This window comes from Dermacoccus barathri (genome assembly GCF_015070805.1).
Lineage (GTDB): Bacteria > Actinomycetota > Actinomycetes > Actinomycetales > Dermatophilaceae > Dermacoccus > Dermacoccus abyssi.
The window spans coordinates 1-113,184 of the sequence record NZ_JADCTK010000006.1; the positions used below are offsets into that span (position 1 = coordinate 1).

The window sequence follows — 113,184 nt, forward strand, 5'->3', positions numbered from 1 at the left end:
CCTTCACCCCGCCAACCGACACAGTCCTCGCAACTCCCAAAAAGTCTGGGTGTTGCGAGGACTGCTAGAACCCGCCAAGGCGATGGGGCTTCGTTCCATGCTCAGGGGCGGAGGTTCGACCCGCACCGGGGCATCAGGAGCGGTAGTCCTCGAGGAAGTCTCCGATACGTCCGATGGCCTCTTCGAGCATGTCGACGTCGGGCAGCGTGACGAGCCGGAAGTGGTCTGGCTTGACCCAGTTGAACCCGGTTCCGTGCGTCACGAGGATCTTCTTCGCGCGCAACAGGTCGATGACGAAGTCCTGGTCGTTCTCGATGGGGTAGACCTCTGGGTCGAGCTTCGGGAACGTGTAGAGCGAGCCCATCGGTTTGACGCAGCTGACACCCGGGATGTCGTTGAGCATGCGCCACGCCAGCATCGACTGCTCGTAGAAGCGACCTTCCGGACCGATGAGCTCCTGGATCGACTGGTAGCCGCCGAGGGCAGTCTGGATGGCGTGCTGGGCAGGGACGTTGGCGCACATGCGCATGTTGGCGAGGAGGGTGAGCCCCTCGAGGAAATCGGCCGCGAGGTGCTTTGGGCCGGAGATCATGACCCAGCCGGCACGGTAGCCGCACACCCGGTAGGCCTTGGACAGGCCGCTGAAGGTCAGGCACAGCACGTCGTCACCTGCGTAGGTGGCGGCGTGGTGGTGCACCGCGTCCTCGAAGAGGATCTTCTCGTAGATCTCGTCGGCCATGACGACGAGGTTGTGGCGCCGTGCGATGTCGACGAGGCCCTTGACGACGTCCTCGGAGTACACGGCGCCCGTGGGGTTGTTCGGGTTGATGATGACGATGGCGTGCGTGTTCTCGGTGATCTTGCTCTCGATGTCCGCAAGGTCCGGGTTCCACCCGTTCTCCTCGTCGCACAGGTAGTGCACGGCCTTGCCGCCGGTGAGCGTCACGGCACCCGTCCACAGGGGGTAGTCGGGGGCAGGAACGAGGATCTCGTTCCCGTCGTCGACGAAGGCCTGCAGCACCATGCTGATGAGCTCCGAGACGCCGTTGCCGATGAAGACGTCATCGACGAGCGTCTCGCGCAGGCCGCGGCTCTGGTAGTACTGCGCGACGGCGGTGCGCGCCGAGTAGATGCCGCGGCTGTCGCTGTAGCCCTGCGCGTGGTGCAGGTGGTGCTTCATGTCGGCCAGGATTGCCTCAGGTGCCTCGAAGCCGAACGGGGCGGTGTTGCCGATGTTCAGCTTGAGGATCTTGTGGCCCTCGGCCTCGAGGCGCTGTGCCTCTTCGAGGATCGGGCCGCGCACGTCGTAACGCACGTTCTGAAGCTTCTTGGACTGACGGATCGCACGCATGCGCCCAGCGTTTCACAGGGCGGCGCTCAGACCGCGCCTGACACGGCGAATCCGGACACGATCGGGTGAACCGTGGAACCCTCGGAGGTCTTGCGAACTTCGATCTGAGAGGGGATTCGGGCGCGCAGTTCGGTGACGTGGCTGACGACGCCGACGAGACGCCCACCTTCGCGCAGCCCGTCCAGTACCTCCATCACCTGCTCGAGCGTGTCCTGGTCGAGCGAGCCGAAGCCTTCGTCGACGAAGAGGGTGTGCAGTTCCATGCCGCCGGAGTCGGCACGCACGGCGTCACCGAGCCCGAGCGCGAGGGCGAGGGAGGCCATGAAGGCTTCGCCGCCGGAGAGCGTGGCGGTGTCGCGGCTGCGGCCGGTCCAGGCATCGACGACGACCAGACCGAGTCCGCTGCGGGCGGTGCCCTTGGCCCGCTCGTCGGTGTACTTCAGCTGGTAGCGCCCGTCGGTCATGTGGTGCAGGCGCTCGTTCGCCATTGCCGTCACGGTCTCGAGATGGGCGGCGAGCACGTAGCTCGTGAGCCTCATGCGGTGAGTGTTCTCGCCGATGCCGGAGAACGTGCTCGCGAGGTCGCTCATCTCCCGGGCTGCCTGAGCGACAGGGAGATGCTCGCGCACGGCGTCGGCGATGCGGTCACGCATCGAGTCGAGGATCTCGTAGGCCCGCGCCCATCGGGACGCCTCGGTGGAGGATTCGTTCGCGCGGCGTGCGTAGATGTCGGCCCTCCGCCGCAGCCGCGCAGGATCGGGAGCGGGGGAGTGCGCCGCAGACGCCACAGTGTCGTCGGCCAAGGTGGCGCCCGCGGCAGCGCGGACCTCGATGGCGTGTTGCCACGTGGCGCGCAGACTCGTCAGCTCGTCCTCGTCGAGGGCGACGGCGAAGGCCGCCTCGACGTCGTCGTAACCCTTGGCGACGAGTTCGTCGGACAGCTCGACTTGGGCGCTCTCGCTCTGCGTCGCTGCGGTACGGAAGGTCGCGTCCGCGCGGGCGAAGGCGTCACGCGCGCGGTCGATCGCAGTCAGCTGTCGACGCGCGTCGTCGACCGACCGAGCGAGCTGCTGGACGCGGGTGCGCACGGCCTCCTCGTGCTCCTCGTCCGCGAGGTTCTGCGCAGCGTCATCGTCGCCCGTGGCCGTGGCAACCACGCTCGTGCCGTCGGTGGCACCTTCGGGCAGCGTGGTGCCGCGCAGCACGGGGGAGTTGTTGGAGTCGGTGTAGTCCGAAACGAACTGCAGTGTGGACGACTCGGCTTCCGCGAGGTGCTGGAGGGCAGCCGCCAGTGCTTCTTTCGCTCCATCGCGGCGTGCAACGGCGGCGGCAGCGTCCTTCTCCGCGGTTGCTATGCCTCGGTGGGCTCGCGTCTGTGCCGATCGAGCCTTTTCCAGCGCCGCGGCCGCTTCTTCCCGACGCTGGGCTCGCTCGTTCAGGTCGCGCTCGGTCTGACGCAGCGCGCTGTCGTCATCGACGAGATCGGCGGCAACGAGGGCTTCGGCTGTGTCATCGCTCCCCGCAGGGGATGTCTCCCCGTCCGGCACAGCGGCCACGACGTCGTCGAGGCGGGCTTGCAGGTGCGCGAGGTGGCTCGCCCAGGCCTGCTCGGCGCCGGCGAGTGTGGCTTCGGCACGGCGACGCTTCTCGTCAGCATCCCGGGCAGCCCGTTCCGCCGCCTCGATCGCCTGCGCGCCGGGTGCCTGCGGTGACGCAGTCGCAGGGTTCGGGTGTTCGCACGAGCCACACACGGGGCACGGGTTGCCGGGCGTGAGATCGGTGGCGATCTCGGCGGAGATACCGGCCAGCCGGGCCAGACGCAGGGCCACCGCGTCGTGCTCACGTTCGGTGAAGGTGGCCACTGCTGCGTCGCGCGCTTCGGTTGCTGTGGTCACGGCCCTGCTGTGTGCAGGGACTTCCTGAAGAATCCGACGCGCAGCGTGAACGGCGTTGAGGGAGCCTCGCACGTCAGGCAGCGAGCTGAGCGTCTCCTCCGCGACGACGACAGCTTCGTCGGCACGTTCGCCCTCCTCCTTCGCCGTCCCCACCGTCTCCCTCGTGGCGACGGCCTTCTGCTCGGCCGCTGATGCATGGCGCCGAGCGGCGGCGACGTCGTCGAGGGCGCGCAGGGCTCGCGGCAGGTGCAACTGCAGCGCCTGAAGCGCTTGTGACCGAGCCTTCAGCGCCTCGGCCGGGAGAACGGCGTCGACATCGTGACGTTCGCCAGGCGCCTCGAGCCCGGTGATCTCCGCGAGTGCTCCGGCGGTCTCGATGCGCCGGGCACGTGCCTGCTCGAGTTGTTTGTCGGCGCGTCCACTGCGTTGCGCGAGGCGAAGCACGCCCGCCACGTGATCGGCGGCGTCCGCATCATTCTTCATCTGGGTGACGGTTTCGGCGGGCCAGGCGTCGAGGTCGGTGCGCGCCCGCTCGTGGGCCTCACGCAGGGCCAGCAACGCGCCGGCGCGTTCGACGGCGCGTTCAGCCTGCTTGGCTGCGGCCGCGGCCTCGGCCGCCCGCGTGCCCGCGTCGTCACGGCGCCCGCGCAGGGCGGCGAGGAGGGTCCGCAACATCTCGGGAAGGTCGGCAACGCTCTCGTCGGACCAGACGGCCGGTGGCAACTCGTCGTCGTCAAGACGCGTGAGCGTGTCGGTGACGACCGTCATGTGACCCCGGATGTGTTCGAGCGAGGCCTCACTGGCACGGAGGCGTTCGTTCTTCGTCTCAGCGAACCATCGCTCCACGGCGTCGAAGCGGGCGACGTCGAAGAGCCGCTCGAGCAGGGCCCGGCGGTCTTCGGGCTTGGCGCGCAGGAACTGGGCGAACTCGCCCTGGGGGAGCAGGACGACCTGGGCGAACTGCTCGAGACCCATGCCCAGCGTGTCGGTGACCATGTCGGCCGCCTCGTCGATACGGGACGAGACGAGGTGCCATTGGCCCTCCCGCCACTGCTCGAGCCTCACCGACGCGGGGCGCGTGGTGGTTCCCGAACCGCGGCGCTTCGGCGCGTCCCACGCGGGCGCCCGGCGTACGCGCCAGCGCTCGGGGCCGACGCTGAACTCGAGTTCGACCCAGGGCGCCGTCTCTGGCGCGGCGTGGTGGCTCCGCAGAGCGTTGCGCAGGCTGCGTCGACTGCCCGGAACGTCGCCGAACAGCGCGAACGCGACGGCATCGAGGAGCGAGCTCTTGCCCGAGCCGGTGGGGCCGTTGACGAGCAGGATGCCCTGGTCGAGTTCATCGAAGTCGACGTTCACACGGTCTGGGAAGGGCCCGAACGCTTCCAGGCGCAGGGTGTGAAGCCTCATCGCAGATCCTCGAGGGAGAACATCGAGCCGTCGTCTGCCATCGGTTCGTCACCGCGTCGCAGAGCCGCGCTGACGGCCTTGCCGATAGCGGTGCGCTCGGTGGCGTTGGGGCCGCGTCCGCCACGCACGTGGGCGAGGAAGTCGCAGCACAGCTCCACGTCGTCACGGCCCTTGAGTCGCTCGGCGTAGGTGATCGGTTGGGTCTCGGTACGAGGCGTGTCGAAGATGAGGCGCAGGGTGTGGGGGAAACGCGCTCGCACGCGATCCATGGCCGCCGCAGGCCGGATCTCGTCGGTGAGCGTGACCTGGCACCAGGCCGATTCGGCGTGTTCGAGCTTGGGATCGGCGAGCAGGTTGTCGAGTTCGCCGCGCAGGATGGCGAGCGAACGGTGGATCGGTGCCTCGATGAACTCGGCGGAGACACTGCCGCGGGCGACGTCGACGAGCCACGTGCCCTTGGTGTGGGCCGCTTCGCTGAACGACATGGCGACCGGACTGCCGCTGTAGCGCACCGACTCGCTGAGGGTTTGCGCGCCGTGGAGGTGCCCGAGTGCCGCGTAGTCGAAGGCGTCGACGACGGAGCGGGGCGCGACGCCGAGACCGCCGACGCAGATGTCGCGTTCGGACTCACTCGTCGTGGCGCCTGCGAAGAAGGCGTGTGCCATGCCGACGACCGGCAGCCCGTCGTCAGGTAGCGCGGTGCGACCGCGCGTCACCGCCTCGGTGAGCACGGCCCGGTGCGTCGACTCTGTGTCGAACGCCCCGGCCGCAACGGACGGCTCGAGGTAGGGGAGCGCCACCACATGGCCGGCGGTGTCGTGGCTGCCGTAACCCGGTATCGCGATGGGGCGCGCGATGCCTTCGTAGGCGGCGCGGATGTGGAGCCCGGAGTGCTCCATGACGCGGGATCCGAACCCGAGGCGCGTGGCCGAGTCGTGGTTGCCGGAGGTCACCACGACGCGGCTCCCGGTGTCGAGCAGTCGCACGAGGGCGTCGTCGAGCAGTTCGACGGTGCGCGGGTTCGGCAGTGCCCGGTCGTAGATGTCACCGGAAACGACGACGGCGTCGACCTTCTCCGCGCGGGTCAGTTCGACGAGGTGGTCGAGGTAGCGCGCGTGCGCATCGCCGAGGCCTTCACCGTGGAAGGACCGGCCGAGATGCCAGTCGGAGGTGTGGAGGATGCGCATGGCTCACACCCTAGGAGCGACCACCGACAACCCGATCCCGCAGGTCATGCCGACGGCAGGTGCGTCGTGTTCCAGCTGAGGATCCCGGGCACGTCGTGGTGGTGATCGAGGGCGCATACCGCGCCGGCGTCGAGCATGAGCTGGGCGGCGAAGCGGGGCTCCTGCCGAAGGTAGACGGCTGCGAGGATGCGCAGGAGGTGGCCGTGGGCCACGAGGATGACATCGCCCCTCTTTAGCAACGGCATGACGCGGTTCAGGACGTGCGAGGCGCGGGCCGCGACGTCCTCGACCGTCTCACCCGGGGTCTCACCCGGCACGACGCCGTGGCTGAAGATCTCCCAGTCGTAGCCGACCTCGTCACGGATCTGCGGCGTGGACTTGCCTTCGTAGCCGCCGTAATCCCACTCGCGCAGGTCCTCGTCGATCTCGAGGTTCTTCAGGCCGATGAGTTCGGCGGTGCGCAGCGCCCGGGTCAGCGGTGAGACTAACTCGGCGACGAAGTGACGACCGGCGAGCGCCTGCCCCGCCGCGCGCGCAACGGCTTCGCCGGCCGGAAGCAGTGGGAGGTCGGTGGTGCCGGTGTGGCGCCCGTCGCGCGACCATTCGGTTTCGCCGTGACGGACGAGGACGAGCTGGCCCTTGCCGGGCGGGGGACCTTGAGGAGCGGTGACGAGGGGCACCCGAAGAGCCTAGTGGCACCATGGCCCCATGACTTCTACCGATGCCCACCGCAGTGTTTCCCTCACCCGTACCAGCGCCGGTCGCTTCACCGCGACGAACGCGCGCGGCGGCACGCTCGACTTCGGTTCGGGCGAGGACGAGCAGTTCACGCCCGTCGAGCTCCTGCTCACGGCCATCGCCGGGTGCAGCGCGATCGACGTCGACATCTTCACCTCGCGCCGCAGCGAGCCCGAGCAGTTCGACGTCGTCGCCGAGGGCGACAAGCTGCGTGACGAGCAGGGCAACCACATGGGTCCGATCGACGTCACCTTCACCGTGCGTTTCCCGGAGGGTGAAGCGGGCGACGCTGCGCGCAAGGTGTACCCGGAGACGGTGCAGCTCTCGCACGAACGCCTGTGCACCGTGAGCCGTACTGTGCTCCTTCCGACCGACGTTCGGATGCAGGTCGAATCCTGACGACGAACGGCTGCGCCCAAACCCCCGACACACGGAGCCGCTGTGGTCAGATGGAGCGACCGTTGAGTGAGAAGGGGGGGCGACGTTTCGTGGATCCCATCCGGCTGACGTACGACGTCCCGGTGACGCAGTCGCTCGCCTTTGCTCTCTTCGTCGACGAGTTCTCCCGATGGTGGCCGCGTGAGTTCAGCCGTGACCCCCTGGCGTTCGAAAGCGCCTCACTGGGCGGTGTCGCAGGCGCCGATGTCACGTGGACGTCGTCCGATGGCGGGGTGGACGTGTGGGGACGAATCGAGGTGCTCCAACCCGGCGAGCAGGTCACGTGGTGGTGCTGGTGGCAGGGCGAACAGGATGCGCCGAGCCACGTGTCCGTGCGCTTCTCGGAGAACGACTGGGGGAGTCGGGTGCACTTCGAGCACGACGGATGGCGCGAGGCGAACGCGGCGTTCCGCGCGGCGTACGAGCAGTGGCCCCTGATCATGGCGGCGTACGTTCTGCACACCCGACGGCGGGGTTTCGACCAGGATCCACGCATCGACGGGGAGCAGCAGCGCGGCGTAGCGTGAGGCATGGCAACTTTCCTCGACATCCACCCCGAGAACCCGCAGCCGCGTCTCATCGCGCAGGTCGTGGACGCGTTGCGTGACGGCGCGCTCATCGCCTACCCGACGTCGTCGGGTTACGCGCTCGGTGCCACGCTCGGCAATGCCGAGGCGAAGGAGCGGATGATTCGGATCCGCAAGCTCGACGCGAAGCACGACTTCACGCTCGTGTGCCGTGACTTCGCGGAGTTGGGGCAGCTCGTGCAGTTGAGCAACGCAGCGTTCCGCGCGGTGAAGGCGGCAACGCCCGGGCCGTACACGTTCATCCTGCCGGCGACGGGCGAGGTGCCGCGCAAGCTTGTCCACCCCAAGAAGAAGACCGTAGGCGTGCGTCTCGACACGCACCCGGTGGCGCGTGCCATCGTCGAGGCGTTGGGGGAGCCGTTGCTGTCGACGTCGCTCATCCTGCCCGATCAGGAAGAGCCGTTCACGTACGGCTGGGCGGTGAAGGAGGAACTCGATCACCTCGTCGACATCGTCATCGACGCGGAGTCGGTGGAGCCTCGTCCGACGACGGTGGTCGACTTCACCGAGGGTTACCCGGAGGTCGTTCGTGTGGGTTCCGGTGACACGGAGCGCTTCGAGGCATGAGCGAGCGTTTCCTCGTCATTGCCGCTGCCCGCAGCGAGACGCGCTATCTGCCCGACGATGTCGAGGTCGTCATCACCGGGCTCGGGAAGACGGCGGCGGCGATTGCCACGACGCGTGCTCTTGCGGAGCGCGGGGAAGCCGGTCGCGAGAGGCTCACCGTGGTCAACCTCGGCAGCTGCGGGGCGCTCCGGCCCGGTCTTCGCGGCGCCTTCGAGCCAGGCGTCGTGCTGAACCACGACATGAGTGCCGACGCCATCCGTGCGCTCGGCTACGACCCGCGTGAGCGACTGACGACGGGTTTCGGCGACCCTGAGCTCGTTCTCGCCACCGGTGACCTGTTCGTCAGCGACCCTGCGGTGCGTGACGTGCTCGCCGAGCGCGCGTCGCTCGTCGACATGGAGGGGTACGCGGTCGTCATGGCGTGCCAGAGCTTTGGGGTGCCGGTGCGCGTGGTCAAGCACGTCTCCGACGACGCCGACGAATCGGCGCTCGACTGGGCGACGGCCGTCGACACCTCGGCCCGCGACCTCGCGCAGTGGTGGACGGCGAACCTCGCCTGAGGTTCGCCGTCTCTGTCAGCCGATGAAGTTGTAGTGCCAGAACTCGGCGTTCGGGCGGCCCTGGTCGAGCCACCACGAGCGGTGGAAGCCGAAACCTGCGCCGTTCGCGGTCAGCCACTTGTCGGCAGCTGTACCGAAGGTGAAGGGCGATCCGGCACCGCTTCGGATGTCGACGGCCAGTCCCATGCCGTGGTTCGACGTACCCGGGTAGGCAGCGCGAGGCGCGCCGTACTGGGCGTCCCAGTGCTTCTGCCAGTACAGCGAGCGGTAGCCCTCTTCGACGGTGATGTGGTAGCCGAAGACCTTCGCGAACGCCGTGTCCATCCGGATGAACTGCATGGCCGCAACGCGCTCGAGGGACGATGCGGCGGCCGACAGTGCTCGTAGGTAGGCGGGTAACGCGCAGAGCCTTCCGCTCGGCACGCGGCCGTTGAAGGCACGGACGACCGGTGTGGTGGCGAGCAGCGCGGTCGTGATGTAGCGGCCGTCGTCCAGCCTCACCCAGTCGCTCGAGACGAGCTTGCCGGTGACCTTCGTGCGGGGCGCGATCGATGTTCTGCACGCGGCGGAGAAGGACGCGGACGCGCGGGTGCTGACATAGAAGTCGCGGCTGATGACGTAACGCGTGAGTCGGGAGCCAACCGGGGGGAGCGAGAACGGGTCGGGTGAGGGGTAGGCGAAGGTCTGGGTGTCCGGGTTCGTCGTGGTCAGCCCCGAACCGGAGACGTACGTACCCGCCATCTTGCCGGTGGTGATCTTGAACCACGTCGTGTTGACGAAGTAGCTAGTGACCGGCACCGCCTCACCGAGACGGCCCACGGCGTTCTTGACCTGCATCGCGGGTAGGCGTCGGTGTACGGCGGCTTCACCCAGCGCGTCACCGTGGTGGCTGCCGTGGCCGATCCGGCGGAGACACCCGCCACGAGCGGCGCGGCGAGGGCGCCAGTGAGTAACGTTCGTCGCGTCGTGCCGTGGCCCGATCCTGGCGTGTGAGTGGAGGCGTCGTGCTCGCACATGATGTTCCCCTGCCCCGTGGTTGATATGCCAACACTACGACGTGAGCACAGTCACATCCGTTCCGTCTCAGACGCCGCAGAGTTCGGCACTTGCTCGAAGCGCATCAATCGTGGGGGAGAGGTAGCTGCTGCCGAAGAGGTCGAGGTGCACGAGATAACCGAACAACTGATGAAGCAGTATCTCCTCGCGCCAACCGGAGTGTAGCGGGCGGGCTGCGTCATACCCCTCGACGATCTCCTCGACGTGCGGAGCGCCGAACATCATGAGCATCGCGAGGTCCGCCAACGGGTGGTGGCCGCACGCTGCCGGGTCGATGAGTACCACGCCGTTCGGTGACCACATGACGTTGCCGCTCCACAGGTCGCCGTGCACCCGTGCCGGCGTGACGGGGGAACGGCCGAACTCGGCTGCGCCGTTCTCCAGTGCCCTGCAGAGATCGTTGAGGAGGCGGGTTTCCCGCCCGGGAAGGTCAACGCGCTCCGCCAGGGGGTGCAGGCGGGAACGTGAGTAGAAGGTGCCGAAGTCGTCGTACACGTCCGTGGGTAGCGAGATCGGCTGATCGAGCGGACCGAAATAGTAGTGACCCGCGCCCGGCGGAAGGGCGCCGAAGCCGGGGGCTCCGGCGGCGTGCGTCGCGGCAAGCGCCTTGCCGAAGGCGTGAGCCGCTTCGGCGTTTGGGGAGGCCGACTCGACATGAGCCAAGGTGAGCGAACGCGAATCCACGTCGAGCACCTCGACGACGTCCGCTCCGCCACTCGCCGTTGCCTCACCGAGCCACCGCAACCCGGCGGCCTCCGTTTCGAAGAAGCCATCAGGCGCCGAAGTGCGTTCCTTCACATGGGTTCTCGCGTCAGCCATGTTCGCGACTGTACGCTTCCCGGGTGTCGCAGATGACAGCCCGTCGCCGCGTCCACCGCGTCAACGCCGGTGGGATGACCGGACGCGCCGACGACCTCGTCGTCGAGGCGCCCCTCGAACTCCACCTCGGTGACACGACACTCGCCGTGCTCATGCGAACCCCGGGGCACGACACGGAACTTGCCGCCGGCTGGCTTCTCGTCGAATCCGGCGTCGAAGCTCCGGCCGACGTCACGCAGCTGCGCGGGTGCTGGAAGAACGACGTCGATGTCATCGAGATCGCGCTCGCGCCGCACACGACACCACCGCGCCCCCGATCCTTCGTCACCGGCGCGGCCTGCGGCGTCTGTAGTGCGGACCAATTGACGCTCGGCGCCGTCGGGCCGCGCTCGGCTCAGGTGCTCGACGTCGACGTCGCACGCGACCTGCCCGACACCCTCCGCGAACAGCAAAGGGCGTTCGAACGCACGGGAGGTCTCCACGCCGCCGGGCTCGCCACCTACGACGGGCGGATCGACGTCGTGCGCGAGGACGTCGGCCGTCATAACGCCGTCGACAAGGTGCTCGGCCGAGCCCTTATGGACGGGCTTCTCCCTGCGCGCGACCGTCTGCTCGTCGTGTCGGGACGTGTGTCCTTCGAGATCGTGCAGAAGGCCGTTGCCGCGGGCGTGAGCGGCATCGTCGCGGTGTCGGCGCCGTCGTCGATGGCCGTTGATCTCTGCGAGGAGTACGGGCTCGTGCTCGTCGGCATGATGCGCCGCGACCACTTCAACGTGTACGCCGGTGCCGATCGCGTGCGCGCCTGAAGCGCCCGACATGATGAAGGCCCCGCAGCGTCGACTGCGGGGCCTTCGTCACATCGCAGGGACCTACTTGGCGAGGGCCTCGAGCAGGTCGAAGCGCGTCAGGACGCCGACGGGACGGCCACCTTCGACGACGAGGAGAGCGTCCTCCTCCTGCAGTGCCTCACGGGCGGCCGAGAGCGGTTCGCCCCGGCCCACGAGGGGCAGACCTTCGCTGAGGTGATCGGCGACGGAGTCGGCCAACTGCGCCTTACCGGCGAAGAGCAGATCCATGAGCGTGCGCTCGCTGACGGCGCCGCGGACCTCGCCGAGCATGAGCGGCGGCTCGGCAGCCACGACGGGCAGCTGGCTCACGCCGTACTCGCGCATGATGTCGATCGCGTCGCGGATCGTCTCGGTGGGGTGCGTGTGCACAAGGTCGGGGAGGTCGCCCGACTTCTGGCGCAGCACCTCGCCCACGGTCTTATCGTCGCCATCGGTGACGAAGCCGTACGAGTTCATCCACTCGTCGCTGAAGATCTTCGACATGTAGCCACGGCCCGAGTCGGGCAGCAGGACGACGACGACGGCGTCGGCCGGCAGGTCCTTCGCCACACGCAGAGCACCGACGACGGCCATGCCGCTCGAGCCACCGACGAGAAGACCTTCCTTCTCGGCGAGAGCTCGCGTCATCGTGAAGGCGTCCTGGTCGTTGATGGCGATGACGTCGTCGGGAACCGACGGGTCGTACGCGCCCGGCCACATGTCCTCGCCGACACCTTCGACGAGGTACGGGCGTCCGCTGCCGCCCGAGTAAATCGATCCCTCGGGGTCGGCACCGATGATGCGGACGCGCCCACCTTCGCTCTCCGGACGGTCGGCGCTGATCTCCTTGAGGTAGCGACCCGTGCCGGTGATCGTGCCGCCGGTACCCGCGCCGGCGACGAAGTGCGTCACCTTGCCCTCGGTGTCACGCCAGATCTCCGGGCCCGTGCTCTCGTAGTGCGACTGCGGGCCGAACTCGTTGAAGAACTGGTTCGGCTTCCACGCGCCCGGCGTCTCCTCGACGATGCGGTCGGAGACCGAGTAGTACGAATCCGGGTGATCGGGAGCCACCGACGTGGGCGTCACGACCACCTCGGCGCCGTACGCACGCAGAACGTCCATCTTGTCCTTGGCCACCTTGTCGGGGCAGACGAAGATGCAGCGGTAGCCCTTGCGCTGAGCGACGAGCGCGAGGCCGACACCGGTGTTGCCGGACGTCGGCTCGACGATGGTGCCACCGGGCTTGAGCTCGCCCGAGGCCTCTGCGGCCTCGATCATCTTGAGGGCGATGCGGTCCTTGACCGAGCCTCCGGGGTTGAAGTACTCGACCTTCGCGAGGACGGTGCATTCGACGCCCGCCTCACGTGCTACCGGGCCGAGCTTGACGAGCGGGGTGTTGCCCACAAGGTCGGCGACGTTCTCTGCGAATTTCATGAGGCCATCGTTTCACGCCGCGAACACGCCTGGCGTGCGTGCCGACAGGAAAGCAGGAATCACGCCGCGCTCGTCCAGAGCGGCACCTCCGCCAGCTTGCCGGGTGCCGCGACCATGACCGGCCAGCGCAGGTACCCCTCCAGGGCGAGCGTGAGGGCGTCGGCCCAGGATTCCTCGAAGGGCGAGGCTCCGCTCGTTCCTCCGCGTTCGAGCAGGACGAGCGCTCCGGTGATGTCCGGCGACTCCTCAGCGATGGAACTGACGACGAGCGCGAGGTTGGCGACGGCGTCCGCGTCGGGACGTAGGGCGAGGCCGTCGATCTGGGTGAGTGCCTTGTGGACGCGGCCGTTCTCGTCGTGGAAGGCGAGCCAGAGGCTGCGCCCCTGTGGCCGGCTGGCACCGAGCACGTTCTGCCAGAACGCCGTGAGCGTCGATCGGGAGGTGATGGGGGCGTGGGCTGGATTGATCGTCATGCCTTCAGCGTGCGCCGTAACGCACCGAGCGTGCCGGGGGCCGTCCACAGCCCCGAACGGCCGTCACACCTGTGGACAGAGGACGGCGATTCAGCTCGCGATACGACGACGACCGCCCGCCACCGAAGTGAGCGGACGGCCGTCGTCGGTCCGAGCAGAAAGAGGTCAGCGGTGTGCTGCTGCTGCCCGCTTCTCGGCCACGACCTTGTCGGCGTGTTGGCCACGCAGGACGCGGTGTTCCGGCGTGTTGCGCACGAAGAGGTAACCGATCCCGATGAGGACGAACCACAGGGGCGTCCACAGCAGCGCCGTGAGGGTGCTCTCCTGCGTCGTCAGGGTCCACAGGACGAAGACGAAGAACACCATCGTGGCCACACACATGCCGATGCCGCCGGGCATCTTGAAGGTGCTCTCCTTGTGCAGGTGAGGACGACGGCGGCGGTAGGTGATGTAGCTGAGCAGGATGATCGTCCAGACGAACATGAAGCAGATCGCCGACACGGTGGTGATCATGTCGAAGGCCTCGGCAACACCGCCACCGGCGTAGAGCAGCGGAATGCCGATGAGCAGGAACACACAGCTGAACAGGAGCGCCGCGACCGGAACCTTGTTGCGTGACAGGCTCGAGAACGCCCGGGGTGCGTCCCCCTGACGGCTGAGGCCGTAGATCATGCGCGACGTCGAGTAGATGCCCGAGTTGGCCGAGGACGCCGCCGAGGTGAGGACGACGAAGTTGACGACACCCGCGGCTGCCGCGAGACCGGCGAGCGCGAACATCTTGACGAAGGGCGACTCGCCCGCCTTGAACTCCGTCCAGGGACGAACCGACATCAGCACGAAGAGGGCGCCGATGTAGAACAGCAGCATGCGGATCGGCACCGAGTTCACCGCGCGGGGGAGGTTGCGGTGCGGGTCCTTCGTCTCGGCGGCTGCCGTGCCGACGAGCTCGACACCGACGAACGCGAACACGGCGATCTGGAAGCCGGCCGCGAAGCCCATGAAGCCCTTGGGGAAGAAGCCGCCGTGGTCCCACAGGTTCGAGAACGCGGCCTTGGAACCGCCGGAGGAGAAGCCGGTGAACACCATGTACAGGCCGATGATGATGAGCGCCACGATGGCGACGATCTTGATGAGGGCGAACCAGAACTCGAGCTCACCGAAGGACTTCACCGAGGGCAGGTTCAGCGCCAGGAGAAGGAAGATAAGCGCCAGGCCGGGAATCCACAGGGGGAGATCAGGCCACCAGAACGCGACGTAACTTGCGATGGCGACGACATCGGCGATCGCGGTGGCGATCCAGCAGAACCAGTACGTCCACCCCGTGAAGTACGCGGCCCACGGGCCGAGGATGTCACCGGCGAAGTCCGCGAACGACTTGTACTCGAGGTTGCTCAGCAACAGTTCGCCCATGGCGCGCAGGACGAAGTACAGGAAGAAGCCGATGATCCCGTAGACGAGGATGACCGACGGGCCGGCGGCACTGATCGTGCGGCCGGAGCCCATGAAGAGGCCGGTGCCGATCGTTCCGCCGATGGCGATCAGTTGGATGTGGCGATTGCTGAGGCCGCGGGAGAGCTGTTCGCCCGCCACCTCCTCGTTCTGTGGTGCGACTGGGCTCGACACGTGGCCGCCTTTCGGACGTCGTCGGAGTAGGGGTATCCCGCGACCCTACGGGCGGTGTGGCGTGGCCCACGTCGTCGACACCCGCGGTGCGCATATAGGTTCCATAACGATGCGATCCCGCCACCCTTCGCGGGTGACGGGATCGCATCGAAACCGGGGAGAACCGATCAGTGACGCGCTGAAGCCTCGCTGCCGTGATCCTCCATCGTCGAGTAGTCGAACGGCTCCTTGCCGTCCAGGACGATGTTGAGGCGCTCGCGGTCGATGGACTTGGTCCACGTGCCGACGAGAACCGTGGCGACGGAGTTGCCCGCGAAGTTCGTCAGCGCGCGAGCCTCGGACATGAAGCGGTCGATACCGACGATGACGCCGACGCCGTCAACGAGTTCGGGCTTGTGCGCGTGCAGGCCGCCGGCAAGGGTCGCGAGGCCCGCACCGGTAACACCTGCGGCCCCCTTGGACGCCACGATCATGAACAGGAGCAGACCGATCTGCTCACCCATCGACATCGGCATGTTCATGGCGTCGGCAATGAAGAGTGACGCCATCGTGAGGTAGATGGCCGTGCCGTCGAGGTTGAACGAGTAGCCGGTCGGTACGACGATGCCCACCGTGGAGCGGTCGACGCCGGCGTGCTCCATCTTCGCCATGAGGTTCGGCAGGGCCGACTCGGACGACGACGTCGCGACGATGAGGAGGAACTCGCGGGCGAGGTACTTGAGCAGCTTGAAGATGTTGACGCGAGCGACGAGCCACAGCAGTGCGCCGAGGATGACGAAGATGAAGAGAGCACAGGTGACGTAGAACCCGAACATCAGCTTGAGCATTTCACCGACGGCCTTGGCTCCGGATTCTCCGACGACCGCAGCCATGGCGCCGAATGCACCGATCGGGGCGAGCCACAGAACCATCGTCAGCACGCGGAAGACGATCTTCTGCAGGTAGGTGATACCGCGCAGCACCGGCTCGGCGTCGGCGCCCATCTTCTGGATGGCGAAGCCGACGAGCAGGGCGACGAACAGGGTCTGCAGGACGCTGTCGCCGGTGAGAGGGGAGAACAGAGTTGTTGGGATGATGTCGGCGATGAACCCGAGGAGGCCGTGGTCGGACTCCGACGCCTTTTCGACGTACTTGTCAGCCGAACCGGGGGTGATCTTGAGCCCGTGTCCCGGCTGGATGATGTTGCCGACGACGAGGCCGATGGCCAGTGCGAAGGTCGACATCGTGAGGAAGTACGCGAGGGCCAGACCGCCGGCCTTACCGACGGTGGCAGCCTTCCGCACCGAGCCGATACCCAGGACGATGGTGCAGAAGATGACCGGCGAAATCATCATCTTGATGAGATCGACGAACATCTCGCCGACAGGCTTCCACTCCTTGGCCGCGTCGGGAGCGACGAGGCCGAAGGTGATGCCGCCGATCACGGCGATGATGACGGCGATGTACAGCCAGTGGCTGCGATCCTTCTTCGGCGTCGAGGTCGAAGGCGCGGAGGGTGCTGACGCGTCGCGGGCGTCAGCGGGCAAGTTCTCGGGCACTCAGGGCTCCCAGGTGTGACGTGGGTGAAAGACCCCTCAATCTATTCTTGGCGATCCCTGAATCGGCGCAGCGGTTCGGGGCGCAGGAGCTTTGTGTCCGAATGGTTATGCGGTCGGCCGCATTCAGAGGCGACGGCGCAGGAGCACGGCCACCTCGGCGTGGTGGGTGTGCGGGAACATGTCGAACAGGCGCGCGGCGGTGACATCGAAGGAGGCGAGGTGTTCCAGATCGGCCGCGAGCGTCGTCGGGTTGCAGCTCGAATAGATGACGGTGTGCGCGCCGCTGCCGTCGAGCGTACGAGCCAGGTGCTCGCCGATACCCCGTCGTGGTGGGTTGACGACGACGAGGTCGGCGGAGTCTTCCGCAGGCACGTCGAGCACGCTCGCATCACCGACCTCGAACGTGACATCCCCTGCGGTGCTTCGCTCCGACGCAGCCAGGCGCGCGCTCTCCACCGCGGTGGGTTCGATCTCGACGCCGTGCACCCTCCGGTGCTCGCCGGCGAGGTGGAGTGCGAACCCGCCGACCCCGCAGTACAGGTCGAGGACGTTGCGCGCGTGCACCGCGTCGGCCCAGGCGGCGGCCTGTCGGTACAGGTCGCCGGCGACGTCGGTGTTCGTCTGGAGGAAGCTGCGATGACGCAGGTGCAGCGTGACGTCGCCCACCGGCAGACGCAGGGTCTGCTCCGGCGTCAGTGGGATCTCGAGGTCGCCCTCGACCACGGCCTTGTGCTCGGGATGGATGTTCGCCGAGACGGCGCGCACCTGGGGGAGGCGCTCGAGGAGAGCGGGCAACGCCTCGCGTAGACGCGATACGTCGTCCTCGCTACGCAGGACGAAGCGCACCATGAGTTCGCCGTCGGTGTTCGCGGTGACGAGAACGAACTTGAGGTCACCCTCGCGCTCTGCGACGTCGTACGGCCGCAGCCGGGCATACGTGACGAAGCCTGCAAGGTCGGGCACGACGTCCCAAATGGCTGCGTCCTGAATACCGCACTCACGCAGGTCGACCCCGGTTCCATCTGCGTCCGTGATGCCGAGTGTCGGCGCTTGTAGGGTGCCGCCGACGGCGAGCTTCGCCTTGGACCGGAACCGCGTCTCGGCCGACGCCCGCGCGGGCAGCCAGACACCGTCGGGGATCCGCGTGGCCAGCGTTTCGGCGACCCGAGCCTGCTTCCGGCGAAGCTGCTCGTCGTAGGGAGTTTCGAGCAGGGTGCACGAGCGGCACACATGCCGGTCGAAGTAGACGCACTCCATCGAGGGGGCGATCAGCGCCGCACGGAGAAGTCGTCGACGGACTCGGGCGCCACATCGCGCACCTCGACGTCGTCGACACGTGCCGCGGACGGGCCGTCGTGGCACCAGTCGACGAGGCTCTCGACGGCGTCGGGATCACCTTGGGCACGCACGTGCACCGAGCCGTCGTCGAGGTTCTCCACCCAGCCGATGAGGCCCAGTTCGCGGGCTCGGTCAACCGTGTAGGCGCGGAACGAGACGCCTTGGACGTGGCCGGTGATCGTGAGGTCGACAGCGCGAGGGGAGGCGTTCATGCGTCCAACGGTACGTCGCTGGTCGCAGGCTCAGCGCGGGTGCCCACCTCCGCGGGGAACAGACCGCGCAAGGTGTCGGAGAGCGTGACGACGCCCACGAAGGAGCCTTCGCGGGTGACTTGGGCGAGGTGCTGGCGGCCTTCGCGCATTGCATGCATCGCCTTCGTCACCGGCGTGCTCTCGTCGAACGTTGCCGTGGGGTGGACGAGGTCGGCGATCGGTGCCGACGGTTCGCGCGAGACGGTGTCTCGGACGTGAACCGCACCTTCGTAATGACCGTTCGAACCGATGAGGACACGCAAGTGTCCCGCCTTCTGGGCGGTGTGCCAGACGTCCGCCGCGGTGGCGTCCTTCGAGACCGCGGTAATGGCGTGGTCGGGTCGTACGAGATCGGAAAGCGTCATCTCCCGCAGCGACAGAGCACCCCGGATGTGGCTGCTCGAGACCGGGTCGAGCGTGCCGGTCTCCGTCGAGTGCTCGACCAGTTGCTCCAGGCCCTCCGGGTCCTGGGCCGCGGCGACCTCGTCGGCCGGCTCGACGCCCATGCGGCGCAGAAGCCAGTTGGCGGCGCCGTTGAGGACGACGAGCAGCGGACGCGTGAAGAGCATGAAGCCGCGCATGGGCAGCGCGAGCAGCATCGCGGAACGCTCCGGGTGAGCAATGGCCCATGACTTCGGCATCATTTCGCCGACGACGAGGTGGATGAACGTCACGATGAACAGGGCAAGCACGAACGCGAGGACGTCGGCCACAGTGCTGGGCAGGCCGAGGTCAGCGAGGAGCGGCGTCAGTGCGTGGTGCACGGCCGGCTTCGACAGGGCACCGAGTGCCAGGGTGCACAGGGTGATGCCGAGCTGGGAGCCGGCGAGCAACAGCGTCAGGTCACCCGAACTGCGAAGAGCGGCGCGGGCGCTGCGGGAGGTGGCGGCGAGTTCTTCGAAGCGGTGGCGCTTCGCTGCGATGAGCGAGAACTCGACGGCCACGAAGAAGGCGCTGAGCGCCACGATCGCGACGCTGATGAGGATGAGGGCGGGGGTGCTCATGCGTCGTCACCTTCCGTCTCGTGGCGTGCATCGAGGGTGAGGCGCACCGTGTGCGGCACGCGGTTCTCGGTGTCGATGACCTGGATGACGAGGAAACGCTCAGGCGGCGCGTCGTCGGAGGCGTACTCGCCCGGGTCAACGGGCAGCGGAACCTCGACGGTGACGCCGTCCTCGACGAAGCCGCCGTTGTAGGCCATGGCCACGCCGCCGACGGTTTCGAAGTCGCCGGGCGGCATGAGGATGTCGAGCGAACGCTCGACCTCGTCGGTGGGCGTGCCGCCGGGGCAGATCCACGCGTCGTCGTCACCGGTCTCGTCCTCGACGATGGCCGTGAGGTCGTCGGGGTCGTGCTCGTCCTCGATCTCGCCGACGATCTCCTCGGCGAGGTCCTCGGTCGACAGCACGCCGGCGAAGCCACCGAACTCGTCGACGACGATGGCGAGGGTGCGGCGCTCGGCTCGCATGGCCGCGAGCGCCTCGGGGAGCACGGTGAACGAGGAGATGAGGAACGCGGGGCGCATGATCTCGCTGACCTCGCGCTCGTCGTTCGGCGGCAGCGTGAGCACGTCGAGGAGTTCGACGACGCCGACGACGTCGTCGTTGTCGAGCACGGGGTAGCGCGTGTGGCCGCCCTCCATGAGCTGTCGGATCTCGTGGACGGGGGTGTCGGCCTGGACGACGTCGACGCGGGCACGCGGGATCATTGCGTGACCGGCGGGGCGCTGGGGGAACTCGAGGGCGCGGTCGATCATGTCGGACAGTTCCTCGGGCAGCTCGGAGCCGCGGGACTCGCCGACGATGTGCTTGAGGTCGCGCAGGGTCGCCGAGTGCTCGACGTCGTGCACGGGCTCGATGCGCAGGAGCTTGAGCAGAGCCTCGGACGCGCGGTCGAAGAGCCAGATGAGCGGCTTGAAGACGCGCAGATACGCGAGCGTCGAACCGGCGAGGCGGTCGGAGACCTGCTCCGGGCGTGCGATGGCGTAGTTCTTGGGGAACAACTCGCCGAGCACCATCTGGATGATGGTCGACAACAGGAGCGCGACGACGGCACCGACGACGGCGGCGAACGCCTTCGAGATGCCGGCTGCCGAACCCATGTCGCGGATCGCGCCACCGATGAGCGGTTCGGCGACGTAACCGACGACAAGACCGGTGACGGTGATGCCGAGCTGAGCACCGCTCAACATGAACGAGGTGCTGCGGGTGACCTGGAGCGTCTTGGCGGCTTTGTCGTCGCCGCCCTTGGCTCGTGCTGCGGTGCGGGAACGGTCGACGGCCATGAACGCGAATTCCTGGGCCACGAACCAGCCGGTGAACGCGGTGATGATCAGAACGATCACAATGCCGGCGAGAAGGGAAAGGGCTGGGCCCATGATGATCGAGAATGCCTCACGGTGGGGGAACGGTCGATGGCACAACGGTACTGGATCGACGGGGGTTCCCATGCCTCGCTGCTGAGCGCGGGGTCACCGTCGAAACGGCCCGCCTGCTTCTCCCGGGCCCTCAGTTCGTCGTCGCCTTCTGCAACGTGACGGTTGCCGTGCGGGTCGCGCCGGAGGTGTCGGTCCACGTCACCTTCATGGAGTCGCCGGGGTAGTGGCCGTCCATGACATCGGCCAGATCGCCGGTGTCGTAGATGGTCGTACCGTCCAAGGCGGTGATGACGTCGCCGGCCGCCAGGCCCGTGGTTGCCATCGCCGACCCACTTTGGACGTTCTGAACCGTGACCCCGCTCGACCCGCCATAGGGCGCCATCCCGCCGCGGCTCGAGCTGCTCGGCACGACGGCGATACCCAGAGCGGCACGGTGACCGATGTGGTTCGTCGATGTCTTCGTTCCGGCCAGGATGGTGTCGGCCAGCGACTTCGCCTGGGTGATCGGAATCGCGTAGCCCTCCGCGCTGCGCGCGTCCGCGTTGCCGTAGGCGGTGAGGGAGTTGCTGGAGGCAGCGGCGGTGTCGATGCCAATGACTTCGCCGTCCGCGTCGAAGAGCGGGCCACCCGAATAGCCGCCGACGATGGGTGCGCTCGTCTGGATGAGGTCGGTCAGTTCCTCGGAGGAGTCGAGCGCCGTCGAATCGCTCGCCGTGATCGAGCGGTCGGTGGCGGTGACGAGTCCGCTCGCGGCGTACAGCACGCCCTCGCCACCGCCCTGGCCGACGGCGAGTACCTTCTCGGAGACCTTCACGCCGTCGGTGTCGAGTCGGACGGTGGCCAGGTTGCTTGCGCCCTTGAGCTTGAGCACGGCGATGTCGTGTGACTCGTCATGTCCGACCACCTCGGCTGTGTACTTATGCCCGCCGGGCACCGTGACGCGGATCTGGGTGGAGCCCTCCACGACGTGGTAGTTCGTCAGGACGGTCCCGTCAGAGCGCAGCACCATGCCGCTGCCGGCGCCTTCGCCGTTCGTCGTCACGGTGTCGATCATGACGACGCCTCGCTGCTGGGCCTCGGTAGCGGTCGTGGACGTGCCGCTCGTCGAGCTGGCGCTCGTACCGGACGCTCCGTCGTCGCCGTTCCAGCCGTTGCCAGCGCTGGAGCTGTCGGGAAGGAAGCTCGTTCCCGACGAGCCCGCGATGCGCGTCACCGGCAGGAGATCACCGAGGTTGTCGTGCGCCACGACGGCGGCCGGGGCGGCAAGCGCTGCCGTGGTGAGTGCGGTGATGCCGACGATCGTGGTGGTGCGCATGGGGTGCTCCTCGGAACGTGCCTGGGGTGATGGTGACCAGACAACCGGGGGTAGCCATGGCGTACCTGGCTCGTTCCTGTGCCTCAGCTATGTTCGCGCCCGCATGCGCAATGGAACACGTGAGCGCCCCTCACCACCGTGGGAATCGGTCGTGAGGGGCGCCCACCCGTGACAGGTAGCGCCCGGGTTGCTCGGTTTTGACGCCGAATGCTGACGGCCCGGGATCGACAGCATGAACGTGAGGCGCGCGTTCTGACGCGCGCCTCACGCTCGTGTGTGGGTGTGGCGGTGCAGGTGGGTGTCCGATCCCATGAGAGATGGACAGGCAGACCACGGTTGTGGCCATGTTTTGCGGTACAGCAACACGGCAAGTTGTTCGTGAAATCTGGCCAATCCAGAAAAACTCCGAACAGCGCCGCCACCAAGGTGCGTGGGGTCTGGAGCCTACGCCTTGGAGGCGGACTTCTTGGGCCTCGCGTCAACGAAGACAGGGACGATTCGTGTCTTGCCCTGCTCCGAGACGGCTTTGCAAGCGCTGGTCACCAGGGCCAGGCGTTCGTCCTCGAAGTCACGGTCTCGGTAGCCGATGCACAGGTAGATGCCGAACTCGGCCTTCTCGCCCTTCAGGTAGATGGGGAGTTGTGTCTCGGCTCCATGGGCGAACTGGGTGCTGGAGACGTGCTTGACCTCGATGAGGCCCCGGACCTGCCACCCTCGGGTGAACTTGAAGTCCACCGGACCACGCCCGCAGTCGGCCTCCCGGGAGATGTCGATGTCGCGGGCTCGGCAGTGCTCGATCCACGTCGCCCGGGCGATGACCTGCGCGATCTTCTCTGGGCGATGCGCCCGCAGGGTGTCGTCCCAGAGCGCCCGCCAAAGGCCGTTGTCCTCGACCGCACCCTTGAACGTCTGAGCCAGATCGTGCAGCCACGGCTCAAACTCCGCCTGATCCCGTGGTGCCATCGGTGCCTGACTAGCCTTAGCGATCTCCCGGCCTGCTTCTTCCCAACGGACGATGCCTTTGGGATCGTTGTCCACGTCGTAGGCGCTGGCGTCGGCGGTGGCCTCGTCCACGTAGTTCTCCAACAGATCGACCGCACGGTGGGCCAACTCGCGTCCTCGCCGTGCCTTCTCGCGCCGGTCCAAGGACTCTGCGAGGTCGTAGTTCAGGTCGAAGCGCAGCGTCTCGTTCTCGTTCTTCTCCGCCCAGGACCAGAAACCATCGGGGGTCACCCGTGGGATGTCCTTCAGGAACTGCTGTGGGGTGAGCAGGACGCCGCCTCTGAAGACCGGGCTGACTGGCAACGAGACCGTGGAGGAACGCCAGCGGAAGCCCTGCGCCGTCCATGACGTGTTGGGCACCGTTACGGACTCCATCGGGACGCCGAGAGACTGGCAGACCTCCTGCGTGTAGGTGATGAAGCGACCCTTCAAGATGTTGCACACCATGTCGCTGATTCGGTCCACTCCGAGGCCGACCACGATGACGGCCATCATGGCGAGGAGCCGGTCGTTGGAGCCTCGCCCACGCCCTCGGAAGAACTCCAGTTCCTCGCACATTTCGCGGGCAAGTTCTGGGCCGATGCCTGCACCCTCTGGGTGGCCCATCGAGAGGCCGAGGCCGAACTCCTTGGGCTCAGGGAACTGGAGGAAGCGCTCTGCCTTCTGCCAGTGTCTCGACTCTCGTTGTCCGTCCGCCCTCTCCAGCAGTTCCAGAGCGGCTTCGAAAAAGTCGATGATCTCGTCGTGTCCAGCGTTCCAGAACGGCTCGGGGTCATCGAAGAGCAGGAAGGGGTCCACGTAGAGCGGGCTGTCCATCTCCGTGTTGAGATCGAACCAGTCGGCGTCGGAGGGACGCTCGACCTCGTGTTGCTCCGTGAACCGCATGGTCTATTGTCCCCGCCCGGCGTGGACGCTCGTGAACCGACTCGCCGCCAGAGAACCCCAGAGCCCATGGCCGAAGGTGCAAGAGGGCGATCAGCAAACATGACTGCGGAAGTCGGTCCACCTGGCTACAGTCCAGGCGCATGAGAGCGACCAACCAGCAGGCCCTGATCTCCACCGTCTTCGAGGCAGCCGAGCGCGCGACGGACAGGCTCACCCACCTCGTGCCCGACCTCGACCGTGACCGCGCTGAGTACGCCGTCGCGAGCGTGCTCCTGGATGAGGCGTGGGTCTCGCAGAGGTAGCACGGCAGCGGGGGCGCTCAGGCGCGTGGAGCCGCTCCAACGTCCGCGAAGCCCTCGAAAGTCCGGAGGTCCCGCTTGGGCTCGGGAAGGCCGTCACGGCGGCGCTGGGCCTCCTTGCGGCGATCCTCTCGTTCTTCGGCCTCGAAGACCTTGGCGAGTGCCTCCAGATCGGTCTGGAGGGTGTCCTTGGGGTTCTGCTGGGTCATGACCATCCCTCCTGGGTGGGGGCTTGTGCGACTGGGTGCTATCGAGCGTAGACACACAGGTGTCCGATTCAGGTCATGCCCTACTTCAACGCAGGTTGTGGTACTTGAAGTGTGCGAGTTTCTCCCGATGCGCTACCAGTCGTTGGTCCTGCTCGCTCTCTCCACCGAGGAAGTCGATCCATGGCCACTCTGTGGCGAGTTCGCCTGCTTCGCGGAATGCGATCTCTGCCAAGGGCACATCTTGTTGCTGCCATGACCAGGCTGTCTCTCCGACGTACTCGCCCTGCATAGGGCCGTAGAGGTGATCGGAGCCCTCAGCGGTGACGGCGTAAATGAGACTCATCCGGTACTCGTAGCCGTGGAAGGTCTCTGCGTACTGCTCATCATCGGGGATGAGGTCACGGAACACATCGCGCGTGTCCTGCTTCAAGAGACGGCTGATGGGGTAGGTCCATCGTCCCCCTCCCCAGCGTGGCAAGAGGTTCACGTCGTCTGCGTCGAGAACTCGCCACGGGTGCACGATCTGTGCCGCAGGCAAGCGAAGGCGGACGCCGTGGTCAAGTGTTCCGATTACCTGCGTGGCCAGTTTGATGACGAGTCCGTCGCGGCGGCGATACGTCGCAGCGGTCCCGAGCGCGGCTTGGACAAGCAGGGCTGGGTACAGCCTCGCTCTCTCCAGATGCGCTTGGGTGGGGACACCCAAGCGGCGGACCGAGCCCACGTCCACCAGCCTCTGGAACACATCCATCCAGAGACGGTCGTGAACGCCGTCGTCGTGCCGTACGCCTTCCACAAGGAGTGTCCGCAGAAGGTGCGACCTTTCCCGGTGCCCGTCGAGCACATGCTGGAGAGAGGTGCCCCTGTCACCCGGCAAGGACAGAGCCTGGTCGATGACGCCCTGGGCCACGTCCTCTGTAGCGTTGACCACGAGGTCGTGCAGGTCGATCCGTCGCACGGGATTGGGCAGATAGCGCTTCAGGCGTGCGACGGCCATCGCCGTTGTGAGTGGAGGAACTACCAGCCGCTCCAGCGCCTCGATGTTGGAGGCGATCGCGGTGAACAGTTCATCCGCCCCCGCTGCCGGGATGACGGTTCCCCGACGCCCGGCCAGCAACCGCTGGGCTGTGCCCCCCCTGCTGCTCCGGCCATCCCAATAGAGCGGGTAGCGCCGATTGGGGGAAGCCTCCATCAGGGCCACCAGTGCGGTGTCCCAGTCCGCCGACCACCCCGAGATCAGGAGCCCGTAGTCGTCCAGTACACGCTCGATCAGCCGGTTCCACTGCTCGGGATAGGAGGCTAGTTCATCAGGCGTGTTGAGCGAACCCAAGTCCTTGTAGTCGCCATGGAGTTTGATGACCGTGGCGGTGGCGTGCGCCAGCGGCTCCATGCCTGCAACTGCCTCCGGGCGGGCGATGACCTGCGGTGCGACCCCCTCGGCCTCCAGCGCCTGCTCCATGAGCCGGTCGAAGTTCGTAGTGATGACGACCTTGATGTAGCCCTTCTTCACGAGTTGGGCGATGGCTTGGTGCGCCTTGCTCGGGGTCTTCACCCCCTCCTCACGCTCCTCGTCCGTGGGCTCGAAGTACCCAGCGAGGAGCCCTTGGCGCGCGGCAGCGGTTGGGGCTAAAGACTCCAGGAGCGAGGAGTAGCCCAAGTCTTCCCCATGGTGCTCTCGCCACCATGTCTCGGGGTGGGACCCGGCCTGCTCGGCAGACTCCGCGTCCTCCTGGGCGGCCACCTTGCGGACGAGATCGGTCACCACGCCCCAGCCCGTGGGCATCCCAGCCCCAGTTGACATCCCCGAGCCGAGCAGCAGTGCATAGACCCCCGCCTGAGCGTGCATTGAGGTGGCCAGCATCGCGCTGGGTGATAGAGGGGCAGCCATGATTCTCCTTCGGGTAAGGGGCTGAGGGGCGAGGAATCAGCGCAGGCTTCGCAACGCGGTGCGTCGCTGGGCATCGCGCTCACGCTTGGCAGCGAGGGCCTCTTGCATGCGCATCTTCTGTATCGCGCCCCGAACGTGGGTGGGGATGTCGCGCTGGGTTTCCCCCGCTCGTATGGCGTCGCAGAACTCCGGACCGCACTTCTCGCACCAACCCGATTTGAGAACAACGGCAGCCTGGTCGTCCTGTGGGAGACGGTCAACAGTCGTATCCGTCCAAAGGTTCGCAGTAGGACCTTCGTTGCAGTCACAACTGAAGGCGATGTAGTCGTTGTTCTTGAACTTCTCCCACACCTGTTGGGTAACAATCATCTCGTGTCGCTCAGCAGCCTGCGCACACTTCGCTGCGTAGTTGACCGGCCTGCCCGCCCAGACAGCCTCCTGTTCTGAGACGTTCCGCCGCGTCCCGATCTTCTTGACGAGGGTGCGTGCAGCGTGGATACCCACCTTGTAGCCAGTCTCCGGGGCGTCTGGCCACCGCTTCTCCAGTCGTGCCACCAGGTCTTCGCTGAACGTCTTGATCGTGACCCCTGCGCACAGTGCTCGCTCGTAGGCCCGGTCGCCCCAGAAGAGGCCGAATCCGCCGTCGCCTTGGATGTCGATGAAGTTCGCCTCGAAGTCGTGGAAGATGCGCACCGCACCCTCGACGCTGCTCTTGTAGATGCGGGCGGTCGACTTGTCGTGCTTGCCGGTACCGAGGTGGGTAGACCCCTTCAGGTCACAGACCACGGCCACAACCTCAGGAAGTTTGATCCACGTGTCGCTGGACGAGGAAGGGATGTCCTGGGCCTTGAAGGTGCCGTCCTTCTCCACCACAGGGATGTCGGAGTTGTTCAGGACTGTGTTCACCTCTTCGCCCAGTGCGTCGAGGAGGGAGGTCAGGAAGGCGGGTTCATCGCTCATATGAACAAGGCTACGGAGCCGGTCTGACACTCTTGGGCTACCAGCACAGCGCCTGGCCTACGACTACCGCCACCGTGCCCAGCAGAGACAGGAATCCGAGAAAGTTGGCGCGGTTGGCCCACGTGTATTTGCGGACGGCTACGCCAGAGTTCGCCACGATCTGACGCGCAAGGTGCTCGGTGACCGTGTTCGGATCAGCCAGTGCGCCCCTGAGGTGTGCCGCGTACTGGTCGGGCTGGCCCGCAAAGTGCCGATGAACGTCGCCGTAGTAGAGCGGGTTCAACTTGGTCTGGTCGGGCTCGTGGGCGAACTGGGGCAGGAGACCCAGCGTGGCTGCGCCAGCGGCGAGAAGGAGAAGCAGTCCCGTCAGTCCTTCGATCCAGAGCATGGCTAGCGAAGGGCTCCCAGCCTCGATCACGAGCGTGATGAGTCCGGCTGCCAGCACCCCAAGGAAGGCGAGCACCACACCGAGTTTGGTTTCGGCGTGCTTCACCCACTCGTTGACGTTGGTCAGGACATCCCAAGCCTCTGTGACTGTCGCTGCATCAGGGTCGCTGGCGGACGCGCCGGACGGAGTGCTTGTGGGTGCAGGAGAGGTCCAGATGCGCCTGAGCCAGTCAAGGAGGGCCATCTCAGTAGTCGCTCGTGATGTCGGACTCGTAGAGTCCCTTGGCGCTCTTGGCGTCCCGGATGGCCTGTCGGACGTGGTGCTTGGTCAGGTCGAGGACCTTCATGGTGCCTCCGGTCTCGGCCACGGACTCGATGCGGCGGAACTCGCCCTGGTACTTCTCCGCGAACGCCGCCAGCCCTCGCAACTTCGGCAGGGCGTCGGAGAGGTGGTGGCCGTGAGGGTCCACCAGATCAGCCACTACGGCACCCGTGTGGTCGGTGCCGAAGAAGATGAAGTCGGGACGGACTGCCTTCCAGGTGCCGGAGTCCTCCTTGTAGGCGATGGCCAAGGACTCCTTCGTGGCCCGGGCGGGGTTGCGGTACCAACCCTTGAAGCCGGGCTGCCTGGCCTCGGAGTCGAGGACCTTCCGCTCCCACTCGTTGAGCGTGATCGGGTAGGTGCCGTCCTCGGCTGCCATGAGGTGCATGAGCCGGGTCTCCAGCGGGCTCTCGGTCCCGTCCTTCTCGCGCACCATCGTCTCGGCCTGGGCTGCCTTGGGGACGGTGAGGGAGATGCGTTCAGGTTGGGTGGACATGCCTTCCAGCCGGTCGTACTCCGCCTGCCGCTCGTCCGAGAGTCCCTTGCGGGCGACGCGGGTCTGGTTGAGCCACGTCCTCGCGAGGTCGTCGGCCTCGTCCTCGACGGCCTGCGCGATTTCAGGCACCCGGCCCAGAGCGGCGACGGTGATGTTGGCCTCCAGGAGGTCGTCGTCGTCGCCGTCCGGGCCGACCAGGTGGTTGACGTAGGAGGAGCACAGGGCGGGGCTCAGGACGCGCGCTGCGGCGCGGTAGGAGTCCTCGATGGCACGCGGGTCCGCCGACTCCTGGAACGACTTGTACGAAAATCCGCCGCCGATCCGGCCTCGGGCCTCCTCACCGCTCATCGTGAGCACGTCCTCGCGGGCCTGGGCGACCTTCTCCTTGTGCTGCACCGCCCGACCGTCCAGTACGGCGTGGAGGTGCTTGTGCGCCTTCTCGACGGCTTCCTCGACCAGGTTGTCCTTGGACAGCGCCGTGGCGAGCGCGGTGAGTCTGCGGATGGGCTTGACGCCCTTCTTCGGGATCGTCACCGAGGGCAGCGCTGCGAACGTCTCCCACACCTCCTGGCGCACCTTCGGGTTTGGGTGAAGGTCCACCGGGTCGAACAGTACCCGGCGTCCCTCGCCGCCTCCGGTGTCGTTGTCCTCCTCGTCCTTGGAGGTCGCGCCCTTCATCAGCATCTCGGCCACGCCTGTGGCGGTCTTGCGGTCGAAGAACGGCAGCAGGCAGTCCACCGAGTTCAGCAACTCGTTGCCCGGGATACGCCGAGCCAGGGGAGTGCGGATCATCCGGCCCAGCAACTGGGTGATGTGTGTCCGGTCCTTGGCCGGGCGCATCGAGACCAGCACCTCGGCCCTCGGGCAGTCCCAGCCCGTGGAGATCGCAGACTTGGCCAGCAGCACGCGGACGTGCTTGGCGTCCTGCACCCGTTGGGGCTCGATGTAGGGCACGCCCTGCTGGCCGACCAAGAGGTCCTGGTGCTCCCCGAAGACGTTCGCCACGGCGTCAGGTCCGAGTTCGGGCCAGGCGTCGTAGATCGTGTCCAGCGTCCGCACCAAGGTCTCTTGGGTGGGCTTGTCGACCACCTGGACGACCAGCAGCGGGATGACCGGATCAGCCTCCTCCTGCTCGTCCGCGTAGGCCAACCACGCCGCTGTCGAGGCCCGGACCTTCTCCACCGCCCGGCGCAGCAGCACCGTATCGAAGACCCCTTGCTCGGTGGGGATGGAGAGCACGATGTCGTCCTTCAACAAGCCCGATGCCTGCACGAGTCCGGAGTCGACCTCCACCGAAGGCAGGGCTGTTCGACCCTTCGCGTCCTTCATCGCCGCCTCGAACCGCTCCACTGTGGCCGAGATACCGAAGACGACCGGCATCGGCGGGACCGCGCCGTGGCCGTTGATCAGCCGCTGGACGATGGTGGAGCGGTCTTTGCTCGTAGTGCCCATGCCTCGGTGGGCCTCATCCAGGACGAAGTAGAGCGTTAGGTCCTTGTTCTCGACGGTGTTCGTGATCACGTCGTAGATCGAGGACTGCATCTCGTCGGGACGGGGTTGGAAGAGACGCTCCTGTCCCAGGGCGCCACTGGCCTCACCACGTACCAGTCGCGAGTTCTTGGACAACTTCTGCGTGTTGAGGAAGTACACGTGCCCCGGGCGTAGCGAGGGTTCGGAGAACGTCGTCTCGATGACCCGCAGGCGCGAGTCCAACTCGCTCGCCGCCTCCTGCAAACGCGCCCGCGACTGCTCGTTGAGCGAAGGGTCGTCGGAGAACCACAGCACGACCGCGCCGGGATCGGCCTCGAAGTCGAACTCGTCGTTGCCGAAGAAAAGCGCCTCGATCACCGCAGCAGCCATGACCGTCTTGCCGGCACCGGTCGTCGCCGTCAGGGAGAACTGCGACAGTGACCCGTAGCGGTGGTACATGTCGCGGGCCTGGTCCAGGTTCCGCAGTACGTCCCGGACGGCCTCGCCTTGGTAGTCCTTCAGCGAGTAGCGCATCAGCGACCACCCCTCAACTGGAAGTTCTGCAAGTACGACTCGTACAGCCGCACCGGGAGCACCGAACTGGGCAGGTCACGGCACACCATCTGGAAGGCCGAATCGTCGTCCGTGACGATGAATGCCATCTTCACAGACTCCGCCTCAGCCACCCGGGCCACGAAGTCCCCGGCCTGATCCAGGTTCTCCAGCACGCCATAGGTCTCGGCCACGTCCCAACCGTCCTCACCCAGGTCCGTGATGACCCGGCCCTGCGACCCGGCCTTCATCCACAACATCGGAGCGATCCGCTCGAACGCCCGGTTGTGCCGGACCGAGAGCGGTGCCTCGTAGGTCAGGGTGAAGAACGCCGCACTCTCCTCGAAGCCATCACTCATGGGGAACTCGTCTGTGAACTTGTAGTCACCCTTGATCGGCTCGCCCTGGGGCGTCCGGCCAGTGATCGCAGCCGTCACCCGAGGCTTGGTGATGTAGTCGCAGATGCCCTGCGACTCCCAGTCATCGTCCCCGGGACGCAGCCCACGCTTACGCAGCCCGCGCTGCTCCTCGGCACTGACCTCGTTGTTCGTCACCGAGATGCACTGGCGACGACCACCATCCTGCTTGTTCAGCCGCATGACGGCATGGGCCGTGGTCCCCGAGCCAGAGAAGAAGTCAAGAACCACCGCGTGGGGCTTGTTGACGACGAACAGCCGTAGGACATCTTCAACCGCATATAGCGATTTGGGGTACGGGAACCGTCTCTTGGGAAGAACGTCGTTGAGCATGCGACTTCCATGCCAACCTGCATCGTGCGCAGGGGAGTTCCACACTGTCTTGGGTAGCACCCGCTCCCGAGTGGCTCCAGCCAGAACAACCTCACCGCTAGGACCACGGCCTGAGACCTGAATATCCCCCGATTCGATGGCGCGCACACCCCCCTCATTAATGAAAAGAACCGGCCAGAGGCCCTTCTTATTCAATGGCCCTACACGGATGTACCCTCTCCCGACATTGCGTCGGGCGATGTCTACGCCCGTCCGCCAACGTGCCTCCGTTCCATCCTCCCGCAGGGGCCAAACTGCGATCAGCCCCTCGGGGGCCTGATACTCGTCCCGGGGGGTGGACAATGGCAGCGGGTCACCAACTTGGCGAATAGCACGGGACCTCGGCTCGATTAGCAACGGGTAGAAGAGATTCGGCGAATCTGACCGCAGCGACCCCGCCCCGTTGCGACGGAACTGGAACCACATCTGACGCGGCTTCTCTGCGGAAACGGCACCGAGGAGGTCTGTCTGGACTTCACTCGCCCTGGCGGAACCTAGGAAGACCAAGTAGATGTATTCGTCAACCCGAGACAGCGTGCCATCCCTGGCGACGCCCCGTTGCGAGATCACAGTAGTGACCATCTGAATCCGCGCCTCGGGGAAGGTCTGGTCCAGTAGCATCCCGAGCCGGAGGTACTCCTTCTCGTCAATGGTGACGATGAGAACAGAGTCCTCCGGGTTCAGCAAGTCTCGGGCGACCTCCAGCCGTCGCTCCATGAACGCCAACCACTTCGAGTGCCTGTAATCGTCGTCTCCCTCGACGTAGTTGTTGTTGTACTTCCAGTCCTTCGCACCCGTGTTGTACGGAGGGTCGATGTAGATGGCGTCGACCTTGCCCCGATGGGTGTAGGTGAGCATCTCCAGGGCGTGGTAGTTCTCTGCGTTGATGACGGTGTGGAACGGCTTGTCACCCCCGCGCTCTACTCGTCCGGTCTCCACGAGCCCCGGGTAGATGCGGTCGTTGAACTCCGCGACCACCACGAGGTCGTCCGTGATGACGACCTGGGTCTCTGGCTGCTCGGCGTCCAGTTCGATCAGGTGCGCGACTCGGCTCCCATCCACGCGCTCGATCTGCTCCACCCGCCACAGCCGCTGGTCGCCCTGCTTGACCTCCCCCCGGGGAGGCAGCACCCGCACCTTGTCGCCCCGACGCACGTCACACCCGGGCAACTCAACGGCCTCTGGCTGGTGCTGCTCGAAGACCAGCCCGAACGTCCGCCGCTTCATCAGGGCGGCGAACTCCTTCTCCAGGTCGTCACCGAGTTGCTTGTCGGCCTTCCGTGCCTGCCTCAGTAGTTCAGTCAGTCGCGACACTCGCTACGTCTCCTTCAAGGTATGCGAGTGCTCGAACTCGCTCTTTGTCATCGTAGGCAGCGGCACCGACAGAAGCCGGCAGGCGTGGCCGAGGGGCGGCGTTCCGTTCACTCACCTCGCTCCCTCCGTGAACAACCCGATTGCCGCGAGCGACCGCTGGCGACGCACGTCGGCCTTGGACGGGGTGGCTACGGCCTTGCGTCCGAGGAAGCGCGTGTAGCGCTCCCGGCCCTCGGTCAGCAGGTCACAGCGACGCTCATCGGGTGCGAGGGCTCTGGCCCGTGTCTCGCGGCCTTCTGGACCCATTCCTCGATCTGCCGGGGACTGCGAAAGCCCTCGGAGTCCCACATGCCCAGGCCGATGAGGACCGAGCGTGGGGAGTAGCCCGCTCGAAGGGCTGCCCGAATGCCCGGCAGGAGAGCCTCAGCCTTGACCACAGGGGTCCCGGCTTCCGCCATCGCCTCGCAGTAGGCACCCAGAACGGAGCGGGCCACCTCGGGGCTTCCGGAGGAAGAGGTTGAGGTCGCGACTCTGGCCGGGAGCGCCAAGCTTCCGTCAACGCGAACCGGTGGGCCTCGGCTTTGTCCGGGTGACGCACGTCCACAAGCCGTCCGTCGCCGTTGCTCAGCCCGACGAAGAAGTCGGGGACGTGATCGCGGAGTCGTCGGCCCTCGGCATCCTGCGTGCCCTTGGGCCACAGGATCGCCAGCGGCTGGGAGGAGACGCCCACGACATCGGGGTCATGGTCTGCGCTCAGTAGGTACTGCCGCTCCAGCAGGCTCTCGAACCCGGTGTGCCGCTTCATCGTGGAGGACCACCACAGTCCCTCGTAGTTGCGCTTGCCCGGCCAGGCGAAGAACTCGCGGATGGGGAGGGCATCCTCGAAGGGCTCTGCCGTGAGCGACCGGCTGGCCTCGACATTGAGCAACCGACCATCGAGGCGCGCCAGCACGCGCAGGGTTTCCGTGACGTTGCTCGGCAAGGAGTGCAGCGCTCGACTCACGGAGCCTCCAGGTCTTCTCGCGTTGGACAGTTGACCATGTGTATCGGATCAACTGCGACTAAATGGCGCTTGCTATAGCAGTGTCCGATCTGGTGCGAGAGGTCTCAACTGGAGCGAGAGGAGCACACGCAGCGTCTCGCGAGGAGTGGCTGATTGACTCTACTTTACATAATGTAGATTATCGGCAACTGACTGGAGCGTCGAAAGGGGCTGACGACGTGCTCACGCACCTGCTTCGTCAGCCCCCTTCTGCGTGGCGTTACTGCACCGACGTGATCGACTGCGTCGTGCCGTTCAGATCGAACGTGTCGCCTGCGCGCTTGCCGCTGATGCCGTCGTAGATCGGTGCGTCCGTCGACATGCCCGAGAAGCTACGGCCTTGTGATTCGAACTCGCTCACGGCGACGCCCACCAGGTAGACCTCGTCGCCGAAGCTCACCACGGCGCCTGGCTCCACAGTCTCCTTTGCGGACACGTCGAGGTTCTCGGCCGTCGTGATCAGCTCCTGCTGGCGGTCGTCGGTCTCCTGGTACATCGCGTGCAGGTCGCCGGCTTCGTCCTCGTGCGAGATATCGTCGACGTCGACCTCGTCGGTCTCCGTGGCCTGCGCCTCGTGGCTCTCCAACGCGACGGCTTCGCTGTTCGCGTCCGCCTGTTCCTTGAGGTGCTTGACGAGATCCGCCTTCAGCGTTTTCTTGTCGATGTCCTGAGTGCTCATGGAGCCAACCTACGCCCCAACCCGGGCGGCGTGACTCCCCTAAAATTGCATAGACGATCGATATAGTTGCCGACGGTCAGCGCCGCCGGCTGAGCACCTTGTCCAGCCCGGTGTAGAGCGCTGCCAGAGCGAGGCCGAACGCCAGGATCGCGCACAACGCCACCGCCACCGAGGCGTAGCCGTTCGTCGACACGTTGACGAAGGGATACGGGTACGCGTCGATGATGGCGCCGCGCGCGAGCATGTAGACCACCCACACGACCGGCACGACGAGGAACAGGCTGAACGTCCGACGGTCGAAGGCACGCCGTGGCCCGACGACGAGCCACGCGAGCACCGACAGCACCGGAACCGCCTGATGCTCGAGGAAGTTCGTGACAACAGCGACGCCGGTCGGATTCGCGTCCGGCGCGAGAACGACCTGGTAGACGATCGCCGTCACGGTGATCATCACGAGCGCGTCGAGCAGAAGCACGCGAGCCAGGCGCGAGAAGCGGTCCCCGGTCGGCCTCTCCCCCGACGTCGCGGCGGCTCGCCTTGCCTGCAACGCGAGGAGGGTGAACGCGAGCGCCACGACGACGTTCGACCACACCGTGAAGTAGCTCAAGGTGTCGATCACGCGCGGCAGCGCGCCGGCCGCGCCCGTCGGGTTGTTCCCGTACGCGTGTGCTGCGATTTCCGCGTGCGAGTAGTTGTCGGTTGCGGACAACGTCACGTCGAGTGCCACGTCGAACCAGGCCAGTGCAGCCACGAACCCCCACACGCGTCGAGCCGAGCTCATGTGCTGCTACCTCTCCCCCGCCGCACGGGCGTGACGACAGGAACCCCGACACTAATCCTCAGTTGCCCGGCGCCGCAGTCACTTCCGCACTCCGGTCCCGACTTGATGGCGAACCTTCTTCCCGCGACGACGTGCCGCGGAGGCCGGCTCAGTCCTGGTTGATGAAGCGGACGTTCTCCTGTGCCACTCCCATGAGGTAGCGGTACAGCCCGGGCAGGTCGAAGTTCTTGGGGAACTCGAACCGGTAGGAGTCGTAGGCAAGGTTGTGGGAACGAAGCCTCGGTGTTGTGACGAAGGTGATCGTGATCTCCGAGTCGTCCATCCCGCCGCCGGCGGTCTCGGCGGTCACGTCGACGATCGTGTTGAGGGCGATCGACTTCACTCGCGTCTTCTTGCCCGTCGCACCCTGGTGGTCGAGCGTGATGATGCGGAGATTCGTGATGCAGAAACCGTCACGCAGCATCCTGAACGCGTTGTGGATCTGCTCACCCGGCAACAGCCACGGCGCGTACTCCGCCTGTGCTTGCTGCGGGTCCATCTGCTGCATGTTGCCTGCGAGGCCTTGGAAGATTCCCATAAGCACGAAGGTAGAGAAGGGAGGCGGGTCGCGATGACAAAATCAGGAAAGTCCGGACGGTGCCCTCGGCTACCGTCGGTCCATGGGCCACCGACCGACGCGTGAACCCTTCTCGGACGGCACAGGCTTTCGGATTCGGCCACACGTGCCCAATGGCGTCGGTGTTCTTACGGTCGCCGGCTCGAGCGGCCGTCTCGATGACCCCCGGGCGAAGATCTTCGCAGCGAAGGGATGCGTCGCGGAGACGATGACGTGGTTCGGCGGTCCCGGTCAGAACGCAGGCCCCTACGACATCCCTCTTGAGACTTTCCTCGATCGCGCCGCAGCGCTACGCCGCGAGTGCGACCACGTCGTCCTCGTCGGTACCTCCTTCGGAGCCGAGGGTGTGCTGGCCGCAGCGGCCCAGGACGGCGGGGTCCTCGTGGACGCGGTGGTCGCGTTCGCTCCAAGCAGCGTCGTGTGGTGTGCCATCCGCCCTGACGGAACTGCCACCAGCCACTGGACCTTCCGCGGTCAGGCGCGGCCCTATGTCGCGTTCTCCGAAGGCCACTGGCCCGACGACGCCACGCCCTCCTTCCTCGACCTCTACCGTTCCTCACTCGAGCAAGCGCCCGAGCGAGTCCGTGACGCCGCCACCATCGCCGTGGAACGGATCCCCCACGTCATCGCGGTCGCAGGCGGGGACGATCAGGTCTGGCCCTCCGCTGACTTCGCTGAACGCATCGCTCGGCGACGCGCCGAGCACGGCCTCGACACCGTCATCGTGGCCGACGAAGCAGCCGGCCACCGCACGATCCTGCCCGGCGAGCCCGTCGCCACCGGAGGGCACGTGTTGGCCCGCGGCGGCAGTGAGCAGGCCGACCGACAACTGGGTGCGAGCGCTTGGGCAGACGTCGAGGCGCTGCTGGCCGGCCTGGGCAGTACGCCGGCGTGACCACGGGCTAACCCTCCCTTGTGGCCCGGCTCACACGATTCGATGATGGGCTCCTGCTCCGCGGCCGCTCCGAAACTACGTACCCGCTCGACCACTCCCGCTGGCGCGGTGACGACGGATCGCCGCTCTCCTACGACGACCGGCCCGGCATCACGTGCGACGACGTCGACGCCACGGAGCGTTCGATCTGGCGCTACCGCCGCGCCCTGCCTGTGACGTTCGAACGCGAGATCTCCCTCGGCGAGGGCATGACACCCCTCGTGACGAACGAGGTTGACGGCGAGATGCTCAAGTTCAAGCTCGAATACTGCAACCCGACCGGCTCGTTCAAGGACCGCGGCCTCTCCACGATGATCACCGCTCTGGCCGACGCCGGTCAGCGCGAGGCGCTCGAGGATTCGTCCGGTAACGGCGGCTCGTCGTTCGCCGCCTACGCGGCCGCCGCAGTCATCGGATCACGCGTCCTCGTCCCCGAAGGCACGTCACCCGGCAAGATCCTGCAGACGCGTGCCCACGGCGCCGAGATCCAGATCGTCCCCGGCACGCGTGACGACTGCTCCGCCGAAGCCCTGCGGCAGGCCGAAGAACGCGCCTACGCCTCCCACAACTGGCACCCGATGTTCATCCAGGGCATCAAGACGCAGGCCTATGAGATCTGGGACGACCTCGGCCCCACGGCGCCTGACACGATCGTCCTCGTGGCCGGTTCCGGGAGCCAGGTCATCGGCCACGACCTGGCGTGGCACGAACTCGAGCGCGCCGGCGCCATCGACCCCGTGCCGCGCCTCGTCATGGCGCAGCCCGCGAGCGCCTCACCGCTCGTCGACGCGTTCGCCAAGGGCGCTGACGACGTCGGGCCTGTCGTTCCGGCCGCGACGATGGCTGAAGGCACCGCGATCGGAAACCCTGTGCGTGGCCGAGAGGTCCTCGCGGCTCTGCGCCGGTGCAACGGTCTCGCAGCGCGACGAGTGAGGACGCCATCGCCGCAGCCACGTGGACGCTGGTTGGCCGCGGCCTCTACGCCGAGCCGACGAGCGCCAACGCATACGCGGGATATCGCGCACTGCGCGACGCAGGCCAGCTCGACGGCACCGGCACCACCGTTCTCGTGCTCACCGGTTCGGGTCACAAGTCCGCCGCCCGGATGGTGGAGGTGTTCGGCGGATGAGCGGCGTCGATCTGCCGACGCCGAAGGGGCACTACTCCCATGCCGCCCGCGTCGGCGACCTGCTCTTCCTGTCGGGTCAACTCCCCCTCGACGAGGCAGGCACCCCGCGCACTGACCTGGACCTTGAGGGGCAAGCCGAACTTGTCTTCACCAACCTCGACCGGGTGCTCGCGGCGGCAGGTGCACCACGCGACGCCTTGGCGCAGGTGCGCGTTTACGTCACCGACGTCGAACTGTGGCCACGCGTTGACGCCGTGTGCCGCGCGTGGCTCGGCGACCATCGTCCGGCCCGGTGCGTCGTGCCCGTTCCCGCTCTGCACTGGGACAGCCTTCTCGAGACTGAAGCCGTGGCCCACGTACCGACCGCGGAGGTGGAGAACGCCGTCAGCCCTGCATCGCCTTGATGATCGACACGGCCTTCGTCAGGTCAGGAGCCGCAGCTCCGGGCCGGAGCGCTGCTTGGGCATCCCACCACGCGTTGTCGAGGAGCCGCAGGATGCTCCAGGCGCGCGCACGTTCGGGTGCGACGCCCATGGGGTCGCAGGCGTAGTCGACGCGAAAGCGCAGGTGGTTGCGCAGGTTGTACGCCCCGGCAGCTTCGTCCCAGCGGTTCCACAGCAGCGGTGCGACGGCGAGCGCCGGCTCTCCCGCGAGGGGTTTGGGGTCGATGGCGACGAACCCGTCCACCGTGCCCGCCCGCCGGGTCTGCATGACGTTGTCGTCGTGGAGGTCGGAGTGCACGAGCGTGGCGTCGATTCGCTCGGACTGCGGCAGGTCGCGGGCGAGCGCGATGCCCTGCTGCACGAACCGACGCGGCATCGGCGGCGGTGACGACTCGAGGCGCTCCCGGATGCGGGCACACCACGCGCTCGCTGTGTCGAGCTGTGGCAATGCCGGGTGGGTGAGCCGGGCGTGGATGAGTCCGATCATCTCGCAGGCGTCGAGAGCCGACATCTCGTGAAGGCGCACGGCAGGCTCGCAGCGCTCGAGAAGCAAGGCCCACCGCGCGGGATCGGCCGCTCTCATCCGGACGGCGCCCGTGCCCCGCCACGCGCGCAGTGCGAGGTGCTCGTGACGAGCCTCCGCGTGGGGCCACGTCACCTTCAACGCCGCGCGCTCCTTGCCGACCCTGACCGGGACGACGAGTGCACACTCACCGAACGCGGTGGGGCCCTCGGGCTGTGCCTTCCACGTCGACAGGCACTCGTCGAGCAGACGCGGCAGTGACGCGAGCCACGTGTCGCCGTCGATTCCCCCGTCGGCGTCGGCCGGGCGTCCCGCGACGCGAGCGCGGAAGGCGTCCGGAATGAGATCGGCTCGTGCGGGCATCGGCCCAGCGTAGGCGTCAGGCGTCGTTGAGCGACGCGTAGTTGCGCTGCGCGATCGTCATGAGGTGGCGGTACAGACCCGCAATGTCGAAGCTCTTGTTGAAGGTGAAGGTCATGGTGCTGTACTCCACCGTGTGTGCTCGCAGCCGGGGCGATGTGATGTAGGTGATCGTGAGATCCGAGTCGTCGATTCCGATGCCTGCCGTCCGAGCAGTCACGTCGACGATCGACGCGAGCGGGATGGAACGGACGTCGACCTTCGGGTTGACCGGCCCCTCCCGGTCGAGGGCGATGAGGCGCAGATTCGTCAGGCAGAACGAGTCGAGAACGAGTTCGAAAGCGCCCTCGAGGCGCTCGTTCTCGACCAGCCACGGCCCGTACTGCTCGCGCGCCTTCTCCTCCTTCATGAGCGAGGCGTTGCCGGTGAGTGCGTTGATGAGAGCAATGCTCGACACGATATCGGCGGACTACGCCGTGGCGGGTTCTGCTCCGCATCCGCTTACCCTGTGCGCATGGGTGAATTCAAGGTGAGCCGCGCGCGTCACACGAGCGCCGCGCCGTCGCAGATCCACGCCCTCATCGACGACTTCCGCAACTGGCCGCAGTGGTCGCCGTGGGAGGGACTCGACGACACCATGACCCGTACATTTGAGGGCCCCGAGCAGGGGGTCGGCAGCCGCTACGCCTGGAAGGGCAACAAGAAGGCCGGCTCCGGGCACATGGAGATCACCGAGTCGACGCCGGAGCGCATCACCGTCGCGCTGACGTTCACCGAGCCGTTCTCGTCGGACAACACGACCGTCTTCGACCTTCGTCCGAGCGCCGACGGAGGCACGGACGTCAGCTGGACGATGACCGGTCCGCAGAGCGTCGCGCAGAAGATCTTCTTCACGGTGTTCCGCATGAAGAAGAGGGTGGAGAAGGACTTCGACAAGGGCCTGGCCGCACTCGCCGCTGCCGCAGAGCGGAGCTGAGTCACCCGCCATGCCAACGCACTCCCCGCTGCCCATGCGTCACGGGCTGCGGGCCGCGTGGGTGCGCACGCCGGATCGCGACCCCGCGAACCCGATGCCGTGGGCATCGATGCGTGACTTCCTGCGCCACAAGCTGCCCGCAGAGGTCGACGTCGACGCGATGCTCGCCGACGGGCGTTTCGTCGACGACGACGGACGCCCCTGGAACGGTGACGAGATCTACCGTCCCCACACGTTCGTGCACTTCCACCGTGACCTGCGGCCCGAGCCGGAGCTTCCGTTCGAGCTCGACGTTCTTCACGTCGACGAGCGGATCGTCGTCGTCGACAAGCCGCACTTCATGGCCTCGATCCCCCGTGGTCGCCACGTCACGCAATCGGTCGTCGTCAAGGCGCGCGAGATGCTCGACCTGCCCGAACTCGGGCCGGCCCACCGCCTCGACCGGCTGACGGCGGGGGTACTCGTCCTCACCACCGAACAGCGTTGGCGAGCTCCCTACCAGCGCATGTTCGAAGCCCGCGTCCCGGCGAAGACGTACGAGGCGCTCGCTCCCCTGCGTGACGACCTGGAACTTCCGCGTCGCGTGGAATCGCACATCCGCAAGGACCACGGCACTGCGCAGGCGTACGAGGTGGCGGGCGCGGCCATCAACGCCGTCACCGACGTCCACCTCGAGGAGCGGCGCGTTGTCACGACGGGCGACGAGGGTGACGAGGGTGACGCTCGCGCCCACCAGGTCGGCCTTTACCGGCTCGAGCCGAGCACCGGTCGCACCCACCAACTGCGTGTCCACATGAGCGGGCTCGGTGTACCGATCTGCGGCGACCCGCTCTATCCACGCGAGTTCGCCGTCGACATCGACGACTACTCCACTCCCCTGCAGCTGTTGGCGCGACGCCTCGAGTTCGTCGATCCCGTCGACGGGCGCACTCGCGTGTTCACCTCGCGCCGAGAACTCACCCTTGGGGACGCGACCTGACGCGCATCCGCGCGCGCCGAGCCGACCTCGGCCCCAGAAGGCCGCATCCGTCGTAGCATCCGCACATGCCATCACTCGAAGGAAACCTCTCGTGGGCGCCCCTCGCCGAGCGCCTCGACGACGTGGCGAAACCCGTTGCCGACGCGGTGAACACGGTGCCGAGCGCGCGCGTCGCGATCATCGACCCGCACCTGGCCGACACCGCTGCGTTCTGTTACGCCTATGACGTCGACCCTGCCGCGAGCGCCAACTGTGTCGTCGTGACGGGCCGGCGCGGGGAGACGAAGACGACGGCCGCCGTCCTCGTGCTGGCCACGGACAAGGCCGACATCAACGGCGTCGTGCGTCGCCACCTCGGAGCCCGCAAGATCTCGTTCGCCGACCAGAGCGAGACGGAGGTCGAAAGCGGCATGGTGCGCGGCGGCATCACGCCCGTCGGCCTGCCGAGCGACTGGAAGCTCCTCATCGACGAGCGGGTCGTCGAACGCGGCGAGGTGCTCGTCGGCGGTGGCGTACGCGGCGCCAAGATCATCGTGGATGCTGCCGAACTGGCCGGGCTGCCCCAGGCCGAGGTGCTCACCCTGGCCATGACCGAGGAGACGTCGTGAACACTTCAGCTCATCGCATGGGCGACAAGAAGCCCGACATCGCCGATGACGCGCAGGAGGCGATCAACGACGCAGCCAACCACCCGTGGGTGGAGCGCGCGGCGCGTATCGGCTACGCGGCCAACGCAGTCATGCACCTGCTCATCGGCATCGTCGCCGTCCGGCTGGCCACGGGCGGAGGAGGCTCCGCCGACCAGGGCGGCGCGCTGGGGATGCTGACCGAGAACACGTGGGGCAAGGTCCTGCTCGGCATCGGCGCGTTCGGCTGGGCGGCGCTCGCGTTCTGGCAGATCGGCGAGGCGTGCCTCTCCTTCCACGAGGCGAAGACGCGGCTCAAGGCCGCGGCCAAAGCGGGCACCTACGCCGTGCTCTCGGGCATGTGCATCATGACGCTCGCGCGCGGCCAGAGCAGTTCGAGCAAGCAGCAGAACGCCTCGATGACCGGCAAGCTCATGGAGAACACCGCCGGAGTCATCCTCGTGGGCCTGGCCGGTGCGGTGATCGTCGGCGTCGGCATCTACCACGTCGTCAAGGGCGTCAAGAAGAAGTTCTTCGAGGACCTGCAGAAGAACCCGGGCAAGTGGGCCGAGTGGTCGGGCGTCATCGGGTACTCGCTCAAGGGCCTGGCCCTCGTCCTCACGGGCGTGTTCTTCGTCAACGGCGCCATCACGCACGACCCGAAGGACACGGGCGGCCTCGACACGGCGCTGAAATCGCTGCTCGACAAGCCGCTCGGCTCCGTCATGGTGGCCGTCATCGGCATCGGGTTCGTGGCCTTCGCCGTGTACTCGGCGGCACGGTCGAAGTACGCGCGCGTCTGACCTTCTGCTCGCACGAAACGGCCGTCGCATCCTCGGGTGAGGCGGCCGTTTCGTCGTGCACGGGGCGTGTTTGTGAGGATGGGCGCATGACGCGCTGGAGCCCCGGTACCCGAGTGAGCCTCGTCCTCTTCGACCTCGACGGCACGTTGTCCGACTCGGCGCCGGGCATCACCTCCTCGATGCTGCATGCCCTGACGCACCACGGCCTCGAGGTGCCGAGCGACGACGTCCTCAACTCCTTCGTCGGCCCGCCGTTTCGCGTCTCGCTCGAAGGAATCGGTCTGCCACCCGAACGCGTGGACGAGGTCGTCACCACCTATCGCACCGACTACGAGGCAGGCCGGCTGTTCGACAACGAGCTCTACCCCGGCATCCGTGACGTGCTCGCCGGGCTTGCGGACGCCGGGACGACCGTGGCCGTGGCCACCTCGAAACCACAGGCGACGGCGCGACGAATCGTCGAGCACTTCGGCCTCGCGCCGCACCTTGCAGGCGGCCTCGAGGGCGTCTTCGGCGCCGACGTGACGAACCCCCGCGACACCAAGGCCGACGTCATCGCTCGAGCCCTGGCCCACCTGCAACGCGAACCGGATGCAGACGTCGTCATGGTCGGTGACCGCCTGCACGACGTCGAGGGCGCCGCGAAGCACGGCATCGCGACGATCGGCGTCTCGTGGGGTTACGCCGCACCCGACGAACTTCGTGACGCGGGCGCCGCCGCCGTCGTCGATTCGGCCGACGACCTTGCGGCCCTTCTGCTCCCGGGCGCTTCGAGACCCCTCGACTAGGATTCAGGCCATGAAGATCAACCTCCTGACCCAGGCGATCGCCCAGGGCCGCAAGTACGTGCGACAGAACCCGGAGAAGGTGCGTCAGGCGACGCAGCGCGCCGGTTCGTTCGTCGACTCCAAGACGGGCCGCAAGCACACGGCCAAGATTGACAAGGCCACCGGCGCCGCTGACCGCTTCATCGACAAGCAGCGCTGAGCAGCTGACACGCTCCGCCCCGAGACGCCGAACGGCGTCCCGGGGCGGTCGCTTTCCCCACCGCCAATGCGGGTTGGGGACAGTCACGTCCGCACGAGCCGCGGATGTGACACGCTTCACCCGTGAACACCGCAGCCGCCTCGCCTCTCGCGCCCGACGCCGCCACGCGCGCCCGTCGCCAACGCAGCTGGTACTGGTACGACTGGGCCAACTCGGCCTTCGTCACGACGACGTCGACGGTGCTGTTCTCCCCCTACCTCACGTCGGTCGCCAAGGCGGCGGCCTGCCCTGATCAGCCCACAGACGTCGCGTGTCACGCGAACCTCTCGGTGCTCGGCATCCCGGTCTCCCCCGGCTCGCTCGCGCCGTACACGATCACCGTCTCGACGATTCTGAGCGCCGTCCTCCTACTTCTCGTCGGCGCCATCGCCGACCGGGTCCAGCGCCCCTCGCGCCTGCTCGGCGCGTTCGCGTGGGTCGGCGCAGCCGCGGCGTCGGCGATGTTCTTCGTCACCGGCACGAACTGGCAGCTCGGCGTGGTGCTCCTCATCATCGCCAACCAGTGCCTCGGTGCCTCCCTCGTCGTCTACGACGGCCTGCTCGTGCGGATCAGTGACGAGTCGGAACGTGACCGTGTCAGTTCGCGTGGTTGGGCCCTGGGCTACCTGGGCGGTGGCTTGCTCCTCGCGGCCAACCTCGCCGTTGTCACGCTGCACGACAAGATCGGCCTCAGCACGGGCGAAGCCGTCCGCGTGAGCCTCCTGAGCGCAGGCCTGTGGTGGGCCATCTTCACGCTCATCCCCGTGCTCGGGCTCAAGGACGTGCGCCACCCAGAACGCCCCGCGGCGGCGAGTGACGCCGGAACGGTGCGCGGCAGCCTGCGTCAGCTCACGAGCACGTTCCGTGAACTCAAGCACTACCCCGACACCCTCGTCTTCCTCCTCGCCTACCTCTTCTTCAACGACGGCATCCAGACGGTCATCGTCTCGGCCAGCCTGTACGGCAAGGAGGAGCTCGGCTTCGGCGACAGCCAGCTCATCGTGACGATCCTGCTCGTGCAGTTCGTGGCGTTCCTCGGCGCCCTGTTGTTCGGCCGCCTCGCGGCCGTCATGGGCGCCAAGAAGGCCATCCTGCTCTCGCTCGGCCTGTGGACCCTCGTCATCGCCGTCGCGTTCTTCCTGCCCGAGAAGCAGTTCGCGCTGTGGCTGTGCCTCGGCGTCGGCATCGGCATCGTGCTCGGTGGTTCGCAGGCGCTCAGCCGTTCGGTATACAGCAAGCTCGTACCGCTCGGGCGAGAGTCGGAGTACTTCAGCCTCTACCAGGCCATGGAACGCGGCACGAGTTGGTTCGGCACCCTGACGTTCGGCCTCGTCCACCAGCTCACCGGTTCCTACCGTCTGTCGATCGTCGCGCTCGTCATGTTCTTCGCCCTCGGCGCCTACCTGCTGTCCCGCGTCGACGTCGAGCGCGGCATGGCGCGCGCTGGCCAGGGCTGACGCTTTGGTCGCGGGCCGCTTGAGGCCATACGATGACAGATGGAACATTTGTCACGTCTGTGGCGTTGTTCTGCGTGAAGCAGCGCGGTGAGCGCTCTCACCAAACAGACGCGCTGTACGTGTGAAGTTGGGAGACATCCATGGCCGAACGTTCTCTGCGAGGTACCAACCTCAGCACCCTCTCTCTCGAGACGGACGAGGGCATCGCCTTCAGCGAGCGTCAGATGGTCAGCTACCGCTGCGAGCAGGGGCACGTCGTGGAACTGCCCTTCTCCGTCGAGGCCGACGTGCCGGCGCTCTGGGAGTGCCGTTGCGGCCTCGAGGCCAAGCTCATCGACGGCCCCGAGCCGGAGCGCAAGCCCGTCAAGCCGGCCCGTACGCACTGGGACATGCTCCTCGAGCGTCGTTCCGTCCCCGAGCTGGAGGAGCTGCTGGACGAGCGTCTGACGCTCTTGCGCGAGTCGCGTGGCGAGAAGCCGCGCAAGAAGAAGTCCTGACGAGCCGCGCTCGTCCACCACGAAGGCCGGTCACCCCGAGAGGGTGACCGGCCTTCGTGTGTGGCGCGTGAGCGCGTCAGTCGATGATCTCGCCCTCGACGACGTCGTCGGACGCAGATCGAGTGCGCCGACGCGACGAGGTGTGCGTCGAGGAGGTCGACCCGTAACCGCCGAAGCTGTCCGAGGTCGGGTACGGCCGGCTCAGCGGATCCGGCCCGCCGAACCCGCGGGTGGCAGAGAAGCCGCCGGGGCCGAAGCTCGCCACCTGGACCGAGCCGAGGAGCTTGGCGGCCACGACCTTCTCGAGCAGCTTGCGCGTGAACGGACGCGTGAACGGCAGGAGGAAGAACAGGCCGAGGAAGTCGGTGAAGAAACCCGGTGCGAGCAGCAGCGTGCCGCCGACGAGGATGAGGGCAGCGTCCGAGAGTTCTCGCGCAGGCATCCGTCCGGAACCGAACGCCTGGCGCAGCGCCCCGAAGGCACGACCCGACTCACGCTTGACGATCCACGCACCCAGCGCGGACCACAGGACGAGGAGGCCGAACGTCGGCCATCCGCCGATCGTCTGCCCCATCTTGATGATGATGAACACCTCGATGACGGGGATGACGAGCAGCGCCAGCATCAGCCAACGCGCCCAGCCCTTGCGGCGAGGACGACTCGAGTAGGTAGTCACATCAGGTTCAACGAACGGCGGCGCGCGAAGATTTCCGCCCGCGGCGCAGATTCAGCGCGAACGCGATGACGCAGGCCGCCGTCGCCACGATCTCGGGCGCGCGGCCGAGACGCTGAGCGAGCGTGGCTTGCGAGCGCAGCGGCAACTCCCCCGTCAGCACCGCCTGGGTGAACAGCGACGTGCGTTCGTACGTCACGCCGTCCGGGGTGATGAGCGCGCTCACACCGACGGTGGAGACGTGCGCGATCGAGCGGCCGTACTCGAGCGCGCGCAGGCGCGAGATGGCGAGTTGCTGCGTCGACTCGGCGGTGTAGCCGAACGTCGCGTTGTTCGTCTGAACGAGGAAGAGCTGCGCGCCACGGTTCGCCGGCTTGCGCAGGAGGTCGTCGTAGGCCACCTCGAAGCAGATGATCGGTGCCGCCTTCACTGCGCCGGACTTCGTGGGCACGGAGAACACCCCGACCTTCTGGCCCTGGGTGAAGTCCGCGCGCACGAGATCGACCTGCTTGGAGAACGTGCGGAAGAACGAGCGGTACGGGATGTACTCGCCGAACGGCACCGGGTGCTGTTTGACGTAGGTGTCGCTCAGGCCCTTGCCCGGAAGGTAGAGCATCGAGGCGTTCGAGACCTTCGGCATCGGCTCGGACAGGACCGCTCCGACGACGAGCGGCGCGTCCAGTCGGCGCAGCGCGCCCGCGATCTCGTCACGGGCGCCGGCGTTGCGCTTGGGGTCGATGTCGGAGGCGTTCTCGGGCCACACGACGATGTCAGGTTTGGGTGTGGCGCCGGCCGCAACGGCGTCGGAGAGCTTCTCGCTGGCTCGCACGTGGTTGTCGAGCACGGCGCGGCGCTGAGCGTTGAAGTCGAGACCCGCGGTCGGCACGTTGCCCTGGATGCCGGCGATGTCGATGGTGCGCCCCTCCGTCGGGGGTGTGATGACGGAGCCCGCGAGGAGGGCCACGGCGGCGACAGCAACTGCGCCGACGGCGGAAGCGCTGGAAAAGCGGCTACCCGCATCGGCCTGTGTCGTCTCGCGGGAGGAGACGCCCCGCCATGAGGTGAACGCCCACACGCCCAGCCCGGCGAGTGCGCCACCGGCGAGGGCGAGCGCGAACGTCAGGCCTGGTGAGCTCACCCACGCGACGAGGGGCGCCCACGGGGCGTCGGCCTGCGAGAAGGCGAGGCGGGCCCAGGGGAAGCCGCCGAACGGCGTGGTGCCGCGCAACCACTCCTGTGTCACCCACGCTGCCGCGCCCAGCACAGGCGCGAGGCGTCGACGCTGAAAGGACGCGATGAGCGCGCCCATGCCGGCGAAGTACAACGACTGCAGGACGGCGAGCGCCATCCACGGGAACGTGCCGACGTACACACCCGACCACGAGAGCACCGGCGCGAAGAACGCCATGCCGAAGACGAAACCGAGCAGAGCTCCCCAGCGGGCACGGACGTGCAGGACGCTGACGGCGAAGAGTGCCAGGGCGATCGGGACCGTCCACCACAGCCCGTGATCGGGAAATGCGAGCCACAGCGCGAGGCCGGCCACCATTGCGGCGGCCAGGCGAAGGAAGCGACGAGGGAGCACCGCACAAGGGTAACTCAGCGGGGAAAGTGTGACGGACGGGCTCACACCGTTGGGGCCGACCAGCCGGAGCCGGAAGTTTTCTACTAGGTGTGAGACCCGTCCGTAGTCGCACGCGATCGCGTCACGTGCTTCACGCAAAGATAGCCACGCACGGGCGGGCCTTCAACGTGATCGTCAGGATCGGATTCGGGCCCCTTGGGTCGGCGCTTCGGCCCTGCCGCAGAAACTCCCGAGAAGTGCGGCGTGTCGTCTTTCGGGGCGACTTCGAAATGCGCTATAGAGAGTGATCATGGCGTCTCGAAACGTGAACACCGGCCCGACCACCCCCGCGACGCGCGCGCTCGACGCGGCAGGTGTCTCGTACGAAGGGCTGCCGTACGAGCACGATCCGTCGGTGACCTCCTACGGTGACGAAGCCGCGCAAGCTCTCGGTCTCGACCCCAGCCACGTGTTCAAAACCCTTGTCGTGTCGCTGGATTCGGGATCCTTCGGCGTCGCCGTCGTCCCGGTCTCGACGACGGCCGACCTCAAGGCCGTGGCCGCAGGGCTCGGCGCCAAGAAGTGTCGCCTCGCCGAACCGCGTGACGTGGAACGTCTCACCGGGTACGTGCTCGGAGGCGTCTCCCCCGTCGGCACGCGCACCGCCCTCGCCACGGTTGTCGACGCGAGCGCGGAAGCCCTGGCGACGGTGTACGTCTCGGGTGGGCGGCGCGGATTCGACATCGGGTTGGCGCCGGCCGACCTCGTTGAGAACGTTCACGGACGCTTCGCCCCGATCGCGCGCTGAGGCTCGACGCCTCGAGCGCTGTGGCACGATGACGCTCATGACGCCGCGTCGACTCATGCTGCTGGATTCCGCGAGCCTGTACTTCCGGGCCTTCTACGGTGTGCCCGAGCGGGAGGCACCGGATGGCACCCCCAACAACGCATTGCGCGGCTTCACCGACATGATCGCGACGCTCGCCAGCACCTACGAGCCCACCGACCTCGTGGCGTGTTGGGACAACGACTGGCGCCCCGCGTTCCGCGTCGAGGCCATCCCGTCGTACAAGTCGCACCGCGTGCTCGAGGGCACCGACGGCTCCGAGGAGTCACCGGAGAAACTCGCGCCGCAGGTGCCGCTCATCCGCGAGATGCTCGAGCTCGTCGGCATCACCCGCCTCGGCGTCGACGGCTACGAGGCGGACGACGTCATCGGCACGCTGACACACCGCTTCACCGGCCAGGGCCCGGTCGACGTGGTCACCGGCGATCGTGACCTCTTCCAACTCGTCGACGACGCCATGAGCGTTCGCGTGCTCTACACGGCCAAGGGCGGCGTGCGTGCCCCCGACCTCGTCGACGAGAGCTTCCTCATGACGAAGTACGGCGTGCCCGGCGGGCGCGCGTACGCCGATCTTGCCGTCATGCGCGGCGACACGAGCGACGGACTGCCTGGTGTCGCGGGCATCGGCGAGAAGACCGCGGCCGGGCTGCTCGCCGAGTTCGGCACCCTCGCCGCGATCCGTGGGGCCGTGGCGAACGGCGATCCCCGCATCAAGGGAGCGCGCCGAACGCGGCTGGAAGCCGCTCATGACTATCTCGATGTGGCGCCGAAGGTCGTCGATGTGGCGCTGGACGTCGAGGTGCCCGGCGACCTCGTCACGGCCCTGCCCGACGGCGTTGCACAGCCTGACAGGTTCGCCGACTTCGCAGCCCGCTACGACCTCGGCGGCAGCGCGGAGCGACTCTCCGCCGCGCTCACGCGCTGACGCACGCTCCACCTGACGGGTTCAGTCGAGACGGTCGGCCGCCACGACGCCGCGTTGAATGCCGGCGATGGCAGCCTTGGCCGTCTTCGTCAAGCCCTCGTGGTGGGTGGCACCCGCGATCTGATCGAGCAGGTCGACGAGCTGACGGCAGCGTCGCACGAAGTCACCCGCGGTGAGTTCCTCGTCGCGCAGAACGGCCTCGAGCCCCTGGCCCGCCGTCCAGCGGTGAACCGCCCACGCGAGGCCCGCGTCCGGAGCCGCCATTTCGGTGAGGCGGTGCTGCACGAGCGCGTCGTCGATGACCGACCACAGGTTGTGCGTCTCCTCGAGGGCGTCCGCGACGTCCCGGTTGGGCATGCGTGGCGCCTCCCCCACGACGTCGCGCCGCGACTCGTGCACGAGCGCCGAGACGGCGGCAGCCAACGAGGGGGCGTCGAGCTTCTCCCAGATGCCGGCGCGCAGGCACTCGGCCGTGAGCAGATCCTTGTCCGAGTACAGGCGCATGAGCGACGTTCCGCGCTCGGTGAGCGCGAGCCCGCCGTGCTTGGTGTCGTTCGGCTCGAGGTAGTCGAACTCGACGAGCACGTCGCAGATGCGGTCGAACTGCTTGGCGACGGTGTGCGTGCGGTTGTTGATCTTGGAGACGAGCGTGTCGGTCTCGCGGCGCAGTTTCCACCAGCGCTCGGCCCAGCGCGCGTGGTCCTCGCGGTACTCGCACGTGTGGCACGGGTGCGCCCGCAGGCGGCGCTGCAACTCCTCGATCTCGGCCGTGATCGCACGGTCGGGCTCGATGGCAGTGCGACGCATCGGCTTCGGCGGGTCGTGCGGCACCTTGGCCCGCAGTGTTGCGGCCAGGTCGCGGCGCGACTTGGGCGAGCGCGTCGTGAAGCCCTTGGGGATCTGCAGTCGCGTGAGCGGGTCGAGCGGAGCGTCGATATCGCTCGACGTCACCTGGCGCAGCTGTCCGTCGGCCGTGATGACGCTCGGTGACGGGCCCTCGCGTTTACCGCCACGGTTGGCCTTGACGACGATGGCGAGGCCCTCACGCCGGCCGCTCGGGATGCGCACGACGTCGCCGGGGGCGAGTTCGCCGAGGGACCGATCAGCTGCCGCCCGAACGGCGGCAGCGCGCTTCTTCGCGGCGTTCTTCTCCAGCTCGCTGATGCGCCGGCGCATGCCCGCGTACTCGGTGAAGTCACCGAGGTGGCACTGCATGGCCTCCGCGTAGCCCTCGAGGCCCTCCTCGTTCTGACGCAGCTTGCGCGACAGTCCCACGACGCTGCGGTCCGCCTGGAACTGCGCGAACGACGACTCCAGCACTTCGCGGGCACGTTCGCGCCCGACGGTGTGGACGAGGTTGACGGCCATGTTGAACGTCGGGCGGAAACTGGAGCGCAGCGGGTAGGTGCGCCGTGACGCGAGCCCGGCTACGGCCTCTGCTTCGACACCGCGGTTGTAGAGCACGACGGCGTGGCCCTCCACGTCGATGCCGCGACGGCCCGCACGTCCGGTGAGCTGCGTGAACTCGGCCGGCGTGATGTCGACGTGCGACTCGCCGTTGTACTTGACGAGGCGTTCGAGCACGACGCTGCGCGCCGGCATGTTGATGCCGAGGGCCAGCGTCTCCGTCGCGAAGACGGCCTTGATCCGACCCGTGACGAACAGCTCCTCGACGATCTCGCGGAACGTCGGCAGCATGCCGGCGTGATGGGCTGCGAAGCCGCGTGTGAGGCCCTCGACGAAGTCGTGGTAGCCGATGACGGCGAGATCCTGCGTCGGGATGTTCGCGACGCGCTCGGCGACGTACGCGCGGATCGACTCCCCCTCCTCGGGTGAGACGAGCTGCGTGCCGTACCCGAGGAGTTGGGCGACGGCCGCCTCACAGCCGTTGCGGCTGAAGATGAACGTGATGGCCGGGAGCAACCCGGCGCGATCGAGGGAGTCGATGACGTCGGCGCGGTGCGCGGGGCGGAATGACTCCCCCGGCTTGCTCTGCGGTGCCGGACGCCGACCGCGCCCGCGGCGACCGGACGGAGCCCCCGCGTCGAAGCGGCGTCCACCGCGCGGTCCGCGTGTGATGAGACTGATGCGTTCCAGGAGCCGCGGGTTCACCTTGAGGCGCTTCTCGTCGTCCTGGACGAGCAGGTCGTACATCCAGTGCCCGACCATCATGTGTTGGTAGAGCGGCACCGGCCGGTGCTCGGTGATGACGACGTCGGTGTCGCCGCGCACCTGCTGCATCCAGTCGCCGAACTCCTCGGCGTTGCTCACCGTGGCCGACAGGGCGACGACCTGCACCGACTCGGGCAGGTGAATGAGCACTTCCTCCCAGACGGCGCCGCGGAAACGGTCGGCGAGGTAGTGCACCTCGTCCATGACGACGAAGCCGAGACCGGCGAGCGTCGAGGAGCCGGCGTACAGCATGTTGCGCAGCACCTCGGTCGTCATGACGACGATGGGTGCCTCACCGTTGTGCGAGGTGTCACCGGTGAGCAGGCCGACGTTCTTCTCGCCGTGCTGTTCGACGAGGTCGGCGTACTTCTGGTTGCTCAGGGCCTTGATCGGCGTCGTGTAGAACGCCTTGCGCCCGGTGTGGACGGCGAGGTAGCAGGCGAACTCTCCGACGACGCTCTTGCCCGCACCCGTGGGGGCCGCGACGAGGACGCTGTGCCCCTCCTGGACCGACTGTGCAGCCGCTCGCTGGAACTCGTCCAGCGGGTAGGGCAGCTGCTCGATGAAGTGGCCGAGGTGACTCGAGTCGAACTTCCGGCGTGACGCGGCCTGGGCGAACTTCTCGGCGGGAGACGACATGGTCACCAGGCTATGACACAGGCGGGCCACCGCTCGGTAGCCCGCCTGTGTCGAGTGTTCGTGCCGTGCCCGATCAGAGTGCGGAGGCCTTGTCGTCGCTGATCTCCATCCACTCCGGACGGGCCTTTGCCTCCCGTCGGCCTCGAATCTTGTCGAGGACGAGGGCGAGTCCGGCAGAGCCGTAGAAGAGGACGAGCAGCGGTGCCGACAGCAGGAACATCGTCCAGACGTCCGGGGTGGGCGTCATGATGGCCGCAAAGGTGGCGATGACGATGATGGCGAAGCGCCAACCCTTGAGCATCATGCGGCCCGAGAGGATGCCGAGCACGTTGAGTGCCATGAGGAGGATCGGCAGCATGAACGACAGCCCGAACGCGAGAATGAAGCGCGTGACGAACGAGAAGTACTCGGTCGCGCTGGGCAGGTTCGAGGCGTTGTCCGGTGTGGCTCCCAGCAGCAACTCGACCGCGTTCGTGAACGTCTGAGTGCCCATGTAGACACCGCAGGCGAACAGGACGAGGGCGGCACCGATGAAGATGCGCCCCAGGCGCTTTTCCTTCTTCGTGAGGCCGGGCACGAGGAACGCCCAGATCTGCCAGAGCCAGACGGGGCTCGCCACGATGAAGCCGATCCACATCGACACCTTCAACTTGAGGTTGAAGGGGGCCGTGACGCCGTTGAAGTTGACGTCGATGTTCGAACCGGGGTGAAGAGCGGCAATGTCGGTGATCGGCTGCTTCAGGAAGTCGTAGACGTCCTGGTAGACGATCCAACCGACCACGCAGCCGACGAGGATCGCGATGACGGAGACGATCGCGCGGTTGCGAAACTCACGCAGGTGCCCCCCGAGGGACATCCGCGCTTCGGGATTGTCTTTGCGTCGACCGAATCGAGCCACGATGTGCGTGCGGTGCCCGTGCTCAGTAGTCGCGGCGCTCGTCGGCGCGGGTGGCGCCGTCGTGCGGAGCGTTGTCGCGCGGGGCTGCGGCGTCGCGACGCGTGGCCTCGCCCTCGACGGTCTCCGAGGAGGCCTTCGACTGCTTCTCGGTCTTCATCTCGTCGATCTCGCTCTTGAGGATGCGGGAGCTACGGCCGAGGCTGCGTGCCATGTCGGGCAGACGCTTCCAGCCGAGCAGCACGACGATCAGCACGATGAGTACGAGCAGGATCACGGGGTTGTCGAAGAGAGAGCGAAACATGAGCGTCCTTACGAAGAGTGCCACAGCGGCGCGGGGCCACCCGGTCTGATGGTCAGTCTAGGGGACGACGCCAATTCGCCCACACCTGCGTGTGGTCGTCGAGGCGCTCGTCCTTGTGCCGCGTACGGGCTCTGCGCAGTTGGTCGCGCCAATGGGAGGCGGGCTTGTCCCACGCCAATTCGTCGGCCCCGGAACGAACCACGAGCTCACCGCTCCCCCGTGTGGCGATGGCAGCGCGAGCCTTGTCCGCCTCGTCGCGGGCGGTTTGGGTGCGATCCAGCGCGTCACTCACGGTGCGACCGAAGTCACGTGCGTGGGGCCACACCTTCCACACGCGTCTCGCGAGGTAGGCGAAGGCCACGGACCAGAAGATCACCCAGAAGATGATCCACGACCACCACGTCACAGCGCCCGCGCCGTCTGGGACGGGTCGACACCGTAGGCCTCGAGCGCGCGGCGAGCCTCGTCGGCGACGTCGTCCGTGAGCGAGGCGGGACGCAGCACGCGGGCGGCACCGCCGAGCTGCAGCAGCAGGCGGCGCAGCCATCGGCCGTCACCCACGTACAGCGTGACGTCGAGATACTCGCCGGAGCGCTCGACGTCGTGGCACGGGTAGTAGTCGGCCACCCAGGCCGCTTCGGGCGCGAGCCTGATGCGAGCGCTCGGGTCGGAGTCGTTGGGGGCGAAGAATCCACGCGAGAGGTCCGTCGTGGCGGCGTCGGTGGGCACCGTTGCGGCAGCGTCGAGCACCTCGACCGACTCCACCCGGTCGAGACGGAACATGCGAACGTCCTGCGCGCGGTGGCACCAGCCCTCGAGGTACCAATGACCCTCGGTGTTGAGCAGCCGCATCGGGTCGACGTCGCGCTCGGTCATCTCGTCACGGGACGGTACGACGTAGCGCAGGTGCACGCGTCGGGAGGCGTCGAGCGCCTCGCGCAGCAGGCGCAGCACCTCGTCGCCGTCGCGTTCGAGGCTGACGCGCACCCGGTTGCTCGGATCGCCGCTCTCCCCCGTCGCCTCGACGAGTTTGGCGAGTGCACGGTCCACGGCGTCGCGTTCGGTGAGGCCGGGAACATCGAGCAACGTGCGCAGACCGACGGTGAGAGCGAGTGCCTCGTCGCGCGTGAAGCGCAGCGGTTTGGCGATCGTGTCGGCGTTGCGCACGTAGACGTAGCCCTCCTCCCATTCGGCCTCGATGAGGTCGTCGGGCATGTGGCCCGGTGTGCCGCACACGAAGAGGAGGGCGAGGTCGGCCTCGATCTGCTTGCGGCTCACGCCGAGGGTGCGTGCCGCCTGCTCGATGTCGATGCCCTGACGGCCCATGAGCCACGGCACCATGGTCAGCAGGCGCGCGAGACGGGTGGTTGCGGCCTCGCCGGAGATCGGCATGGGGGTGGTGGACTCGCTCATACCCGCTCCTCCTGGTGATCCGCAGCGGCGAATGTTGCCTCGCTCGACGTCGCGTCGCTCGTCATCGCCTGCAGCGCGCCCGTCAGGCGGCGGATCACGGCGTCGCGCAGCTCGAGTGGCTGCTCGACGAGCACGTCAGCGCCGAAGGAAGCCACCTCGTCGGCCAGCACACCGAGGTCGGCGTACTCGATGTCGACGAGCTGCCACTCGTCGTCGACGACGCCGACGGTGCGGGCGCGACGCACGAGCGAGTGACCGCGTTCGATGCGCACCCGCAGCACGGCGGGCGCCCAGTCGGCCACGCGCTCGGTGCCGGCGATCATCGAGTGCGCGTCGTGATCGGCGGGCACCTCGTAGCTACCGGGCTTGCCGACCTTGCGCACGGCGCCGTCGATCCGGGAGAGCCGGAAGACGCGGGGTGCGTCACGGTCGGTGTCGAAACCCGTGACGTACCAGTGGCCCTTGCGGTTGGTGACGGTCCAGGGCTGCAGCGAGCGGCGCGTCGACTCTCCCCCACCCTTGCGGTAGTCGAAGGTGATGGCGCACCGCTCCATGACGGCGTCCTTGACGGCCTCGAAGGCGGGCTCGGCCGTGCGGATGCGCGGCTCCAGCCCGACCACGGAAGCGGCGTCGTGCTCGATGTCGAGCGCTTCGAGCTTGCGCAGGGCCGCCGCGGCGGGGCCGGCGAGGCTCGCCTGCTGCCACGCGCGTGAGGCGAGACCGAGGACGGCGAGCTCGTCGGCGTCGAAGTGCAGGTCGGGCAGTTCGTACTCGCGCCGATCGATGCGGTAGCCCGTCTCGTCCTCGAAGAACGTGTCGATGTGCTCGGTGCGCAGCGGGATGCCGAGATCGCGCAACTCGTCCTTGTCGCGCTCGAACATGCGGTCGAAGGCCTCGTCGTTGGGCGCGTCGGCGTACTGACGCACCGCCTGCCGGATGGCCGATTTCGTCAGCGCGCGGCGCGTGTAGAGCAGCGCGATGACGAGGTTGAGCAGGCGTTCGGTCTTGGCTTCGGGCGTCGAGCGTGAGGCCACCGCGTGCCACCTTTCTGCCGAGGTCTCGTGACGGCTGCAGGCGCGTCACACCGAGTGAGGATACTCGTTCTTTCGCACACATGTGCGACGAGGCCCCGTTTCCGCGCGTGGCGGAAACGGGGCCTCGTCATGAGTGCTTCGCTCAGCGAATGCCGAACGAGCGACCGGCGCCCGGCTTGTTCGTCGAGACGAGGTCGACGACGAAGATGAGCGTCTCGTTGGGCTTGATCGCGGCGCCCGCGCCGCGCTCGCCGTAACCGAGGTGCGGCGGGATCGTGATCTTGCGGCGACCGCCGACCTTCATGCCGAGCAGGCCCTGGTCCCAGCCCTGGATGACCTGGCCGACGCCGACCTGGAACTCGAGCGGCTCACCGCGGTTCCACGAGGCGTCGAACTCCTCGCCCGTGGACCACGAGACGCCGACGTAGTGCGCCTTGATGATGTTGCCGGGCTCTGCGGTGGCGCCGTCGCCCTCCCAGATGTCCTCGAGGACGAGCTCGCTCGGCGGGTTGTCACCCGGGAAGTCGATCTCCGGCTTTTCGGTGTTCGGGTCGAAGCCCATGTGAATCTCCTTGAGTCCGTTCGTGATGATGCGTCAGTTGGCCGCGAGGATGTCGACGACGAAGACGAGGGTGTCGGTGGGCTGGATGCCCGCCTGCGGGTTGCCCTGAGCGCCGTAGCCGTCGGCCGGCGGCACGACCACGAGCACTCGGCTGCCGACCTTCTTGCCGACCAGGGCCTTGTCCCAGCCCGTGATGACCTGCTTCTTGCCGATGACGAAGACCGACGGGTTGGGCGCGTCGGGGTGCTTGGCCGTGGCGTCGAAGACGGTGTTCTTGCCCCAGATCTGGCCCGTGTAGGTGACCGCGATGGAGTCGCCCGACTTGACGGTGTCACCCTCACCTTCGACAAGCGTCGAGGTCTTGAGTGACGTGGGTGCCTTGGCGCCCTTCGGCATCGTGATGGCCGCCTGCTTGCCCGCACCGGCGGGAACCTTGACGGCCGGCATCCCGGATTCTGCGGGCTTGCTCGTGCCCTTGGCCTCGGTCAGGGGCGTGTCGACACCCTTGATGTCCATGTAGAGCACGAGGTTGTCGTTGGAACCGATGCCGAGGTTCTGGTTACCGGCCTTGCCGAACGCCTGCCCGGACGGCAGGGAGATGACGACCTTCGAGCCTTCCTTCTTCCCCTTCAGCTGGGTGAGGAGGCCCGGGAGGTTGTTGTTGTCGGCCATGTTGAAGCTCGGCACCGTCTCCCCGAACGTCGAACCGAGCGTCTTGCCGGTGGTGCCGTTGACCATGACGAAGTCGGCCTTGACGAGGTCCTTGTCTCCGATGGCCTTGCCCTTGCCCTCGGAGAGCACCTTGGTCGTCGCGGACTTCGTGCCGAAGGGCAGCTTGTCCTTCGCAATGGAGACGGTGGGCTTCTTGGCGTTCTTCGTGTCGACCTTGACGTCGGAGACGTTGCCCTTCGTCGCGGGCGAGGCGAGGCCGGACGACGAGGAGGACGAGGGCGACGACGATGCCGACGAGCTACCGGAGCCCGAACCCGACGAGGAAGCCTTGGACGAGTCGTCGCCGCAACCTGCGAGGAAGACGACCGGGAGGACGGCGAGGGCGAACAGACGCTTGGGGGAAGACACGCAGAAAAGTCCTAGCAGTGGGAAGTGAGTCCGGCCCACGATAACGCGTGGACCTCGGGACGACCTGTGCGTGGGCCGTCACAGAGGCGTGGAGAGGCTGTCGATGAGGCGCTCGACGCGGGCGTCCTCGGCGAGGAACGGGTCCTTGCACATGATGGTGCGCCCGGCCTGGTCGTTGAGCTTGAGGTGCACCCAGTCGACGGTGAAGTCGCGCCCGGCCGCACGGGCCTCGCGCACGAAGTCGCCGCGCAGCTTGGCGCGCGTCGTCTGGGGCGGCGTCGTCACGGCGGCGGCGATGCGCTCGTCATCGACGAGGCGACGCGCGCGCCCGGCCTTCTCGAGCATGCCGAACAGGCCGCGGCCCCGACGGATGTCGTGGAAGGTGAGGTCGAGTTGTGCCATGCGCGGGTCGTCGAGTTCGAGGCCGTGGCGCGTGGCGTAGTCGGTGAGCAGCCGACGCTTGATGACCCACTCGATCTCGGTCTCGACGCCAGAGAAATCCTGAGTCTCGACGGCATCCAGGGCGCGCTCCCACAGGTCGAGCACGAGCTCGACGGACGGGTCGGGGTCGCCTTCGCGCTCGACGAACGCCTTGGAGCGTTCGAGGAACAGCCGCTGCATCGCGAGCGCCGTCATGGAGGTGCCGCCCTGGAGGTCGATGACGGCCTGACCGGTCGGGTCGGCCGAGACGTCACGGATGGCCTTGACCTGGTTGGCCAGGTGCATGCGCGGGAACGACTCCCCCGCCTCGATGAGGCGCAGGACGAGGTGCGCGGCGCCGACCTTGAGCAGCGTCGTCGTGTCGCTCATCGTCGAGTCGCCGACGATGACGTGGAGGCGGCGGAAGCGTGCCGAGTCGGCGTGCGGTTCGTCGCGGCTGTTGATGATGGGCCGCGATCGGGTCGTGGCGCTCGAGAAGCCGTCCCAGATGTGTTCGGCGCGTTGGGTGAGGTTGAAGACGGTGCGGCCGTCGCGCTGCAGGAGCTTGCCGGCGCCGGTGATGAGCTGGCGCGAGACGAGGAACGCGACGAGCACCTCCGAGATGCGGTTCATGTCGGTGCTGCGCTCGAGCAGGAGGTTCTCGTGGCAGCCGTAGGAGTTGCCCGCGGAGTCGGTGTTGTTCTTGAAGACGTAGATCGAGCCCTCGACCCCGTCCTCGGCGAGGCGCTCCTGCGCCTCACTCGTCATGTCGTCGAGGATGCGCTCACCCGCGCGGTCGTGGGCGACGAGGTCGAGCAGCGTGTCGCACTCGGCCGTCGCGTACTCGGGGTGGGCACCGACATCGAGGTAGAGGCGCGAGCCGTTGTCGAGGAAGACGTTGCTCGAACGCCCCCAGGCGACGACCTTGCGGAACAGGGCCCGGCTCACTTCGTCAGGGGTGAGCCGACGCTGGCCGTTCGTGGTCGCGGTGACCCCGAACTCGGTCTCGAGGCCGTAGATGCGGCGTTCCATAGGTGCTCCTGGGGTGCGTGCGAAATGGAGGTGAGGGGCTCAGCGAGCCGTCACTCGCCGCCCTTCTGGACGAAGCCGGAGACGAACTCGCTCGCGTTCGACTCGAGCACGCCGTCGATCTCGTCGAGCATCGAGTCGATGTCGCTCGTGTTCGACTCCCTCGTCACCTGGGCCTGGCCGGCCTCCCCCGCGCCGTCGAAGTCGTCGCCGCTGCCGCCGCGCTTGCCGAACTGCTGCTGGTCGCTCATCGTGTACTCCTTCGTCGCCGGCCGCGCTCACGCCGTGTGGCCGTGGCGCGCCTGTGGTCGCTTCGCCACCACCCTAGTTCGCCGCAGGGGCGCGGGCAGGGGTAACCCTCAGCGCACCACCTTGTCGTCGCCGACCCGCTCGAGCAGCTCGGCGACGCCCCCGTCGAACCAACCGTCGGTCGAGCCCGCGTCACCGGCGAAGGGCTCGGGCATCGTGACGCGGGTGTAGCTCGACGGCTGCGCGGTGCGGTAGACCATCGCGTCCCAGGACGCCGACGCCACGTCGTCACCAAAGGCCTCGATGCTCTTGCCGCGCAACCACGCTCGCGTGTCGCGGGGCGGTTCGACGACGGCCTGGGCGAGTTCGTCGTCGGAGAACAGGCGGGTGAAGCGCCCGCCGCGTTCGAGGGTGTGGAAGACGCCCTTGTCGGCGCGAACGTTGGACCACTGGATGTCGAGAGCGCGCAGGCGCGGATCGTCCCAGCCTGTGCCGTGGCGCGCGATGAAGCCCTCCATGACGCTCCTCTTGGCGACCCAGTCGAGATCCTTCGTGAGCGTCATCGGGTCGGCGCGCAGGGCGTCGAGCACGCGCGTCCAGTGCTCGAAGACCTCGCTCGTGGCGTCGGCGATCGGGTCGTTGCCGCGGCGGGTCCACCATGCGTGGGTTGCGTCGCGATACATCTCGAGCAGGTCGAGGGCCGTGACCGTGCGCCCGTCGACGAGTTCGTACTCCTGCGCGAGCGACACGTCGTGGCTGACGGCGCGCAGGGTCGCCACCGGCTGTTTGACGATGACGCCCGGCAGCGCCTCGTCCTCTAGGGCGCCGATGACGAGGCTCGTCATGCCCATCTTGAGCAGGTTCGCGACGTCGGCGTGGTTGGCGTCGCCGACGATGACGTGCAGGCGCCGGTACTTCGTGTGGTCGGCGTGCGGTTCGTCGCGCGAGTTGACGATCGGGCGGCGCAGCGTGGTCTCGAGGGCGACCTCGGTCTCGAAGTAGTCGGCGCGCTGCGTCAACTGGAAACCGGCACGCTCCGACTCCTGGCCGATACCGACACGACCGCTTCCGGTGATCACCTGCCGGGCAATGAAGAACGGCGTCATGCCGGCGACGACGCGCGCCCACGGCACCTCGCGGCGCAGGAGGTAGTTCTCGTGGGTGCCGTACGAGGCGCCTTGGCCGTCGACGTTGTTCTTGTAGAGCTGCGTTGCGCCGTCCGGGTGCTCCGCGAGGAGTTCGGCCGCGCGACGCATGACGAGTTCGCCCGCTCGGTCGTAGCGTACGGCGTCACGCGGGTTCGAGACCTCCGGCGAGCTGTACTCGGGGTGCGCGTGGTCGACGTAGAGCCGGGCGCCGTTGGCGAGCACGACGTTGGCGAAGCTGGGGTCGGCCTCGTCGGTCAGCTGGCTCTCGTGCGCCACCTCGCGGGCGATGTCGTAGCCGCGCTGGTCGCGCAGCGGCGACTCGTCGCTGTAGTCCCAGCGGCTCTGCGCGGCGTTGAGCCCGACGGCGTCGGCGTAGGCACGGACGACCTGCCCGGACAGCACCATCGGCGTCGTGCGGGTGTCCCCCGGACGCAGGACGCCGTACTCGGTTTCGATGCCCATGATGCGCTGAACGGTCATGGGATCAACCCTAGTGCCGGCCCCATCTCGCGGCGGGGCCGGCACGAACGTCACGCAGTCGCGTTGACGTGCAGACGGTGGCTGCTCGCGAGCTCGAGTTCGATGTCCTGAGGCTGTGTCAGGACGGTGAGGCCACGCGCCGCCGACTCCCCTCGCTCCTCGCAGAGCGCGGTGACCACGTAGCGACCGCTCGGCGGCAGCGACATCTCGAAACGGCCTTCGGCGTCAGTGCGCGTGGCCGCCTGATACTCGCCCGAGTGCTTGAGCAGCGTCACGGGCAGGTCGGCGGTCGGCCCGCCGCTGGAGACGACGGTGCCCGTGAGCAGCAGTGGCCGCGACAGCGTGAACTGCGGCAGCTCCGGTCCCGTGACGTCGACGAACTGCGAGCGCGTGGCCCACCCGTCGGCCGACGCCACGAGGACGTAGTGACCGGCCCCCGGGAGGGCGAGTCGGTAGCGGCCGTCCTCGTCGACGCGGCCCCAGTCGAGGTGGGCGCCGTCGGGGGCGAGGGCTGTGACGACGCCGCGACGCAGGGGACGCCCGCCCAGGTCGGTGAGCACGCCGGAGGCGACGACGTCGCGGTTGTCGCCCGCACGGACATCGCTGCTCGTGGCGCGCGTGGGCGCCTCAGCGCTCCCGGCCCCCTCCTCGCGCGCGGGCACGGCCCGCGGCGCAACAGCTGCCTTGGGCACGAAACCGGCCACGAGCGCCGACGCCAGCGAGGCGAGTGCAGCCATGACGAAGACCGTCTTGAAGCCGTCGAGTTTCGGCACCTCGTGGCCGGCCAGCGAGAACGACATGCTCGTGAGCACCGCGGCAACGGCGGCCGACGACGTCGAGGTGCCGATCGAGCGCAGCAGCGTGTTGAGACCGTTCGCGGCGGCCGTCTCGGTGATCGGCACCGAGCGCATGATGAGCGTCGGCATCGCCGCATAGGCGATGGCGGTGGCGGCGCTGCACAGCGTCGCACCGAGCACGACCTGCCACACGGAGCCGGTGAGGAACACGCGCATGCCGTAGGCGAGCGCCAGCGTCGTGGCACCGACGATGAGCGTCGTCCGGGCCCCGAAGCGCTTCGTGATGCCGGCGCTCACGGGCGACAGGAAGACCATGGCGAGACCGCCCGGCAGCATCGCGACGCCCGCGGCGATGAGTGAGAGGCCGAAGCCGTAACCGGTGGCTTCCGGCATCTGCAACTGCTGCGTCGTCGTCATCATGTTGGCGTACATGGCGAAGCCGATGAGCAGGGACGCCGCGTTGGTCAGGAGTACGGGGCGTCGGGCCGAGGTGCGAAGGTCGACCATCGGTGAGCGGTGACGCAGCTCCAAGGGCGCCCACGCCGCGAGGATGGCGACGCTTGCGGCGAGCCCGAGGATCACCTTCTCGCTCGTCCATCCCCAGTGTCCGCCCTTCGTGATGGGCACGAGGAGGCACAGCAACGCAGCCGACAGGAGCAGCGCACCGACGAGGTCGAACGAGCCCGATGACTTCACCTTGGATTCGGGCACGACGAGCACGACGCCGAGGAACATGAGGGCGGCCGACGCACCGGAGACCCAGAAAACCATGTGCCAGCTGAAGTGCTCGACGAGGACGCCGGCCAGCGGCAGACCGATGGCGGAGCCGATGCCGAGGGTGGCGCTCATCGTGGCGACCGCTCCCCCGACGCGTTCGCGGGGCAGTTCGTCGCGCAGGATGCTGATGCCGATGGGAATCATCGCGGCGCCCACACCCTGGAGGGCGCGAGCTGTGATGAGGGCGGCGAGACCGTCACCCAGGGCGCCGAGAAGCGATCCGGCGATGACGAACCCGAGCGAGACGAGCATGATGCGCCGCTTGCCGACCATGTCGGCCAGGCGCGCGAGGATCGGCGTTGCCACGGCTCCTGCGAGCAGCGTTGCGGTGACGAGCCAGGCCGCGTTCTCCGCGCTCGTGTCGAGCAACGTCGGCCACTCCGGGATGAGCGGTACGACGAGCGTCTGCTGGAGCGCCACGACCGTGCCGGCCACACACAACACGGCGACGACGAGACTTTGGCGGGTGGATCTCGCCGTTGCGGCGTGGCGGGCGGTCACAGGGCTCCTCATCGGTGGTGTCGTATTGATAAACAATATAAAAGGGTGGGGAGCCCGTGTCATCTCGGCGGGACTGAACGAGGCTCAGCTCACGCTCGGACAGGCCGAAGGCGGCACGAGCGGTCGCGATAGCGTGAGGCCATGCCTGCCGCCCTCGCTCCGGTTCTCGACCTCGTCATCGTTCTCGTCTTCGCGGCCACCGGCCGACGCAACCACGGCGAAACGGGTGCGCTCGAGGGCGTACTGACGACAGCATGGCCTTTCCTCGTGGGCGCCTGCGTGGGGTGGGTCATCGTGCTCGTCGCCCGACGTTCGTTGCTCGCGGGCAAGGCCCTGACGGGCGGCGTCGTCGTGTGGCTCTCGACGATCGTCGTCGGCATGCTGCTGCGTCAGCTCAGCGACCAGGGCACCGCGATCTCGTTCGTCATCGTCTCGCTCGTCTTCAACGGCTTCTTCATGCTCGGCTGGCGTGCCCTCGTTGCTTTCCTCGAGCGTCGCCGCGCCCACGCCTGACCCACTCGACAACAACAACGAACCTCCCCGACCACGGACGGTCGGGGAGGTTCACTGCGTTTCGGGAACGCGCCGGTCAGTTCTTGTCGGCGAGGGTGCGGATGTCGACGATCCGCTCGCCGCGACGGCCGGAGATGCGCGCCCAGTCGTCGGGGTTGCTCGTGCCCGGCAGGTCCTCGTTCTCTCGGAACTCGTCGTGGCACGCGGCGAGGACGAACTCGCGCGTGATGCCGCGCTCGCCGTTCGTGATGAGCGCCTTGATGGCGAACTTCTTCGCGCGGTCGACGATGTTCTGGATCATCGCGCCGCTGGCGAAGTCCGCGAAGTAGAGCGTCTCACGGCTGCCGTCGGCGTACGTGGCCTCGAGATAGGCGTGGGCGTCGTCGCGGGCGTACAACTCCCCCACCGCGGCGTCGATGAGCGCCTCGGCCGTCGCGTCGGCGTCACCGTCGTGCTTGGCGATTTCGCTCTCGTGGAACGGCAGCGCCGACGTGAGGTACTTGCCGAAGATGTCACGGCCCGCATCGGCGTCGGGACGCTCGATGCGGATCTTCACGTCGAGACGGCCCGGGCGCAGGATGGCCGGGTCGATCATGTCCTCACGGTTGCTCGCACCGATGACGATGACGTTCTCCAAGCTCTCCACGCCGTCGATCTCCGCGAGCAACTGCGGCACGATCGTCGTCTCGACGTCGGAACTCACGCCTGCGCCGCGGATGCGGAACAGCGACTCCATCTCGTCGAAGAAGACGACGACCGGAGTACCCGAGCTCGCCACCTCGCGGGCGCGCTGGAACAGCACGCGGATGTGACGCTCGGTCTCGCCGACGTACTTGTTGAGCAGCTCCGGGCCCTTGATGTTGAGGAAGTAGCTCGCCTGGTCGCTCGTGCCCTGGCGCTGCGCCACCTGCTTGGCCAGCGACGCCGCCACGGCCTTCGCGATGAGGGTCTTGCCGCAACCGGGCGGGCCGTAGAGCAGGACGCCCTTGGGCGGGCGCAGGTGGTGTTCGGTGTAGAGGTCGGAGTGCAGGAACGGCAGTTCGACGGAGTCGCGAATGGTCTCAATCTGTCCCGCAAGGCCACCGATGTCGGTGTAGTCGATGTCCGGCACCTCTTCGAGCGCCAGGTCGGCGACCTCGGCCTTCGTCACGCGCTCGAGCACGAAACCGCTCTTCGGCTCGAACAGGAGGGCATCGCCCGGGCGCACCGTGAGCTCGGCCAGCGGCCCGGCGGTACGCACGACGCGCTCCTCGTCGTTCGACGTGGCGATGAGCAGACGGCCGTCTTCGAGCGTCTCCTTGAGCGTGACGATCTCGCCGGCCTTCTCGAAACCGAGCATCTTCACGATGTTCATGGCCTCGTTGACCATGACCTCCTGGCCGGGGCGAAGATCCGCGGCCGTGAGGGTCGGCGAGTACGAGACGAGCATCTTGCGGCCCATGTAGAAGATGTCGGCGCTGCCGTCGTCGTGGGCGGCGATGACCGTCGCGTAGTTGTTCGGCGGCTGCGCGAGCCGGTCGATCTCGCTCTTCATCGAGGAGATCTGCTCGCGGGCGTCCTTGAGCGTGCGCACGAGGCGCTCGTTCTGCGCAGAGATGGTCGACAGGTTGGAGCGCAACTGACGCACGTCGGCGTCGGTGGGCTTGGACGTGTCGCTCGGGTCGAACTGCGGGACGCTCATCGCCGCTCGTCCTCCTTCGAAGCCGGGGTGGCGCGTCGAGCGCGCCTTTTCGCCCACCCTATCGAGCAGGGCTCGCCGGGTAGAGCGAACCCCCGGCGCCGACGTGCGGCACCGGGGGTTCGCGGTGGTCCGCCGACGAACCTCGGCGGGGACGCGTCAGTCCTGATCGGTGGCGACGCCGTCCGTCGCGTCGGCCTCGTCGCGCGGCTCGTCGTCGATGGACGCGCCCAACTCGGCTGCGAGCGCCTGCGCGGTCGGGGTGTTCTCGAAGGAGCGCACGAGCTTGCGCATCTTCTTGTCGGAGACGGGGCGCTCGCCGACGGCGTCCGGGGTCCACGCGTCGTCCGGCGTCTGCGGCGGGTTGCCGTTGTCCGTGGCTCCGCCTTCGGTGGAGTCCTCGCCGTAGGCACCCTTGGCCGGGCGACGCTTGCGCAGCGGGGCCTCGACGCCGTCCGCGAGACGGCGCGTGGAGATGAGGAAGCCGGTGTGGGCGTGCATGCGGTGTTCGGGGCGCACCGCGAGACCTTCGAGGTGCCAGCCGCGCACGAGGCTCTCCCATGCCTGCGGTTCGGTGAAGCCACCGTGCTCGCGGGTGGCCTCCGCGACGCGCGACAACTGGGTCGCCGTGGCCACGTAACAGATGAGGACGCCGCCGGGGGCGAGCGCGTCGTAGGCCACCTCGAGGCACTCCCACGGCGCGAGCATGTCGAGCACGACGCGGTCGATCGTGCCGGCCTCCACGCTCTGCGGGAGCATGTCGACGAGGTCACCGATCGTGATGCTCCACGCCGGGTGGTCGGTGCCGAAGAACTCGCGCGCGTTGCCGGCGGCGATGGCGGCGAAGTCCTCGCGACGCTCGAACGAGTAGACACGGCCGTGCTCGCCGACCGAACGCAGCAGCGACATCGACAGGGCGCCCGAACCGACACCGGCCTCGACGACGCGAGCGCCGGGGAAGACATCGGCCATCGTGACGATCTGGCCGGCGTCCTTGGGGTAGACGACGGCGGCGCCGCGCGGCATCGACATGACGTAGTCGGACAGCAGCGGACGCAGGGCGAGGTACTCGACGCCGGCGGTGTTCGTGATGGTGACGCCGTCGGGCGAGCCGATGAGGTCGTCGTGGCGCACGAAGCCGCGGTGGGTGTGGAACTGCTTGCCCGGCGTCAGCGTGATCGTGTGCATGCGTCCCTTGGGGTCGGTGAGTTGGATGCGCTCACCCTCGCGGAACGGGCCGCGGCGGTACTCGGCTCCCGTGGGGGCGGCGGGAAGGTCGGACGGGCGATCGGCGTCGGTCATGCGGAGAAGTTTAGGTGGTACGCAGGTCGCGGCCTTGCGCTCCCGCGTGCGCCTGCAGGGCGCGCTCGAGATCGCTGAGCAGGACGACGCCGATGACCTGCTCGCCGTGCGGCGGCGCGGCGGCCGGCGCGGGCTGCGTGACGACGACGAGTTGCGGCGTCGTGTCGCCCTCGAATCCCGGCAGGACGGCGGTGATGTCAGCCTGGGTGTCGGCGACGATGGCGGTGGCGCCGGAAACGATGGCTTCGGCGATCGCACTGGCCGGCACCCGGTCACGCTGTTCCAGCGGAACCCGCACGTGAGCGCCGGGCGGGACGACGGCGACGGGTTCGTTGGACGCTCCGAGCAGGACGACGGGGTCCGGCCCCTCGGGGAGCGCCGAGACGGGCGTGTCGGCGGCGGCTGACACTGCGGGGCGCATCACCTGGGCCACTCGGATGCCGGAGAGGAATTCCCGGTTCGTGCCCACGGTGACGGCGGTGCTGGCACCTCGCCACAGGAACATGGCGATGAGCGCGAACCACATGAGGTTCCACGTCGAGCCCTCGCCGCGAAGCACCGGCACGAGGGCCCAGAGCACGACGGCGACAGCGACGATTCGGCCGCACCAGCCCGCGGCCTTCATGCCCTTGGCCCGGCTACCGGTGACCTTCCACACGAGGGCGTCGACGATGAACCCGCCGTCGAGAGGCAGCCCGGGCAGGAGGTTGAACAACCCGACGAAGCCGTTGCTGAAGGTGAACGCGAGCAGCAGCAGATGGCCCGCGCCGTCACCGCTCGACTGGGTGAGGGCGAACCATCCGGCGCCGGCGAGGACGAGGTTCGTCAAGGGCCCGACGACGGCGACGAGCGCCGAGTGCCCGGGTGTCGCGTCGGGTGAGTCGTAGGCCGTGTGGCCGCCCCACAGGTCGGCGACGATGCGGTTGACGCGGTAACCACACGCCTGGCCGACGACGGCGTGAGCAGCCTCGTGCGCGAGCACGCTGACGAGCAGGAGCACGGCGTACGCGGCCGCGAGCAGGTAGGCGCTGGCTCCCCATTCGGGGTGCAGTCGGGCGACCTGCGGGCCGAAGAGCGCGACGATGACGAGGGCGATGATCGGCCAGGATCGGCCGATGTAGACGGGCACGCCGCGCAGCGTGGCGATCTTGAGACCCGGGGACGTCGACGGCATGAGGAAAGCCTAAGCGGCGTGGCTCGGCGTCGCTCGGGCGGTGTGAGTTACGCGCGATAGGCTCGCCGAATGGTCGCCGCGCTGTCCCCCTCACGAGCGTCCGATTTCATGCAGTGCCCGCTGCGCTACCGCTTCCGCGTCATCGACAAGCTACCCGAGCCGCCGAGCCCGGCCGCGGCGCGCGGCACGCTCGTCCATTCGGTGCTCGAGCGCATCTTCGACGTCGAGGCGCCGCAGCGCACACTCGAGCACGCGCTCTCCCTCGTCCCGCACGCGTGGGAGGACATGCTCGTCGACGAACCCGAACTCGCCGAACTCGCGGGCGGCACGCCCCACGACCTCGCGACGTGGTTGCGCGACGCCGAGAAGCTCGTCGAGAAGTGGTTCGACCTGGAGAACCCGCAGCACCTCGAACCCGCCGAACGCGAGCTCTACGTCGAAGCCGACCTCGACGGCCTCACCCTGCGTGGGTACATCGACCGGCTCGACGTAGCACCCGGCGGGCAAATCCGCGTCGTCGACTACAAGACGGGGCGCTCACCGTCGGAGCTCTTCGAGGGCAAGGCCCTGTTCCAGATGAAGTTCTACGCGCTCGTCATCTGGCGAACTCGAGGCGTCATGCCGCTCATGCTCCAGCTCGTCTACCTCGGCAACAGCCAATTCGTGCGCTACCAGCCCGACGAGGACGACCTGCGGGCTCTCGAGCGCAAAATCACGGCTCTGTGGCGGGCCATCGAGCGCGCCGCGCAGACGGGTGACTGGCGTCCACGCAAGTCGTTCCTCTGCGGCTGGTGCGACCACAAGGCGCTGTGTCCCGCCTGGGGCGGCACTCCCCCGCCGCTGCCCGACAATGCCGGCGTGCTCGCCCTCGACCCGCACGCGAGCGCCGACCTGGGGGATGTCGACGGTGACTGAACCTGATCAGGTTCAAGGTGCGGACTGGGAGGCCTGGCGCACCGTCGGTTGCGGTGTCGAAGCACACCATCACGTCCTCACCCAAGCCGACGTGGACGTCAACCTCAACGAGGTGTTGCGCGCGGCGCTCGCGGCCGATGGCTACGACGACGCGCTCGGATGGCGCCACCGCGCCCTCGTCGGGGTGGCGGCAGCCCACGGCGTCCCGGGCGAGATCGTCTCCGGTCTCGACGTGGACACGCTGACGCGCGAGGGCGGCGGGGTCTGGCTCGTCTCCGTCACGGCACCCGAGCAGTTCGCGTGTACCCACCTCGTGGCGCTCGATTCACGCGACGGCCGGCTCGACGTGTTCTGGCCGCAGGTCCACCCCCGGTTCGGTGGCCGCTTCCTCGCTGACCCCGAGTGGTTCGGGCCGAAGATGACCGGGCGCGGCACGCAGTTCGACGTCAGTGCTTGAGCCGCGCGACCCCTTCGCCGTGCTCGTGATCCCCTTCACACACCCTCGTGGAATACCCGGCCAAGGGTTACGGTTCAACAGATAGTTTCAATTTCAACTACTTCCCCGAGGGGTCATGCAGTTCGGAATCTTCACGGTCGGTGACGTCACGACGGACCCGACGACGGGTCGCACGATCAGCGAGCACCAGCGCATCAAGAACACCGTCGAGATGGCCAAGGTCGCCGACGAGGTCGGTCTCGACGTCTTCGCCACCGGTCAGCACCACAACCCGCCCTTCGTCGCCCCCGCCAGCCCGCCCGTCCTCATGGGCAACCTCGCCGCGGTGACGAAAAAAATCATCCTGTCGACGGCGACGACGCTCATCACGACGACGGACCCGGTGCACATCGCCGAGGACTACGCCTACGCGCAGCACCTCGCCGACGGGCGCGTCGACCTCATGCTCGGACGCGGCAACACCGGACCGGTCTACCCCTGGTTCGGCAAGGACATCCGTGAGGGCATCCCGCTGGCCATCGAGAACTACGCCCTGCTGCGCAAGCTGTGGAGCGAGGAGAACGTGACGTGGGAGGGCAAGTTCCGCACGCCGCTGCAGGGCTTCACCTCGACCCCGCGTCCGATGGACGGCGTCGCGCCGTTCGTCTGGCACGGTTCGATCCGCAGCCCCGAGATCGCCGAGCAGGCCGCCTACTACGGTGACGGCTTCTTCCACAACCACATCTTCTGGCCGCCGGAGCACGCGGCTCAAATGGTGCGCTTCTACCGTGAGCGCTTCGAGCACTACGGTCACGGTCGCGCGGGGGACGCCATCGTCGGTCTGGGTGGTCAGGTGTTCATGGCCGACTCGAAGTCGAAGGCGATGGAGACCTACCGTCCGTACTTCAACAACGCCCCGGTCTACGGCGGCGCCGCCTCCCTCGAGGACTTCACGACGCAGACGCCGCTGACGGTGGGTACGCCCGACGAGGTCATCGAGCGCACGCTCGGCTTCCGCGAGTACATCGGCGACTACCAGCGCCAGCTGTTCCTCGTCGACCACGGTGGCATCCCCCACCAGGAGGTGCTCAACCAGATCGAGCTGCTCGGCACGAAGGTCGTCCCGGTGCTGCGCGAGGAGTTCGCCAAGCGCCGCGCCGCCGGTGTGCCGGACGCCCCGACGCATGCCAGCCTGCTGGCTGCGCGCGCTGCCCAGGCGACCGACACGCCCTCGGCTGACGCCGGGCAGATGGGCCGCGTCGAGGCAGGTGTGCCGCGCGCTCCGATGACCGACGATGTGACGGGAACGCGCGCCGAAGACCGTTGAGCATCAGCCCGGTTCGCCGACAACTCGGCTAACCGGGCGGGCGGGCGACGCCGGCGGCCACGTTCGGCCCAAACTCAGAACAACGAGACGAGGAGACACGATGACGAACTGGACGGCACGCCTCGCCGTGATCAGCGGCGGGCTGAGTGAGGAATCGTCGACGCATCGTCTCGCCCAGCTGCTGAGCGACGCGGTTGTCGAGAGTGCGCGGAAGCAGGGCAGCGAGGTCGTCGTCGAGCGGATCGACCTGCGGGCGCTGGCGCACGACATCACGACGGCGTCGTTGACGGGGTTCGCGCCCCCGGCGCTCGCGGACGCCTACGAGGTGCTGGGCGCGGCCGACGCCATGGTCGCGGTGACGCCGACGTACAAGGCGAGCTTCACGGGCTTGTTCAAGTCGTTCTGGGACGCGACTGCAGGCGGCGTGCTGAGCGGCGTGCCCGTCATCGTCGGCGCGACGGGCGGTTCCGCCCGACACTCACTGGTGACGGACACCGCCTTGCGACCGCTGTTCGCGTACATGAAGGCGCTCGTCATGCCGACGGCCGTCTACGCCGCGCCCGACGACTGGGCCGGGCGAGGCCTGGAAGCGCGTGCGAGCGAGGCTGCCGATGAGTTGACGCAGCAGCTAGAGCGCATGCTCGGCGGAGCAGACGTGGTGGTGAACGGCGGTTCTGACGCGCGCGTGTCCAAGGATGGGGAAGCGCCGAGAACATCGTCGAAATCGGTTCGTACGCTTGCCGAGACGCGAAATCGGGCGCGTGATCCGTTCGTCGCGGTGCCGACGATGGAAGAGATGTTGCGCCGCTGAGCACGAGTCGTGACCGGAGGGGTCCGTCAGGTTCGTCACGAACCTGACGGACCCCTTCGTCACGTTCGTCTGCGGAGATGTGCCATAGTCGGAAGCGTCCTTCGTGGGAGTCCTGAGAACAGGGCTGAGAGGGAGCTGATACTGCTCCGACCGCTACCCGACCTGACCCGGATCATGCCGGCGCAGGCAGCCAAGGAGACCTCATGGTCGCTCATCCTCCCTTCGGTCCCGACGTTCGTCGACGCCTGCTGCGTGGGGTCTTGCCGTGCCTTCGTCCGATCCGAAGGAGGCACCATCATGACGACGTTCAACTCCCGCGACCTCGCGGCCACCACCGACCGAGCAGCCACGTCGCCGGCGTCGGCCCCCGTTCAGACGCGCGCAACCACCCCCGCTGACGGAACGGACGCTCGCCGCAAGCGGTACCGCGACGCGGACGGCCTGCGCGTGCCCTACACCGAGGTCATCCTCGACAACTCCCCCGGCACCGGCGCGGCCAACGCTCCCGTCGAGCTGTACGACACCTCCGGCCCGGGCAGTGACCCCGAGGTCGGGCTGCCGCCGCTGCGCGCCGAGTGGATCGCCGAGCGCGACGACGTCGAGACGTACGCCGGCCGAGAGCGCACCCTGCTCGACGACGGCCGCTCAGCCGTCCGACGCGGTGAGGCGAGCCACGAGTGGCGCGGCGAACGTCGCGCACCGCTGCGCTCCAAGGACGGTGCCGTCGTCACCCAGATGCACTACGCCCGCAAGGGATTGATCACCCCCGAGATGCGATTCGTCGCGGCGCGCGAGAACTGCGCCGTCGAACTCGTGCGCGACGAGGTCGCCGCCGGACGCGCGATCATCCCCGCCAACGTCAACCACCCGGAGAGCGAGCCGATGATCATCGGGCGTCGCTTCCTCGTCAAGGTCAACGCGAACATCGGAAACTCGGCCGTGACGTCGTCGATCGCCGAGGAGGTCGACAAGCTGACGTGGGCGACGACGTGGGGCGCCGACACCGTCATGGACCTGTCGACCGGTGACGACATCCACACGACGCGCGAGTGGATCATCCGCAACTCCCCCGTCCCGATCGGCACCGTGCCGATCTACCAGGCCCTCGAGAAGGTCAACGGTGAGGCCGACAAGCTGACGTGGGAGATCTTCCGCGACACCGTCATCGAGCAGTGCGAGCAGGGCGTCGACTACATGACGATCCACGCCGGCGTGCTGCTGCGCTACGTGCCGATGACGGCCGAGCGCATCACGGGCATCGTCAGCCGCGGCGGCTCGATCATGGCCGGCTGGTGTCTCGCGCACCACGAGGAGAACTTCCTCTACACCCACTTCGACGAGCTGTGCGAGATCTTCGCCCGCTACGACGTCGCTTTCTCCCTCGGTGACGGACTGCGCCCCGGCTGCACCGCCGACGCCAACGACGAGGCGCAGCTTTCCGAGCTGCGCACCCTCGCCGAGCTGACGAAGCGGGCATGGCAGTTCGACGTTCAGGTCATGGTCGAGGGCCCCGGGCACGTGCCGCTCGACCTCGTCGAGGAGAACGTGCGCCTGCAGCAGGAGTGGTGTGACGGCGCGCCGTTCTACACGCTCGGCCCGCTCGTCACCGACGTCGCACCCGGCTACGACCACATCACCTCCGCAATCGGCGCGACGACGATCGCGATGGGTGGCACCGCGATGCTGTGCTACGTCACGCCGAAGGAGCACCTCGGGCTGCCGAACCGTGATGACGTCAAGACCGGCGTCATCACGTACAAGCTCGCGGCGCACGCCGCCGACGTCGCGAAGCGCCACCCCGGCGCGCGGGCGTGGGATGACGCGTTGAGCAAGGCGCGCTTCGAGTTCCGTTGGAACGACCAGTTCAACCTGTCGCTCGACCCCGACACCGCGCGCGAGTTCCACGACGAATCGCTGCCCGCCGAGGCGGCGAAGACGGCACACTTCTGCTCGATGTGCGGGCCGAAGTTCTGCTCGATGCGCATCAGCCAGGACGTGCGCCACCGCTTCGGTGACGCCGGCGCCCAGCAGCGCGTCGTCAGCGAGAGCGAGGCCCGTGAGGGCATGCAGCAGATGTCGAAGACGTTCGTCGAGCTCGGACGCAGCGTCTACGTCGAACCCGACACCGCCCACGCCTTGGCAACCCCCACGCCCCAGGACTGACGGGTTCGCAACGGTGGGGGGTGAAGCAACTCGACTCCGCCCCTCACCGACTCTTGTCTCCGCCCCATCTGCGATCTACGTCCACATTCGCGAACGGCGTACCCATCTGCGCTTTTCGGTCACTTTCGCCTGTGCCACGGCCTGCCGGGCCGGCTCGAGCGTCAGCCCGTCGCGCGAGCTTGCTCCGCCAGACGCGGCAGGTCGTCGAGGCTGACGGCGGCGAGGTCGGGGACGACGACGAGGCCGTCGAGCTGCGGGATCTCGACGAGGTGCGGCACGGCGAGCGTCGGCACCCCGGCCGCGACGGCGGAGCGCACGCCGGTGGCGGAGTCCTCGATCGCGACGCACTGCTCGGGCGCGAGCGCGAGGTCGTGTGCGGCCCGCAGGTACGGCTCCGGGTGCGGCTTGCCGTGTTCGACCATGTCGCCGGTGACGACGACTTCGAACGTCCCCGCAGGCAGGGAATCGACGAGGACCCGGGCGAACGACTCGTACGACATCGTGACGAGGGCGCACGGTAGACCCGCGTCGCGCGCCGCGAGCAGGAGCTCGCGGGCCCCCGGTCGCCACGGCACGTGCTCACGCAGCTTGACGACGACACGTTCGAGCAGGGCGTCGACGATCTCCTCCGGCGTGAGGGGAATGCCGGTCTGTTTCTTGATGATGCGCCCCGAGACGATGAGCGCGTTGCCGACCAGTTGGAACGCCTGGGCGTCGCTCCACGTGCCGCCGTGCGACTCGATGAGGTCGTTCTCGGCCTCCATCCAGTACGGCTCGGTGTCGATGAGTGTTCCGTCCATGTCCCACAGCACGCCGTGAGGCCTCGTCGGGGCGTGCGTGACACGCTGCTCGAGGCGCGTGAGGTGGGGCGTCGGGTTCACGGTCAGTCTTCCGGGTCGTAGCTGAGGTTGGGGGCGAGATGACGCTCCGCGTCCTTCACCGACCAGCCCTTTCGCCCAGCGTAGTCCTCCACCTGATCGCGCCCGATCCGTCCGACGACGAAGTAGCGCGATTCGGGGTGGGCGAAGTACCACCCAGACACCGACGCTCCCGGCCACATCGCACGCGACTCGGTGAGTTCGACACCGATCTCACGCGTGACGTCGAGCAACTCGAAGAGGGTGTCCTTCTCCGTGTGCTCGGGGCACGCCGGGTACCCGGGCGCGGGACGAATGCCGGTGTAGCGCTCCGCGATGAGGTCCTCATTGGAGAGGTTCTCCCCTGCCTCGTGACCCCAGAACTCGGTGCGAACGCGCTCGTGCATGCGCTCGGCGAGCGCCTCGGCCAATCGGTCGGCCAGGGCTTCGAGCAGGATCGCGGAGTAGTCGTCGAGTTCCTCCTTGAACGCGGCGATCCGAGCGGGAAGCTCAGTACCGGCGGTCACGGCGAAGGCGCCGACCCAGTCGTCCACGCCGGAGCCCTGCGGCGCGACGAAGTCGGCCAGGGAACGGTTCGGCACGCCCTCGCGGTGCTGGCCCTGCTGGCGCAGGTGATGCAAACGAGCACGCTCGTCGGAACGCTCGGCGTCCGTAAACAGGACGGTGTCGTCGCCGTCGCCCGCGGCGGGCCAGAAGCCGATGACAGCGGCCGGGTGGAGCCAGCCCTCGGCCTCGACGCGGTCGAGCATCTCCTGCGCATCGTCGTAGAGCTTGCGTGCTGCCTCACCCTGGGCGGGGTTGCTCAGAATGTCCGGGAAGCGACCCTTCATCTCCCACGCGGCGAAGAAAGGCTGCCAGTCGATGTACTCGCGCAGCTCGCTCACGGGGTAGTCGGCGAACGTGCGTGTCACCGGAGCACCGTCCGCGGCGAGTGTCGGCGCGGCGGGCACAGCACCGAGGTCGAGCATCGGGCGGTTCTCCCGAGCCGCATCGAGGGTGAGCAGCGGGCGGTCGTCACGCTTGGCCGCGTGGCGCGCACGCAGGGAGTCGTAGTCGGCCGTCACGTCCGCGAGGAGCGCCTCGCGACGGGCGCCCTTCGACAGGAGCGCGGCAACGACCGGTACGGAGCGCGAGGCGTCCTTGACCCACACGACGGGCTGGTCGTAGCGCTGATCGATCTTGACGGCGGTGTGTGCGCGCGACGTCGTGGCGCCCCCGACGAGCAGGGGCAGGGCGAAGCCCTGTCGCTGCATCTCCCCCGCGACGTTCACCATCTCCTCGAGCGAGGGCGTGATGAGGCCCGACAGGCCGATGATGTCGGCCTCGTGCTCACGGGCAGCGTCGAGGATCTTCTGCCCGGCCACCATGACGCCGAGGTCGATGACCTCGTAGTTGTTGCACTGCAACACCACGCCGACGATGTTCTTGCCGATGTCGTGGACGTCCCCCTTGACCGTCGCGAGCACGACCGTGCCGTTCGTCTGCTTGCCCGTCGTGCCGCTCTTCACCTTCTCCGCCTCGATGAAGGGGATGAGGTATGCGACGGCCTTCTTCATGACGCGGGCCGACTTCACGACCTGGGGCAGGAACATCTTGCCGGCGCCGAAGAGGTCGCCGACGACGCCCATGCCGTCCATGAGCGGGCCCTCGATCACCTCGAGCGGGCGCTTGCCCTCGGCCTCGAGCTCGGCGCGCATCTCCTCGGTGTCGTCCTCGATGAAGTCGTCGATGCCCTTGACGAGCGCGTGCGTGATGCGTGCGCGCACCGGCTCCCCGCGCCACTTCTCGGACTTCGTCTCGGCGACGGCGTCGCCGGTGTTGAACCGCTCGGCGGCCTCGAGGAGACGCTCCGTGGCGTCGGCACGACGGTTGAGCACGACGTCCTCGACGAGTTCGCGCAGTTCGGGGTCGATCTCGTCGTACACGACGAGGGCGCCCGCGTTGACGATGCCCATGTCCATGCCCGCGGCGACGGCGTGGAAGAGGAAGACCGCGTGGATGGCCTCGCGCACGGGGTTGTTGCCGCGGAAGCTGAACGAGACGTTGGAGACGCCGCCGGAGACGAGGGCACCCGGCAGGTTCTGTTTGATCCAGCGCGTGGCCTCGATGAAGTCCACGCCGTAGTTGGCGTGCTCCTCGATACCCGTACCGATGGCGAAGATGTTGGGGTCGAAGATGATGTCCTCGGCCGGCAGGCCCACCTCCGGCCCGGTGAGGATGTCGTAGGCGCGTCGGCAGATGTCCTTGCGCCGCTCGAGGGTGTCCGCCTGGCCGTCCTCGTCGAAGGCCATGACGACGGCCGCAGCGCCGTAGCGCTTGACGAGTCGCGCCTGCTCGACGAAAGGCTCGACGCCCTCCTTCATCGAGATGGAGTTGACGATCGACTTGCCCTGGATGCACTTGAGCCCGGTTTCGATGACGCCCCACTTCGAGGAGTCGACCATGACCGGGACACGGCTGATGTCGGGTTCGGACGCGATGAGCTTGCAGAAGCGGTCCATCGCCTCGACGCCGTCGATCATCCCCTCGTCCATGTTGACGTCGATGATCTGAGCGCCGTTCTCGACCTGCTGACGAGCCACAGACAAGGCGGTGGGGTAATCGCCGTCCTTGATGAGCTTGCGGAATCGAGCCGAACCGGTGATGTTCGTGCGCTCACCGACGTTGACGAAGAGCGAGGCGTCGTCGACGGTGAAGGGCTCGAGGCCGGAAAGCCTTAGAGCAGAACCGATCTCGGGCACCGGGCGTGGCGGCAGCTTCTCGATCTTTTCCGCGATGGCCGCGATGTGGTCCGGGGTCGTGCCGCAGCATCCACCGACGATGTTGACGAGTCGGTCGGTGGCGAACGTCGTGACGACCCCCGCCATCGCGTCGGGCGTCTCGTCGTACTCACCGAAGGCGTTCGGCAACCCCGCGTTCGGGTAGCAGGAAACGAAACAGTCTGCGATGCGGGAGATCTCGGCGACGTACGGTCGCATCTCGTCCGCGCCGAGTGCACAGTTGAGGCCGACGGCCAGCGGCTTGCTGTGGCGCACCGAGTTCCAGAACGCCTCGCTCGTCTGGCCCGACAGCGTACGTCCCGAGGCGTCGGTGATCGTGCCCGAGATGACGATCGGCCAACGGCGGCCGCGCTGCTCGAACAGGACGTCGAGTGCGAACAGAGCTGCCTTGGCGTTGAGGGTGTCGAAGATCGTCTCGACGAGCATGATGTCGACGCCCCCGTCGGCCAGGCCTTCGGCCTGCTCGAGGTAGGCCGAGACGAGCTCGTCGAAGGAGATGTTGCGCTTGCCCGGGTCGTTGACGTCCGGCGAGATGGACGCGGTGCGGTTCGTCGGGCCGATGGCCCCGGCCACGAAGCGGGGACGCTCGTCGGTGGCGACGGCATCGGCGGCGTTGCGCGCGAGTTTCGCCGAGGCGACATTGAGCTCGTAGGCGAGGTCGCTCATGTCGTAGTCGGCGAGCGAGATGCGCTGGGCATTGAAGGTGTTCGTCTCGACGATGTCGGCCCCGGCTTCGAGGTATTCGCGGTGGATACCCTCGATGACGTCGGGCGCGGTGAGCGAGAGCAGGTCGTTGTTGCCCCGCAGGTCGCTCGGGTAGTCGGCGAACCGCTCGCCGCGGTAGTCGGCTTCGGTGAGGCCGGCGCGCTGGATCATCGTTCCCATGGCGCCGTCCATGATGAGGAGGCGATCGCTCAGGAGGCGCCTGAGTTCGTCCGTGCGATCCGTGCTGGTCGTGACGAACTCGTCCTGGTCGGTCGTTGTCTTGGAGCGGCTGCTCACGTGACGTCCCTTCACCGAAGATGGTCTGAACGCCACATGCTAAGCGGGAGCGAGGTACCGGCCTTGGTGCGCGCAGCCTCGTGGCCGCATACTGGAACGCTTGCCGATCTTTCGACCCGAAGGGGTGCCCGCAGTGCGTCGTCACTTCGAACTCGTCACCGAGACCGCGCCCACCGTCATCGTCGCGTTCCAGGGGTGGAACGACGTGTCCGGTGCGGCCCTGGACGCCGTCGACCACCTCGTCACCCACACGAAGGCTCGGCTGTGGGCCGACATCGATCCTCAGGACTACTACGACTTCCAGGTCAACCAGCCGCGCGTCGACGTCGTCGACGGCGAGCGTCGCATCATCTGGCGCACGACCGAGGTCCACCACGCGGTGATGGCCGGGGTGGGCGATGTGCTGCTCGTCAAGGGCATCGAACCGTCGTTCCGCTGGAAGGCGTTCCTCGACGAACTGCTCACGATGCTCGACGACGTGAACCCCCGTCGCGTGGTCCAGTGCGGCGTGCTCGACGGCGAAGTGGCCCACACGCGTCCGTTCCCCGTCGCCTTCACGTCCCCTCAGCCGGTGACCCGGGCGGCCCACGACGCACGGACACCCACCTACATCGGACCGACGGGCATCGTCGGGGTGCTCGTCGATGCTCTCGGTCGCACTGCGTACGAGACGCTCTCGATGTGGGTGACCGTTCCTCGATACGCGCTCGGTGGGCCCCAGCCGAAGGTCTCCCTGACCGTCGTCAGCGCGCTGGAACGCCTTCTCGAGACGCCGCTCCCCCTGGCCGATCTCGAGGAGCAGGCGCGCGCGTGGGAACGGGGTGTGAGCGACCTCGTGGCGGAGGACGGTGAGATGGCGTCCTACGTCGACACGCTCGAGAACACCGTCGACGTCACCGAACTGCCCGAGGCGTCGGGAGACGTCATCGCGCAGGAGTTCGAGCAGTTCCTCCGCCGCCGCGACGACGACCAGCTCTGAGCGCACGAACAAGGACAGGCCCGCCCCCACGTGGGGACGGGCCGATCCTCGCGAGAGGCGGAGTGTGACTCAGAGGCGGACGCCGAGCAGGGCCTCGACCGCTTCGCGGACCTGTCCACCGGAACCGATGGCCTCGTTCTCCGCGGTCTCACACCAAGCGTCCACGGCGGCGAGCGCCGATGCGGTGTCGAGGTCGTTGCGCAGGGCCCGGCGCACGGCGGCCACGACGAGCTCGGCGTCGCCGCGATCGTTCGACGTGGCGGCACGCCAGCGTGCCAGTCGCTCCTTGGCCGCCTCGAGCATGGCGTCGATGTACTCCCAGTCGCTGCGGTAGTGCTGCGCGAGCATGACGAGACGAATGGCCATCGGGTCGACGCCCTCACGGCGCAACACGGAGACCTTGACGAGGTTGCCCTTGCTCTTGCTCATCTTCTCGCCCTCGTACCCGACCATGCCCTGGTGGGCGTAGTGGCGGGCGAAGGGCACCTGCCCGGTGAGCGCGACGGCCTGGACCGCGCTCATCTCGTGGTGCGGGAAGACGAGGTCGGTGCCGCCGCCCTGGAGAGTGAAACCGGTACCGAGGTGCTCGAGCGCGATCGAGGTGCACTCGATGTGCCATCCGGGGCGACCGCGTCCGATGACCGAACCGCCGTTCCAGGCGGGCTCCCCCGCGCGCTCCGCGCGCCACAGGAGCGGGTCGAGCGCGTCGCGCTTACCGGGCCGCTCGGGGTCGCCGCCACGGTCGGCGTAGACGTCGAGCATCTGCTCGCGACTCCAGTGCGAAAGGTCGCCGAACGTCGGCTGCTGCGCGAGGTCGAGGTAGATGTCCGCCGCGCCGTCGGCGACGTCCTCACCCTCGGGCACCGGCGAGGCATAGGCCGCGCCGGACTCGACGAGCTTCGTCACGTTGGCCGCGTGTGAGCCCATGGACTCGACGACGCCGATGTAGTGCTGCGGCGGCAGAACGGCAAGGGCTTCCATGTCGCCGTGGAAGAGCTCGATCTCGCTCGTGGCGAGGTCGCGCCAGTCGACACCGTCACGGGCGGCACGTTCGAGCAGTGGGTCGTCGACATCAGTGACGTTCTGGACGTAGGTCACCTTCATGCCCATGTCCCGCATGACGCGGTGGGCCAGGTCGAAGGTGACGTAGGTGGCCGCGTGACCGAGGTGCGTCGCGTCGTACGGAGTGATGCCGCAGACGTACATGCCGGCTGCTTCGGCGGGCTCGATCGGAAGGGGTTTCCCGGCGGCCGTGTCGAAGAGGGCGAACGGCGTGTCCGCTCCTGCGGTGGTCGAGACGGCGGGCAGGGAGGGCGCGGACCACGATTTCACGCCGCCCAGCCTAACGCGCTCACAGCGGCGGCCAGGGCAGGCCGTAGCGCTCCTCGGGTGGGTCCGGGAAGGTGCCTGCTTCGAGCAGCGCGTCGGTGCGCGCGTGCAGCGCCTCGATCTCGGCCGGTGCGAGGAGCGAGGCCAGCTCCTGTGTGAGTTCCCCTCGCGCCGCGACAAGGCGGCGAAGCGCCGCCTCGATCGGCTCCTCCAGTGGGTCACCGGCGAAGCCCCACAGGACGGTGCGCAGCTTGTCGTCGGTGTGGAAGGTGAGGCCGTTGTCGATGGCGAACAGTGCCTCGGGTGTCTCGATGAGGTGGGAGCCCTTGCGGTCTGCGTTGTTCGTCACAGTGTCGAACACGGCGATTCGCCGCAGGGCGGGCGTGTCGGCGTGGACGAGGACGAGTGGTCCGTCCTCACCCTCGAACGCGGCGATCGGGTGGACCGACCCCTGCTGGGAGATGAACTCCTGCTCGTCGAGCAGTGCGACGTGCGCCTGCTCCGTCGGCACGAGGGGACCCACCCATCGCTGTAGTGAGCCTTCGCCCAGGTCGTCTTCGAACCACCGGGTCTCGGGAACGTGATCCCAGCCGAGCGCGGCGCACACGAGGGACGCCGCAACCTCCCGGTGCGCGAGGGTGCCTCGGGGGAAGTCGGCCAGCGGACGCTCGCCCGCCACGGGCTTGAACACGGCGCGGGCTGCGTCGTCCGGGAGCTCGCTCGGGTCGTCCGGCACCTCGGCGAGTGAACTCACGTCGGCCATGCGGAGGACGACGTTGGACGCCTCGACGAGTCGCCCTTCGAGCGTCCACCGAGCGTGCTCAGGGAGCGAACCTCCCGATTCCTTGGGTTCGCTCAACGGCGTCGGTACCCGTTGGCTCGAGGGCAGACATGACCGCTGGGATCGAGCGGCTCGTTGCACAGCGGGCACGGACGTCGGCCCTGCGCGACGAGGGCGATCGAGCGGCGGGAGAACTCGCGCGCCACGCTGGGGGTCATGACGACGCGCAGAGTCGTCTGCTCGCCGTCGGTCTCGTCACTGGCGCCCACCTCGTGCTCGAGGTCGTGGCACTCGATGCTCAGCAACTGCGTCGTCGGATTCCACGCGGCGCTCATACTGCCGACCCGGAAGATCGGGTCGACAGGCAGCTCGAGGGGGTCGTTGTCCTGCGGCGCAGCAGGAACGTCCCGGTCGGCTCCCACCTCGTCGAGCAGTTCGGCAACACGCTCGGCGAGGAGTTCCACCTGCTGCTTCTCGATGGCGACGCCCTCGACGCGGCGCGGGTCGCGCACCTGGAGGTAGAACTCACGGGCCCCCGGCTCGCCGACCGTACCGGCGACGAAGCGCTGAGGATGAACGAACTCGAGCACTGGCATGGCTCCAGCCTAATTGCGCTGTCCAGACGCGGTGTCCGTGACGCCCCTCGATCCGCCGACGGTGGCGTCCGAGCCGCTCGTCGCCTGGTGGGTGAGCACGTCAAGCAGCCCGCCGTGGGTGTGGTTCATGAGGAGGACGAACGGCCGTGCCGACGTGTAGCGCACGATGCTGACCGAGGCGGGCGAGGCGACGATCCGCTGGAAGTCGTCGAGCGGTGTGCCCAGAGCGTCGGCGAGCACCGCCTTGATGACGTCACCGTGGCTCACGGCAACCCACGTGGCACTCGCGCCGTGGGCCTGCTCGACCCCGGCGTCGATCCCGCGGACGGTCTCGACGGCCCTACGCTGCATGTCGCGCATCGACTCGTGCTCGAACGCGTCGCTGGGCGGAAAGGTGACGCCGGAGGGGGCCTCCTGGACGTCCTTCCACAGCGGTTCCTTCGCCAACTCGACGAGTGGGCGCCCCGTCCACGCTCCGTAGTGGCACTCGCCGATGCCGTCGTGTTCCTCGGGCACCAAGCCGGTGCGCTCCGCGAGCGGGGCTGCCGTCTCGCGACAGCGCACGAGCGGCGACGTCACGAGGCGTACGGGAGTCGTTGCCGCGGAGATCGACTCGGCGATGGCGGAGGCTTGCGTTCGGCCGGTGTCGTCGAGGTGGGTTTCGGGCGTCCAGCCGGCCAGAACACCTGAAGCGTTGGCCGTCGTACGTCCGTGTCGGAGCAGGATGAGGGTCGCCACGCCGCCAGCCTAATGACAGCGCCGGGCCGGATGGTCGAGGACAATGAGCCCGTGATCATCGACCAGGCTGTCTACCGCCGGGGCGAACGCCTGCCCTGTGGTGACATCAGCGACGAACTCGCTGAACTCCAGGCCCGAGGGGACGACGAGTCCAGCTTCCTGTGGATCGGCCTGAAGGATCCGACGGCCGACGAGTTCGAACACTTCGCCCGTGAACTCGAGCTGCACCCCCTCGCTGTCGAGGATGCCCTCAAGGGTGGCCAACGACCCAAGTTCGAGATCTACGGCCACATGGCGTTCGTCGTCATGCGCACCCTGCGCTACATCGACGAGAGTTCCGACGTCGAAACCGGTGAACTCATGGCGTTCGTCGGCCCCCACTTCGTCGTCACGGTGCGACGGGGTGAACCCGCGCCCCTCGAGCAGGTGCGATCTGCGCTCGAACACGACCCCACGATGCTCGAGAAGGGGCCGATGGCTGTGCTCTACAGCGTCATGGACGCGGTGGTCGACCGCTACCGCACCATCGACGAGGAGTTGAGTGACGACGTCGTCGCCATCGAGCACCGCGTGTTCACCCCCGGCCTGACGACGGACGTCGGTGAGATCTACGCGCTCAAGCGCGAACTGCTCGAAGCGCGCTGGGCCGTGCAGCCCCTCATCGAGCCCGCTCGGCGGTTGCTCGCGGCACGCTTCGTGCCCGACGAGTTCTCGCCCTTCTTCCGTGACATCCAGGATCACCTCCTCATCGTCCACGAGCACATCGAGACCTACGACCGGCTCCTGTCGGATGTCCTGTCGGCCCACCTCGCGCAGGTCTCGGTTCGCCAGAATGACGACATGCGCAAGATCTCGGCCTGGGTCGCGATCGCGTCCGTCCCGACGATGTTGGCGGGCATCTACGGCATGAACTTCCACTCGATGCCGGAGCTGGAAGCATCGGTGAATGTCGGCGGCAGCGAGTTCTACTACGGCTACTACGTCGTGCTCGCCGTCCTCGTCACCGCGTGTGTGCTCCTGTGGCGCACCTTCAAGAGAACAGGATGGCTGTGAGCTCACTGACGCACCTGCACGACGACCGACCGCACGTGGACGTCGCGACCCTCGGCGCGAGCGGCGCCCGGGTGAGTCGTGTCGTCCTCGGTGTCTCCGGGTGGGGCGGCAGCGTCGACGCCGAACGGGGCGCCGAGGTCGTCGACACCTACCGTGACGCCGGTGGCTTCACCCTCGAGGTCGGTGACACGGACGGCGGCGTGGCCGAGGAACTTCTCGGTGAGATCGTCGGCGGCCGCCATGCGCGTGACGAAGTGTTTCTCATCGGACGTTCCGGGCGCGGCTCGCACAGTGTGCCGGTGCCCGGTAGTAGCGGCGACACGTCGCGTCGGGCGCTCATGGCGGGCCTCGACGCGTCGCTGGCCCGCCTCGGCACTGAGCACCTCGACCTGTGGCTGGTCGACGGCTTCGACGGTGTGACGCCGAGCGCCGAGGTGGCCGAGACGATGGAGTGGTCGTTGACCTCAGGGCGCGCCACCTACGTCGGTGTCGGCGATGTACCGGTCTGGCGCGCAGTGGATCTCAGTCACGAACTGGCCACGCGGCGCATCCGTCTCGCGGCGCACGCCACCGAGTACAGCCTGCTCGAGCGTTCGGCGGACACCGACGTGGTCGAGGCAGCTCGGACTCGGGGCCACGGTGTGCTCGGCGGAAGCGCTCTCGCGGGTGGGGCCCTGACCGGCAAGTACCGCCACGGAACCCCGGCGGACTCGCGCAGGGCCGCCGGTGTCGTCCCGCTCCAGCCCCGTCACTTCGGTGCCTCGGCGCGTTCCGTCGTCGAGTCGCTCGCCACCGCCGCCGAGGGGCTGGGCGTGCACCCGAGCGAACTGGCCCTCGCCTGGCAGTTGCGGCAGGAGGGACTCGACGCCCTCATGGTCGGTGCGCGAACACCAGCGCAGATGCGCGTGCTCCTGCGTGCGGGCCAACTCGTCGTCCCCGACGAGATCCTTGCCGTCCTCGACGAGGTCTCGCGCACCCGCTGAGTCGCCTCGCGACACTAGACATGACGAAGGCCCGCCGTTGCCGGCGGGCCTTCCTCATGTTCGGAGCGTCATTGCACCATGACGCGCGCGACGCTCAGTGCTCGTCGTCCTCGTCTTCGTCGTCGAGGTCTTCCTCGTCGTACTCGTCGTCGTCATCTTCGTCGAAGTCCTCCTCCGAGTACACCTCGAGCGGTGTGACTTCGTTGAAGGCGTCCATGAGGGCGTCGTCGTAGTCCTCGAAGGCATCGGCCAACGCCTGGTAGGCGGCGACGACCGCGGGGTCGTTCTCTCCCCGTCGTCCGGAACATGCTTCGAGGTGACGTTCGAAGGCGCTCGTGAGTGTTTCCAGAGCTGCGCGCGGGTCTGCGGTCATGTGGAAAACGCTACCGCGAACGCGGCAGAATGTGCAGATGCCCGAGTACGAATACCGCACGCTCACCTTCGAGCGCGGCACCAGCCGCGGAGACATCCGACAGGCCCTCACCGATGAGGCGGAGTACGGGCACTGGGAACTCGCGCGCACGCGCCTCTACCTCGGCGGAATGCGTCGGGTCTGGCTGCGCCGGCGCATCATTCGCATGCGCCGCGAGTCCCCCGGCGGCCTGCTCTGACTCCTGTCGTGTCGGGCGGAGCCGCGAGCCGCTCAGCAGTCGGTGAGGAAGCGCGCCAGGACGCGCTGACCGAATTCCAGGCTCTCGACCGGCACGCGCTCGTCGATGCCGTGGAACATCGGGGCGAAGTCGAGGTTGGCCGGCAGACGCAGGGGTGCGAACCCGTAGCCGGTGATGCCGAGTTCCTTGAGCGCCTTGTTGTCCGTGCCGCCCGAGAGGCAGTAGGGCAGCACTTCACAGCCCGGGTCCTCGGCGCGCAGAGCCGACTTCATCCGATCGACGAGGTCCGTCTCGAACGGTGCGTCGAGCGCAATGTCCCGATGCAACGTCTCGACCGTCACGTGCTCACCGGCGAGTTCCTCGATGACCGCCATGAGCTCGTCCTCGTGGCCGGGCAGGAAGCGACAGTCGACGTTGACCGATGCCGTCTGAGGAATGACGTTCTGCTTGTACCCCGCCGCAAGCATCGTCACGTTCGACGTGTTCGCCAGGGTGCCTTCGACGAAGCCGCGAGCCCCGCCGATCGTGGACAGCAGGGCGGTGTTGTCGTCGTCGGCGTACGTGATGCCCGTGGTGGTCGACAGACCGTCGAGGAGGGCGCGCACACTCGCGATGTACTGGCGCGGCCACACGTGGGCGTCGATGCGCGTGATGGCCTGCGCGAGTCGGACGATGGCGTTCTCGTCGTTCGGCACGCTGCCGTGTCCGGCGCGTCCGTGGGCGGTGAGGCGCAGCCACCGGATGCCCTTTTCCGCGGTCTGGAGCAGGTAGGCCCGCTGGTCACCACCGGAGGCTGCCGGCACGGTGACGGAGTAGCCGCCCACCTCGCTGATAGCTTCGGTGGCGCCGTCGAACAACTCGGGGCGGTTGTCGACGGCCCAGTGTGAGCCGAGCACTCCCCCGGCTTCCTCGTCGGCGAAGAAGGCGACGAGCAGGTCACGCGACGGCTTGACGCCGCGGCGGGCGAAGTCACGCACCGTCGCGAGGATCATGGCGTCCATGTCCTTCATGTCGATGGCGCCGCGACCCCAGACGCACCCGTCTGCCAGATCCGCCGCGAAGGGGTCGTGAGTCCAGTCGGCCGCTTCAGCCGGAACGACGTCGAGGTGCCCGTGGACGACGAGGGCGCCGCGCTCGGAGTCCTCGCCGGGGATGCGAACGACGACGTTAGCGCGGCCCTTCTCGCTCTCGAACAACTCGGGCTCGAGGCCGACCTCCTGCAGCTGACCGACGACGTACTCGGCCGCCTCGCGCTCCCCCGGCCCCTCGACCCCGGGGCCGTAGTTGCTCGTGTCGATGCGAATGAGGTCACGGCAGATACGAAGGACGTCACTTTCGGCGGCTGCAGAAGTCATGCTCCTACTCTGCCACCCGTTTCCGGGCACGAAAAAGCGGCCCGATGATCTCTCTCATCGAGCCGCTTCGCGGTGTGTCCGAGGGGGGACTTGAACCCCCACGTCCGATAAAGGACACTAGCACCTCAAGCTAGCGCGTCTGCCATTCCGCCACCCGGACAGGTGGTGTTTTCCGGCCGCTTCCGCGTCCTTCCAACGAGGGAAAACACTACCAGGCGATTCCGGCGAATGCACATCGAGATCCCGGGGGTGCGCCACGGCCCGCCGACACGGTGATGTCGGCGGGCCGTTCGCGTGCTGACGACGTCGAAACGTCATACGTCAGGCGTTGGTATTCCCCTGCTCGTCGCGGTTCACGCCTGGCAGCGGCGCGCGCACGGGACGCTCCTCGCGCACCTCCTGCGGTGCCGGCTCCGGCGAGCCTTCAGCCTCGTCGAACGTGGGAGCAGCCACGTGCGGCGACGGCGCGATCTGCTGGCGCTCGACTTCGCTCGGGGCATCTTCGGCGGCTGACGGAGCAGCAGCTCGCACGGGGCGAGCGGCCGTCTGCGTGTTGCGCTCCGCCTCGGTCGTGGCCTGGTTGGCCTCACCGCGGGCGTTCGCCAGAGCGACCTCCGGGTCCTCGAGCGTGGTGTCGGCGAACGCGTTGGTGTCGTTCGTGCCGGGGTCGACCCATTCCTCGTCGTCGTTGTCCCCCGGGCGACCGGCGTCGCCGCCGAGGGCGCTCGAGATGCCGCGCAGAGCGTCCGTGACCTCGGACGGGATGACCCACATCTTGTTCGAGTCGCCCTGAGCGAGTTGCGGCAGTGTCTGCAGGTACTGGTAGGCGAGCAGACGCTGCGTCGGCTTGCCTCGGTGGATGGCGTCGAAGACCTGCTGGATGGCGCGGGCCTCACCCTGTGCCTTGAGGATGGCCGCCTGGGCCTCACCCTCGGCCTTGAGGATCGAGGACTGCTTCTCACCCTCGGCCGTAAGGATCTGCGACTGCTTGAAACCCTCGGCGTTGAGGATGGCGGCGCGGCGGTCACGCTCGGCGCGCATCTGCTTCTCCATCGAGTCCTGCACCGAGGCCGGCGGGTCGATGGCCTTGAGCTCCACGCGGTTGACGCGGATGCCCCAGCGCCCGGTCGCCTCGTCGAGCACGCCGCGCAGCTGGCCGTTGATCTGGTCGCGCGAGGTCAGCGTCTGCTCGAGGTCGAGCGAACCGATGACGTTACGCAGTGTCGTGACCGTGAGCTGCTCGATGCCCTGGATGAAGTTCTCGATCTCGTACACGGCCGACTTCGGGTCGGTCACCGAGTAGTAGATGACGGTGTCGATGCTCACGACGAGGTTGTCGCTCGTGATGACCGGCTGCGGCGGGAAGGTGACGACCTGCTCGCGCAGGTCGATGTTCGCGCGGACGCGGTCGATGAACGGCACGAGGATGTGCAGACCGTCGGTCAGGGTGCGGTTGTACGAACCGAGGCGCTCGATGATCTGCGCCGTCTGCTGCGGCACGATGCGCACCGTCCGCATGAGGACGACGACGACGAACAGGACGAGCAGCAGGACGGCGATGAGTCCTGGTGACATGGTGTTCCCTCCCCTGCCGGTTCGGTGCCCGGCAGTGTGTGCTTCGGACTGTGGTGGCGCGCGATCAGTAGTGGGCGCCGGGGCTGGCCGGGTCGACGAGCAGGGTCGCACCCTGCAGTTCGACGACCTGAACGGACGAGCCGAGCGGCAGCGTCGTGCGAACGTCGGTACGCGCGGTCCACAGGTCACCGTGGACCTTGACCAGGCCGGCCGTGTCGGACACGGGCTCGACGACATAGCCGGTGAGGCCGACGACGGACATCGGGCCGATGTCCCTGTTGTCACGCTTGGGGCGCAGACGCTTGCGCAGGGCCGGGCGCAGCGTGAACAGGAGGCCCACTGCGACAGCGACCGCGACGACCGCGCTGAGGACGAACCCTGCGCCGAGGAAGGAGGCCAGGGCGCCGGCGAGAGCGCCGATCGCGAGCATGATGAACACGAAGTCCACCGTGACGGCCTCCACGGCCGCCATCGCGAGCGCGACGCCGAGCCACATCAGCCATGCACTGCCGTTCATCGTGTTCCGCTCCCAAGGGTTGGCCGTCAATGCGCTTGCGGCCCACCGTACGTGGTCCGACTGGGGTCGGGAATGCGGAAACCCTAACGATTGTCTTACATCTCAGAACATCGACCGATCGGTCAGGAGGCCTTCGATGGCGAATTACCCGTGGAGCGACTTCACCCCCGTGCGCACCGACGCCCGCGTCGAGTACGAGGGTGCCCTGCGTGACTTCGAACGCCGCCGTTACGTCGATGCCGCCGGGCGGCTCGAATGGATCCTGGGCCAGCCGGTCGACCACCGCCACGGTCTCGGCGACGTGCGTGAACTGCTTGCTCGCTCCTACTACCACTCCGCCCGGCTGGACCTCGCCGAGAGCACTGCTCGTGCTGTGTTGAGCGATCAGCCGACGAACGGCTACGCCGCCATGCTTCTCGCGCGCACGCTGCAGCGGCAGGGGCGCGCGGAGGAGGCGAAGGCTCCGGCTGCTCTGGCGGCGGCCCTGGGCGTGAGCGCCGACTGACGGCCCGAGAATCCGCCGGCGAAGCGCCGAGCTGAGACGTGATCTACGTCCAGCTCGGCGCTTCTGCTGGTGAGAGGGCCTCGTCGTCCACGGCGAAGGTGTGCACCGGTCCCGGCGGGGTGCTCGGCCCCTCGAAGCGAACCGTGACGCGAGAGCGCCCGGAGCCCCAGACCCAGCCGTTGCCGTGATCGGGGTGGTGGACGTCCATTCCGGTACGCCAGCGGCGCTCTGGCGACGGGCTGAAGCGCGTCGAGAGATCGGTGGTGTCGCTGCCGGGGGCGGGCTCGTCCTGCGGTGACGGCGCGAAGACCTCCGGGTATTCGGTCTCGTCGCCGGCCGCGGTCTCGAGATCGAACAGTCCCGTCTGGGCGTGCGCCACGAACCCGCTGAGACCAACCCCGAGCAGACGCACCCCCTGGGGCAGATCGAGCCCGTCGAGCAAGCGTGTGGCGGTTCGCGCGATGACGTCGGCGTCCCGTGTCGGTGAGGTGGTCGTGAAGCTGCGCGTCAGGGCCGTGAAGTCGGGAAGCCTCACCTTGAGGTGGACGGTTCGGCCGAAGACACCGGCCTTCTCGGCGCGCGCCCCGACCGATTCGGCGATGCGCTCGATCTCGCGGTGCAGGACGTGACGCTCGTGCACGTCACGTTCGAAGGTCTCCTCGTTCGAGATGCTCTTGGCCTCGCGCGAGAGCGTGAGCTCGCGGTCGTCCCGGGCCCGCGCCAGCGCGAAGAGGGAGCGCCCGTGCCGTTCGCCGAACACGCTGACGAGGTCGGTGTCGGTCATGCGCCGCAGGTCGCCGACCGTCTCGACCCCGAACGTGCGCAGCCGGGCCGCCGTGGCCGGCCCGACGCCGCTGATCGCCCGCACACTCATCGGTTCGAGGACGCTCTCCTCCTCCCCCGGCGCGACGATCGTGATGCCGTTCGGCTTGTCGAGATCCGAGCCGATCTTCGCGAGCATTTTCGAGGTGGCCGCACCGGCGCTGGCCGTGAGGCCGCCGGTCGCCTCCCGGATGTCGGCATCGAGGCGCTCGAGTCTTTTCCGGACGGTTTCGACCTCCAAATCCTCCAGGTCGGCGCCCCGCAGATCGACGTACGCCTCGTCGATCGAGACCTGCTCCACGAGCGGCGACAGTTCACGCAGCAGATCCATGACGACGAGGGACGACTTGCGGTACGCCTCGAATCGCGGGGAGAGGAACGCCGTTCCGGCGGGGCAGATAGCACGCGCCTCCGCCGTGCTCATCGCGCTGCGGGCACCGTAAACCCTGGCCTCGTACGACGCCGTCGAGACGACCCCACGCCTCCCCGTGCCACCGACGACGACAGGTCGCCCGCGCAGGCTGGGCTTGTCACGCTGTTCGACGGACGCGAAGAAGGCGTCGAGGTCGACGTGCAGGATGCTGGGGTCGCTTCTCACGTGAGGTCGAGAACCACCTTGACGTCGCTGTCCTGACGCTCGAAGGCCTGCGCGAAGTCCTCCAGCGGCACCCGGCGCGTGATGAGACGCTCGAGCCACGCGTTGTCCGCACGGTGGAGCACTGCGGCGGCCTCTTCGTAGTGGCGACGGTTGGCGTTGACGGAGCCGACGACGACGCCGTTGTCGAGCACGAGGTCACGGTTGATGAACCCGAGGTCGACCTCGGACTCGTGCGGAGCCGAGATTCCGGTGAGGCAGACGATGCCGTACGGAACGTTGTTGGCCAGCACGGCCGAGATGACGGGCACGGCACCGGTGGCTTCGATGACGACGTCGGGGGCGATGGTCGTCATCTGCTCGACGGCATCGCCCGTGACGTAGTGCGCGCCGAGCGCTTCGACGAGTTCGGGTTTGATGCCCTCGGTGGCACGGTCGAGGACGTAGACCTCGAGGCCCTTCTGAACGCCGATGAGGGCGCCGAGGAGACCGATGGGGCCGGCGCCGGTGACGAGCACCTTCTTGGGGTCGAAGTAGGCGCGCGAGCCGATGCGCTCGACCTGCTCCCACGCCTTGGCGACCACGGTGGTCGGTTCGAGAAGGACACCGACCTTCTCGAGGTTGGGTGCGAGCTTCACGGCGTGTTCGGCGGGAATGCTCCAGCGCCTCGAACCGAAGCCGTGGATCTGCTTGATGCCGTGCTCGGTGTACTCGCCGTTGCGGCACATGTCCCACTCGTCGTGGGCGCACGCGACGCAGGGCTGGGGGTCGGGCATACGCACGATGCCGACGACGAGGTCACCCGGTGCGAACTCGCTGCCTTCGGGAGCTTCGAGGACGCGCCCGAGGGACTCGTGGCCGAGGATGAGGCGCTCGGCACCGTCGGGGGCCCAGCCGTAGGCGCCTTCGGAGACTTCGTGATCGGTGCCGCACACGCCGAGCGCGAGGCCTTCGACGAGGAGCTCGTCGTCACCACGGTTCGGGTCGGGCATGTCGGTGACGGCGAGGGAGCCGGCCTTCAAGGGTACGACGGTGAGTGCACGCATGAACGTCACCTTAGAACCGAGGCCGGGCGACCGGCGATTCGACGCACGCCACGTCAGCCGACCGCGCGGTGGATGACGAGCGGAAGGACGACATCGGCACCGGCTTCGCGCAGGCTCGCCGCGGCGACGGTGGGCTCCCACGTCGTGTTTGTCGTGTCGACGACGAGGAGAACGCTCGCGCCGGCCACGTCGGGGAAACCCGTCGTGGCCAAGGCGTCACGCCACGCCGCAGCAACCTGTGCTCCGGAGAGCCCCTGGGTGTCCGGCGGGACGCCGTTCCACGTCGCCACGGGCAGATTGCCTACCTCGCCCAGGTGCTCGGCGAGGCCCTCGACGCGCGCCGTGGCGACGGCGGCCGATGCGGTGCGTGTGGGAAGCGCGATGACGCAGCTCGGGCGGCGGCGCCAGGTGGACGCCCAGGCCGCGAGGACACGCACCGTCGAGTCCCGGAGCGCCTGCGAGGGTGGCTCGCTTCCACCGGCGCGGGCATCCTCGCGGCGTTCGTCCTCCCACTCGGCAGCGTCGGCGTGAATGATGACCCGCCCCGGATCTGCTCCCAGTTCCGCCGGAATGCGCCCACGGGCCCCGAAGGGGCCACCTGGCCACATCTTGCGGGGTTCGAGCGTGATGGTCTCCGCGCGCAACACGGCGGCGATGCGCTCGACCGTGGTGGCGTCGACGTCGGCGCTCAGCGGTTCGGGCAGACGCCCGAGGCAGACGGAGCATCGGCCGCAGTTCTCGGCCTTCGGGTCGTCGAGGGCCGTACGCAGCAGCTTCATGAGGCATTCGCGGCCTGCGATGTAGCTGCGCATGATGTCGGCCTCACGCTCACGCGTGGCGATGACGCCCTTGTAGTGCTCCTCGTCGAACGTCCACTGGACGCCGGTGGCGCTCCAGCCGTCCGCGCTGCGCTCGACCACACCGTCGACCGCGAGTTGTTTGAGCAGCAGTTCGACGCGGGTACGGCGGATGCCTGTTTCGGCGTCGAGGGCCGGAACGCTCATCGGCCCGTCGGAGGCACGCAGTGCGGTGAGGAGGGACTCGACCTGGTCCTTGCGCGGGATGGTGGCCGTGGCGAAGTAGTCCCAGATGTGTTCGTCACCGGCCGCTGGCAACAGCGCGACGACGGCGTGCTCGATGGCTCGCCCGGCTCGCCCGATGTGCTGGTAGTAGGAGACCGGCGACGCCGGGGCGCCGAGGTGGACGACGAAGCCGAGGTCGGGCTTGTCATAGCCCATCCCGAGGGCCGACGTGGCCACGAGGGCCTTGACCTCGTTGCGCCGCAGGGCGTCCTCGAGGTGCTCGCGTTGACCGGCTTCCAGCTGACCTGTGTAGGCCTCGACGGGAAGGGAATCGCCGTGGGCCGCCTTGATGGCGGCCGTCAGGCGCTCGGCGTCCGCGACGGTGAGGGTGTAGACGATGCCGCTGCCCGGCAGTGACGCGAGGTGATCGACGACCCACGCGTAGCGCTGGAGCGCCGTCATCTCCGGAAGCACCGCGAGGTGGAGGGACGATCGGGCGAGCGGACCGCGCAGCACGAGGGACGACTCCCCCAGCTGGGCGGCCAGGTCCTCGGTGACACGCTCGTTCGCCGTGGCCGTGGTGGCGAGCACGGGCGTGCGGGGGTTGAGTTCGCGCAGGACGTCGGCGACGCGGCGGTAGTCAGGCCGGAAGTCGTGGCCCCAGTCGGAGACGGCGTGGGCTTCGTCGATGACGAGGAGACCGAGGCGCCCCGCGAGGCCGCTCATGACGCGCTTGCCGAAGGTCGGGTTCGCGAGGCGTTCGGGTGAGACGAGGAGAACGTCGAGTTCGTCGGCGGCCACGGCTGCCTCGATCTCGCTCCACGAGTCGAGGTTGCCCGAGTGGATGGCCGCGGCGCGCAGGCCCGCACGGGAGGCGGCGGCGACCTGGTCGCGCATGAGGCTGAGCAGCGGCGAGACGACGAGGGTGGGACCGTCACCTCGTTCGCGGGAGGCTGCCGTGGCGACCCAGTAGACGGCGGACTTGCCCCAGCCGGTGGCCTGCACGACGACGACGCGGGCACCCGGACGGGACAGCGCTTCGACCGCGGTGCGCTGATCGTCGCGGAGGGTGGCCCCTGGGCCGGCGAGCGCTTCGAGGACGCGAGTGGCGACGTGGTCGATCGACATGTCCTCACCCTAGGACGAGGCGCTGACAACCCCGGAAATCCGGGGCTGTCAGCGCCTCGCTCGGCACCTGCCCGAGATCAGTCGCGCTTCTCGCGCTGCTTCTCGACGAACTTGCGGCGACGCTCGGCGGCGACGCGGGCGTCCTCGGCCTCGGCCTCCTCGAGCGTCGGGGCGGTTCCGCCCATGGACGCGGGCAGGAACTCGAGGTCGCTGCCGCTGAGCTTCGGGTAGGCCGCGCGGATCTCGTCGAGCATGGTCTTCATGACGGCCTTGACGCGCTCGGTGTTCTCCTCGGGGCTGAGCGCCTCGTCGCAGTGCATCGGCTCACCGACGGCGACCGTGATGGGCGTGTTCGTGCGGCCCATGCGCTTGGGCTTGCCCTTGGTCCACACGCGCTGAGAGCCCCAGATGATCATGGGAAGGATCGGAACGCCGGCCTCCTTGGCCATGCGGACGCCACCGGACTTGAAGGACTTCAGTTCGAAGGAGCGCGAGATCGTCTCCTCGGGGAAGATGCCGACGATCTCTCCCGCCTTGAGAGCGTCGACCGCTGCCCGGTAGCTCGCCGCTCCGTTGCCGCGCTCGACGGCGATGTGCTTCATGGCGCGCATGAGCGGACCGGAGATCTTGTTGTCGAAGACCTCCTTCTTCGCCATGAAGCGGATGAGGCGCTTGTGCTTGCGCGCGGGGAAGCCGGCGTATGTGAAGTCCATGTACGACAGGTGGTTCATCATGACGACGGCGCCGCCGGTGCGCGGCACGTTGTCCTCGCCGAGGAGGGTGAACTTCAGGCCCTGGCCGGCGAAGAGAGTGCGAGCCAGGCCGATGACGGAGGTGTAGACCGGTTCCATGCGGTCAGCCTAGTGGCCCGGCTACCCTGTTGCGGTGCTCGAGACCATCACCGCGACGCGGTACGTCGTCCCCCTCAAGGAGGGCGGTTCGCTGCCCGGCGTCGTCGAGGGAAGTGACGACGGCACGTGGGTCGTCAAGTTCCGCGGAGCCGGTCAGGGGCTCAAGGTTCTCGTCGCCGAGGTGGTCGTCGGTGAACTCGCACGAGCCCTCGGCCTGCGGGTTCCTGCGCTGAAGCTCGTCGAGCTCCCCGAACCCATCGCGAAGTACGAGGCGGACGAGGAGGTACAGGACCTGCTCACGGCAAGCCTCGGGCTCAACCTCGGGGTGGACCTGCTGCCCGGCGCGTTCGCCTACGACGGTTCGCAGCCGCCGCCCGCCGACGAAGCCGCCACCATCCTCTGGCTCGATGCGTTCACGGCGAACATCGACCGCACGCCGCACAACCCGAATCTCGTGCGCTGGCACGGCAAAACGTGGTGCATCGATCACGGCGCAGCGCTCTACTTCCACTACTCGTGGCCGTCGAAGGGCTCCAACCCGGAGCGGTTCGCCGCGCAACGCTTCGAGGCCACCTCGCACATCATGTGGGGCGTGGCCACCGAAGCCGCCGCGACGCACGAACGGCTCAGCGCCCAGGTCGATGCACAGCTCCTCGAGCGCATCCTCGGCCTCGTACCGGACGAGTGGCTCGAAGCCACGGATGCCATGCCGACGCCGACCGACGTCCGCGGGGCCTACGTCGAGAACCTTCTCGCGCGGCTGGCCTCACCGCAGGCCTGGTCGCCCGCCCACGCGGAGGGTGCGCGATGAGCGGCATTGGCTACCAGTACGTCCTCCTGCGTCTCGTGCCGTCGATCGAGCGCGAGGAGTTCCTCAACGTCGGCGTCGTCGTCTATGCGCAGATGGCCGATTTCCTCGACGCCCGCTTCGATCTCGCACCGCAGCGCCTCGAAGCTTTCGCACCGCACCTCGACCCGGCTGATGTCGAAGCCGCGCTCGAGGGTATGTGTGCCGCTGTGCGTGGCGAGGCCTGCGCCGGCCGACCGGCGATGCCGAAGTTGGGGCAGCGTTTCGGATGGATCACCGCCCCTCGTTCGACGATCCTTCAGCCCGGCCCCCTGCACGGCGGCGTCACCGACGATCCGGCACTCACCCTCGATCGGCTTGTGTCGCGCCTCGTCACCCCGTCGGGCGGCTGACAACGCCCGAGGTCGCGGCATAGGGTCGAAACATGACTCTCGAACGACCCGTCGCACCCGACCCCTACTCCCTCCTGCCCGAGGTTCCGTCGTTCACCGTGACGAGCGAGAACTTCGCCGACGGCGACACGCTCGCCGACGCGCACGTCTTCGACGACTGGGGCTTCACCGGTGGCAACCGCTCCCCTCAGCTGAGCTGGAGCGGCGCTCCGGAGTCGACGACCTCCTACGTCGTCACGTGCTTCGACCCCGACGCCCCCACACCGTCCGGCTTCTGGCACTGGGCCGTGGCCGGTATCCCCGCCGACGTCACTGAACTGCCCGAAGGCGCCGGTGACGGCACGAACCTGCCCGAAGGTGCTTTCCAGCTGACGAACGACACGGGTTCGCGCGGCTACGCCGGCGCCGCTCCGCCCGAGGGCGATCGTCCCCACCGCTACATCTTCGCGGTGCACGCCATCGAGGGCGACCCGCTCGCCATCGACGACAGCGTCACCCCCGCGGTCCTCAGCTTCAACGCGGTCTTCCAGACCGCGGCGCGCGCAACGATCACGGCCACCTACGGTCACTGATCCGGCTCACAACGACGCCCCACTCGAGCTTCGGCTCGGGTGGGGCGTCGTCGATGCTGTCCAGTGAAGTGCTGGGCCGGGGGCCGTGGTGCGGCGCGGGTTCGACGTCAGGCGCGCAACGTGTACATGGCGACGGCGGACGCCGCGGCGACGTTGAGCGAGTCGACGCCGCCGGCCATGGGAATCCGCACCGTGAGGTCGCAGCCGGCCACCGTTCGTTTGCCGAGGCCGTCGCCCTCCGTACCCATGACGAGGGCCAACCGCTCCGGCGCGCGGGCCGCCAACTCGTCGAGCGTTACCGAGTCGTCGCCGAGAGCCATCGCGGCGAAGGCCCAACCCTGCTCGCGCAACGCGTCCATGCCGCCCGGCCACGGGTCGATGCGGGTCCACGGCACCTGGAACACCGTGCCCATTGAGACGCGGATCGAGCGCCGGTAGAGCGGGTCGGCGCACCGGGGCGTCACTAGCACGGCATCGACGCCGAGTGCCGCAGCGGAACGGAAGATGGCACCGACATTCGTGTGATCGACGATGTCCTCGAGCACCACGACGCGGCGGGCCCCACGGAGCAACTCCGCGGGGTCGGCGAGGGCCGGACGATTCATCGACGCAAGCGCACCGCGGTGGAGGTGGAAGCCGGTCATCGACTCGATGACGTCGGCCTCCCCCACGTAGACCGGAACGCCTTGGGCCTCGGCGTCGGCGACGACGTCTGCCAGGTCGGTGAGCCAGCGCTCGCCCATGAGGAAGCTGCGGGGAACGTCACCCCGGGAAAGTGCCCGGCGGATGACCTTCTCGCTCTCGGCGATGTAGAGGCCACGCTCGGTCTCGAGCTTCTTGCGCAGCGCGACGTCGGTGAGGCGGAAGTAGTCGGCGACGCGTTCGTCGTCGGGGCTCGTGATCTCGATCGGCACCGCACAAGGGTACGCGGGCGGGATCAGCGCAGGATGTTGACGATCGCGATGATGCCGATGACGGTGATGAGGACGCGCAGGACCCACGGGTTGAGCTTGCGCCCGACGCGCGCTCCCACGAAGCCGCCGACGAGAGCGCCGATGCCGACGAGGGCCGCCACGGCCCAATCGATCTGGTCGGTCGCGACGACGATGAACGTCAGGGCTGCGACGCCGTTGACCACCGTGCCGAGAACGTTCTTGATGCCGTTGATCTCCTGCAGCGGATCAGGCAGGAGAACGCTCATGAGGCCCATGAGGATGATGCCTTGGGCCGCGCCGAAGTAGCCGCCGTACATACCGGCCACGAAGATTCCGACGGCCAGCGCGACGAGGCGGGGCCCCGCGAGCGGACGCGTGGGGTCGGCGTCCTCGTGTGCTTTCGCGGCCTTCTTGTTGAGCCACGGTCCGGCGAGCACGAGGAGCACGCCCAGCGCGATGAGGACCGGGACGATCGCGTCGAAGGCCGACTCGGGAAGCACGAGCAGGAGCAGCGCGCCGACCACGGCACCGAAGAAGGAGAACGGAACGATCCGCTTGAGGCGGGCGGCCTTGCCGCGCAGTTCCTCGCGGTAACCCAGAGTGCTCGTGATGCCGCCGGCCACGAGTCCGATCGTGTTGCTCATATTGGCCGTGACGGCCGGGTACCCGAGGGCGAGAAGAGTAGGGAAGGTGACGAGGGTGCCGGAACCGACAACCGCGTTGCTCATGCCAGCAGCCATACCCGCCGCGATGATGGCGAGCGCTTCCCACAGACCCATGTCGACATCCTTCTCACGGCCACGAGGAGGGGCGCGTGGGCACGGTGGGGCCGTGGGTGCCGCACACGGACGAAGGCGTGCGGCCTTCGCACCAAGAAATCAGCGAGCGGCTCGGGCGCTCCAGCGTTCGCCGTGCTGCTCGAGTTCGAGCGGCATGCCGAAGGTCTCCGACAGGTTCTCCGCCGTGAGGGTCGACTCGATCGGGCCGGCCGCCACGACACGGCCCTCGCGCAGCATGAGGATGTCGGTGAAGCCCGGCGGGATTTCTTCGACGTGGTGCGTGACGAGGACGAGCGCCGGAGCGTCGAGGTCCTCGGCGAGTGTGCTGAGGCGACCGACGAGATCTTCACGGGCGCCGAGGTCGAGCCCTGCGGCGGGTTCGTCGAGGAGCATGAGCTCCGGGTCGGTCATGAGAGCGCGGGCGATGAGAACGCGCTTGCGTTCACCTTCGCTCAACGTCCCGAAGCGACGCTCGGCGAGGTGCGAGACACCCATCTCCTCGAGCAGTTCCGCAGCACGGCCGTGGTCGAACTCGTCGTACTTCTCGCGCCAGCGTCCGACCATGCCGTAGCTGGCCGTGACGACGACGTCGGAAACCTTCTCAGCGTTCGGAATACGGTCGGCAATCGTGGCGGCCGACAGGCCGATACGCGGACGCAGTTCGAACACGTCCACGGCGCCGAGCACCTCGCCGAGGATGCCGGCCACACCGGCACTCGGGTGCATCCGCCCGGACGCGATGGACAGTAGCGTCGACTTACCGGCGCCGTTGGGGCCGACGACGACCCAACGCTCGCCCTCCTCGACGTCCCAGCTGATGTCGTCGAGCAGCTTCTGCGCGCCGCGCGTGACACCGACCCCGGAGAAGGACAACACATCGCTCATACCCGTGACCCTACTGACTCGACGGGGTCGAATGCCACGCGACACGGCACCGATGACGTCGTGGACGCGCCTGACGCCCAGCCGACACGGGTGTAAGCTACAACTTGTATCTATGTTGCGTCGAACGCCTGCAAGCGTGGGCAGCACATCGACCACCTGAACGAGGAGCGAGCATGAGCGAGCCGAAGATCTCCGCGGCCGACGCGGTCTACCGCGAGGTGAAGGGCTGCATCCTCGACGGCTCGATCGCCGGCGGCGCCCTCATCAGCGAGGGTGAGATCTCGGAGCTGCTCGACGTCTCCCGTACCCCCGTGCGCGAGGCGTTCGTCCGGCTGCAGGCCGAGGGGTGGATGACGCTGTACCCCAAGCGCGGCGCGCTCGTGCGCGCCGTCGAACCGCGCGAGGTGCGTGACGTCGTCGAGGCGCGCATCGCGGTGGAGTCGCGTGCGGCGCGCAGCGTCGTCGAGGCGCAGGAGCACCGCGACGTCGCCATCGATCTCGGTGAGATCCTGCGCCGTCAGCGCCAGAGCCTCGAAACCGGCGACCACGACGACTTCACCGAGACCGACTGCGTCTTCCACACCCACCTCGTCGCCGCCGGCGGCAACGCCATCCTCACCGAGTTCTACGAGCGTCTCGGGGAACGTCAGCGCCGGATGGCCGCGCGCATCCTGTGGAAGGACGACCGCCGCTGCCGCGATGTCCTCACCGCCCACGCCCGCCTCGTCGACCTCGTCGCCGCGGGAGACGCGACCGGTTTCGAGCAGGAGCTGACGGCGCACCTGCACCACTCCTACGACGGACTGCTCCCCTGAGCCCTCCGACCACACGAGTTTCGCACCACTCACCCACACCCGACGAAAGGCCCCCGCGTGTCACTCGACACCCCGACCCGCACCACCAGCCACGAACGCGTCACGACGAGCGTCGACAGCCCCGAGCGCGCCGGCGCCGGGGGCGCGCTCGGGGCTGTCGGTCGGGGCGGCGATGTTCACCGTCGCGTGGGGTGGCAATCAGTTCACGCCGCTGCTCGGGCTCTACCGTGACATCGACGCGCTCTCGACGGGCGCCGTCGACCTGCTGCTCGGTGCGTACGTCCTCGGCATCATGCCCGCGCTGCTGCTCGGCGGGCCCGCCTCGGACCGCTGGGGCCGTCGCCCGCTCATGCTGCCCGCGCCGATCCTCGCGATCATCGCGTCGGTGCTGCTCGCCGTCGGCTCCGGCTCGCCGGCCGTGCTCTTCGTCGGCCGCATCTTCTCCGGCCTGGCGCTCGGGCTCGCCATGGTTGTCGGCGGCTCGTGGATCAAAGAACTGTCGAGCCCCCCGTTCGACGCCGAGGCCGACGCCGCCGCGGGCGCGCGTCGCGCCTCCATCAGCCTGACGGCCGGATTCGCGCTCGGCGCCGCCACCGCAGCGGCGCTCGCGCAGTTCGCGCCGCTGCCCGCGGAGTTGTGCTACCTCGTCCACCTCGTCATCACGGCGGCGAGCTATGTGCTCCTGACGCGCGCCCCCGAGACGCATGCCGCGCAAGAGATGCCGGGACGCTTCCTCGACGACCTGCGCGTGCCCGCTGCGGGCCACCGTCGCTTCCTGTTCGTCGTCCTGCCGATGGCGCCGTGGGTGTTCGGCTGCGCGGGATGCGCCTATGCCGTGCTGCCCGCCGTCATGGGTGATCGCACCGGCTCGTTCGGCATCGCCTTCTCGGGCCTGCTGTGCCTCGTCGCGCTCGGCTGCGGGCTGTTTATCCAGCAGGTCGGCAAGCGCTTCGACGATGTCAGCTCCGCGCGCGCCATCATCATCGCCCTGACGATGACGCTGCCCGTTCTCGGCATCGCCGCACTTGCAGCGCGCCTCGTCAGCCCGTGGCTCGCGCTCGTCGCGGCCGCCGTCCTCGGTCTCGCCTACGGCATGCTGCTTGTCTCCGGCCTGCAGGAGGTGCAGCGCATCGCCGGTCCCGAGGACCTCGCGGGACTGACGGCTGTCTACTATTCGATCACCTACCTCGGCTTCTTCGTGCCCGCCGCGCTCGCCGTCGTCAGCCACTGGCTGAGCTACCCCGTGATGTTCGTCGGTGGCGTCGTGCTCGCCGCGCTGAGCCTCGGCGTCGTCCTGATGTTCTCGCGCAAGCACCTTCCGACGGCTCTGGCGCACTGACCCGTCGCCACTAGGCTGGGCGATCGTGTACGAACTGCCTGCCTCCGTGCGCCTGGCCCTGTGGGCCACGCACGCCATCGCCGCCGATCGCCCGCTCAGCGAGGCGATCGGCGCCGCGCTGCCCGACGTCGACGCCGTCGAGGGTGGCCTGTCGCGCCTCGAACTGTGGCGTGACCTCGGCGAACGCATCGTCTGCGTCGACCTGCCCCGCCCGGGGGTCCACGGCGGGTTGCTGCCGCCCGGCGGACCCGCGACTCAGGCTGCGATCGAAGTCGGAGAATGCCTGTTCGTGCCGTCGCTCGGCGGGGTGCTCGTGCCGCGGCTGGAGTATTACGGGCCGGCCGGCGACGAGGGCCTCAAGCTCACGCTCGAACCGCACGACAGCGACCCGGTGCCGATCCACCGCCTCGAGGCACTCGCACTGGCCGACATCGACCGACGCTTCCGCGAGGCGTTGCTGGCGCACGTCGGGGTGCTCGAATCCCTGCACATCGCACCGTTCCTCGGCTCCTCGGCCCGCGAGCGCGTCGACGAACGCCTCGACGGCGCGCGCTGGGCGTTGCCACCGGGCCTGCACCCGCGGGCGATGCGCATCATCACGACGGCCGGCCTCGTCGTCGCCGCCCTCGACGAGGCGCTGACGACGAGCGGCGGCCTCGACGCGGGTAGCGTCGCAGCGCGCGAGCGCACGCTGCGCTCCCTGCTCGACGAGGCCGAACTCGCTCTCGCACAGGCCGCGACGGCGGCTGCCATCGGCCTCGCACACGACGCTGCCCGCCCTTGATGAGGACGGGCAACGTTGATCGCGCGTTGCGGTGTGCTCAGAGCGGAGTGTCTCCGGCAATGACGTATCAGGCCGTACGGGAGCCTTCGAGGACCGTCGCGTAGACCTGCTGGGTGCGCTCGGCGATCGCGTCCCACCCGAAGTGCTCGACGGCGCGCTGACGTCCGGCTCGACCCCGTCGGCGGGCCTCTTCGACGTCGGAGGTCGCCTCGGTGAGGGCGCGGGCCAGATCGGCGACGAACGTATCGGGGTCGACGGGCGTACCCGTTCCGTCGTTCACCTGCTCGATCGGCACGAGCCAACCGGTCTCGCCGTCCACGACGACCTCGGGGATTCCCCCGGTGGCCGTGCCGACGACGGCCGCCTCGCACGCCATTGCCTCGAGGTTGACGATGCCGAGCGGCTCGTAGACGGACGGGCACACGAAGCAGGTGGCCTGTGACAGCAGCGCGACGACTTCGTGGCGGGGCAGCATGTCGGGGATCCATACGACGCCGTCACGGCTCTCACGCAGTTCGGCGATGAGGCCCTCGACCTCGGCAAGGATCTCGGGGGTGTCCGGGGCGCCGGCACACAGCACGAGCTGCACGTCGGCGGGAACGTCACGCATGGCGCGCAGGAGGAACGCCAGGCCCTTCTGCCGGGTGATGCGACCGACGAACACAATGCTCGGGCGGCCGGTGTCGACGCCGTGGCCGCGCACGACCTCCAGCGCCTTCTCGGAGTGATCCGGCGCCCAGGCGTCTGCGTCGATGCCGTTGTGGACGACGTGGACCTTGCTCTCGTCGAGCTGGGGGTAGCTGCGCAGCACGTCGCGTCGCATGCCGTCGGAGACCGCGATGACGGCGGCCGCGCCCTCGTAGGCGGTGCGTTCGATGAAGGAGGAGATCGCGTAGCCGCCGCCGAGCTGTTCGGCCTTCCATGGCCGCATCGGCTCGAGGCTGTGCGCGCTCACGACGTGCGGGATGCCGTGGAGCATCGAGGCGAGGTGGCCGGCGAAGTTGGCGTACCAGGTGTGCGAGTGCACGACGTCAGCGCCCGCGACGGCGGGCACCATCGTCAGGTCGACGCCGAGGGTCTTCAGCGCGCCGTTGGCGTCGGCCAACGGGGGCAGATCGGGAAATCCGTCGGTGTCGGCCTCCCCCACCGGTTCGCCGAACGCCCGCACCTTGGTCTCGGTGCCTGTCGCTCGCAAGGCCTTGACGAGTTCGGCGACGTGGACCCCGGCGCCGCCGTAGATGTTGGGCGGGTATTCCTTCGTCAGGATGTCGACTCTCACGGGACAAGACGGTAGCCCCTCCGGGGGTGTGATGAAAGACACGATCCACCTATTGTCAGTGGCATGCCAAATCGTGGAGGCCCCAAGGTCCTAGCCATCGTTCTCGCCGGCGGCGAGGGCAAACGCCTCATGCCCCTAACCGCGGACCGGGCCAAGCCCGCGGTGCCGTTCGGCGGTATCTACCGACTCGTCGACTTCGCGCTGAGCAACCTCGTCAACAGCGACTACCTCCAGATCGTCGTGCTGACCCAGTACAAGTCGCACAGCCTCGACCGCCACATCACGAAGACGTGGCGGATGAGTTCGTTGCTCGGCAACTACGTCACGCCCGTCCCGGCACAGCAGCGCGTGGGCAAGAACTGGTACCTCGGTTCAGCCGACGCGATCTACCAGAGCCTCAACCTCATCTACGACGAGAAGCCCGACTACGTCGTCGTCGTGGGCGCCGACCACGTCTATCGCATGGACTTCGCCGACATGGTCGAGGCGCACATCGCCTCCGGCGCCAAGGCGAGCGTCGCCGCGATCCGTCAGCCCATTTCCCTGGCCGACCAGTTCGGCGTCATCGACGTCGACCCCGAGGACCCGTCGCGCATCCGGGCCTTCCTCGAGAAGCCCACCGACCCCCAGGGCCTGCCGGACAGCCCCGACGAGGTGCTCGCCTCGATGGGCAACTATGTCTTCACGGCGGACGCACTGATCGATGCCGTCACCCGCGACGCGGACCTCGAGGGCAGCAAGCACGACATGGGCGGCGACATCGTTCCCGCCTTCGTCGACCGGGGCGAGGCCTACGTCTACGACTTCAAGGACAACACGATCCCCGGCGCAGAGGACCGTGACCGCGGCTACTGGCGCGACGTCGGCACCATCGACTCCTATTACGACGCGCACATGGACCTCGTGTCGGTCCACCCGATCTTCAACCTCTACAACGGCGACTGGCCCATCCACACGACGTCGGGCATGAGCCTCCCGCCGGTGAAGTTCGTCCACGGCGAGCACGGACGCACGGGTACGGGCGTGAACTCGCTCATCTCCCCCGGGTGCATCATCTCCGGCGCCACGGTGAGTCGGTCGGTGCTCTCGCCGAACGTGCGCGTTCACTCGTTCAGCGACGTGGATTCGTCCATCCTCCTCGACGGCGTCGACGTGGACCGCTCGTGCATCATCCGACGCGCCATCATCGACAAGGGCGTGCACCTGCCCGAGGGCACGCACATCGGCCTCGACCACGAGCAGGACCGCGCTCGCGGGTTCACCGTCACGGAGTCGGGCATTGTCGTCGTCGGCAAGGGCACGGTCATCACGTCGTGAGCGGCGGATGCACGCGAGAGTGGTTCACGCTATGAATGGGGTTGTGACGAACGACAACCCGCGTACCGACCTCATCGGCCTGACGTTCCAGGGCACCGACTTCCCGGGGCTCTTCCACGAACTGGCCGATGCGATGACCCGGTTCGGCGTCGAGATCATCGACGTCGGGCAGGCCGTGCTCGGCGGGAGCATCACGCTGTCCTTCCTCGTCTCCTCCCAGCATCCGGAAGACTTCGAGGTCGAGATGCGCCGCCTCGCCGAACTGCGTGGCCTCTCGCTCACGCTGACGCCCGGCATGGCGGATGACGTGCACCGCCTGCCCGGGCGCGCCGTCGTCACGCTGCTGGCCGACACCGTGCCGGCCGAGGCACTGGCCGAGATCTCCGCCGAAGTCGTGCACCACGGCGGAAACATCGACCGGGTGCGTCGTCTCGCCCGTACCCCCGTGACGGCTATCGAGCTCGATGTGTCCGGTGTCGAGGTCTTCGAGTTGCGACGCCGCGTGGCCGAGGTCTCGGCGGAGAGCGGCTGTGACGCGAGTGTCGCCGCTGCCGGTTTGGCGCGGCGAGGGCGACGTCTCGTCGTCATGGACGTCGACTCGACACTCATCCAGGACGAGGTCATCGAGATGCTCGCGGCCCACGCAGGTCGTGAGGCCGAGGTCGCCGAGGTGACCGAGCGGGCCATGCGCGGCGAACTCGACTTCGCCGAGTCCCTGCACGCACGTGTCGCCGCTCTCGAAGGGCTTCCGGTCGAGGTGCTCGATGACGTCCGCGCCGCGATTCGCCTGACGCCCGGCGCGCGCACGCTGGTGCGCACTCTCAAGCGTCTCGGTTGCACCGTCGGCGTCGTCTCGGGTGGCTTCATCGAGGTCGTGCGCCCCCTGGCCGACGAACTCGGCATCACGTACGCCCAGGCCAACACACTCGAGGTGGCGGACGGCAAGCTCACCGGGCGGGTGCTCGGCGAGGTGGTCGATCGTGAGGGCAAGGCACGCGCTCTCGCGCACTTCGCGCAGAACGAAGGTCTCCCCCTGGAACGCACGGTCGCGATCGGTGACGGAGCTAACGACCTCGACATGCTCGCGCTCGCCGGTCTCGGCGTTGCGTTCAACGCCAAACCCGTCGTGCGGGCTCAGGCCGATGCGGCCGTGAACGTGCCCTACCTGGACAGTGTGCTGTTCCTGCTCGGTATCAGCCGCGAGGACATCGAAGAGGCCGACAATCTCGACGTGGACTCTGCTGCGATGAGCGGAACGGGCGCCTAACATAGCCCCCATGCCTGAGAACAGCGAGCCCCGTCGATCCCTGCTCATCATCGGTGGGGCCGAGGACAAGATCGGCCGCGTGACCATCCTGCGCCGCTTCGTGCGTCTGGCCGGGGGCCGCAAGTCGAACATCGTCGTCATTCCGACGGCATCGTCGCTGGCGTCCGAGGTCATCGAGGTGTACTCCACCGTGTTCTCGCGCTTGGGGTGCCCCGAGGTCTCGAGCGTCGACCCGCAGACGCGCCTCGAGTCGTCGTCGCCGGAGCTCGTCGAGCGCATCGACAACGCCACGGGCGTCTTCATCTCGGGTGGTAACCAGCTCAAGCTGAGCCAGCTCATCGTCGGCACCCCGCTCGGCGACGCCATGCTGCGCGCCTACGAGCGTGGCGCCGTCATCGCCGGCACGAGTGCGGGCGCCTCGATCATGAGCCAGTTCATGATCTCCATGGGCGAGGAAGGCGTCACCCCTCGCCAGCGTTCCAGCCAGCTCACGCAGGGTCTCGGCCTCGTGCCGGGCGTCATCATCGACCAGCACTTCGACCAGCGCTCGCGCTACGGCCGACTGCTCTCGCTCGTCGCCGGTTCTCCCAGCCTGCTCGGAATGGGCATCGACGAGGACACGGCCGCCGAGATCACGAACGGGCACGAGATGACGATCGTCGGATCCGGTGCCGTCTTCATCGTCGATGCCCGACGGGCGCAGACCGACGCCCATGAAGCCCGCCGTGACGCGCCCTTGCTCGTCACGGGAGCGGTCGTTCACTCGCTCCCGTACGGAGCGACGTTCGACCTGACCACAGCGACCTTGACGGATTTCGTCGAGCAGAACGCCGACGTGGCCGTCACGGCCGCGAAGGATCAGCACGACACCGCCACGGCGGCAGCCGCACTGCGTCACTGAGACGCTGTGCCTTCCACGAGGGAGAACTCCATGACCGTCGTCGAGATCCCGCAAGCTCCCGGGCCCATCGAGCCGAGCCTGCGCATCCGAAGCACGCGTGTCTACCGCGGCCCCAACGTGTGGTCCTACGAGCCGGCGATTCACCTCGTGCTCGATCTGGGCGTGCTCGAGTACTACCCGACGCACGCGCTGCCCGGTTTCACCGAGGCTCTCGTCGAGCTCTTCCCCGGTCTGCAGCGTCACTCGTGTTCGCGCGGGCGTGAGGGTGGCTTCATCGAGCGCCTCCACGAGGGCACCTGGCTCGGTCACGTGGCCGAGCACCTCGCGCTGCAGCTGCAGCAGGAGGCCGGCCACGACGTCCGTCGAGGCAAGACGCGTGGTGTCGAGGACCGCGAGGGCTGGTACAACGTCATCTTCGCCTTCCTCGACGAGAGCGTCGGTCTCGCAGCCGGTGAACTGGCGGTCAACATCGTCAATCACCTCGTGCAGAACAACCCCGAGTTCGACGTTGAGGCAGAGCTCGAGCGGTTCCACAACCTCGTGCAGCGCAAGGCCTTCGGCCCGTCGACGCAGGCCATCATCGAAGAGGCCGTCTCGCGCGACATCCCGTGGACCCGTCTCAACGGCGCCTCGCTCGTCCAACTCGGTCAGGGCGTCCACGCCCAGCGCATCCGCGCCACGATGACGTCGCGCACCCCCGCGCTCGCGGTGGACATCGCGGGCGACAAGAACCTCACGGTGAAGCTGCTCGGGTCGGCCGGTCTGCCGGTGCCGAAGTCCGACGTCGTGCGCACGATGGAGGGCACCGTCGAGGCGGCCAAGGAGATCGGCTTCCCGGTCGTCGTCAAGCCGCTCGACGGCAATCACGGCCGTGGTGTCTGCCTCAACCTGCAGAACGAGGAGGACGTCCGCGAGGCCTACCCGATCGCTCTTGCCCAGTCGCGCCGCGGCGTGCTACAGGTCGAGTCCTTCGTCACGGGCAAGGACTACCGCTGCCTCATCATCGACGGCCGGATGGCGGCCATCGCCGAGCGCGTGCCCGCCCACGTCATGGGCGACGGCGAGCACACGGTGGCCGAACTCGTCGACATCACGAACGCCGACCCGCGTCGTGGATACGGTCACGAGAAGGTGCTCACGCGCATCAAGGTCGACGACGCCGCCCGCGAACTCGTCGAGGAACAGGGCTACGCGATGGACGCCGTGCCTGAGGCCGGCGTCATGGTGAAGCTTGCCCTCACCGGCAACATGTCGACCGGTGGTATCTCCATCGACCGCACCATGGATGCCCACCCGGACAACGTCGAGATCGCCGAGGAGGCCGCGCGCCTCATCGGACTCGACGTCGCCGGCATCGACTTCATCTGCCCCGACATCACGGTGCCGGTGCGTGAGTCCGGCGGCGCGATCTGCGAGGTCAATGCCGCTCCCGGGTTCCGCATGCACACCCACCCGACGGTCGGGGAACCGCAGTTCATCGCCAAACCGGTCGTCGACCTGCTCTTCCCGCCCGGCACGCCGTCGCGTGTGCCGATTGTCGCGGTGACGGGTACCAACGGCAAGACGACGACGTCGCGCATGCTCGCGCACGTCATGAAGGGCCTCGGCAAGAAGGTCGGCATGACCTCGACCGACGGCATCATCGTCGACGAGCGTCTGCTCATCACCCGTGACGCGTCGGGCCCCAAATCGGCCAAGATGGTGCTTCAGAACCCGCGAGTCGACTTCGCGATCCTCGAAGTCGCCCGCGGCGGCATCCTGCGCGAGGGCCTGGGCTACGACCGTAACGACATCGCCATCGTCACGAACATCCAGAACGACCACCTCGGCATGCGCGGTGTGAAGTCCCTCAAGGACCTCGCGGACGTCAAGCAGGTCGTCGTCGAGGCCGTGCCGCGTGACGGTTTCGCCGTCCTCAACGCCGACGACCCGTACGTGCGACGTATGCGCCACGTGTGCCGTGGAACCATCGTGTGGTTCTCGATGGACGCCCCGGACAGCCGCGTCAGGCAGTTCATCGACGAGCGCTGCGTTCGCGGTGACCGCGCCGTCGTCCTCGAGCCGACGGAGAAGGGCGAGATGATCGTCCTCAAGCAGGGCCGCCGTTCGATGCAGCTCGCCTGGACCCACCTGCTGCCGAGCACGTTCAACGGCGCCGCACGCATGAACGTCGCCAACTCGCTCGCCGCGGCGGGAGCGGCCTTCGCCGCCGGTGTGCCGCTGCACGACATCCGTCAGGGCCTGCGCACCTTCACGACGAGCTACTACCTCTCCCCCGGTCGCCTCAACCGCATCGAGGTCGACCACGCCGAGGTGTTCGTCGACTACTGCCACAACCCGGCGGGCCTCGACCTGCTCGGAGAGTTCGTCGACCGATATGTCGCGGGAAAGAACCGTGCCCAGAGGGTGCGCCGTACCGTCGTCGTCGGAGCTGCCGGCGACCGTCGGGACCAGGACATCCGTGAGATGGGTGAACTGGCGGCCAAGTGGTTCGACACCGTCATCATCCGTGAGGACGAGAACCTGCGCCGCCGCGAGGTCGGCGAGGCGGCCAGGATCATCGAGGAGGGTGCGCGAGCCGTGGCTGCCGACGGCGGCCGCGCGACGAAGATCGTCACCGTCCTCGACGAGCTCGAGGCGACGACGAAGGCACTCGATCGGGCGCGGCCCAACGACGTCATCGTCATCTGCGCCGACAAGCACGCCCGGGTCATGGCCACGGTCGAGGAGCGCACTCACCTCGCGACGCCGGGCGCGCACACCCAGGAGGAACAGCCGGGCGACCCCGACTTCAGCCCGGACGAGCGGTTCGCCAGCGCCGAGGAGGACGACGCCGCGGCCGAGGCCGTCACGCCGAACCCGGCTGACACACAGGGCTGAGGAACGAACGCGTTGGCCCCTTCCCACCGCTGCGGTGGGAAGGGGCCAACTGGTCGTCGGGACGAGGCCGGATCGGCGAGCGTGTCAGGACTCGCGGTGCGGCAGTGAGGTGAGCAGGTCCAGAGCGTCGACAAGTGCTGCGGGCGCGTGGCCGGAGGCGGTCACCTGACGCAGTGAGGCGACGGCGTCACCGATGTGGCCCTGCACGTCTTCGGGCAAGCCGGTGCTCTCGATCTCCTCGTTCGGTACACCGCGAGCGGTGCGTGCCTTGCGGGCGATGGTTCGCGCGTCGTCCATCGACGCGCCCGTCTCGGTCAACCAGGAGTGGATCTCCACCTGGTGGCTGTGGGTCATGACCGCCACGACGTCGCCCCCGTGTGCCGCGTCGAGGAGGCTCTGCACGCCGTCGAGTTCGGTGCGGTGGCTCGCCTCCGGGCTCACCCCGACGCGCGCGAGACCGTCACGGAAGTGGCTTTCGAGGTTCTCCATCGAGCGACCGCGAAGGTAGTGCTCCTTGTGCACCACGTGGACGAGATCTGCTCCACGGCCCGCGAGCTCGCCGAGGTTGGCGAGGATCTCGTCGCTGCGATCCCCGCCGGTTCCGAGGCCGAGCAGGAGTCGCCCCCCGGGCGCGACGAGTCCACGACCGACGGCGAGGAGCGCCTCCAAACCTCCCTCGTTGTGGGCCATGTCGATGATGACGGTGACCGACTCGTCGGGGCTGCTCGGCTTGGGCACGGTGTAGACGTTCATGCGGCCCGGGTTGAGGTTCGCGTCCGGGGAGAACGTGCGCAGCCCCTCGACGACGGCGCTGCGCGGAAGTCCGAGCGCCAGGGCACCGGCCGCCCCGGCGAGAGCGTTCGCGATGTTGTGGGCGGAAAGCCCGGCCATCGTCATGGGCACGTCGTCGAGGGAGACGAGAGAGTCCACGCCCGAGTCGTCGATACACACGATGTCGTTGTCGATGACGGTGAACGCCTTGCCGTGTGCGGCCCGTGCCTCACGGATGCAGGGCGCTTCCGGGTCGAGTGTGAAGGTGATGATCTGCGCGGGCGTACCGACCCGCATCGCCCAGACACGGGGGTCGTCACCGTTGAGCACGCACCAACCGCTCGGTCGGGTGACCTTGGTGATGATGGCCTTGACCTCGGCGAGCTGGTCGACGGTGTCGATGCCGCCCGTACCGAGGTGGTCGGGCGACACGTTCGTCACGACGCTGACGTCGTTGTACGGCACACCCATTCCGCGGTTGAGCAAGCCGCCTCGCGCGGTTTCGAGGACGGCGACCTCGAGGCCGGGGGTGGCGAGCACGGTGCGAGCTCCCGACGGTCCCGAGTAGTCACCCCTCTCGACGTGTTCGCCCATGACGAGCACACCGTCGGTGGAGCTCCACGCCGTCTTGCGCCCCGCGGTCATCGAGATGTGCGAGACGAGGCGCGTGGTCGTCGTCTTGCCGTTCGTTCCGGTGATCGAGATGACCGGAACCTTCGGCTTGGACATGGTTCCGGCGGGGCCCGGTTCGGAGGCGAGAACCGCGTCGGCGGCACGTCGAACGGCGTCGGAGGAGGACACCGGGTCGAGCAGATCGGTGAGAGCCGCAGCCACGGCGCGGCCCAACGCGCGGCCGCGTTCTAGGTGCTTCCACGGGAAGGCCACGACATACTCCGAGGGTTCCTCGCCGTGGCGAACCCGGACACCGAGCTGACCCGTGCCGCTCGCAGCGGCAACACGACGCGTGACGACCTCGACGAGGCGCATGACGGCGCGGTCGCGGACGGCAGAACCCTCGTCGCCGAGTCGCGGGCGGCGCGCGCGCAGCAGGGCGAACGCTTCGCTCAGCTGTTCCGGTTCACTGCTCAGCCACCCCGAGACGTCGATCGTCGTCTTGATCGCGGGGCGCGGGAAGTAGAGGTTCGGGCCCTCGAGAACGCGGTTGCCGAGCAGGCGGACACCTGCGGCCTGCGTGCCGTCTGCAGTCATGAGGTTCACCCTAGAACGGGTGTACTTCACCTGCATCCGCCCGACACGGGCTGGACGCCTACTGACCCATCGCGTGGACGCCGCCGTCGACGTGGACGATCTCGCCCGTCGTCGCCGGGAACCAGTCGGACAGCAGTGCCGCGCAGGCGCGCGCGGCGGGCACCGCGTCGGAGACGTCCCAACCCAGCGGAGCACGGTTGTTCCAGGTCTCCTCGAACTGCTCGAAGCCCGGGATCGACTTGGCCGCCGTGGTGCGGATCGGGCCGGCGGCGACAAGGTTGCAGCGGATCCCCTGCGGGCCGAGGTCACGCGCGAGGTAGCGGTTCGTCGATTCGAACGCAGCCTTGGCCACGCCCATCCAGTCGTAGACGGGCCAGGCGAACTTCGCGTCGAACGTCAGCCCGACAACGGCGCCGCCGTCCTTCATGAGGGGCTCGGCAGCCTTCGCGAGGGCTTTGAGGGAATACGCCGAGGCGTGCAGTGCCGTCGAGACGTCCTCCCACGTGGCGTCCATGAAGGTGAACGCGCCCTGCGGTGCAAAGCCGATCGAGTGCACGACGCCGTCGAGCGAACCGATGATCGGCTCGAGGCGCTCGGCGAGGGTCTCGAGGTGCTCGGTGTTCGTCACGTCCAGTTCGACCACCTCGACGGGCTCGGGCAGCCGACGGCTGATCGTCTGCGTGATCTTCATCGTGCGGCCGAAGCTCGTGAGAACGACCTCGGCGCCCTCCTCCTGGGCCAGGCGCGCCACGTGAAAGGCGATCGAGGAGTCCATGAGGACGCCGGTGACGAGGAGCTTCTTACCTTCGAGCAGACCCATGGTGGTGCCTTTCGTGCGGGGCGGAGCGGAGTGGAGGATGCGGGCCGGGTCAGTGGTCAGTGGCCCATGCCGAGGCCGCCGTCGACGGGTACGACAGCACCGTTGATGTAGGCGGCCTCCGGCGAGGCGAGGAACGTGACGGCGGCTGCCACCTCATCGGGGCGGGCGAAGCGCCCGGCGGGGATGGCGTCCCTGTAGGCCTTCTGCCGGTCCTCCGGCAGCGAGTACGTCATTTCGGTCTCGATGAAGCCGGGCGCGACGACGTTGGCCGTGATGCCACGGCCCCCGAGTTCGCGAGCAACGGAGCGGGCGAGACCGACGAGACCGGCCTTGCTCGCCGCATAGTTGGCCTGGCCCGGAGACCCGTAGAGTCCGACGACGCTCGAGACGAAGACGAGGCGCCCGCCCTTGCGGCGGATCATGCCGGTCGTCGCGGCACGGGCGCAGCGGAACGCGCCGGCGAGGTTGGTGTCGATGACACGGTCGAACGACTCGTCGCTCATGCGCATGAGCAAACCGTCGTCGGTGATTCCGGCGTTCGCGACGACGACGTCCATGGGGCCGCCGAGCTTCTCCTCGGCCTCCTTGAACGCCTTCTTCACCGAGTCGGAGTCGCTGACGTCGCCCGCAACCGCGGGCATGCCCGCGACGTCTTCACCGGCGCGCGAAAGGATGACGACGGCGTCCCCCTGGTCACGGAACCTCTCGGCGATGGCCAGACCGATACCTCGGTTGCCTCCGGTCACCAGTACGTTGCGGCTCGTCATCCACCCTGTCCTTCGTTCGCGGCATGTCGTGTGGTCGGGCGCGGGAGCGCCGGAAATCAACCTCGTTCAGCAACGTATCCACTACCCCCGGGTACTCCAATTGGGACGAATCGTGGTGAGTCGTAGGCTGGAGCCATGGCACGAGCAGCTTCCTCTCGGACGGGCAAGGGCGAACAGCCCCGCCTCTCGGCGACGAGCCTGCCCGAGTCGGCCGAGGACGACCAGAACCGCCGAATGCGTGGTTACCTCATCTCGATGGCCATCCGGACGGTCTGCTTCATCGCGGCCGTCGCCACCTGGCAGGTCAGCCGCCCGCTCAGTGTCGTGTGCTTCGCTCTCGCTGCCGTACTGCCGTACGCGGCCGTCGTGTACGCCAACGCGACGGGCAAGCGGCGCATCGACCGCATGGGTGCCGTCACTCCCCCTCCGGTGCCTCACAAGGAGATCCATGGATCTGCGGACCGCTCTT

At 67.9% G+C, this 113,184-nt stretch carries 108 protein-coding genes and 1 tRNA gene (2 of these 109 cut by a window edge); 42 read left to right on the forward strand and 67 right to left on the reverse strand.

All coding sequences use genetic code 11. The features are described 5' to 3' along the window. Positions 1-133: 133 nt before the first annotated feature. The 4 genes from IM689_RS11540 to IM689_RS11555 are packed head-to-tail and all read right to left on the reverse strand — an operon-like array spanning position 134 to position 6,520. Positions 134-1,351 (reverse strand): pyridoxal phosphate-dependent aminotransferase, encoded by a 1,218-nt coding sequence (locus IM689_RS11540; RefSeq protein ID WP_047311611.1) that lies wholly within the window; start codon positions 1,349-1,351, stop codon positions 134-136. 26 nt (positions 1,352-1,377) lie between these two features. Further along, positions 1,378-4,653: an AAA family ATPase gene (locus IM689_RS11545; RefSeq protein WP_193644105.1), complete on the reverse strand. Its 3,276-nt coding sequence runs from the start codon at positions 4,651-4,653 to the stop codon at positions 1,378-1,380. After that, positions 4,650-5,840: an exonuclease SbcCD subunit D gene (locus IM689_RS11550; protein WP_193644106.1), complete on the reverse strand. Its 1,191-nt coding sequence runs from the start codon at positions 5,838-5,840 to the stop codon at positions 4,650-4,652. The genes IM689_RS11545 and IM689_RS11550 overlap by 4 nt, the downstream gene beginning before the upstream one ends. Before the next feature lie 44 nt (positions 5,841-5,884). Further along, a complete protein-coding gene (locus tag IM689_RS11555) occupies positions 5,885-6,520 on the reverse strand; it encodes a histidine phosphatase family protein (RefSeq protein ID WP_193644107.1) in 636 nt (211 codons plus the stop codon). Between the two features lie 28 nt (positions 6,521-6,548). Between IM689_RS11555 and IM689_RS11560 the strand changes: the two genes are divergently transcribed. From IM689_RS11560 to IM689_RS11575, 4 genes are all read left to right on the forward strand, one after another. Then, positions 6,549-6,977: an OsmC family protein gene (locus IM689_RS11560; RefSeq protein WP_193644108.1), complete on the forward strand. Its 429-nt coding sequence runs from the start codon at positions 6,549-6,551 to the stop codon at positions 6,975-6,977. A gap of 62 nt (positions 6,978-7,039) precedes the next feature. Continuing rightward, positions 7,040-7,543, forward strand: a complete 504-nt coding sequence (locus IM689_RS11565) for an SRPBCC domain-containing protein (protein ID WP_193644109.1) — start codon at positions 7,040-7,042, stop codon at positions 7,541-7,543. 3 nt (positions 7,544-7,546) lie between these two features. After that, on the forward strand, positions 7,547-8,170 hold the full coding sequence (locus tag IM689_RS11570; protein ID WP_193644110.1) for an L-threonylcarbamoyladenylate synthase: 624 nt from the start codon (positions 7,547-7,549) through the stop codon (positions 8,168-8,170). Continuing rightward, positions 8,167-8,730: a nucleosidase gene (locus tag IM689_RS11575; RefSeq protein ID WP_047311618.1), complete on the forward strand. Its 564-nt coding sequence runs from the start codon at positions 8,167-8,169 to the stop codon at positions 8,728-8,730. The genes IM689_RS11570 and IM689_RS11575 overlap by 4 nt, the downstream gene beginning before the upstream one ends. A gap of 15 nt (positions 8,731-8,745) precedes the next feature. Here IM689_RS11575 and IM689_RS11580 read toward each other — a convergent pair whose 3' ends face one another. Next, positions 8,746-9,567 carry a M15 family metallopeptidase gene (locus tag IM689_RS11580; protein ID WP_193644111.1) on the reverse strand — a complete coding sequence of 274 codons (822 nt, stop codon included), beginning with the start codon at positions 9,565-9,567 and terminating at the stop codon, positions 8,746-8,748. A gap of 246 nt (positions 9,568-9,813) precedes the next feature. Then, the gene (locus IM689_RS11585; protein WP_193644112.1) at positions 9,814-10,605 is read right to left on the reverse strand and encodes a fructosamine kinase family protein; all 792 of its coding nucleotides are present in this window, start codon (positions 10,603-10,605) and stop codon (positions 9,814-9,816) included. A 32-nt stretch (positions 10,606-10,637) separates the two neighbouring features. Between IM689_RS11585 and fdhD the strand changes: the two genes are divergently transcribed. Further along, positions 10,638-11,411, forward strand: coding sequence for a formate dehydrogenase accessory sulfurtransferase FdhD (gene fdhD / locus IM689_RS11590; RefSeq protein WP_129663865.1), 774 nt, complete (start codon positions 10,638-10,640; stop codon positions 11,409-11,411). Between the two features lie 63 nt (positions 11,412-11,474). On the opposite strand, the gene IM689_RS11595 is transcribed toward fdhD, so the two are convergent. From IM689_RS11595 to IM689_RS11640, 10 genes are all read right to left on the reverse strand, one after another. Further along, positions 11,475-12,866: a cystathionine beta-synthase gene (locus tag IM689_RS11595; RefSeq protein ID WP_193644113.1), complete on the reverse strand. Its 1,392-nt coding sequence runs from the start codon at positions 12,864-12,866 to the stop codon at positions 11,475-11,477. Positions 12,867-12,925: 59 nt separating this feature from the next. Beyond that, a complete protein-coding gene (locus IM689_RS11600) occupies positions 12,926-13,339 on the reverse strand; it encodes a hypothetical protein (RefSeq protein ID WP_118915106.1) in 414 nt (137 codons plus the stop codon). A gap of 165 nt (positions 13,340-13,504) precedes the next feature. Continuing rightward, positions 13,505-14,962 (reverse strand): amino acid permease, encoded by a 1,458-nt coding sequence (locus IM689_RS11605; protein ID WP_118915104.1) that lies wholly within the window; start codon positions 14,960-14,962, stop codon positions 13,505-13,507. A gap of 167 nt (positions 14,963-15,129) precedes the next feature. Further along, positions 15,130-16,500 carry a cation:dicarboxylate symporter family transporter gene (locus tag IM689_RS11610; protein ID WP_454519295.1) on the reverse strand — a complete coding sequence of 457 codons (1,371 nt, stop codon included), beginning with the start codon at positions 16,498-16,500 and terminating at the stop codon, positions 15,130-15,132. Positions 16,501-16,623: 123 nt separating this feature from the next. Further along, the gene (locus tag IM689_RS11615) at positions 16,624-17,757 is read right to left on the reverse strand and encodes a methyltransferase domain-containing protein (protein WP_193644114.1); all 1,134 of its coding nucleotides are present in this window, start codon (positions 17,755-17,757) and stop codon (positions 16,624-16,626) included. An 11-nt stretch (positions 17,758-17,768) separates the two neighbouring features. Further along, the gene (locus IM689_RS11620) at positions 17,769-18,050 is read right to left on the reverse strand and encodes an acylphosphatase (RefSeq protein ID WP_193644115.1); all 282 of its coding nucleotides are present in this window, start codon (positions 18,048-18,050) and stop codon (positions 17,769-17,771) included. Further along, positions 18,047-19,093 carry a hemolysin family protein gene (locus IM689_RS11625; RefSeq protein WP_129663613.1) on the reverse strand — a complete coding sequence of 349 codons (1,047 nt, stop codon included), beginning with the start codon at positions 19,091-19,093 and terminating at the stop codon, positions 18,047-18,049. Before IM689_RS11625 ends, IM689_RS11620 begins: the two co-directional genes overlap by 4 nt. Next, positions 19,090-20,433 carry a hemolysin family protein gene (locus IM689_RS11630; RefSeq protein ID WP_319803871.1) on the reverse strand — a complete coding sequence of 448 codons (1,344 nt, stop codon included), beginning with the start codon at positions 20,431-20,433 and terminating at the stop codon, positions 19,090-19,092. The genes IM689_RS11625 and IM689_RS11630 overlap by 4 nt, the downstream gene beginning before the upstream one ends. Positions 20,434-20,596: 163 nt before the next feature. Further along, on the reverse strand, positions 20,597-21,781 hold the full coding sequence (locus IM689_RS11635; protein ID WP_193644117.1) for a S1C family serine protease: 1,185 nt from the start codon (positions 21,779-21,781) through the stop codon (positions 20,597-20,599). A gap of 444 nt (positions 21,782-22,225) precedes the next feature. Next, complete coding sequence (locus tag IM689_RS11640; protein ID WP_193644118.1) at positions 22,226-23,599, reverse strand: hypothetical protein; 1,374 nt, start codon at positions 23,597-23,599, stop codon at positions 22,226-22,228. Between the two features lie 209 nt (positions 23,600-23,808). Between IM689_RS11640 and IM689_RS11645 the strand changes: the two genes are divergently transcribed. Then, positions 23,809-23,970 (forward strand): hypothetical protein, encoded by a 162-nt coding sequence (locus tag IM689_RS11645; protein ID WP_193644119.1) that lies wholly within the window; start codon positions 23,809-23,811, stop codon positions 23,968-23,970. Between the two features lie 17 nt (positions 23,971-23,987). On the opposite strand, the gene IM689_RS11650 is transcribed toward IM689_RS11645, so the two are convergent. From IM689_RS11650 to IM689_RS11695, 10 genes are all read right to left on the reverse strand, one after another. Continuing rightward, positions 23,988-24,176, reverse strand: coding sequence for a hypothetical protein (locus IM689_RS11650; RefSeq protein ID WP_193644120.1), 189 nt, complete (start codon positions 24,174-24,176; stop codon positions 23,988-23,990). A gap of 85 nt (positions 24,177-24,261) precedes the next feature. Then, positions 24,262-26,061, reverse strand: coding sequence for an SIR2 family protein (locus IM689_RS11655; protein ID WP_193644121.1), 1,800 nt, complete (start codon positions 26,059-26,061; stop codon positions 24,262-24,264). A gap of 36 nt (positions 26,062-26,097) precedes the next feature. After that, positions 26,098-27,021 (reverse strand): hypothetical protein, encoded by a 924-nt coding sequence (locus tag IM689_RS11660; RefSeq protein ID WP_193644122.1) that lies wholly within the window; start codon positions 27,019-27,021, stop codon positions 26,098-26,100. 37 nt (positions 27,022-27,058) lie between these two features. Then, positions 27,059-27,652, reverse strand: coding sequence for a Pycsar system effector family protein (locus IM689_RS11665; RefSeq protein ID WP_193644123.1), 594 nt, complete (start codon positions 27,650-27,652; stop codon positions 27,059-27,061). Between the two features lies 1 nt (position 27,653). Further along, complete coding sequence (locus IM689_RS11670; protein WP_193644124.1) at positions 27,654-30,230, reverse strand: DEAD/DEAH box helicase; 2,577 nt, start codon at positions 30,228-30,230, stop codon at positions 27,654-27,656. Beyond that, complete coding sequence (locus IM689_RS11675) at positions 30,230-32,350, reverse strand: site-specific DNA-methyltransferase (protein WP_193644125.1); 2,121 nt, start codon at positions 32,348-32,350, stop codon at positions 30,230-30,232. The genes IM689_RS11670 and IM689_RS11675 overlap by 1 nt, the downstream gene beginning before the upstream one ends. 256 nt (positions 32,351-32,606) lie before the next feature. Then, the gene (locus tag IM689_RS15150) at positions 32,607-33,353 is read right to left on the reverse strand and encodes a TnsA-like heteromeric transposase endonuclease subunit (protein ID WP_406565499.1); all 747 of its coding nucleotides are present in this window, start codon (positions 33,351-33,353) and stop codon (positions 32,607-32,609) included. A 259-nt stretch (positions 33,354-33,612) separates the two neighbouring features. Next, positions 33,613-34,071, reverse strand: coding sequence for a hypothetical protein (locus IM689_RS11685; RefSeq protein ID WP_193644126.1), 459 nt, complete (start codon positions 34,069-34,071; stop codon positions 33,613-33,615). Between the two features lie 76 nt (positions 34,072-34,147). Further along, the gene (locus tag IM689_RS11690) at positions 34,148-34,852 is read right to left on the reverse strand and encodes a Pr6Pr family membrane protein (protein WP_193644127.1); all 705 of its coding nucleotides are present in this window, start codon (positions 34,850-34,852) and stop codon (positions 34,148-34,150) included. A gap of 148 nt (positions 34,853-35,000) precedes the next feature. Next, complete coding sequence (locus IM689_RS11695) at positions 35,001-35,429, reverse strand: PH domain-containing protein (RefSeq protein WP_118912351.1); 429 nt, start codon at positions 35,427-35,429, stop codon at positions 35,001-35,003. Positions 35,430-35,574: 145 nt separating this feature from the next. Between IM689_RS11695 and IM689_RS11700 the strand changes: the two genes are divergently transcribed. From IM689_RS11700 to IM689_RS15155, 3 genes are read left to right on the forward strand one after another with little or no spacing between them, the layout of a single operon-like run. After that, positions 35,575-36,363, forward strand: a complete 789-nt coding sequence (locus IM689_RS11700; protein ID WP_193644128.1) for an alpha/beta fold hydrolase — start codon at positions 35,575-35,577, stop codon at positions 36,361-36,363. A gap of 20 nt (positions 36,364-36,383) precedes the next feature. Next, positions 36,384-37,646, forward strand: coding sequence for a pyridoxal-phosphate dependent enzyme (locus IM689_RS11705; RefSeq protein ID WP_319803872.1), 1,263 nt, complete (start codon positions 36,384-36,386; stop codon positions 37,644-37,646). Next, positions 37,528-37,935: a RidA family protein gene (locus IM689_RS15155; protein WP_193644129.1), complete on the forward strand. Its 408-nt coding sequence runs from the start codon at positions 37,528-37,530 to the stop codon at positions 37,933-37,935. The genes IM689_RS11705 and IM689_RS15155 overlap by 119 nt, the downstream gene beginning before the upstream one ends. Here the strand turns inward: IM689_RS15155 and IM689_RS11715 are convergent. After that, on the reverse strand, positions 37,916-38,860 hold the full coding sequence (locus tag IM689_RS11715) for an aminoglycoside phosphotransferase family protein (RefSeq protein ID WP_193644130.1): 945 nt from the start codon (positions 38,858-38,860) through the stop codon (positions 37,916-37,918). The genes IM689_RS15155 and IM689_RS11715 overlap by 20 nt on opposite strands. A gap of 16 nt (positions 38,861-38,876) precedes the next feature. Continuing rightward, the gene (locus IM689_RS11720) at positions 38,877-39,314 is read right to left on the reverse strand and encodes a PH domain-containing protein (RefSeq protein ID WP_319803873.1); all 438 of its coding nucleotides are present in this window, start codon (positions 39,312-39,314) and stop codon (positions 38,877-38,879) included. A 57-nt stretch (positions 39,315-39,371) separates the two neighbouring features. On the opposite strand from IM689_RS11720, the gene IM689_RS11725 reads away from it, so the two are divergent. The 8 genes from IM689_RS11725 (at position 39,372) to IM689_RS11760 (ending at position 45,221) form a co-directional block, all read left to right on the forward strand. Continuing rightward, complete coding sequence (locus tag IM689_RS11725) at positions 39,372-39,833, forward strand: SRPBCC family protein (protein WP_193644131.1); 462 nt, start codon at positions 39,372-39,374, stop codon at positions 39,831-39,833. Positions 39,834-39,843: 10 nt separating this feature from the next. After that, positions 39,844-40,812: a pseudouridine synthase gene (locus tag IM689_RS11730; protein WP_193644132.1), complete on the forward strand. Its 969-nt coding sequence runs from the start codon at positions 39,844-39,846 to the stop codon at positions 40,810-40,812. 65 nt (positions 40,813-40,877) lie between these two features. Further along, positions 40,878-41,420: a YbaK/EbsC family protein gene (locus IM689_RS11735; protein WP_193644133.1), complete on the forward strand. Its 543-nt coding sequence runs from the start codon at positions 40,878-40,880 to the stop codon at positions 41,418-41,420. Further along, positions 41,417-42,241, forward strand: coding sequence for a DUF1206 domain-containing protein (locus IM689_RS11740; protein WP_193644134.1), 825 nt, complete (start codon positions 41,417-41,419; stop codon positions 42,239-42,241). The genes IM689_RS11735 and IM689_RS11740 overlap by 4 nt, the downstream gene beginning before the upstream one ends. 86 nt (positions 42,242-42,327) lie before the next feature. Continuing rightward, entirely contained in the window at positions 42,328-43,029 is a 702-nt protein-coding gene (locus IM689_RS11745; RefSeq protein ID WP_193644135.1) for an HAD hydrolase-like protein, read from the forward strand. 10 nt (positions 43,030-43,039) lie between these two features. Beyond that, positions 43,040-43,228, forward strand: coding sequence for an antitoxin (locus IM689_RS11750; RefSeq protein ID WP_118912359.1), 189 nt, complete (start codon positions 43,040-43,042; stop codon positions 43,226-43,228). Positions 43,229-43,350: 122 nt separating this feature from the next. Then, complete coding sequence (locus IM689_RS11755; RefSeq protein WP_129663576.1) at positions 43,351-44,724, forward strand: MFS transporter; 1,374 nt, start codon at positions 43,351-43,353, stop codon at positions 44,722-44,724. Positions 44,725-44,864: 140 nt separating this feature from the next. Then, positions 44,865-45,221, forward strand: a complete 357-nt coding sequence (locus IM689_RS11760) for an RNA polymerase-binding protein RbpA (protein ID WP_047312847.1) — start codon at positions 44,865-44,867, stop codon at positions 45,219-45,221. Between the two features lie 76 nt (positions 45,222-45,297). Here IM689_RS11760 and IM689_RS11765 read toward each other — a convergent pair whose 3' ends face one another. Further along, entirely contained in the window at positions 45,298-45,897 is a 600-nt protein-coding gene (locus IM689_RS11765) for an FxsA family protein (RefSeq protein WP_255464774.1), read from the reverse strand. Positions 45,898-45,904: 7 nt separating this feature from the next. Continuing rightward, complete coding sequence (lnt, locus tag IM689_RS11770; protein ID WP_319803874.1) at positions 45,905-47,479, reverse strand: apolipoprotein N-acyltransferase; 1,575 nt, start codon at positions 47,477-47,479, stop codon at positions 45,905-45,907. A 289-nt stretch (positions 47,480-47,768) separates the two neighbouring features. On the opposite strand from lnt, the gene ybaK reads away from it, so the two are divergent. Both ybaK and IM689_RS11780 read left to right on the forward strand, forming a co-directional pair. After that, on the forward strand, positions 47,769-48,266 hold the full coding sequence (gene ybaK / locus IM689_RS11775) for a Cys-tRNA(Pro) deacylase (RefSeq protein WP_047312912.1): 498 nt from the start codon (positions 47,769-47,771) through the stop codon (positions 48,264-48,266). A 37-nt stretch (positions 48,267-48,303) separates the two neighbouring features. Beyond that, positions 48,304-49,230, forward strand: coding sequence for a 5'-3' exonuclease (locus IM689_RS11780; protein WP_193644136.1), 927 nt, complete (start codon positions 48,304-48,306; stop codon positions 49,228-49,230). A gap of 21 nt (positions 49,231-49,251) precedes the next feature. On the opposite strand, the gene IM689_RS11785 is transcribed toward IM689_RS11780, so the two are convergent. From IM689_RS11785 to IM689_RS11840, 12 genes are all read right to left on the reverse strand, one after another. Then, entirely contained in the window at positions 49,252-52,041 is a 2,790-nt protein-coding gene (locus IM689_RS11785; protein WP_193644137.1) for a DEAD/DEAH box helicase, read from the reverse strand. A 73-nt stretch (positions 52,042-52,114) separates the two neighbouring features. Beyond that, positions 52,115-52,897, reverse strand: coding sequence for a twin-arginine translocase subunit TatC (tatC, locus tag IM689_RS11790; RefSeq protein WP_227484791.1), 783 nt, complete (start codon positions 52,895-52,897; stop codon positions 52,115-52,117). Between the two features lie 64 nt (positions 52,898-52,961). Further along, on the reverse strand, positions 52,962-53,240 hold the full coding sequence (gene tatA / locus IM689_RS11795) for a Sec-independent protein translocase subunit TatA (RefSeq protein ID WP_129663572.1): 279 nt from the start codon (positions 53,238-53,240) through the stop codon (positions 52,962-52,964). A gap of 52 nt (positions 53,241-53,292) precedes the next feature. Then, positions 53,293-53,646 (reverse strand): hypothetical protein, encoded by a 354-nt coding sequence (locus IM689_RS11800; protein ID WP_193644139.1) that lies wholly within the window; start codon positions 53,644-53,646, stop codon positions 53,293-53,295. Further along, positions 53,643-54,653 (reverse strand): helix-turn-helix transcriptional regulator, encoded by a 1,011-nt coding sequence (locus tag IM689_RS11805; RefSeq protein ID WP_047312841.1) that lies wholly within the window; start codon positions 54,651-54,653, stop codon positions 53,643-53,645. Before IM689_RS11805 ends, IM689_RS11800 begins: the two co-directional genes overlap by 4 nt. Then, the gene (locus IM689_RS11810) at positions 54,650-55,687 is read right to left on the reverse strand and encodes a helix-turn-helix transcriptional regulator (RefSeq protein ID WP_193644140.1); all 1,038 of its coding nucleotides are present in this window, start codon (positions 55,685-55,687) and stop codon (positions 54,650-54,652) included. Before IM689_RS11810 ends, IM689_RS11805 begins: the two co-directional genes overlap by 4 nt. Before the next feature lie 142 nt (positions 55,688-55,829). After that, the gene (locus IM689_RS11815) at positions 55,830-56,249 is read right to left on the reverse strand and encodes an FKBP-type peptidyl-prolyl cis-trans isomerase (protein WP_047312839.1); all 420 of its coding nucleotides are present in this window, start codon (positions 56,247-56,249) and stop codon (positions 55,830-55,832) included. 33 nt (positions 56,250-56,282) lie between these two features. Further along, positions 56,283-57,329 carry an FKBP-type peptidyl-prolyl cis-trans isomerase gene (locus IM689_RS15080; protein ID WP_193644141.1) on the reverse strand — a complete coding sequence of 349 codons (1,047 nt, stop codon included), beginning with the start codon at positions 57,327-57,329 and terminating at the stop codon, positions 56,283-56,285. 78 nt (positions 57,330-57,407) lie between these two features. Continuing rightward, positions 57,408-58,781 carry a Pup--protein ligase gene (gene pafA / locus IM689_RS11825; protein ID WP_193644142.1) on the reverse strand — a complete coding sequence of 458 codons (1,374 nt, stop codon included), beginning with the start codon at positions 58,779-58,781 and terminating at the stop codon, positions 57,408-57,410. A 50-nt stretch (positions 58,782-58,831) separates the two neighbouring features. After that, the gene (locus tag IM689_RS11830; RefSeq protein WP_047312837.1) at positions 58,832-59,029 is read right to left on the reverse strand and encodes a ubiquitin-like protein Pup; all 198 of its coding nucleotides are present in this window, start codon (positions 59,027-59,029) and stop codon (positions 58,832-58,834) included. A 108-nt stretch (positions 59,030-59,137) separates the two neighbouring features. Next, positions 59,138-60,655 carry a depupylase/deamidase Dop gene (gene dop, locus IM689_RS11835; protein WP_193644143.1) on the reverse strand — a complete coding sequence of 506 codons (1,518 nt, stop codon included), beginning with the start codon at positions 60,653-60,655 and terminating at the stop codon, positions 59,138-59,140. Positions 60,656-60,705: 50 nt separating this feature from the next. Continuing rightward, positions 60,706-62,730, reverse strand: a complete 2,025-nt coding sequence (locus IM689_RS11840) for an MFS transporter (protein ID WP_319803875.1) — start codon at positions 62,728-62,730, stop codon at positions 60,706-60,708. A 141-nt stretch (positions 62,731-62,871) separates the two neighbouring features. Here IM689_RS11840 and IM689_RS11845 point away from each other — a divergent pair, with 141 nt between their 5' ends. Beyond that, positions 62,872-63,243, forward strand: a complete 372-nt coding sequence (locus tag IM689_RS11845) for a DUF3054 domain-containing protein (protein WP_193644145.1) — start codon at positions 62,872-62,874, stop codon at positions 63,241-63,243. A 76-nt stretch (positions 63,244-63,319) separates the two neighbouring features. Here IM689_RS11845 and arc read toward each other — a convergent pair whose 3' ends face one another. The 3 genes from arc to IM689_RS11860 all read right to left on the reverse strand — a co-directional run bounded on the left by arc (position 63,320) and on the right by IM689_RS11860 (position 67,397). Further along, positions 63,320-64,924, reverse strand: coding sequence for a proteasome ATPase (gene arc, locus IM689_RS11850; protein ID WP_193644146.1), 1,605 nt, complete (start codon positions 64,922-64,924; stop codon positions 63,320-63,322). Between the two features lie 156 nt (positions 64,925-65,080). Beyond that, the gene (locus IM689_RS11855; RefSeq protein ID WP_193644147.1) at positions 65,081-66,223 is read right to left on the reverse strand and encodes a tRNA (adenine-N1)-methyltransferase; all 1,143 of its coding nucleotides are present in this window, start codon (positions 66,221-66,223) and stop codon (positions 65,081-65,083) included. A 10-nt stretch (positions 66,224-66,233) separates the two neighbouring features. Beyond that, positions 66,234-67,397 carry a site-2 protease family protein gene (locus IM689_RS11860; RefSeq protein WP_193644148.1) on the reverse strand — a complete coding sequence of 388 codons (1,164 nt, stop codon included), beginning with the start codon at positions 67,395-67,397 and terminating at the stop codon, positions 66,234-66,236. A 69-nt stretch (positions 67,398-67,466) separates the two neighbouring features. Between IM689_RS11860 and IM689_RS11865 the strand changes: the two genes are divergently transcribed. From IM689_RS11865 to thiC, 5 genes are all read left to right on the forward strand, one after another. Next, a complete protein-coding gene (locus IM689_RS11865; RefSeq protein WP_193644149.1) occupies positions 67,467-68,312 on the forward strand; it encodes a RecB family exonuclease in 846 nt (281 codons plus the stop codon). Beyond that, positions 68,305-68,769: a hypothetical protein gene (locus IM689_RS11870; protein WP_193644150.1), complete on the forward strand. Its 465-nt coding sequence runs from the start codon at positions 68,305-68,307 to the stop codon at positions 68,767-68,769. The genes IM689_RS11865 and IM689_RS11870 overlap by 8 nt, the downstream gene beginning before the upstream one ends. A gap of 115 nt (positions 68,770-68,884) precedes the next feature. After that, positions 68,885-70,075 (forward strand): CE1758 family FMN-dependent luciferase-like monooxygenase, encoded by a 1,191-nt coding sequence (locus IM689_RS11875; protein ID WP_193644151.1) that lies wholly within the window; start codon positions 68,885-68,887, stop codon positions 70,073-70,075. A gap of 100 nt (positions 70,076-70,175) precedes the next feature. Next, positions 70,176-70,886, forward strand: coding sequence for a CE1759 family FMN reductase (locus tag IM689_RS11880; RefSeq protein WP_193644152.1), 711 nt, complete (start codon positions 70,176-70,178; stop codon positions 70,884-70,886). A gap of 297 nt (positions 70,887-71,183) precedes the next feature. Next, a complete protein-coding gene (gene thiC, locus IM689_RS11885; RefSeq protein ID WP_193644153.1) occupies positions 71,184-73,049 on the forward strand; it encodes a phosphomethylpyrimidine synthase ThiC in 1,866 nt (621 codons plus the stop codon). A 161-nt stretch (positions 73,050-73,210) separates the two neighbouring features. Here thiC and IM689_RS11890 read toward each other — a convergent pair whose 3' ends face one another. Next, the gene (locus IM689_RS11890) at positions 73,211-73,930 is read right to left on the reverse strand and encodes an HAD family hydrolase (protein WP_319803876.1); all 720 of its coding nucleotides are present in this window, start codon (positions 73,928-73,930) and stop codon (positions 73,211-73,213) included. A gap of 2 nt (positions 73,931-73,932) precedes the next feature. Then, a complete protein-coding gene (metH, locus tag IM689_RS11895; RefSeq protein ID WP_193644154.1) occupies positions 73,933-77,709 on the reverse strand; it encodes a methionine synthase in 3,777 nt (1,258 codons plus the stop codon). Between the two features lie 100 nt (positions 77,710-77,809). Here metH and IM689_RS11900 point away from each other — a divergent pair, with 100 nt between their 5' ends. Then, positions 77,810-78,688: a PAC2 family protein gene (locus tag IM689_RS11900; RefSeq protein ID WP_227484792.1), complete on the forward strand. Its 879-nt coding sequence runs from the start codon at positions 77,810-77,812 to the stop codon at positions 78,686-78,688. Between the two features lie 69 nt (positions 78,689-78,757). Here IM689_RS11900 and mshC read toward each other — a convergent pair whose 3' ends face one another. The 4 genes from mshC to IM689_RS11920 are packed head-to-tail and all read right to left on the reverse strand — an operon-like array spanning position 78,758 to position 82,132. After that, positions 78,758-80,020: a cysteine--1-D-myo-inosityl 2-amino-2-deoxy-alpha-D-glucopyranoside ligase gene (mshC, locus tag IM689_RS11905; protein ID WP_193644155.1), complete on the reverse strand. Its 1,263-nt coding sequence runs from the start codon at positions 80,018-80,020 to the stop codon at positions 78,758-78,760. Between the two features lie 19 nt (positions 80,021-80,039). Then, the gene (locus tag IM689_RS11910; protein ID WP_193644156.1) at positions 80,040-80,876 is read right to left on the reverse strand and encodes an SCO1664 family protein; all 837 of its coding nucleotides are present in this window, start codon (positions 80,874-80,876) and stop codon (positions 80,040-80,042) included. Next, complete coding sequence (locus IM689_RS11915) at positions 80,873-81,394, reverse strand: DUF3090 domain-containing protein (protein WP_118912377.1); 522 nt, start codon at positions 81,392-81,394, stop codon at positions 80,873-80,875. The genes IM689_RS11910 and IM689_RS11915 overlap by 4 nt, the downstream gene beginning before the upstream one ends. A 9-nt stretch (positions 81,395-81,403) precedes the next feature. After that, entirely contained in the window at positions 81,404-82,132 is a 729-nt protein-coding gene (locus IM689_RS11920) for an MSMEG_4193 family putative phosphomutase (protein WP_193644157.1), read from the reverse strand. A gap of 51 nt (positions 82,133-82,183) precedes the next feature. On the opposite strand from IM689_RS11920, the gene IM689_RS11925 reads away from it, so the two are divergent. Further along, a complete protein-coding gene (locus IM689_RS11925; RefSeq protein ID WP_047312901.1) occupies positions 82,184-83,185 on the forward strand; it encodes a magnesium and cobalt transport protein CorA in 1,002 nt (333 codons plus the stop codon). Then, positions 83,182-84,168, forward strand: coding sequence for an aldo/keto reductase (locus IM689_RS11930; RefSeq protein WP_193644158.1), 987 nt, complete (start codon positions 83,182-83,184; stop codon positions 84,166-84,168). Before IM689_RS11925 ends, IM689_RS11930 begins: the two co-directional genes overlap by 4 nt. 94 nt (positions 84,169-84,262) lie before the next feature. On the opposite strand, the gene IM689_RS11935 is transcribed toward IM689_RS11930, so the two are convergent. After that, positions 84,263-84,541, reverse strand: coding sequence for an MCP four helix bundle domain-containing protein (locus IM689_RS11935; RefSeq protein ID WP_047312825.1), 279 nt, complete (start codon positions 84,539-84,541; stop codon positions 84,263-84,265). A 37-nt stretch (positions 84,542-84,578) separates the two neighbouring features. Between IM689_RS11935 and IM689_RS11940 the strand changes: the two genes are divergently transcribed. Continuing rightward, positions 84,579-84,779 carry a DUF5703 family protein gene (locus tag IM689_RS11940; protein ID WP_047312900.1) on the forward strand — a complete coding sequence of 67 codons (201 nt, stop codon included), beginning with the start codon at positions 84,579-84,581 and terminating at the stop codon, positions 84,777-84,779. A 32-nt stretch (positions 84,780-84,811) separates the two neighbouring features. Here the strand turns inward: IM689_RS11940 and IM689_RS11945 are convergent, their stop codons facing one another. The 4 genes from IM689_RS11945 to IM689_RS11960 all read right to left on the reverse strand — a co-directional run bounded on the left by IM689_RS11945 (position 84,812) and on the right by IM689_RS11960 (position 88,226). Then, positions 84,812-86,134: a M20/M25/M40 family metallo-hydrolase gene (locus IM689_RS11945; protein ID WP_193644159.1), complete on the reverse strand. Its 1,323-nt coding sequence runs from the start codon at positions 86,132-86,134 to the stop codon at positions 84,812-84,814. Positions 86,135-86,209: 75 nt separating this feature from the next. Beyond that, a tRNA-Leu gene (locus IM689_RS11950) sits at positions 86,210-86,294 on the reverse strand. 161 nt (positions 86,295-86,455) lie between these two features. Continuing rightward, positions 86,456-87,709 (reverse strand): SPFH domain-containing protein, encoded by a 1,254-nt coding sequence (locus tag IM689_RS11955; protein ID WP_193644160.1) that lies wholly within the window; start codon positions 87,707-87,709, stop codon positions 86,456-86,458. 64 nt (positions 87,710-87,773) lie between these two features. Continuing rightward, positions 87,774-88,226, reverse strand: a complete 453-nt coding sequence (locus IM689_RS11960) for an NfeD family protein (protein ID WP_193644161.1) — start codon at positions 88,224-88,226, stop codon at positions 87,774-87,776. A 136-nt stretch (positions 88,227-88,362) separates the two neighbouring features. Between IM689_RS11960 and IM689_RS11965 the strand changes: the two genes are divergently transcribed. Further along, positions 88,363-88,731: a hypothetical protein gene (locus IM689_RS11965; RefSeq protein WP_193644162.1), complete on the forward strand. Its 369-nt coding sequence runs from the start codon at positions 88,363-88,365 to the stop codon at positions 88,729-88,731. A 43-nt stretch (positions 88,732-88,774) separates the two neighbouring features. Here the strand turns inward: IM689_RS11965 and IM689_RS11970 are convergent, their stop codons facing one another. The 4 genes from IM689_RS11970 to IM689_RS11985 all read right to left on the reverse strand — a co-directional run bounded on the left by IM689_RS11970 (position 88,775) and on the right by IM689_RS11985 (position 94,195). After that, positions 88,775-90,151: a DNA polymerase IV gene (locus IM689_RS11970; RefSeq protein WP_193644163.1), complete on the reverse strand. Its 1,377-nt coding sequence runs from the start codon at positions 90,149-90,151 to the stop codon at positions 88,775-88,777. Then, entirely contained in the window at positions 90,148-91,194 is a 1,047-nt protein-coding gene (locus tag IM689_RS11975; RefSeq protein WP_193644164.1) for a glucose 1-dehydrogenase, read from the reverse strand. The genes IM689_RS11970 and IM689_RS11975 overlap by 4 nt, the downstream gene beginning before the upstream one ends. A 53-nt stretch (positions 91,195-91,247) precedes the next feature. Beyond that, a complete protein-coding gene (locus IM689_RS11980; protein WP_193644165.1) occupies positions 91,248-93,344 on the reverse strand; it encodes a RecQ family ATP-dependent DNA helicase in 2,097 nt (698 codons plus the stop codon). A gap of 77 nt (positions 93,345-93,421) precedes the next feature. After that, positions 93,422-94,195 carry a lysophospholipid acyltransferase family protein gene (locus IM689_RS11985; RefSeq protein WP_193644166.1) on the reverse strand — a complete coding sequence of 258 codons (774 nt, stop codon included), beginning with the start codon at positions 94,193-94,195 and terminating at the stop codon, positions 93,422-93,424. A gap of 34 nt (positions 94,196-94,229) precedes the next feature. On the opposite strand from IM689_RS11985, the gene IM689_RS11990 reads away from it, so the two are divergent. From IM689_RS11990 to IM689_RS12000, 3 genes are read left to right on the forward strand one after another with little or no spacing between them, the layout of a single operon-like run. After that, on the forward strand, positions 94,230-95,006 hold the full coding sequence (locus IM689_RS11990; RefSeq protein ID WP_047312817.1) for a HipA family kinase: 777 nt from the start codon (positions 94,230-94,232) through the stop codon (positions 95,004-95,006). After that, positions 95,003-95,395: a DUF3037 domain-containing protein gene (locus tag IM689_RS11995; RefSeq protein WP_118912388.1), complete on the forward strand. Its 393-nt coding sequence runs from the start codon at positions 95,003-95,005 to the stop codon at positions 95,393-95,395. Before IM689_RS11990 ends, IM689_RS11995 begins: the two co-directional genes overlap by 4 nt. Before the next feature lie 32 nt (positions 95,396-95,427). Then, the gene (locus IM689_RS12000; RefSeq protein WP_129663516.1) at positions 95,428-95,967 is read left to right on the forward strand and encodes a YbhB/YbcL family Raf kinase inhibitor-like protein; all 540 of its coding nucleotides are present in this window, start codon (positions 95,428-95,430) and stop codon (positions 95,965-95,967) included. A gap of 107 nt (positions 95,968-96,074) precedes the next feature. Here the strand turns inward: IM689_RS12000 and IM689_RS12005 are convergent, their stop codons facing one another. The 3 genes from IM689_RS12005 to IM689_RS12015 form a co-directional block, all read right to left on the reverse strand. Then, complete coding sequence (locus IM689_RS12005; protein ID WP_193644167.1) at positions 96,075-96,881, reverse strand: TrmH family RNA methyltransferase; 807 nt, start codon at positions 96,879-96,881, stop codon at positions 96,075-96,077. Between the two features lie 23 nt (positions 96,882-96,904). Continuing rightward, positions 96,905-97,681: a sulfite exporter TauE/SafE family protein gene (locus IM689_RS12010; protein ID WP_193644168.1), complete on the reverse strand. Its 777-nt coding sequence runs from the start codon at positions 97,679-97,681 to the stop codon at positions 96,905-96,907. 99 nt (positions 97,682-97,780) lie between these two features. Then, positions 97,781-98,566 carry an ABC transporter ATP-binding protein gene (locus IM689_RS12015; RefSeq protein WP_193644169.1) on the reverse strand — a complete coding sequence of 262 codons (786 nt, stop codon included), beginning with the start codon at positions 98,564-98,566 and terminating at the stop codon, positions 97,781-97,783. A gap of 173 nt (positions 98,567-98,739) precedes the next feature. Here IM689_RS12015 and IM689_RS12020 point away from each other — a divergent pair, with 173 nt between their 5' ends. The 3 genes from IM689_RS12020 to IM689_RS12030 all read left to right on the forward strand — a co-directional run bounded on the left by IM689_RS12020 (position 98,740) and on the right by IM689_RS12030 (position 101,504). Beyond that, positions 98,740-99,381, forward strand: coding sequence for a GntR family transcriptional regulator (locus IM689_RS12020; protein ID WP_118912400.1), 642 nt, complete (start codon positions 98,740-98,742; stop codon positions 99,379-99,381). 172 nt (positions 99,382-99,553) lie between these two features. Continuing rightward, a complete protein-coding gene (locus tag IM689_RS12025) occupies positions 99,554-100,720 on the forward strand; it encodes an MFS transporter (protein ID WP_193644170.1) in 1,167 nt (388 codons plus the stop codon). Positions 100,721-100,745: 25 nt separating this feature from the next. Continuing rightward, positions 100,746-101,504: a hypothetical protein gene (locus IM689_RS12030; protein WP_193644171.1), complete on the forward strand. Its 759-nt coding sequence runs from the start codon at positions 100,746-100,748 to the stop codon at positions 101,502-101,504. A gap of 67 nt (positions 101,505-101,571) precedes the next feature. Here IM689_RS12030 and glgA read toward each other — a convergent pair whose 3' ends face one another. Then, a complete protein-coding gene (gene glgA / locus IM689_RS12035) occupies positions 101,572-102,783 on the reverse strand; it encodes a glycogen synthase (RefSeq protein ID WP_193644172.1) in 1,212 nt (403 codons plus the stop codon). A gap of 63 nt (positions 102,784-102,846) precedes the next feature. Here glgA and glgC point away from each other — a divergent pair, with 63 nt between their 5' ends. The 4 genes from glgC to cphA are packed head-to-tail and all read left to right on the forward strand — an operon-like array spanning position 102,847 to position 109,148. Then, a complete protein-coding gene (gene glgC, locus IM689_RS12040) occupies positions 102,847-104,100 on the forward strand; it encodes a glucose-1-phosphate adenylyltransferase (RefSeq protein ID WP_193644173.1) in 1,254 nt (417 codons plus the stop codon). A 43-nt stretch (positions 104,101-104,143) separates the two neighbouring features. After that, on the forward strand, positions 104,144-105,367 hold the full coding sequence (gene serB, locus IM689_RS12045; RefSeq protein WP_193644174.1) for a phosphoserine phosphatase SerB: 1,224 nt from the start codon (positions 104,144-104,146) through the stop codon (positions 105,365-105,367). A 10-nt stretch (positions 105,368-105,377) separates the two neighbouring features. Continuing rightward, positions 105,378-106,268: a cyanophycinase gene (locus IM689_RS12050; protein ID WP_047312799.1), complete on the forward strand. Its 891-nt coding sequence runs from the start codon at positions 105,378-105,380 to the stop codon at positions 106,266-106,268. A 30-nt stretch (positions 106,269-106,298) separates the two neighbouring features. Beyond that, complete coding sequence (cphA, locus tag IM689_RS12055; RefSeq protein WP_193644175.1) at positions 106,299-109,148, forward strand: cyanophycin synthetase; 2,850 nt, start codon at positions 106,299-106,301, stop codon at positions 109,146-109,148. Positions 109,149-109,232: 84 nt separating this feature from the next. Here the strand turns inward: cphA and IM689_RS12060 are convergent, their stop codons facing one another. Genes IM689_RS12060 through fabG form a run of 3 tightly spaced genes read right to left on the reverse strand, consistent with a single transcriptional unit; the run spans position 109,233 to position 112,715 of the window. After that, positions 109,233-111,128: a Mur ligase family protein gene (locus IM689_RS12060; protein ID WP_227484794.1), complete on the reverse strand. Its 1,896-nt coding sequence runs from the start codon at positions 111,126-111,128 to the stop codon at positions 109,233-109,235. 58 nt (positions 111,129-111,186) lie between these two features. Beyond that, entirely contained in the window at positions 111,187-111,948 is a 762-nt protein-coding gene (fabI, locus tag IM689_RS12065) for an enoyl-ACP reductase FabI (RefSeq protein WP_129663493.1), read from the reverse strand. Between the two features lie 56 nt (positions 111,949-112,004). After that, positions 112,005-112,715, reverse strand: coding sequence for a 3-oxoacyl-ACP reductase FabG (gene fabG / locus IM689_RS12070; protein WP_193644176.1), 711 nt, complete (start codon positions 112,713-112,715; stop codon positions 112,005-112,007). 135 nt (positions 112,716-112,850) lie between these two features. Between fabG and IM689_RS12075 the strand changes: the two genes are divergently transcribed. Then, positions 112,851-113,184, forward strand: the 5' portion of a protein-coding gene (locus IM689_RS12075; protein WP_052947150.1) for a DUF3099 domain-containing protein. It continues 8 nt past the right edge of the window; only the first 334 of its 342 coding nucleotides appear in the window; it begins with the start codon at positions 112,851-112,853; its stop codon lies beyond the right edge, outside the window. Beyond that, positions 113,164-113,184: the beginning of a hypothetical protein gene (locus IM689_RS12080; protein WP_193644177.1), read on the forward strand. It continues 219 nt past the right edge of the window; 21 of the gene's 240 nt are visible here — the first part of the coding sequence; its start codon is at positions 113,164-113,166; its stop codon lies beyond the right edge, outside the window. Before IM689_RS12075 ends, IM689_RS12080 begins: the two co-directional genes overlap by 29 nt.

What these genes read in the sequence shown, in the direction of transcription:
- IM689_RS11540 (WP_047311611.1), bottom strand. Translation starts at nt 1,351, where the DNA reads ATGCGTGCGATCCGTCAGTCCAAGAAGCTTCAGAACGTGCGTTACGAC.
- IM689_RS11545 (WP_193644105.1), bottom strand. Translation starts at nt 4,653, where the DNA reads ATGAGGCTTCACACCCTGCGCCTGGAAGCGTTCGGGCCCTTCCCAGAC.
- IM689_RS11550 (WP_193644106.1), bottom strand. Translation starts at nt 5,840, where the DNA reads ATGCGCATCCTCCACACCTCCGACTGGCATCTCGGCCGGTCCTTCCAC.
- IM689_RS11560 (WP_193644108.1), top strand. Translation starts at nt 6,549, where the DNA reads ATGACTTCTACCGATGCCCACCGCAGTGTTTCCCTCACCCGTACCAGC.
- IM689_RS11570 (WP_193644110.1), top strand. Translation starts at nt 7,547, where the DNA reads ATGGCAACTTTCCTCGACATCCACCCCGAGAACCCGCAGCCGCGTCTC.
- IM689_RS11575 (WP_047311618.1), top strand. Translation starts at nt 8,167, where the DNA reads ATGAGCGAGCGTTTCCTCGTCATTGCCGCTGCCCGCAGCGAGACGCGC.
- IM689_RS11580 (WP_193644111.1), bottom strand. Translation starts at nt 9,567, where the DNA reads ATGCAGGTCAAGAACGCCGTGGGCCGTCTCGGTGAGGCGGTGCCGGTC.
- IM689_RS11585 (WP_193644112.1), bottom strand. Translation starts at nt 10,605, where the DNA reads ATGGCTGACGCGAGAACCCATGTGAAGGAACGCACTTCGGCGCCTGAT.
- fdhD (WP_129663865.1), top strand. Translation starts at nt 10,638, where the DNA reads ATGACAGCCCGTCGCCGCGTCCACCGCGTCAACGCCGGTGGGATGACC.
- IM689_RS11595 (WP_193644113.1), bottom strand. Translation starts at nt 12,866, where the DNA reads ATGAAATTCGCAGAGAACGTCGCCGACCTTGTGGGCAACACCCCGCTC.
- IM689_RS11600 (WP_118915106.1), bottom strand. Translation starts at nt 13,339, where the DNA reads ATGACGATCAATCCAGCCCACGCCCCCATCACCTCCCGATCGACGCTC.
- IM689_RS11615 (WP_193644114.1), bottom strand. Translation starts at nt 17,757, where the DNA reads ATGGAGTGCGTCTACTTCGACCGGCATGTGTGCCGCTCGTGCACCCTG.
- IM689_RS11620 (WP_193644115.1), bottom strand. Translation starts at nt 18,050, where the DNA reads ATGAACGCCTCCCCTCGCGCTGTCGACCTCACGATCACCGGCCACGTC.
- IM689_RS11625 (WP_129663613.1), bottom strand. Translation starts at nt 19,093, where the DNA reads ATGAGCACCCCCGCCCTCATCCTCATCAGCGTCGCGATCGTGGCGCTC.
- IM689_RS11635 (WP_193644117.1), bottom strand. Translation starts at nt 21,781, where the DNA reads ATGCGCACCACCACGATCGTCGGCATCACCGCACTCACCACGGCAGCG.
- IM689_RS11640 (WP_193644118.1), bottom strand. Translation starts at nt 23,599, where the DNA reads ATGGACAGCCCGCTCTACGTGGACCCCTTCCTGCTCTTCGATGACCCC.
- IM689_RS11645 (WP_193644119.1), top strand. Translation starts at nt 23,809, where the DNA reads ATGAGAGCGACCAACCAGCAGGCCCTGATCTCCACCGTCTTCGAGGCA.
- IM689_RS11650 (WP_193644120.1), bottom strand. Translation starts at nt 24,176, where the DNA reads ATGACCCAGCAGAACCCCAAGGACACCCTCCAGACCGATCTGGAGGCA.
- IM689_RS11655 (WP_193644121.1), bottom strand. Translation starts at nt 26,061, where the DNA reads ATGGCTGCCCCTCTATCACCCAGCGCGATGCTGGCCACCTCAATGCAC.
- IM689_RS11660 (WP_193644122.1), bottom strand. Translation starts at nt 27,021, where the DNA reads ATGAGCGATGAACCCGCCTTCCTGACCTCCCTCCTCGACGCACTGGGC.
- IM689_RS11665 (WP_193644123.1), bottom strand. Translation starts at nt 27,652, where the DNA reads ATGGCCCTCCTTGACTGGCTCAGGCGCATCTGGACCTCTCCTGCACCC.
- IM689_RS11670 (WP_193644124.1), bottom strand. Translation starts at nt 30,230, where the DNA reads ATGCGCTACTCGCTGAAGGACTACCAAGGCGAGGCCGTCCGGGACGTA.
- IM689_RS11685 (WP_193644126.1), bottom strand. Translation starts at nt 34,071, where the DNA reads ATGAGCACTCAGGACATCGACAAGAAAACGCTGAAGGCGGATCTCGTC.
- IM689_RS11690 (WP_193644127.1), bottom strand. Translation starts at nt 34,852, where the DNA reads ATGAGCTCGGCTCGACGCGTGTGGGGGTTCGTGGCTGCACTGGCCTGG.
- IM689_RS11695 (WP_118912351.1), bottom strand. Translation starts at nt 35,429, where the DNA reads ATGGGAATCTTCCAAGGCCTCGCAGGCAACATGCAGCAGATGGACCCG.
- IM689_RS15155 (WP_193644129.1), top strand. Translation starts at nt 37,528, where the DNA reads ATGAGCGGCGTCGATCTGCCGACGCCGAAGGGGCACTACTCCCATGCC.
- IM689_RS11715 (WP_193644130.1), bottom strand. Translation starts at nt 38,860, where the DNA reads ATGCCCGCACGAGCCGATCTCATTCCGGACGCCTTCCGCGCTCGCGTC.
- IM689_RS11725 (WP_193644131.1), top strand. Translation starts at nt 39,372, where the DNA reads ATGGGTGAATTCAAGGTGAGCCGCGCGCGTCACACGAGCGCCGCGCCG.
- IM689_RS11730 (WP_193644132.1), top strand. Translation starts at nt 39,844, where the DNA reads ATGCCAACGCACTCCCCGCTGCCCATGCGTCACGGGCTGCGGGCCGCG.
- IM689_RS11735 (WP_193644133.1), top strand. Translation starts at nt 40,878, where the DNA reads ATGCCATCACTCGAAGGAAACCTCTCGTGGGCGCCCCTCGCCGAGCGC.
- IM689_RS11745 (WP_193644135.1), top strand. Translation starts at nt 42,328, where the DNA reads ATGACGCGCTGGAGCCCCGGTACCCGAGTGAGCCTCGTCCTCTTCGAC.
- IM689_RS11750 (WP_118912359.1), top strand. Translation starts at nt 43,040, where the DNA reads ATGAAGATCAACCTCCTGACCCAGGCGATCGCCCAGGGCCGCAAGTAC.
- IM689_RS11760 (WP_047312847.1), top strand. Translation starts at nt 44,865, where the DNA reads ATGGCCGAACGTTCTCTGCGAGGTACCAACCTCAGCACCCTCTCTCTC.
- ybaK (WP_047312912.1), top strand. Translation starts at nt 47,769, where the DNA reads ATGGCGTCTCGAAACGTGAACACCGGCCCGACCACCCCCGCGACGCGC.
- IM689_RS11780 (WP_193644136.1), top strand. Translation starts at nt 48,304, where the DNA reads ATGACGCCGCGTCGACTCATGCTGCTGGATTCCGCGAGCCTGTACTTC.
- IM689_RS11785 (WP_193644137.1), bottom strand. Translation starts at nt 52,041, where the DNA reads ATGTCGTCTCCCGCCGAGAAGTTCGCCCAGGCCGCGTCACGCCGGAAG.
- tatC (WP_227484791.1), bottom strand. Translation starts at nt 52,897, where the DNA reads ATGTCCCTCGGGGGGCACCTGCGTGAGTTTCGCAACCGCGCGATCGTC.
- tatA (WP_129663572.1), bottom strand. Translation starts at nt 53,240, where the DNA reads ATGTTTCGCTCTCTCTTCGACAACCCCGTGATCCTGCTCGTACTCATC.
- IM689_RS11805 (WP_047312841.1), bottom strand. Translation starts at nt 54,653, where the DNA reads ATGAGCGAGTCCACCACCCCCATGCCGATCTCCGGCGAGGCCGCAACC.
- IM689_RS11815 (WP_047312839.1), bottom strand. Translation starts at nt 56,249, where the DNA reads ATGGGCTTCGACCCGAACACCGAAAAGCCGGAGATCGACTTCCCGGGT.
- pafA (WP_193644142.1), bottom strand. Translation starts at nt 58,781, where the DNA reads ATGGAACGCCGCATCTACGGCCTCGAGACCGAGTTCGGGGTCACCGCG.
- IM689_RS11830 (WP_047312837.1), bottom strand. Translation starts at nt 59,029, where the DNA reads ATGAGCGACCAGCAGCAGTTCGGCAAGCGCGGCGGCAGCGGCGACGAC.
- dop (WP_193644143.1), bottom strand. Translation starts at nt 60,655, where the DNA reads ATGACCGTTCAGCGCATCATGGGCATCGAAACCGAGTACGGCGTCCTG.
- IM689_RS11845 (WP_193644145.1), top strand. Translation starts at nt 62,872, where the DNA reads ATGCCTGCCGCCCTCGCTCCGGTTCTCGACCTCGTCATCGTTCTCGTC.
- arc (WP_193644146.1), bottom strand. Translation starts at nt 64,924, where the DNA reads ATGAGCGTCCCGCAGTTCGACCCGAGCGACACGTCCAAGCCCACCGAC.
- IM689_RS11855 (WP_193644147.1), bottom strand. Translation starts at nt 66,223, where the DNA reads ATGACCGACGCCGATCGCCCGTCCGACCTTCCCGCCGCCCCCACGGGA.
- IM689_RS11860 (WP_193644148.1), bottom strand. Translation starts at nt 67,397, where the DNA reads ATGCCGTCGACGTCCCCGGGTCTCAAGATCGCCACGCTGCGCGGCGTG.
- IM689_RS11865 (WP_193644149.1), top strand. Translation starts at nt 67,467, where the DNA reads ATGGTCGCCGCGCTGTCCCCCTCACGAGCGTCCGATTTCATGCAGTGC.
- IM689_RS11875 (WP_193644151.1), top strand. Translation starts at nt 68,885, where the DNA reads ATGCAGTTCGGAATCTTCACGGTCGGTGACGTCACGACGGACCCGACG.
- IM689_RS11880 (WP_193644152.1), top strand. Translation starts at nt 70,176, where the DNA reads ATGACGAACTGGACGGCACGCCTCGCCGTGATCAGCGGCGGGCTGAGT.
- thiC (WP_193644153.1), top strand. Translation starts at nt 71,184, where the DNA reads ATGACGACGTTCAACTCCCGCGACCTCGCGGCCACCACCGACCGAGCA.
- IM689_RS11915 (WP_118912377.1), bottom strand. Translation starts at nt 81,394, where the DNA reads ATGCCAGTGCTCGAGTTCGTTCATCCTCAGCGCTTCGTCGCCGGTACG.
- IM689_RS11935 (WP_047312825.1), bottom strand. Translation starts at nt 84,541, where the DNA reads ATGACCGCAGACCCGCGCGCAGCTCTGGAAACACTCACGAGCGCCTTC.
- IM689_RS11940 (WP_047312900.1), top strand. Translation starts at nt 84,579, where the DNA reads ATGCCCGAGTACGAATACCGCACGCTCACCTTCGAGCGCGGCACCAGC.
- IM689_RS11945 (WP_193644159.1), bottom strand. Translation starts at nt 86,134, where the DNA reads ATGACTTCTGCAGCCGCCGAAAGTGACGTCCTTCGTATCTGCCGTGAC.
- IM689_RS11955 (WP_193644160.1), bottom strand. Translation starts at nt 87,709, where the DNA reads ATGTCACCAGGACTCATCGCCGTCCTGCTGCTCGTCCTGTTCGTCGTC.
- IM689_RS11960 (WP_193644161.1), bottom strand. Translation starts at nt 88,226, where the DNA reads ATGAACGGCAGTGCATGGCTGATGTGGCTCGGCGTCGCGCTCGCGATG.
- IM689_RS11965 (WP_193644162.1), top strand. Translation starts at nt 88,363, where the DNA reads ATGGCGAATTACCCGTGGAGCGACTTCACCCCCGTGCGCACCGACGCC.
- IM689_RS11975 (WP_193644164.1), bottom strand. Translation starts at nt 91,194, where the DNA reads ATGCGTGCACTCACCGTCGTACCCTTGAAGGCCGGCTCCCTCGCCGTC.
- IM689_RS11980 (WP_193644165.1), bottom strand. Translation starts at nt 93,344, where the DNA reads ATGTCGATCGACCACGTCGCCACTCGCGTCCTCGAAGCGCTCGCCGGC.
- IM689_RS11985 (WP_193644166.1), bottom strand. Translation starts at nt 94,195, where the DNA reads ATGGAACCGGTCTACACCTCCGTCATCGGCCTGGCTCGCACTCTCTTC.
- IM689_RS11995 (WP_118912388.1), top strand. Translation starts at nt 95,003, where the DNA reads ATGAGCGGCATTGGCTACCAGTACGTCCTCCTGCGTCTCGTGCCGTCG.
- IM689_RS12000 (WP_129663516.1), top strand. Translation starts at nt 95,428, where the DNA reads ATGACTCTCGAACGACCCGTCGCACCCGACCCCTACTCCCTCCTGCCC.
- IM689_RS12010 (WP_193644168.1), bottom strand. Translation starts at nt 97,681, where the DNA reads ATGGGTCTGTGGGAAGCGCTCGCCATCATCGCGGCGGGTATGGCTGCT.
- IM689_RS12015 (WP_193644169.1), bottom strand. Translation starts at nt 98,566, where the DNA reads ATGAGCGATGTGTTGTCCTTCTCCGGGGTCGGTGTCACGCGCGGCGCG.
- IM689_RS12020 (WP_118912400.1), top strand. Translation starts at nt 98,740, where the DNA reads ATGAGCGAGCCGAAGATCTCCGCGGCCGACGCGGTCTACCGCGAGGTG.
- IM689_RS12025 (WP_193644170.1), top strand. Translation starts at nt 99,554, where the DNA reads ATGTTCACCGTCGCGTGGGGTGGCAATCAGTTCACGCCGCTGCTCGGG.
- glgC (WP_193644173.1), top strand. Translation starts at nt 102,847, where the DNA reads ATGCCAAATCGTGGAGGCCCCAAGGTCCTAGCCATCGTTCTCGCCGGC.
- IM689_RS12050 (WP_047312799.1), top strand. Translation starts at nt 105,378, where the DNA reads ATGCCTGAGAACAGCGAGCCCCGTCGATCCCTGCTCATCATCGGTGGG.
- cphA (WP_193644175.1), top strand. Translation starts at nt 106,299, where the DNA reads ATGACCGTCGTCGAGATCCCGCAAGCTCCCGGGCCCATCGAGCCGAGC.
- IM689_RS12060 (WP_227484794.1), bottom strand. Translation starts at nt 111,128, where the DNA reads ATGACTGCAGACGGCACGCAGGCCGCAGGTGTCCGCCTGCTCGGCAAC.
- fabI (WP_129663493.1), bottom strand. Translation starts at nt 111,948, where the DNA reads ATGGGTCTGCTCGAAGGTAAGAAGCTCCTCGTCACCGGCGTCCTCATG.
- fabG (WP_193644176.1), bottom strand. Translation starts at nt 112,715, where the DNA reads ATGACGAGCCGCAACGTACTGGTGACCGGAGGCAACCGAGGTATCGGT.